General features: G+C 69.8%; 98 protein-coding genes, 1 tRNA gene and 1 pseudogene (2 of these 100 only partly in view). 52 read left to right on the forward strand and 48 right to left on the reverse strand.

The genetic code is table 11. The features are described 5' to 3' along the window. The 3 genes in view from ACIBK4_RS31645 to ACIBK4_RS31655 are tightly spaced (each overlapping or abutting the next) and all read right to left on the reverse strand, a layout consistent with a single transcriptional unit that may run on beyond the window. Positions 1-145, reverse strand: partial view of a hypothetical protein gene (locus ACIBK4_RS31645; protein ID WP_399000191.1) — the beginning only. It extends 1454 nt beyond the left edge of the window; the window shows 145 of its 1599 coding nt (coding positions 1-145); it begins with the start codon at positions 143-145; its stop codon lies off the left edge, out of view. Further along, entirely contained in the window at positions 136-1311 is a 1176-nt protein-coding gene (locus tag ACIBK4_RS31650) for a hypothetical protein (protein ID WP_399000766.1), read from the reverse strand. Before ACIBK4_RS31650 ends, ACIBK4_RS31645 begins: the two co-directional genes overlap by 10 nt. After that, on the reverse strand, positions 1262-2275 hold the full coding sequence (locus tag ACIBK4_RS31655; RefSeq protein WP_399000193.1) for a phosphatase PAP2 family protein: 1014 nt from the start codon (positions 2273-2275) through the stop codon (positions 1262-1264). The genes ACIBK4_RS31650 and ACIBK4_RS31655 overlap by 50 nt, the downstream gene beginning before the upstream one ends. A gap of 207 nt (positions 2276-2482) precedes the next feature. Between ACIBK4_RS31655 and ACIBK4_RS31660 the strand changes: the two genes are divergently transcribed. Beyond that, complete coding sequence (locus tag ACIBK4_RS31660; RefSeq protein WP_399000195.1) at positions 2483-3079, forward strand: histidine phosphatase family protein; 597 nt, start codon at positions 2483-2485, stop codon at positions 3077-3079. A gap of 94 nt (positions 3080-3173) precedes the next feature. On the opposite strand, the gene ACIBK4_RS31665 is transcribed toward ACIBK4_RS31660, so the two are convergent. Further along, positions 3174-4637 carry a hypothetical protein gene (locus ACIBK4_RS31665; protein WP_399000198.1) on the reverse strand — a complete coding sequence of 488 codons (1464 nt, stop codon included), beginning with the start codon at positions 4635-4637 and terminating at the stop codon, positions 3174-3176. 271 nt (positions 4638-4908) lie between these two features. Here ACIBK4_RS31665 and ACIBK4_RS31670 point away from each other — a divergent pair, with 271 nt between their 5' ends. Both ACIBK4_RS31670 and ACIBK4_RS31675 read left to right on the forward strand, forming a co-directional pair. Beyond that, on the forward strand, positions 4909-5343 hold the full coding sequence (locus tag ACIBK4_RS31670) for a hypothetical protein (protein WP_327403784.1): 435 nt from the start codon (positions 4909-4911) through the stop codon (positions 5341-5343). Between the two features lie 139 nt (positions 5344-5482). Then, positions 5483-6358, forward strand: coding sequence for a spermidine synthase (locus ACIBK4_RS31675; RefSeq protein ID WP_399000200.1), 876 nt, complete (start codon positions 5483-5485; stop codon positions 6356-6358). A 30-nt stretch (positions 6359-6388) separates the two neighbouring features. Here ACIBK4_RS31675 and ACIBK4_RS31680 read toward each other — a convergent pair whose 3' ends face one another. Next, positions 6389-6931, reverse strand: a complete 543-nt coding sequence (locus ACIBK4_RS31680; protein ID WP_399000202.1) for a hypothetical protein — start codon at positions 6929-6931, stop codon at positions 6389-6391. Between the two features lie 121 nt (positions 6932-7052). Between ACIBK4_RS31680 and ACIBK4_RS31685 the strand changes: the two genes are divergently transcribed. The 10 genes from ACIBK4_RS31685 to ACIBK4_RS31730 all read left to right on the forward strand — a co-directional run bounded on the left by ACIBK4_RS31685 (position 7053) and on the right by ACIBK4_RS31730 (position 18141). Next, positions 7053-7757 carry a response regulator transcription factor gene (locus ACIBK4_RS31685; protein WP_318016509.1) on the forward strand — a complete coding sequence of 235 codons (705 nt, stop codon included), beginning with the start codon at positions 7053-7055 and terminating at the stop codon, positions 7755-7757. Beyond that, entirely contained in the window at positions 7754-9157 is a 1404-nt protein-coding gene (locus ACIBK4_RS31690) for an ATP-binding protein (RefSeq protein ID WP_399000204.1), read from the forward strand. The genes ACIBK4_RS31685 and ACIBK4_RS31690 overlap by 4 nt, the downstream gene beginning before the upstream one ends. Before the next feature lie 107 nt (positions 9158-9264). After that, the gene (locus tag ACIBK4_RS31695; protein ID WP_399000206.1) at positions 9265-10737 is read left to right on the forward strand and encodes a cellulose binding domain-containing protein; all 1473 of its coding nucleotides are present in this window, start codon (positions 9265-9267) and stop codon (positions 10735-10737) included. A gap of 265 nt (positions 10738-11002) precedes the next feature. Further along, the gene (locus ACIBK4_RS31700) at positions 11003-12301 is read left to right on the forward strand and encodes an ABC transporter substrate-binding protein (RefSeq protein ID WP_399000208.1); all 1299 of its coding nucleotides are present in this window, start codon (positions 11003-11005) and stop codon (positions 12299-12301) included. Further along, entirely contained in the window at positions 12298-13278 is a 981-nt protein-coding gene (locus ACIBK4_RS31705) for a carbohydrate ABC transporter permease (RefSeq protein ID WP_399000210.1), read from the forward strand. Before ACIBK4_RS31700 ends, ACIBK4_RS31705 begins: the two co-directional genes overlap by 4 nt. Then, the gene (locus ACIBK4_RS31710) at positions 13275-14168 is read left to right on the forward strand and encodes a carbohydrate ABC transporter permease (protein ID WP_399000212.1); all 894 of its coding nucleotides are present in this window, start codon (positions 13275-13277) and stop codon (positions 14166-14168) included. Before ACIBK4_RS31705 ends, ACIBK4_RS31710 begins: the two co-directional genes overlap by 4 nt. A 194-nt stretch (positions 14169-14362) precedes the next feature. Continuing rightward, the gene (locus ACIBK4_RS31715; RefSeq protein ID WP_399000214.1) at positions 14363-15283 is read left to right on the forward strand and encodes an ABC transporter ATP-binding protein; all 921 of its coding nucleotides are present in this window, start codon (positions 14363-14365) and stop codon (positions 15281-15283) included. Beyond that, positions 15283-16098 (forward strand): ABC transporter permease, encoded by an 816-nt coding sequence (locus ACIBK4_RS31720; RefSeq protein WP_399000216.1) that lies wholly within the window; start codon positions 15283-15285, stop codon positions 16096-16098. Before ACIBK4_RS31715 ends, ACIBK4_RS31720 begins: the two co-directional genes overlap by 1 nt. Positions 16099-16114: 16 nt before the next feature. Next, positions 16115-17479: a sensor histidine kinase gene (locus tag ACIBK4_RS31725; protein WP_399000218.1), complete on the forward strand. Its 1365-nt coding sequence runs from the start codon at positions 16115-16117 to the stop codon at positions 17477-17479. Continuing rightward, complete coding sequence (locus ACIBK4_RS31730; RefSeq protein WP_399000220.1) at positions 17476-18141, forward strand: response regulator; 666 nt, start codon at positions 17476-17478, stop codon at positions 18139-18141. The genes ACIBK4_RS31725 and ACIBK4_RS31730 overlap by 4 nt, the downstream gene beginning before the upstream one ends. A gap of 13 nt (positions 18142-18154) precedes the next feature. Here the strand turns inward: ACIBK4_RS31730 and ACIBK4_RS31735 are convergent, their stop codons facing one another. The 7 genes from ACIBK4_RS31735 to ACIBK4_RS31765 all read right to left on the reverse strand — a co-directional run bounded on the left by ACIBK4_RS31735 (position 18155) and on the right by ACIBK4_RS31765 (position 27041). Beyond that, positions 18155-19501 (reverse strand): sialidase family protein, encoded by a 1347-nt coding sequence (locus tag ACIBK4_RS31735; RefSeq protein ID WP_399000222.1) that lies wholly within the window; start codon positions 19499-19501, stop codon positions 18155-18157. 225 nt (positions 19502-19726) lie between these two features. Beyond that, positions 19727-20431 carry a hypothetical protein gene (locus ACIBK4_RS31740; protein WP_399000224.1) on the reverse strand — a complete coding sequence of 235 codons (705 nt, stop codon included), beginning with the start codon at positions 20429-20431 and terminating at the stop codon, positions 19727-19729. A 125-nt stretch (positions 20432-20556) separates the two neighbouring features. Continuing rightward, positions 20557-22086 carry a histidine ammonia-lyase gene (gene hutH, locus ACIBK4_RS31745; RefSeq protein WP_399000226.1) on the reverse strand — a complete coding sequence of 510 codons (1530 nt, stop codon included), beginning with the start codon at positions 22084-22086 and terminating at the stop codon, positions 20557-20559. 152 nt (positions 22087-22238) lie between these two features. Next, positions 22239-23684: a GH1 family beta-glucosidase gene (locus ACIBK4_RS31750; RefSeq protein WP_399000228.1), complete on the reverse strand. Its 1446-nt coding sequence runs from the start codon at positions 23682-23684 to the stop codon at positions 22239-22241. A 107-nt stretch (positions 23685-23791) separates the two neighbouring features. Beyond that, complete coding sequence (locus tag ACIBK4_RS31755) at positions 23792-24697, reverse strand: carbohydrate ABC transporter permease (protein WP_366432548.1); 906 nt, start codon at positions 24695-24697, stop codon at positions 23792-23794. Next, complete coding sequence (locus ACIBK4_RS31760) at positions 24694-25722, reverse strand: carbohydrate ABC transporter permease (protein WP_399000231.1); 1029 nt, start codon at positions 25720-25722, stop codon at positions 24694-24696. Before ACIBK4_RS31760 ends, ACIBK4_RS31755 begins: the two co-directional genes overlap by 4 nt. Continuing rightward, entirely contained in the window at positions 25719-27041 is a 1323-nt protein-coding gene (locus ACIBK4_RS31765; RefSeq protein ID WP_366432550.1) for an ABC transporter substrate-binding protein, read from the reverse strand. The genes ACIBK4_RS31760 and ACIBK4_RS31765 overlap by 4 nt, the downstream gene beginning before the upstream one ends. Before the next feature lie 330 nt (positions 27042-27371). Between ACIBK4_RS31765 and ACIBK4_RS31770 the strand changes: the two genes are divergently transcribed. Next, on the forward strand, positions 27372-28427 hold the full coding sequence (locus tag ACIBK4_RS31770) for a LacI family DNA-binding transcriptional regulator (RefSeq protein WP_399000234.1): 1056 nt from the start codon (positions 27372-27374) through the stop codon (positions 28425-28427). Positions 28428-28436: 9 nt separating this feature from the next. On the opposite strand, the gene ACIBK4_RS31775 is transcribed toward ACIBK4_RS31770, so the two are convergent. Both ACIBK4_RS31775 and ACIBK4_RS31780 read right to left on the reverse strand, forming a co-directional pair. Continuing rightward, positions 28437-28814 (reverse strand): hypothetical protein, encoded by a 378-nt coding sequence (locus tag ACIBK4_RS31775; protein WP_399000236.1) that lies wholly within the window; start codon positions 28812-28814, stop codon positions 28437-28439. Positions 28815-28922: 108 nt separating this feature from the next. Continuing rightward, positions 28923-29666, reverse strand: coding sequence for a trimeric intracellular cation channel family protein (locus ACIBK4_RS31780; RefSeq protein ID WP_399000239.1), 744 nt, complete (start codon positions 29664-29666; stop codon positions 28923-28925). A 295-nt stretch (positions 29667-29961) separates the two neighbouring features. Between ACIBK4_RS31780 and ACIBK4_RS31785 the strand changes: the two genes are divergently transcribed. Continuing rightward, positions 29962-30741: a serine/threonine protein kinase gene (locus ACIBK4_RS31785; RefSeq protein ID WP_399000241.1), complete on the forward strand. Its 780-nt coding sequence runs from the start codon at positions 29962-29964 to the stop codon at positions 30739-30741. Here the strand turns inward: ACIBK4_RS31785 and ACIBK4_RS31790 are convergent. Further along, positions 30713-31225, reverse strand: a complete 513-nt coding sequence (locus tag ACIBK4_RS31790; protein ID WP_399000243.1) for a GNAT family N-acetyltransferase — start codon at positions 31223-31225, stop codon at positions 30713-30715. The two genes, ACIBK4_RS31785 and ACIBK4_RS31790, sit on opposite strands and share 29 nt — an antisense overlap. A 317-nt stretch (positions 31226-31542) precedes the next feature. Between ACIBK4_RS31790 and ACIBK4_RS31795 the strand changes: the two are divergent. Continuing rightward, positions 31543-31785: pseudogene (locus ACIBK4_RS31795) on the forward strand (4a-hydroxytetrahydrobiopterin dehydratase); the annotation flags it as partial. A gap of 311 nt (positions 31786-32096) precedes the next feature. Here the strand turns inward: ACIBK4_RS31795 and ACIBK4_RS31800 are convergent. The 5 genes from ACIBK4_RS31800 to ACIBK4_RS31820 form a co-directional block, all read right to left on the reverse strand. Further along, the gene (locus ACIBK4_RS31800) at positions 32097-32858 is read right to left on the reverse strand and encodes a class I SAM-dependent methyltransferase (protein ID WP_399000769.1); all 762 of its coding nucleotides are present in this window, start codon (positions 32856-32858) and stop codon (positions 32097-32099) included. Between the two features lie 279 nt (positions 32859-33137). After that, a tRNA-His gene (locus tag ACIBK4_RS31805) sits at positions 33138-33210 on the reverse strand. Positions 33211-33292: 82 nt separating this feature from the next. Then, the gene (gene orn, locus ACIBK4_RS31810) at positions 33293-33895 is read right to left on the reverse strand and encodes an oligoribonuclease (RefSeq protein WP_327403881.1); all 603 of its coding nucleotides are present in this window, start codon (positions 33893-33895) and stop codon (positions 33293-33295) included. Between the two features lie 120 nt (positions 33896-34015). Beyond that, positions 34016-35278 carry a helix-turn-helix domain-containing protein gene (locus ACIBK4_RS31815; protein ID WP_399000245.1) on the reverse strand — a complete coding sequence of 421 codons (1263 nt, stop codon included), beginning with the start codon at positions 35276-35278 and terminating at the stop codon, positions 34016-34018. 377 nt (positions 35279-35655) lie between these two features. Continuing rightward, positions 35656-36000 carry a hypothetical protein gene (locus ACIBK4_RS31820; protein ID WP_399000247.1) on the reverse strand — a complete coding sequence of 115 codons (345 nt, stop codon included), beginning with the start codon at positions 35998-36000 and terminating at the stop codon, positions 35656-35658. Between the two features lie 358 nt (positions 36001-36358). Here ACIBK4_RS31820 and ACIBK4_RS31825 point away from each other — a divergent pair, with 358 nt between their 5' ends. Together ACIBK4_RS31825 and ACIBK4_RS31830 are read left to right on the forward strand one after the other, a co-directional pair. Continuing rightward, a complete protein-coding gene (locus ACIBK4_RS31825; protein WP_019056585.1) occupies positions 36359-36886 on the forward strand; it encodes a universal stress protein in 528 nt (175 codons plus the stop codon). 143 nt (positions 36887-37029) lie between these two features. Then, on the forward strand, positions 37030-37593 hold the full coding sequence (locus ACIBK4_RS31830) for a GPR1/FUN34/YaaH family transporter (RefSeq protein ID WP_399000250.1): 564 nt from the start codon (positions 37030-37032) through the stop codon (positions 37591-37593). A 117-nt stretch (positions 37594-37710) separates the two neighbouring features. On the opposite strand, the gene glmS is transcribed toward ACIBK4_RS31830, so the two are convergent. Both glmS and ACIBK4_RS31840 read right to left on the reverse strand, forming a co-directional pair. After that, positions 37711-39528, reverse strand: a complete 1818-nt coding sequence (gene glmS / locus ACIBK4_RS31835) for a glutamine--fructose-6-phosphate transaminase (isomerizing) (RefSeq protein ID WP_399000252.1) — start codon at positions 39526-39528, stop codon at positions 37711-37713. 12 nt (positions 39529-39540) lie between these two features. Beyond that, complete coding sequence (locus tag ACIBK4_RS31840) at positions 39541-39798, reverse strand: hypothetical protein (protein ID WP_019065776.1); 258 nt, start codon at positions 39796-39798, stop codon at positions 39541-39543. Between the two features lie 165 nt (positions 39799-39963). Here ACIBK4_RS31840 and ACIBK4_RS31845 point away from each other — a divergent pair, with 165 nt between their 5' ends. After that, positions 39964-41541: a purple acid phosphatase family protein gene (locus ACIBK4_RS31845; RefSeq protein WP_399000254.1), complete on the forward strand. Its 1578-nt coding sequence runs from the start codon at positions 39964-39966 to the stop codon at positions 41539-41541. Between the two features lie 66 nt (positions 41542-41607). On the opposite strand, the gene ACIBK4_RS31850 is transcribed toward ACIBK4_RS31845, so the two are convergent. Beyond that, the gene (locus ACIBK4_RS31850; protein WP_399000256.1) at positions 41608-42486 is read right to left on the reverse strand and encodes a DUF4429 domain-containing protein; all 879 of its coding nucleotides are present in this window, start codon (positions 42484-42486) and stop codon (positions 41608-41610) included. Between the two features lie 95 nt (positions 42487-42581). Here ACIBK4_RS31850 and ACIBK4_RS31855 point away from each other — a divergent pair, with 95 nt between their 5' ends. Then, entirely contained in the window at positions 42582-44171 is a 1590-nt protein-coding gene (locus ACIBK4_RS31855) for a beta-N-acetylhexosaminidase (protein ID WP_399000771.1), read from the forward strand. 71 nt (positions 44172-44242) lie between these two features. Here ACIBK4_RS31855 and ACIBK4_RS31860 read toward each other — a convergent pair whose 3' ends face one another. The 9 genes from ACIBK4_RS31860 to ACIBK4_RS31900 form a co-directional block, all read right to left on the reverse strand. Then, on the reverse strand, positions 44243-46021 hold the full coding sequence (locus ACIBK4_RS31860; RefSeq protein ID WP_399000258.1) for an IucA/IucC family protein: 1779 nt from the start codon (positions 46019-46021) through the stop codon (positions 44243-44245). Continuing rightward, the gene (locus ACIBK4_RS31865; protein ID WP_399000260.1) at positions 46018-46578 is read right to left on the reverse strand and encodes a GNAT family N-acetyltransferase; all 561 of its coding nucleotides are present in this window, start codon (positions 46576-46578) and stop codon (positions 46018-46020) included. The genes ACIBK4_RS31860 and ACIBK4_RS31865 overlap by 4 nt, the downstream gene beginning before the upstream one ends. Then, on the reverse strand, positions 46575-47858 hold the full coding sequence (locus ACIBK4_RS31870; protein WP_399000263.1) for a lysine N(6)-hydroxylase/L-ornithine N(5)-oxygenase family protein: 1284 nt from the start codon (positions 47856-47858) through the stop codon (positions 46575-46577). The genes ACIBK4_RS31865 and ACIBK4_RS31870 overlap by 4 nt, the downstream gene beginning before the upstream one ends. Then, positions 47842-49284 carry a lysine decarboxylase DesA gene (gene desA / locus ACIBK4_RS31875; RefSeq protein WP_399000265.1) on the reverse strand — a complete coding sequence of 481 codons (1443 nt, stop codon included), beginning with the start codon at positions 49282-49284 and terminating at the stop codon, positions 47842-47844. Before desA ends, ACIBK4_RS31870 begins: the two co-directional genes overlap by 17 nt. Positions 49285-49436: 152 nt before the next feature. Continuing rightward, a complete protein-coding gene (locus ACIBK4_RS31880) occupies positions 49437-50282 on the reverse strand; it encodes a siderophore-interacting protein (RefSeq protein WP_399000267.1) in 846 nt (281 codons plus the stop codon). Positions 50283-50394: 112 nt separating this feature from the next. Beyond that, positions 50395-51444: an ABC transporter substrate-binding protein gene (locus ACIBK4_RS31885; RefSeq protein WP_399000269.1), complete on the reverse strand. Its 1050-nt coding sequence runs from the start codon at positions 51442-51444 to the stop codon at positions 50395-50397. 145 nt (positions 51445-51589) lie between these two features. Then, entirely contained in the window at positions 51590-52348 is a 759-nt protein-coding gene (locus ACIBK4_RS31890; protein WP_399000272.1) for a hypothetical protein, read from the reverse strand. Between the two features lie 17 nt (positions 52349-52365). After that, positions 52366-52794, reverse strand: a complete 429-nt coding sequence (locus ACIBK4_RS31895; RefSeq protein ID WP_399000274.1) for a hypothetical protein — start codon at positions 52792-52794, stop codon at positions 52366-52368. An 18-nt stretch (positions 52795-52812) separates the two neighbouring features. Next, positions 52813-55056, reverse strand: coding sequence for a glycoside hydrolase domain-containing protein (locus ACIBK4_RS31900; RefSeq protein ID WP_399000276.1), 2244 nt, complete (start codon positions 55054-55056; stop codon positions 52813-52815). A gap of 169 nt (positions 55057-55225) precedes the next feature. Here ACIBK4_RS31900 and ACIBK4_RS31905 point away from each other — a divergent pair, with 169 nt between their 5' ends. The 8 genes from ACIBK4_RS31905 to ACIBK4_RS31940 all read left to right on the forward strand — a co-directional run bounded on the left by ACIBK4_RS31905 (position 55226) and on the right by ACIBK4_RS31940 (position 62596). Continuing rightward, complete coding sequence (locus ACIBK4_RS31905; RefSeq protein WP_399000278.1) at positions 55226-55681, forward strand: hypothetical protein; 456 nt, start codon at positions 55226-55228, stop codon at positions 55679-55681. Next, positions 55675-56595, forward strand: coding sequence for a hypothetical protein (locus ACIBK4_RS31910; protein ID WP_399000280.1), 921 nt, complete (start codon positions 55675-55677; stop codon positions 56593-56595). Before ACIBK4_RS31905 ends, ACIBK4_RS31910 begins: the two co-directional genes overlap by 7 nt. A 13-nt stretch (positions 56596-56608) precedes the next feature. After that, a complete protein-coding gene (locus ACIBK4_RS31915) occupies positions 56609-58321 on the forward strand; it encodes a peptidoglycan-binding protein (RefSeq protein WP_399000282.1) in 1713 nt (570 codons plus the stop codon). Beyond that, a complete protein-coding gene (locus tag ACIBK4_RS31920; RefSeq protein WP_399000284.1) occupies positions 58318-59058 on the forward strand; it encodes an ABC transporter ATP-binding protein in 741 nt (246 codons plus the stop codon). The genes ACIBK4_RS31915 and ACIBK4_RS31920 overlap by 4 nt, the downstream gene beginning before the upstream one ends. A gap of 9 nt (positions 59059-59067) precedes the next feature. Next, positions 59068-60315, forward strand: a complete 1248-nt coding sequence (locus ACIBK4_RS31925; protein ID WP_399000286.1) for an ABC transporter permease — start codon at positions 59068-59070, stop codon at positions 60313-60315. A 163-nt stretch (positions 60316-60478) separates the two neighbouring features. Further along, positions 60479-60727 (forward strand): helix-turn-helix domain-containing protein, encoded by a 249-nt coding sequence (locus ACIBK4_RS31930; protein WP_399000288.1) that lies wholly within the window; start codon positions 60479-60481, stop codon positions 60725-60727. A 121-nt stretch (positions 60728-60848) separates the two neighbouring features. Next, complete coding sequence (locus ACIBK4_RS31935; RefSeq protein ID WP_399000290.1) at positions 60849-61970, forward strand: polyprenyl synthetase family protein; 1122 nt, start codon at positions 60849-60851, stop codon at positions 61968-61970. Continuing rightward, positions 61967-62596: a biliverdin-producing heme oxygenase gene (locus ACIBK4_RS31940; protein ID WP_399000292.1), complete on the forward strand. Its 630-nt coding sequence runs from the start codon at positions 61967-61969 to the stop codon at positions 62594-62596. Before ACIBK4_RS31935 ends, ACIBK4_RS31940 begins: the two co-directional genes overlap by 4 nt. Positions 62597-62603: 7 nt before the next feature. Here the strand turns inward: ACIBK4_RS31940 and ACIBK4_RS31945 are convergent, their stop codons facing one another. From ACIBK4_RS31945 to ACIBK4_RS31960, 4 genes are all read right to left on the reverse strand, one after another. After that, a complete protein-coding gene (locus tag ACIBK4_RS31945; protein WP_366432576.1) occupies positions 62604-63764 on the reverse strand; it encodes an acyl-CoA dehydrogenase family protein in 1161 nt (386 codons plus the stop codon). 5 nt (positions 63765-63769) lie between these two features. Continuing rightward, a complete protein-coding gene (locus tag ACIBK4_RS31950) occupies positions 63770-64708 on the reverse strand; it encodes a hydroxymethylglutaryl-CoA lyase (protein ID WP_399000773.1) in 939 nt (312 codons plus the stop codon). Positions 64709-64761: 53 nt separating this feature from the next. Beyond that, positions 64762-66675, reverse strand: a complete 1914-nt coding sequence (locus ACIBK4_RS31955) for an acetyl/propionyl/methylcrotonyl-CoA carboxylase subunit alpha (RefSeq protein ID WP_399000775.1) — start codon at positions 66673-66675, stop codon at positions 64762-64764. Between the two features lie 62 nt (positions 66676-66737). Further along, complete coding sequence (locus tag ACIBK4_RS31960) at positions 66738-68354, reverse strand: carboxyl transferase domain-containing protein (protein ID WP_399000295.1); 1617 nt, start codon at positions 68352-68354, stop codon at positions 66738-66740. Positions 68355-68460: 106 nt separating this feature from the next. Between ACIBK4_RS31960 and ACIBK4_RS31965 the strand changes: the two genes are divergently transcribed. The 4 genes from ACIBK4_RS31965 to ACIBK4_RS31980 all read left to right on the forward strand — a co-directional run bounded on the left by ACIBK4_RS31965 (position 68461) and on the right by ACIBK4_RS31980 (position 72674). After that, entirely contained in the window at positions 68461-69063 is a 603-nt protein-coding gene (locus ACIBK4_RS31965; RefSeq protein WP_399000297.1) for a TetR/AcrR family transcriptional regulator, read from the forward strand. Between the two features lie 497 nt (positions 69064-69560). Then, positions 69561-70718 (forward strand): acyl-CoA dehydrogenase family protein, encoded by a 1158-nt coding sequence (locus ACIBK4_RS31970; RefSeq protein WP_399000299.1) that lies wholly within the window; start codon positions 69561-69563, stop codon positions 70716-70718. Positions 70719-70825: 107 nt separating this feature from the next. Next, entirely contained in the window at positions 70826-71698 is an 873-nt protein-coding gene (locus ACIBK4_RS31975) for an acyl-CoA thioesterase (RefSeq protein ID WP_399000301.1), read from the forward strand. Positions 71699-71702: 4 nt separating this feature from the next. Continuing rightward, positions 71703-72674, forward strand: coding sequence for a cation diffusion facilitator family transporter (locus ACIBK4_RS31980; RefSeq protein WP_399000303.1), 972 nt, complete (start codon positions 71703-71705; stop codon positions 72672-72674). A 57-nt stretch (positions 72675-72731) separates the two neighbouring features. Here ACIBK4_RS31980 and ACIBK4_RS31985 read toward each other — a convergent pair whose 3' ends face one another. Together ACIBK4_RS31985 and ACIBK4_RS31990 are read right to left on the reverse strand one after the other, a co-directional pair. After that, positions 72732-73523 carry a phosphatase gene (locus ACIBK4_RS31985; RefSeq protein WP_399000305.1) on the reverse strand — a complete coding sequence of 264 codons (792 nt, stop codon included), beginning with the start codon at positions 73521-73523 and terminating at the stop codon, positions 72732-72734. Between the two features lie 90 nt (positions 73524-73613). Next, on the reverse strand, positions 73614-75260 hold the full coding sequence (locus tag ACIBK4_RS31990; protein WP_399000307.1) for a PucR family transcriptional regulator ligand-binding domain-containing protein: 1647 nt from the start codon (positions 75258-75260) through the stop codon (positions 73614-73616). A 160-nt stretch (positions 75261-75420) separates the two neighbouring features. Here ACIBK4_RS31990 and ACIBK4_RS31995 point away from each other — a divergent pair, with 160 nt between their 5' ends. From ACIBK4_RS31995 to ACIBK4_RS32025, 7 genes are all read left to right on the forward strand, one after another. Further along, positions 75421-76896, forward strand: coding sequence for a sodium:solute symporter (locus ACIBK4_RS31995; protein WP_399000309.1), 1476 nt, complete (start codon positions 75421-75423; stop codon positions 76894-76896). A gap of 73 nt (positions 76897-76969) precedes the next feature. Then, complete coding sequence (gene speB, locus ACIBK4_RS32000; protein ID WP_399000311.1) at positions 76970-77938, forward strand: agmatinase; 969 nt, start codon at positions 76970-76972, stop codon at positions 77936-77938. A gap of 43 nt (positions 77939-77981) precedes the next feature. Continuing rightward, positions 77982-79667, forward strand: a complete 1686-nt coding sequence (locus tag ACIBK4_RS32005; protein WP_399000313.1) for a thiamine pyrophosphate-binding protein — start codon at positions 77982-77984, stop codon at positions 79665-79667. A gap of 91 nt (positions 79668-79758) precedes the next feature. Further along, the gene (locus ACIBK4_RS32010) at positions 79759-80091 is read left to right on the forward strand and encodes a hypothetical protein (protein WP_399000315.1); all 333 of its coding nucleotides are present in this window, start codon (positions 79759-79761) and stop codon (positions 80089-80091) included. Then, positions 80078-82846, forward strand: a complete 2769-nt coding sequence (locus tag ACIBK4_RS32015) for a protein kinase (protein ID WP_399000317.1) — start codon at positions 80078-80080, stop codon at positions 82844-82846. The genes ACIBK4_RS32010 and ACIBK4_RS32015 overlap by 14 nt, the downstream gene beginning before the upstream one ends. Before the next feature lie 387 nt (positions 82847-83233). Further along, positions 83234-83785: an HXXEE domain-containing protein gene (locus tag ACIBK4_RS32020; RefSeq protein ID WP_399000319.1), complete on the forward strand. Its 552-nt coding sequence runs from the start codon at positions 83234-83236 to the stop codon at positions 83783-83785. 1398 nt (positions 83786-85183) lie between these two features. After that, the gene (locus ACIBK4_RS32025) at positions 85184-86101 is read left to right on the forward strand and encodes a helix-turn-helix transcriptional regulator (protein WP_399000321.1); all 918 of its coding nucleotides are present in this window, start codon (positions 85184-85186) and stop codon (positions 86099-86101) included. 233 nt (positions 86102-86334) lie between these two features. Here ACIBK4_RS32025 and ACIBK4_RS32030 read toward each other — a convergent pair whose 3' ends face one another. Together ACIBK4_RS32030 and ACIBK4_RS32035 are read right to left on the reverse strand one after the other, a co-directional pair. Beyond that, the gene (locus tag ACIBK4_RS32030; protein ID WP_399000323.1) at positions 86335-87141 is read right to left on the reverse strand and encodes an endonuclease I family protein; all 807 of its coding nucleotides are present in this window, start codon (positions 87139-87141) and stop codon (positions 86335-86337) included. Positions 87142-87389: 248 nt separating this feature from the next. Then, complete coding sequence (locus tag ACIBK4_RS32035; RefSeq protein ID WP_399000325.1) at positions 87390-89714, reverse strand: ArnT family glycosyltransferase; 2325 nt, start codon at positions 89712-89714, stop codon at positions 87390-87392. A 145-nt stretch (positions 89715-89859) separates the two neighbouring features. On the opposite strand from ACIBK4_RS32035, the gene ACIBK4_RS32040 reads away from it, so the two are divergent. The 5 genes from ACIBK4_RS32040 (at position 89860) to ACIBK4_RS32060 (ending at position 97737) form a co-directional block, all read left to right on the forward strand. Then, the gene (locus tag ACIBK4_RS32040) at positions 89860-90711 is read left to right on the forward strand and encodes a serine hydrolase (RefSeq protein WP_399000327.1); all 852 of its coding nucleotides are present in this window, start codon (positions 89860-89862) and stop codon (positions 90709-90711) included. A 97-nt stretch (positions 90712-90808) separates the two neighbouring features. Continuing rightward, positions 90809-91840, forward strand: a complete 1032-nt coding sequence (locus tag ACIBK4_RS32045; RefSeq protein ID WP_399000329.1) for an esterase-like activity of phytase family protein — start codon at positions 90809-90811, stop codon at positions 91838-91840. A gap of 105 nt (positions 91841-91945) precedes the next feature. Continuing rightward, positions 91946-95707: an ABC transporter ATP-binding protein gene (locus ACIBK4_RS32050; protein WP_399000331.1), complete on the forward strand. Its 3762-nt coding sequence runs from the start codon at positions 91946-91948 to the stop codon at positions 95705-95707. An 83-nt stretch (positions 95708-95790) separates the two neighbouring features. Beyond that, a complete protein-coding gene (locus ACIBK4_RS32055) occupies positions 95791-96177 on the forward strand; it encodes a hypothetical protein (protein ID WP_399000777.1) in 387 nt (128 codons plus the stop codon). A gap of 120 nt (positions 96178-96297) precedes the next feature. Beyond that, positions 96298-97737 carry a S28 family serine protease gene (locus ACIBK4_RS32060; RefSeq protein ID WP_399000333.1) on the forward strand — a complete coding sequence of 480 codons (1440 nt, stop codon included), beginning with the start codon at positions 96298-96300 and terminating at the stop codon, positions 97735-97737. A 40-nt stretch (positions 97738-97777) separates the two neighbouring features. Here the strand turns inward: ACIBK4_RS32060 and ACIBK4_RS32065 are convergent, their stop codons facing one another. Further along, entirely contained in the window at positions 97778-98419 is a 642-nt protein-coding gene (locus tag ACIBK4_RS32065; protein ID WP_399000336.1) for a hypothetical protein, read from the reverse strand. 111 nt (positions 98420-98530) lie between these two features. Further along, positions 98531-100315, reverse strand: coding sequence for a glycoside hydrolase family 3 protein (locus ACIBK4_RS32070; RefSeq protein WP_399000338.1), 1785 nt, complete (start codon positions 100313-100315; stop codon positions 98531-98533). Between the two features lie 438 nt (positions 100316-100753). Here ACIBK4_RS32070 and aroA point away from each other — a divergent pair, with 438 nt between their 5' ends. Genes aroA through ACIBK4_RS32085 form a run of 3 tightly spaced genes read left to right on the forward strand, consistent with a single transcriptional unit; the run spans position 100754 to position 103338 of the window. After that, a complete protein-coding gene (gene aroA / locus ACIBK4_RS32075) occupies positions 100754-102013 on the forward strand; it encodes a 3-phosphoshikimate 1-carboxyvinyltransferase (RefSeq protein ID WP_399000340.1) in 1260 nt (419 codons plus the stop codon). A 28-nt stretch (positions 102014-102041) separates the two neighbouring features. Next, positions 102042-102695: a GNAT family N-acetyltransferase gene (locus ACIBK4_RS32080; RefSeq protein ID WP_399000779.1), complete on the forward strand. Its 654-nt coding sequence runs from the start codon at positions 102042-102044 to the stop codon at positions 102693-102695. A gap of 55 nt (positions 102696-102750) precedes the next feature. Then, positions 102751-103338, forward strand: coding sequence for an RBBP9/YdeN family alpha/beta hydrolase (locus tag ACIBK4_RS32085; RefSeq protein WP_399000341.1), 588 nt, complete (start codon positions 102751-102753; stop codon positions 103336-103338). On the opposite strand, the gene ACIBK4_RS32090 is transcribed toward ACIBK4_RS32085, so the two are convergent. The 3 genes from ACIBK4_RS32090 to ACIBK4_RS32100 all read right to left on the reverse strand — a co-directional run bounded on the left by ACIBK4_RS32090 (position 103319) and on the right by ACIBK4_RS32100 (position 106452). Then, the gene (locus tag ACIBK4_RS32090) at positions 103319-104566 is read right to left on the reverse strand and encodes an MFS transporter (protein WP_399000343.1); all 1248 of its coding nucleotides are present in this window, start codon (positions 104564-104566) and stop codon (positions 103319-103321) included. The genes ACIBK4_RS32085 and ACIBK4_RS32090 overlap by 20 nt on opposite strands. 85 nt (positions 104567-104651) lie before the next feature. Continuing rightward, positions 104652-105452, reverse strand: coding sequence for a sugar phosphate isomerase/epimerase family protein (locus ACIBK4_RS32095; RefSeq protein WP_399000345.1), 801 nt, complete (start codon positions 105450-105452; stop codon positions 104652-104654). Between the two features lie 37 nt (positions 105453-105489). Continuing rightward, positions 105490-106452: a GNAT family N-acetyltransferase gene (locus tag ACIBK4_RS32100; RefSeq protein WP_399000347.1), complete on the reverse strand. Its 963-nt coding sequence runs from the start codon at positions 106450-106452 to the stop codon at positions 105490-105492. 168 nt (positions 106453-106620) lie between these two features. Here ACIBK4_RS32100 and ACIBK4_RS32105 point away from each other — a divergent pair, with 168 nt between their 5' ends. Next, a complete protein-coding gene (locus ACIBK4_RS32105; RefSeq protein ID WP_399000350.1) occupies positions 106621-107148 on the forward strand; it encodes a GNAT family N-acetyltransferase in 528 nt (175 codons plus the stop codon). Here the strand turns inward: ACIBK4_RS32105 and ACIBK4_RS32110 are convergent. Beyond that, a complete protein-coding gene (locus ACIBK4_RS32110; RefSeq protein WP_399000352.1) occupies positions 107145-107951 on the reverse strand; it encodes a DUF4253 domain-containing protein in 807 nt (268 codons plus the stop codon). The genes ACIBK4_RS32105 and ACIBK4_RS32110 overlap by 4 nt on opposite strands. A gap of 89 nt (positions 107952-108040) precedes the next feature. Beyond that, complete coding sequence (locus ACIBK4_RS32115) at positions 108041-108643, reverse strand: DinB family protein (RefSeq protein WP_399000354.1); 603 nt, start codon at positions 108641-108643, stop codon at positions 108041-108043. 249 nt (positions 108644-108892) lie between these two features. Here ACIBK4_RS32115 and ACIBK4_RS32120 point away from each other — a divergent pair, with 249 nt between their 5' ends. The 3 genes from ACIBK4_RS32120 (at position 108893) to ACIBK4_RS32130 (ending at position 111148) form a co-directional block, all read left to right on the forward strand. Further along, positions 108893-109561 (forward strand): Type 1 glutamine amidotransferase-like domain-containing protein, encoded by a 669-nt coding sequence (locus tag ACIBK4_RS32120; protein ID WP_399000356.1) that lies wholly within the window; start codon positions 108893-108895, stop codon positions 109559-109561. 146 nt (positions 109562-109707) lie between these two features. Beyond that, a complete protein-coding gene (locus tag ACIBK4_RS32125) occupies positions 109708-110292 on the forward strand; it encodes a GNAT family N-acetyltransferase (RefSeq protein ID WP_399000358.1) in 585 nt (194 codons plus the stop codon). A gap of 226 nt (positions 110293-110518) precedes the next feature. Further along, positions 110519-111148, forward strand: a complete 630-nt coding sequence (locus tag ACIBK4_RS32130; RefSeq protein WP_399000359.1) for a hypothetical protein — start codon at positions 110519-110521, stop codon at positions 111146-111148. Between the two features lie 116 nt (positions 111149-111264). Here the strand turns inward: ACIBK4_RS32130 and ACIBK4_RS32135 are convergent, their stop codons facing one another. After that, positions 111265-112311 carry a LacI family DNA-binding transcriptional regulator gene (locus tag ACIBK4_RS32135; protein WP_033283883.1) on the reverse strand — a complete coding sequence of 349 codons (1047 nt, stop codon included), beginning with the start codon at positions 112309-112311 and terminating at the stop codon, positions 111265-111267. 272 nt (positions 112312-112583) lie between these two features. Here ACIBK4_RS32135 and ACIBK4_RS32140 point away from each other — a divergent pair, with 272 nt between their 5' ends. Further along, positions 112584-113673: the 5' portion of a Gfo/Idh/MocA family protein gene (locus tag ACIBK4_RS32140; RefSeq protein ID WP_399000362.1), read on the forward strand. The gene runs 68 nt beyond the window's last position; 1090 of the gene's 1158 nt are visible here — the first part of the coding sequence; the start codon lies at positions 112584-112586; its stop codon lies beyond the right edge, outside the window.

Below are 113673 nucleotides of genomic sequence, written 5' to 3' on the forward strand. Positions count from 1 at the left end.
GGGGCGCGCCCGCCTCACCGGCGGTGGTGAGCGGCACGAGGACGAGGGGGCGCTCGGACAGATGCCGGTGCAGGACGGTGGCCGAGGGTTGGGCGCGGCCGGTACTGACGGCTTCGAGGCGGGCGAGGGTGGTGATCAGTGACATACGGCGCCCTCCGGCTCGGCGTCCAGGATTCCCTGTCGGCCTTGCGGCTCCTCCGGGTGGTGCGCCAGTGCCTCGGCCCGCAGCTCCGCCGCCCTGCGCAGGGCGGCCACCGCCGGGTCGTCCGGGTCGCCGGACTCGCCGTGGGCCGCCGCCAGGACCTCGTCGACCGTGGTCAGGTCGCCGAGTTCGGCGCGGAGGGAGCGGCCGAGGGTGGTGACGGCGCCGGAGGTGCGGGAGTGGTCGCGGCAGTGGAAGGCCAGCTCGCAGGCGGCCAGGCACTCGGGGGCGTAGGCCGCCGGGACCGACTCGACCGCGGCGGTCAGCTCGGCGGATGGGCGGTCGGGGGCGAAGCAGGTGCCCTCGGGGAGGGTGTCGGCGATGTCCTCGATGCGGGTGAGGCGGGCCAACTGGCGGCCGGTGACCGCGCGTTGCTTGCGGACGTCGACGGCGGACACGGTGGGCAGGTTCGAGAAGTCCTTCGGGCAGACCAGGAGGATGCGGTGGCGGACCCGGGGAGCGGGGTCCAGCTTGGCCGCGACCTCTTCCAGCGCCAGCACGTACACCGCCGACTGGCGGGCCGCCGCACCGACCTTCGCCGGGTCCGCCGAACCGTCCAGCATCGGGAAGGACTTGATCTCGACGACCGTCCAACTCCCGTCCGGGTGCACGACCACCGCGTCCGGCTCCAGGAACGCGGGCGAACCCGCCACGTCCAGGGCCAGCATCGGATGGTCGAGCAGAGTCCAGGCGGCGGCCTCGGTGGCCTCGCGCAGCGCCAGCGCCGTACGCGCCGCGCGCCCCTCGGGGCCGATCGCGTCCAGCCTGGGCACCTGCGCGCGGGTCGGCGGCTCGGCGCCCGGGTCCAGCTTCTCGTGCACCAGGCGCAGCAGCTCCGCGCCGCCGTCCGCCTTGACCCGGGCCTCGAACGCGTTGCCCCGCATGAAGGCGAACTGGGACTGCCCGAAGGCCGACGGCGAGCCGAGCGCGTCGGCCAGCACCGCCTTGTTCACCCCCGCGCCGTCCAGGATCGCCCGCCGCTTGCACCCCGGGTTCGCGGCCAGGGCCGCGAGGGCGCGCGCGTCCAGCGCCTTGGCCGGGACGTCCGGGCCGCGCAGCTCAGCGAGCCGTTGCCGGAGCGCCGTCCCCCGCGTCCGTGGGGGAGGCACCCGGCTCGGCTCCGGTACCGAGCTGTGACTCGCGCTGCCGTGGAATTCGCTCACCCGCCGAAGTCTGGCATCCGCCACTGACAATTGAGGTTTCTGAGCCACGAGAGGCATCACGAGAGCCGTCACGAGAAGCATCACGGGAGATGCCGGCGGCGGCGTCGCGCGACCGCGCCGCGACGAGCGAGCCGCGCCCCTCGAACCGCACCCTGATCCGGTCCGCGGCCTGCATCACCTTCGGCGCCAGCAGATACCCGAGCCCCATCACGAACACACCCGCGACCGCGTCGAGGAGATAGTGGTTCGCTGTGCCCATGACCACGATCGCCGTCAGCAGCGGATAGGCGACCCCGACGACCTTGGTCAGCCGGGTCCCGCCGTGACGCCACAGCATCACACCGCACCACAGCGCCCACCCGCAGTGCAGGCTCGGCATCGCCGCGTACTGGTTCGTCATGCCGCCCAGGCCGCGCGGCGCGCTCGCGTCGCCGCCCCACCAGCCGTACGAGCTGTACTTGGCCATGGTGTCCACGAAGCCGTAGTCCGGGGAGAGCAGCCGGGGCGGGCAGGTCGGGAGCAGGGTGAAGCCGATCAGGCCGATGAACGTGGACGTCATCAGCCAGGTGCGGGCCGCGCGGTAGACCTGCGCGCGTGACCTGAACAGCCAGATCAGGATCGCGGGGGTGATCAGGTAGTGCAGCGACGCATACCAGAAGTCCGCCGGGATGCCGAGCCACGCCTCGCGCGTGAACAGGCGGTTGAGCGGGTGCTCGGCGTTGATGTGCAGGACCTTCTCGATCCGCAGGATCGCCAGTCCGTGGTCCACGGCGCTCGCCGTGTCACCCCTGGCCAGCAGTCGGCCCGCCGAGTACGAGGCGTACACCATGAGGATCAGCGGCAGCTCGGTCCACCAGCGCAGCCGGCTTCGCCGGTCCGCCTCGATGCCTGGTGTCTCGGTCTGCGGCATCCGATCGCCCTCCCCCTTCTGTACTGGTGCGCTGCCCGTGGTCCGGCTTCCCGGTAGCCCGGTCGGAACACTTTACGGCGTATGTGCGCGCCCTGTTTCGAGCGCCCCCGGACCTCAAAGACGCAGAGATCGCCCCTCGGGTTGCCCCTGTCCAGGGTGCGCGATGATGGAACGACCCGCCTCTCGTTTCTTCCGGAAAGGTCCCTCATGGCACCGCGCATCCTGTTGGCCCGGCACGGACAGACCGAATGGTCGCTGTCCGGGAAGCACACCGGCAGGACGGACATCCCGCTCCTCGAAGAGGGCCGACGCGGCGCCAAGGTCCTCGGTGAACGACTCCACCGGCCCCCCTTCGACGGCCTCCCCGGGGTGGAGGTCCGCACCAGCCCCCTGGCACGCGCGCGTGAGACCTGCGAACTGGCCGGCTTCGGCGACCGCGCGACCACCTGGGACACGCTCATGGAATGGGACTACGGCGCCTACGAGGGCATGACCCCGGACGAGATCCGCTCCATACGCCCCGACTGGCTGATCTGGCGCGACGGCGTCCCCGAAGGGGAGACCCTCACCGAGATCACCGCCCGCGCGGACGAGGTCGTCACCTGGGCCCGCGCCGAAGACCGCGACGTCCTGGTCTTCGCCCACGGCCACATCCTGCGCTCGATCGGCGCGCGCTGGCTGGGCCTGCCGATCGACTTCGCGGCGCGGATACGGCTCAATCCGACGTCCCTGTCAGTCCTGGGCTGGGCGTACGGGGACCCGGCGATCGAGAGCTGGAACGACGTGGGACATCTGGCCGTGTAGTTCGGCTGCGGGCCCGGTGGGGGCTGGTCGCGCCCACGCGGCGGAGCCGCATATCGACACAGCCCCGCGCCCCTAAAAGCCAAAGCCCTTGCAGCTAGGCTGCTGTTCTGGGCTGGCCTGAGTGCCTCTCCAGGAAGGTCGATACGCCCGACGCCCTCTTGTGAGGGAGCAGCACCCGAGCCGTCCCCGCCAACATCGTCTGAATCCGCGACGACTGCACCAGATCCAAAAGATCAAGCACCCGCATCCCCGCAGTAGCCGCCTCATCAGGACGCCCGCCCCGCGCGAGATCATCCGCCAGCTCAGCCATGTACAGCGCGATGTTCCGAGTGAAATGCGGATCCTGAAGATGCGCCGCACGCCGCGCATGCCGCGCGGCCCGAGGCCAGTCCCCCAGAGTGGACCAGCACTGCGCCTCAAGCCCCTCCAGTTCGGCCTCTCCGTAGAAGCTCATCCACTCGGGGTCGGCGTCCGAGTGCCCCCGCTCGAAGAGCGCCTGCGCCCGGGCCAGCGCCTGCTCGCACCCGGTGCGATCCGCGAGCCCCGCCCAACCGCCCGCCTCGCGCAGCGCGAGCAGCGACATCAGACGGGCCGAACCCAGCGGGCGTCCGACACGCTGCGCGGCCTGCGCGGCACGCACCGCCTCGCGCGGGCGTCCGGCGTCCCGCGCGAGGAACGCCGTATTGCAGAAGGCGTGTGCCTCCAGGCCGGCGTCCCCGGTCATCCGGGCGGTCGCGAGCGCCTCCGCGTAGTGCGAGCGGGCGTCGTCGAAGCGGCCGGAGTCGTGGGCCAACCAGCCCACGGAGATGGCGAGTTCACCCGCTCCGGAGTGCAGTCTCTCGGCGACGGCCTGCCGGGTGGTGCCCGCGTCGAGCAGGGCGTAGGCGGCGCGCAGCGGGGCCGCCGCGCGCCGGTAGAGGCCGTCGGCGCCGTGCCGGTCGTCGAGCAGCCGGATTCTGCGGACGGCCTCTTCCAGGGCGCCCGCCTCGCTCGTACCGGGGCGGCGGACGGAACGTTCCGTTGCCACGGCGTCCAGGGTGAGCCCCAGGGGGCCCAGTGTGCCGGCGGCCACCGTGACGGTGCCGCCCCTCATGAATGCGCGACGCAGCACGTCGCTCTCCTCGTGGTTCTCGTGCGTGTCGTACGGGTCCTGTGTGTCATACGGCTCGTACACGTCCCCCGTCTCACTCGTTCCGGCCGCCTCATCCGTGATGAAGGCCGGGCTCGTGAGGTGTGCGGGGGGCGTGTCCTCGGCGGTGCGCGCCCCGCGTCCGCGTACGGACGAGCGGGGCGCGAAGCCGAGGTCGGCGAGCGTGCGGCCGGGGAACATGTGCAGGAACACCCGTTCGTACGCGTAGTTGGGGCAACGGATCTCACCGGCCTCGACCCGGCCGACGTAGCGCGCGTCGCAGCTCACCCGCTCGCCGATCTCCCGCGCGGACCGGCGTACGGCCGCGGCGAACTCCGCCGGTGAGCGCTGTCCGCGCAGCCGCCGGAAGGCGAGATTGGGTCTCGGTGGTTGGGGGAACGGGGACGGGGTCACCATTGACGACGCCATGGCCGGGTCCTCTCGTGCGAACCGTCGAACCATGCCGGATTCAGGGTGACTTGTTGAGTGACGCCCTGTTTCCAGCGGGCAAGAACGTACCTGCTGTGCACGACCCGCCACGCAGGGTTTGGCTACAAACCGGATATCTCATCCGCGATCTGCCATGAACTGCCATCCTTTGCGGCTGACTTGTGCCGTAGCCGTTGACGCTTCAACGCGTTGAACCCCATGGACCCGGGAGCCACCCGACTCCCGACCCGCTCGTCCAAGGAGGGGTTCCGTGGTGGAGACCGGGATGGAGACCAGGCAGAGCGTCGATCCTCGAATGCCGAGCGCGGAGTGCAGTGCGCCACCGTTTGTGGACTCGGCCTGCGACCTGGTGACGGTGCCGACGCGGCAAGGCCTGGAGGCGGTCGACATCCTGCGGCGCGGTGCGTGTGACGGGGTCGGTCCCGTCCTGCACGACGACGGTGACGACACCCTCGGCTTCCTGGTTCCGCCGGGTACGGCGGCGGCGTGGGATCTGCCGGGCAGCACGTGTACGGAGACCAACGGCAGGGGGCTACGGCTCGCCCCCGACCCCGAGCCGCCGGTGGAGGGCTCCGACTGGCTGCTGCCCCCTGGGGATGCCGACCTTGCGACCGACCCGGAGGTCCTGCGGGCCGCGCTGGGTGAGGCGGCTCGGTTGATCGAGGCGGCGGACGGGTGTCGGTGAGTTCCTTGGGAAGGGTTGTCGCGAATCTGGCGGCCGGTGGGGGCTGGTCGCGCAGTTCCCCGCGCCCCTAAAAGCTGATGCCACCCGGGGCTTAAAGGCCGAACGCGCCGGACCAACCCCGCCCGCCGATAATGGGCCAATGGGAAAGTCCAGGAGTAGTACCCGGCGAGGCGGTGCCGGCGCCCCCGAAGCCGTCGTCGAAGCCGTCGACGGTGGGCTCGCCGAGCTGATACCCGACCGGGAACGCGCGCGTGCCTGGACCCTGCTGATCGACGGGGCGCCGCAGTCGTACGTCGATCTCGACGACCCCGCGTATCTGTCCTTCGAGTACCAGCGGCGGCTCGGGCACGTCATCGACCTCGTCGCGCCCACCGGGAAGCCCATCCACGCCGTGCACCTCGGCGGCGGGGCCCTCACGCTCGCCCGGTATGTCGCCGCCACCCGCCCCCGATCCACCCAGCAGGTCGTCGAGTTCGATCCCGCGCTCGTCCAACTGGTCCGGCGGGAGCTGCCGTTGGACCCGAACGCGCGGATCCGGGTGCGGTCTACCGACGCCCGTGCGGGGCTCGCGAAGGTGCCGGACGGGTGGGCCGATCTCGTCGTGGCGGATGTCTTCAGCGGAGCCCGTACGCCCGCCCACCTCACCTCCACCGAGTTCCTCGACGAGGTGCGCCGCGCGCTCAAGCCCGGTGGCTGCTACGCCGCGAACCTCGCCGACGGGCCCCCGCTCGCGCATCTCCGGGGCCAGATCGCCACCGTGGCCGCCCGGTTCGCGGAACGCGCGCTGATCGCCGACCCGACCGTGCTGCGCGGCAAGCGGTTCGGCAACGCGGTGCTCGTCGCCTCCGACCACCCGCTGCCGCTCGCCGAGTTGACCCGGCGCGCCGCCTCCGACCCGCACCCGGGCCGGGTCCAACACGGCCGCGAACTCACCGACTTCACCGGCGGAGCCGTACCCGTGACGGACGCCGCGGCGGTCGCCTCACCGGCACCGCCCCCGTCCGTGTTCCGCTAAGCAGCCACCCGGGTAAGCAGCCACCCGGGTCTAGTAGTTACCGACATCCACCCGCGGCGCCCCGTCGTGCCACGTGCAGATCACCGACACCTTGTCCGTGCCCTTGGTGAACTCCACCCGGAGCCACGAGTCCGTCTTCCACACCTGCATCGACCAGCCCGTACCCGGCGTCGCCGACACGAGCGACACATAGGCCGGCGCGGTGTCGAGTTGGAGCACCACCCGCCCGCCGTCCGTGGCGTAACTCTTGACCTGGCCGGAGGGGGAGGTGCTGGGGGACGGGCTCGTGGTCGCCGTCTTCGTGGGGCTCGGGCTGGGGCTGCGGGTCGGGGTCGGGGTGCTCGACGGGCTCGGTGAGGACTCGGCGCGAACCGGTGCCGAGGACGGCGGCTGGGCCGCCTGCGCGCTCGCGCCGGCCGCCGTGATGGGCAGGGCGCGCGGCGGGTCGTAGGCCGTGCCGGTCATGACCGTGTGGACGCCCCACCAGGACAGCGTGACGGCCGCGCCGGTGGCGAGCGACCAGGCCAGCACGTGTACGAATCCGTTGACGAGTCCTCTGGGCAGCGTGGGCATCGCGGCCATACTGCCTCACGCGCCCCACAGGTGTCCCGTCGATGTCCCACCGGTTGTCCACAGGCGGGGAGTTGTCCACAGGCCCGGATACGGGTCGCCCGCATGGCGTACGGTGCGGCGCATGGCAAGTGTGCTCGTGGTCGAGGACGACCAGTTCGTGCGCTCGGCCCTCATCCGGCATCTGACCGATGCCGCGCACACGGTGCGCAGTGTCGGGACGGCCCTTGAGGCCCTGCGCGAGGTCGCCCATTTCCGTTTCGACGTGGTCATCCTGGACCTCGGACTGCCCGACCTGGACGGGTCCGAGGCGCTGAAGATGCTGCGCGGGATCACGGACGTCCCCGTGATCATCGCCACCGCCCGGGACGACGAGAGCGAGATCGTCCGGTTGCTCAACGCGGGCGCGGACGACTACCTCACCAAGCCCTTCTCGGTCGACCATCTGTCCGCGCGCATGTCCGCTGTTCTACGGCGCTCCCGTGCCACCACCGGCGAGGCGCCCCCGTCGACCGTCATCCGCGTCGGCGGCCTCACCGTCGATCCGCTGCGCCGCCAGGCCGAGCTGGACGGGGTCCGACTCGACCTCACCCGGCGGGAGTTCGACCTTCTCGCCTTCCTCGCGGGGCGTCCCGGTGTCGTTGTACCGCGCAAAGAACTCCTCGCCGAGGTGTGGCAGCAGTCGTACGGCGACGACCAGACCATCGACGTCCATCTGTCGTGGCTGCGAAGGAAGTTGGGGGAGACGGCGGCCCGGCCGCGCTATCTGCACACCCTGCGCGGTGTCGGCGTGAAGCTGGAGCCACCGGGAGCGGAGTCGCTGCGATGAGGTGGGCGCTGGTCAGGGTCTGTCTGGCGATCGCGGCGATGGTCGTCGTCGCCTTCGCGGTGCCGCTGGGCCTGGTCATCAAGGAGATGGCCCGCGACCGCGCCTTCTCGAACGCCGAGCGGGAGGCCGCCGCCGTCGCCCCCGCGCTGTCCATCACCACGGACCGGGACCAACTGGAGAAGGTCGTCGCCTCGGCGGGCGCGGACTCCGGGATGGCCGTCCACATACCGGCGGGGGAGGGGAAGGCCGCCCTCGACATCGGGCTGCAGCGCGCCGCCGGCAAGGACATCGCCACCGTACGGAAGCTGGGCCGCGCCTCCACCACCGAGGTGCCCGGCGGCTCCGTCCTGCTCCAGCCGGTCGCGCTCAGCTCCGGCGAGATATCCGTCGTCGAGGTCTACGTCCCGGAGTCCGAGGTCAGCAACGGTGTCGGGACTGCCTGGGCGGTGCTCGCCGGGGTCGGCATCGCGCTGATCGTCGGGTCCGTCGCGGTCGCCGACCGGCTGGGCGTACGGATGGTGCAGCCCGCGCAGCGCCTCGTCGAGGGCGCGCACGAACTGGGGGAGGGGAAGCTGGGGTCGCGGGTGCCCGAGGAAGGGCCGACCGAACTGCGGCTGGCGGCGGTCGCGTTCAACTCCATGGCCGACCAGGTCGTCCAACTGCTGGCGAACGAGCGGGAGTTGGCGGCCGATCTGTCGCACCGGCTGCGGACGCCGCTCACCGTGCTGCGGCTCAACGCGGCCTCGCTCGGGGACGGGCCCGCCGCCGAGCAGACGCGGACCGCCGTCGCGCAGTTGGAGAAGGAGGTCGACACGATCATCCGGACCGCGCGCGAGGCCAAGCCGCAGACCGTGGCGGCCGGGCCCGGCGCCGGGTGCGACGCGGCCGAGGTGGTGCGCGAGCGGATGCGGTTCTGGTCCGCGCTCGCCGAGGACGAGGGGCGGAAAGTGCGGGTGGCCGGGGTGGAGCGGCCGGTGCGGATACCCGTCGCCCGCGCGGATCTGGTCGCCGCGCTGGACGCCCTGCTCGGCAACGTGTTCCGGCACACCCCCGAGGGCACAGCCTTCGCGGTCGACGTGCACAACAGCGAGGACGCGGTGATCGTGCTCGTCTCGGACGCGGGCTCCGGCATCCGCGACCCCGAGGCGGCGATGGCCCGCGGGCGCGGCTCCGGCAGCGCGGGGTCGACCGGGCTCGGGCTGGACATCGTGCGCCGGCTCGCCGAGGCGACCGGCGGGGACGTCCGCATCGGCTCCTCGATGCTCGGCGGCACCGAGGTGCGGATCTGGATCCAGCTGGACGGGCGCGAGCCGGAGCGCAAGGGCCATCGAGGAGCCGTACGACGGCGTCGGCGCGGGAAATTGGTCTCTACCTTTAACCGTTCCCGATCCCTCCCTTAAGCGCACCCTAAGATCGCCAACCCCCGCCCGGATCAGGGTATTTGCCCGGTTCCGGATCGCTAGCGTGCTGCCGCACCCCACCCCCGTACGGCGAAAGCAGGCACGCGATGAGCACGCACCGGCGCAGGATCAGCAAGAGGAACAAGGTGATCGGCGGAGCGGTCGCCGCCGCGGTCGTCGGTGGCGGCGCGATCATGCTGACCGGCATCGCCCAGGCGGCGAGCGTCGGCGCGGCCTACACGAGAACCAGCGAGTGGTCGACGGGGTACACCGCGCAGTACGTCGTCACGAACACGACCGGTGCCAGGGAGAAGGACTGGACGCTGCAGTTCGACCTGCCGTCGGGATCGAAGCTCAGCTCGCTGTGGAACGCCGAGTCGAGCGTGAGCGGGCAGCGCGTCACCGTGACGCCGCCGAAGTGGGACACGGACGGTCTCGCGGCCGGCGAGTCGGTCACCGTCGGCTTCGTGGTCAACGGCACGGGCCAGCCGACCAGTTGTCTCATCGACAACGCCAAGTGCTCGACGGACGGCACCGCGACCCCCGAGCCGACCGGCCGCCCGACGACCTCGTCGCCGACGCCCACGCCGACCGCGACGCCCACGGCCACCTCCAAGCCCACGGCCACTGCCACCCCCACCCCCACCCCCACCGCCTCCCCGACCCAGAGCACCGGCACGACGGCGGGCGCGGGCGGCTTCGCCCCGTACGTCGACACCTCCCTTTACCCGGCCTTCGACCTCCTCGCCAACGTCACCGCGACCGGCGTGAAGAACTACAACCTCGCCTTCATCACCGACGGCGGCGGCTGCACCCCGAAGTGGGGCGGGGTCTCGGACCTCGGCAGCGACGGCGTGGCCTCCCAGATCGGCGCGCTGCGCGCCAAGGGCGGTGACGTGCGGGTGTCCTTCGGCGGCGCGTCCGGCTCGGAGCTGGCGACGACGTGCGGTTCGGCGAGCGCGCTGGCGACGGCGTACGGGAAGGTCGTGGACGCGTACAGCCTCACCAAGGTCGACTTCGACGTCGAGGGCGGCGCGCTGCCCAACACGGCGGCGAACACGATCCGCGCCCAGGCGATAGCCAAGCTCCAGCAGCAGCACCCGAACCTCGACGTCTCCTACACGCTCCCCGTGATGCCCGAGGGGCTGACCCAGGACGGCGTGAACCTGTTGTCCAATGCCAAGTCCAACGGCGTCAAGATCAACACGGTCAACATCATGGCGATGGATTACGGACCGGCGTACTCCGGAAATATGGGAACGTACTCACAGCAAGCGGCTACTGCGACACAAGCCCAAGTCAAGAGCGTTCTCGGGCTCTCGGATGCCGCCGCATGGAAAGCGGTTGCAGTGACGCCGATGATCGGCGTGAACGACGTGTCATCGGAGGTCTTCACGGTCGAGGACGCGAACGGGTTGGCGGCGTTCGCGAAGGCGAAGGGTCTGGGCGGGCTTTCGATGTGGTCCGCGACCCGCGACAAGCAGTGCCCCGGCGGCGCCAAGCCCAGCGCGGACGCGACCTGCAGTTCGGTCGTCCAGGCCCCGTCCGCCTTCATGAAGGCCTTCTCCGCCTTCCAGTAGGCGTCTCATGGACCTCACAGACCCCACGCGCACCCTGTGAGCTCATCCCCCTCGGAGCGGACGTGTGGCCACTCGGCCGCACGTTCGCTCCTTTTGCTCGTGAGTGTCGATTACGTTTCGACAAATGAAGGCGGCGGGTGTTGACGCATGACCAGACATAGGACTGTTATTACGCCACCGTGTTTGGTCGCGTTGGTTTCTGGTCGGTTACGACGACCTGGGGCGTGGCGCATTCCGGCCGAACCCTGTCCGTCAGGAGCCGTTCATGCCCGACTTCTCCCTCCCCGCCGCCAGTCGCCGCTCCGTCCTGCGCGGCATAGGCGGCGCTGCCGTGCTCGGCGCCGGGATACCCCTGCTGAGCGCGTGCGGCAGCAGCGGTAGCTCGTCCGACCCGAAGACCGTCACCGTCGGCTCCAACGCGTCCGACGCGGTGCCGAAGAAGGCGTTCGCGAGCGTCTACGCGGACTTCAAGAAGACGTCCGGCATCACCGTCAAGGTCAACACGAAGGACCACAACACCTTCCAGGAGCAGATCAACTCCTACCTCCAGGGCACGCCGGACGACGTGTTCAACTGGTTCGCCGGGTACCGCATGCAGTTCTTCGCCGCCAAGAAGCTCGCCACGGCCATCGACGACGTCTGGGCGAAGATCGGGGACAACTTCCCCGACGCGATGAAGCAGCTCAGCAAGGGCGAGGACGGCAAGTACTACTTCGTGCCGATGACCACGTACCCGTGGGCGATCTTCTACCGCAAGAGCGTCTTCACGGCGAAGGGCTACACCGTCCCCACCACCTGGGACGAACTGGTCGCCCTCTGCAAGAAGATGAAGAGCGACGGCCTGGTCCCGATCGCCTTCGGCGACAAGGACGCCTGGCCGGCGATGGGCACCTTCGACCAGATCAACTTCCGCCTCAACGGCTACGACTTCCACAAGTCCCTGATGGCGGGCAAGGAGGCGTGGACCGACCCGAAGGTCAAGGCCGTCTTCGACCACTGGGCCGAGCTCCTCCCGTACCACCAGGACGGATTCATGGGCCGCACCTGGCAGGACGCGGCGCAGGGCGTGGTGTCGAAGAAGTCCGGCATGTACCTCCTGGGCTCCTTCGTGGCCCAGCAGTTCACCGTCAAGGCCGACCTCGACGACCTCGACTTCTTCGCCTTCCCGGAGATCAACTCCGCGTACGGCCAGGACACCGTCGAGGCGCCCACCGACGGCTACATGGTCAGCAAGGCCCCGAAGAACCACGCCGGTGTCGTCAAGCTCCTGGAGTACCTGGGCACCCCGGCGGCCGAGCAGCTCTACCTCAAGACCGACCCGAGCGTGGTGGCCGCCTCCAGCAAGGCCGACACCTCCGCGTACTCGCCGCTGCAGAAGAAGGCGTTCGACATGATCGGCGCCGCCAAGAACCTCACCCAGTTCATGGACCGCGACTCGCGCCCCGACTTCACCTCGACGGTGATGCAGCCCGGACTGCAGAAGTTCCTCCAGAACCCCAAGGGCATCGACAGTCTGCTGACGTCGATCGAGCGCCAGAAGAAGACGATCTTCGCCTCCTCATGATCTCCGAGACGACTACGACGAGCCCGGAGGCGGACGCCGTTCCGCCTCCGGGCCCCGCGCCCGAGAACAAGCGGGTCCCGCAGGGCGCCAAGCGCCTGCTGACCCGCCGTGACCGCATCACGCTCGCCTTCATGGCGGGCGTGCCGACGATCCTGCACGTGGCCCTGGTCTGGGTCACCGCCCTCGCCTCGATCCTCCTGGCCTTCACGTCCTGGGACGGCATCGGCTTCAGCGCCATCAAGTGGGTGGGGCTGGCCAACTTCAAGGAGCTGTTCAACGACAACCCGCAGTTCTGGCCCGCACTCGAGCACAACATCATCTGGTTCGTCGTGCTCATCCTGCTGCCGACCCCCTTCGGCCTGTTCCTGGCCGTCCAGCTGGACAAGAACATCCGGTTCAGCCGCATCTACCAGACCGCGTTCTTCCTGCCGGTCGTGATGTCGCTGGCGGTCACCGGATTCGTCTGGCAGCTCATCTACAACCCCGACACCGGCCTGATCAACAGCCTCATCGGGGCCAACAAGCCCGGCCACTACATCGACTGGATCGGCGACCCCAAGCTCAACCTGTGGGCCGTCCTGATCGCCGCGTCCTGGCGGCACGCGGGCTACATGATGATCCTGTACCTGGCCGGCCTGAAGGGCGTGGACCCGTCCCTGCGGGAGGCCTCCGCGCTGGACGGCGCGAACGAGTGGCAGACGTTCAAGAACGTCATCTTCCCGACCCTGCGCCCCACCAACACGGTCGTCCTGGTCGTCACGATCATCGAGTCGCTGCGCGCCTTCGACCTGGTGTGGGTCTTCAACAAGGGCGCCCAGGGCACCGAGTTGCTGTCGATCCTGATCACCAACAACATCATCGGCGAGTCCAGCCGGATCGGTTACGGGTCGGCGATCGCCGTCGTCCTGCTGGTCATCTCCCTCGTGGTCATCATCCCGTACCTGATCTCGACCTTCCGGAAGGAGCGGCGCGCATGACGACCCCCACCGCCGCACTCGGCGTGAAGCAGCGCACCCCGCTCCGCCCGGCCCGGGTCCTGCTGCACACGTTCCTCATCGTGACCTCGCTGGCCTGGCTCGCCCCACTCCTGTGGGCGGTCTACGCGGCCCTGCGCCCGTACTCGGAGACCAGCAACAAGGGGTACGTCTCCTGGCCGGACACGCTGAACCTCGACAACTTCAAGAACGCGTTCCAGCAGTCCGACATGATCCACTACTTCGTCAACACACTGATCATCGCGGTCCCGGCCGTGCTGCTCACGCTGCTGCTGGCGTCGATGGTCGCGTTCTACGTCAGCCGGTTCGACTTCCGGCTCAACATCTTCCTGCTGCTGGTCTTCACGGCCGGCAACCTGCTGCCCCAGCAGGTCATCATCACCCCGCTGTACCGCATGTACCTGCTCATCGACCTGCCCGGCATCACGATGAGCGGCAAGCTCTACGACTCCGCGCTGGGCCTGGTCCTCATCCACGTGGCGTTCCAATCGGGCTTCTGCGCCTTCGTGTTGAGCAACTACATGCGGATGCTGCCGCACGAACTGACCGAGGCGGCGCTGGTCGACGGCGCGTCGGTGTGGCGGATGTACTGGCAGATCGTGCTGCCCCTGTGCAAGCCGGCGATGGCGGCCCTGGCCACGTTGCTCTCCATCTGGATCTACAACGACTTCTTCTGGGCGATCGTGCTGATCTCGACCGGCGAGAACATGCCGATCACCTCCGCCCTGAACAACCTCTCCGGCCAGTACTTCACCGACCCCAATCTGGTCGCCGCGGGCGCCCTGCTCACCGCGATCCCCACGCTGATCGTGTACTTCGCACTCCAGCGCCAGTTCGTCAGCGGCCTCACGCTGGGCGCCAACAAGGGCTGACGCACCGGCCGTAGAGCCCTCCGGAAGCGAGGCACCGCGTACGGCCACCCCTTCACCCCGCTCACTGGTACCCCGGTACCAGTGACCAGCGGGGTTTGTCACCCGCGGGCCCACGGTGCCCTGTGCGGCCGCTCCTAGCCTCGAAGCAGTGACCCGGCCGGACGCCGGGCCGGGCGGAAGCGGGGAGCGGCACAGTGATCGAAGTTCGCGGGCTGACCAAGCGGTACGGGGACAGGACGGCGGTGGACGACCTGAGTTTCACCGCCCCGCCCGGACAGGTCACCGGGTTCCTCGGGCCCAACGGCGCGGGCAAGTCCACCACCATGCGCATGATCGTGGGCCTGGACGCGCCGACCAGCGGCACGGCCTTGGTCAACGGCAGGCCCTATGCCCAACACCGCGCGCCCTTGCAGGAGTTGGGGGTGCTGCTGGAGGCGAAGGCGGTGCATCCGGGCCGTAGCGCGTTCCACCACCTCATGGCGTTGGCGTACACCCATGGTGTGCCGCGTCGACGGGTGGAGGAGGTCATCGACCTGGCGGGTCTGCACGACGTGGCGCACAAACGGGTCGGGGCGTTCTCGCTGGGGATGGGGCAGCGGCTGGGCATCGCCGCCGCGCTCCTCGGTGACCCGGCAGTCGTCATGCTCGACGAGCCGGTCAACGGGCTCGACCCCGAAGGCGTGCGCTGGGTACGGGAGTTGCTGCGCGGGCTGGCCGCCGAAGGCCGCACGGTGATGCTGTCCTCGCATCTGATGAGCGAGATGGCGCAGACCGCCGACCGTCTCGTGGTCGTCGGCCGGGGCCGGCTGCTGGCCGAGACGACCGTCGGCGCGCTGGTGGAGCGGTCGGCGGACAAGGGAGTACGGGTGGCCACCGGCGAGCCCGCGCGGCTGCGCTCGCTGCTGGCCGCACCCGGCGTCACCGTCACCTCCACGGGCGCCGAGCGGCTGGTCGTCTCCGGCCTGGACACCCGGCGGATCGGACAGCTCGCCGCCGAGCACCGGGTACCGCTGTACGAACTGGTCACCGAGTCGGTGTCGTTGGAGGAGGCGTTCATGAACCTCACCCGGGATGCGGTGGAGTACCACAGCAGCGACGCGCGGAGGGCCGCCTGATGACCGCGAGCACCCTCACCGCCACCCCACCGGTGTACCGCGTGACCGGCCGCCGGGTGGTCCGCTCCGAGTGGTCCAAGTTCTGGTCGCTGCGCTCCAGTTGGATCACGCTGGGGGTGGCCGTGCTGTTCCTGGTGATGATCGGGGTGATCGCCGCCGCTCTCTACACTCCGGACGGTCCGTTGGGCGGCAAGGACGCGGCGTCCGGTGCCGCGCTGACCCTGGCCCTGGCCGGCACCAACCTCGCGGCCCTGGCCGTCGGCGCGCTCGGCGTCCTGCTCTCGGCCGGCGAGTACAGCACGGGCATGGTCCGCTCGACGTTCGCCGCCGTACCGGGCCGGCTGCCCGTCCTGTGGGCGAAGTGCGCGGTCTACGGCCCGATCGCGTTCGTCACGACCACCCTCGGCGCCCTGGTCTCCTTCCTGCTCGGGAGCGCCGCCCTGCACGGCGAGCGGATCGCGCTGTCCCTCGGGGACGCCGGGGTCCTCCGGTGCCTGCTGGGCGCGGGCGTGTACCTGGGCCTGGTCGGTGTGTACGGCGTGACGGTCGGCCTGATCGTGCGCAACAACGCCGGGGGCATCGCGATCCTCGCCGGTGCGGTGCTCGTCCTGCCCGGCCTGACCGGGCTGCTGCCCAGCTCCCTGGGGGACACCGTCAGCCGCTATCTGCCCAGCAACGCCGGCCAGTCGGTGATGACCCTGCACGAGTCGAGCGACTCCCTGGTCAGTCCCGGCGCGGGTTTGACGGCGTTGTTGGTGTGGGCCGTACTGCTGCTGGCAGGTGCCGCCTACCGGTTGCGTCGCAGTGACGTCTGAGGTCGCGTCCGCGAGGATGGAGCCGATGGACGACAGGACGACGGCACGGTCGGCCCGGGCAGGGGCGACCGCGCCCTCGCCCGGGCCGCAAGGCGTCCGCCCCGGGTCGGACGCCGTCTGGGCGCACCCCGTGATGCGGCTGCTGCTGCGGGTGCTGGGCCGGCTGCGGACGGCGGACCGGCGACGTCCGTGGCTCCTCGACACCGCCGTGGTGGTCCTGCTCGCCGCCGCCGCGCCGCCGGACCTGCTCGTGCACGGCCCCGGTCACCCCGTGTCCCGCCCGGTGGGGGCCGGCCTGCCCGTCGGTGTGGTGCTGGCCATCGCGGCCGTGCTCGTCGTCCCCCTGTGGTGGCGCCGCCGCAATCCCGCCGCGGTCTACGGCGTCTGCCTCCTCGTCTGCCCGGTCATGTGGTCGCTGGGCCTGGGGCCCGCGGCCGCCGCCGTGCTGCTGATCGCCCTGTTCGACCTGGCTCTGCACGCTTCGCCCCGGGCGATCTGCTGGGCGCTGCCGGTGACCGTGGCGGGCTGGGTGCTGATCGTGCTCACCGTGATCCCGGTGGCCGGACCGGCGGCCTTCCTGATCCTGTCCACCGGGACGGGCATCGGAGCCGTCGCCCTGGGCCTGACCCTGCGGATCAGCCGGCTGTACCTGTCCGCGCTGCGGGAACGGGCGGCGCGGCTGGAGGTCGAGCGGGACCAGCGCGTCCGGCTGACGGCGGCGGCCGAGCGTGCCCGGATCGCCCGCGAGATGCACGACATCGTCGGCCACAACCTGTCGGTCATGGTCAACCTCGCCGACGGCGCCGCCGTACTCACCGCCCGCGACCCCGGCCGGACCGAGCAGGCGCTCCATCTCATCGGCGACACCGGCCGGCAGGCGATGGACGAACTCCGGCGCGTACTGGGGGTGTTGCGCGAGTCCCCGGAGCGGGAGGACACCTCACGGTCCCCGCAACCCGGTGTCTCGGACCTGGACACCCTGCTCGACCGGGTGCGCGCGGCCGGGCTGCCCGTGGCCTACCGCACCGTCGGCCCGGTCGACGCGCTGGGCCGGGGCGTGCAGCTCACGGTGTTCCGCGTGGTGCAGGAAGCGTTGACCAACACCCTCAAACACGTCGGCCCCGGCGCCACCGCCGACGTCACGCTCACGGTCGAGGACAGCAGGCTCCGCGTGCGGGTCACCGACACCGGTTCACCGGCGTACGAACGGTCCGCGGCTCCCCGCAAGGACACCGGGCACGGCCTGGTCGGCATCCGCCAACGGGCCGCGCTCTACGGTGGCACCGTCACCCTCGGCCCGCGCGCCGACGGCCGGGGCTGGATCGTAGAAGTCCTGTTGGACCTGTCCGCCCCGGCCACATCAGGAGAGCCCACGCCATGACCACCGTCCTGATCGCCGACGACCAGCCGCTGCCCCGCATGGGCTTCCGGATGCTGCTCGACGGCTCGCCCGGCGTGAGCGTCGTCGGCGAGGCCGACAACGGCGCGCAGGCCGTCCGGATGGCGGCCGAGCTGCGCCCCGATGTGGTCCTGATGGACGTACGGATGCCGGGTCTCGACGGCATCGAGGCGACCCGGCGGATCGTGGCGGCGGGCGGGCGTACCCGGGTGCTCATCCTGACCACCTTCGACCTCGACGAGTACGCCTACGCAGGCCTGCGCGCCGGGGCCGGCGGCTTCCTGCTCAAGGACGTCAGGCCGGCGGAACTCCTCGCCGGGATCCAGGCGGTCGCGACCGGTGACGCGGTCGTCTCCCCGCAGTTGACCCGCAGACTGCTCGACGCCCACGCGCACGACGTCCTGGCGCCCGAGGCCGAACCGCGCACGGACCCACGGATCAGCACGCTCACCGACCGCGAGCACGAGGTGCTCGTCGCCGTCGGCAAGGGCTGGACCAACGCCGAGATCGCCGAACGCCTCGTACTCACGGAGTCCACCGTCAAGAAACACGTGGGCCGGGTCATGGCCAAGATCGGCGCCCGCGACCGTATCCAGGCAGTGATCATCGCCTACGACGCGGGACTGGTCACGCCCCGGCCCTGAGGGTGTGGGTGGGTTACCGGTGGCTGCTCTTCCTGTACAGCTTCAGCGGCACCCGGCTGATGATCGAGTCGAGGGACGAGCCGTTCCGCCCGTCGGCCCAGGTGACGTAGGCGTAGCCGCCGGCGAGGGTGATGCCCGACCAGCGGTCACCGGGAGGGCCCATCTCCCCGACGGGCTCGGTGACTTGGTTGACCTGCACCGGGTCGCTGAACGAGCGTCCGTGGTCGAAGGAGACGACCGAGAACGCGTCGCCCGTGGTGGTCCGCCACATGACCCCCAGGTCGCCGTCGGCGCCGAAGTCGATCGCCGGCCGCTGGGCGTTCGGGGTGGCGATCGTCGCCGGGCCGGTCCAGGTCCGGCCGGCGTCCGGGGTGACGTAGACGTCCAGGGTGTCGGAGTCCCGGGGCACCATGACGGCGAACCGGCCGCGGTGCGAGGGGTCGGCCGCCACCCACGGGACGGGATCGGCGGCCGCGCCCAGACCCGGCGTCGGCACGAGAGAACCGGTGCCCGCCGCGACGGGGGCGCCCTGGCCGTCCTTGACCGTGGTGTTCGTCCACGTTCTGCCGTCGTCGTGGCTGACATGGAAGTTCACCGGCGCGCCCGCTTCCTGGGAGGCGGACACGAGGATCCCGCCGTACACGGCGATCTCGCGTCCCGGGTAGCCGCACACGAGCGGGATGCCCGGCGCCACCTCGATGCAGGGCATCGGGCCTGGGATCACCCGCGAGTCGGCGCTGAAGGTCTTGCCGCCGTCGGCGCTGACGGAGACCGCGCTCGGGTACTCCCAGGCCGCACCGGCGACCGCGTAGACCTTGCCGGTCGCGGCGTCCACCCGCATTTTCGGGGCGCCCCCGAGGAGCAACGGCGTGGACACCGGGTCGGTCCAAGTCCGGCCGCCGTCCGTCGACTTGGCGACCTGGTTGTGGTTCACCAGGTTCGCGGCCAGGCCGGAGCTGACCTGGTTGTTGTCCACGTACACGGTGCCCTTCGCGTCGAACTGCACGCTCGGCTCACCGCACTTGGGCGCCGCGGTGCCCAGCGGCCAGGCGACCTGGGTCCAGGTGTCGCCCCTGTCGTTGGAGTAGGCGAGGAAGCAGCCGCCGTCGACCGGCTCCAGGCCCGGTGACGGCGGGAAGATCGTCGAGACGAACACCAGGTTCTTCGGGTTCCTCGGATTGACGGCGACCGTCGGCTGGCCCTCTTTGGTGGCCGGCATGTTCGTGACGTCGACTTCGTGAACCGAGCTGTGGCCGACGGCACTTGGCGCGGCCACGGCGGCGGACGCCTCGCAGAGCAGGAACAGTGCGGAGAGTGCCGCCGTGCTCAATCTCGCGGACGGACTTCTGAACAGCACCATGGGGAACGATCCTCCATGCTCATGGGTCGGGTCCGGCCGGTGACGGTCACCGGTGGTGCCGGATTCCCGCACCAGGCTAGGAACGCCCATGGCCGTGTCCGTGGGACCGCCGGACACCATCGGTTCCACCGGGTGGGACCGCGGTACCACTGCCCAACTGCACTGAGAATCAAGGGTGGTTGAGGTATCCGCCGGTGGCCTGTGGCGATCCCCTGGCGATCCCGTTCAGAAGCCCCCCGGGCCGCCGAAGCCCCCGAACCCACCGGGTCCGCCCGGCCCGCCGCCGAACAGCCCGCCGTGCGGCCCGTGATGGTGGAAGCCGTCGAACAGCGCGTCCGCGAGCAGCATGCCCCCGACCCCGGCGGCACCCGCGACGAGCGCGGTCTTCCACCAAGGGGTGCTGTACCAACCCCCGGCCATGGAACGGCCGTTGACGACCCCGCCCGGGTAGTAGTACGGCGTGCTCGCGCCGGGCTGTGCGGAGGCGGTGTACGTCTGCCCGCCCACCGTGACCTGACCGCCGGCACCCTGCGCGCGCAACTCCGGCCCCGGGTCAAGTCCCAGCGCACTACGGGCCGTTCGGATGTGATGCAGCCCCTCGATGGCGGTCTGCGTCACGAGCCCGTACTGCATCGGCGAGTAGGCGACGGCGAGTTGACCCTCGGCGGCCCGATGCCGCTCGGCCGCGTCGGCGAGGGCCTGCCGGGCGGCGGTGCTGTTCCCGGCGTCCAGCGTCGACAGACTCCCGCCCAGCCGCTCCACCCAGCGGGTCGCCTCGGCACCGGCGTCGGCGTCGTAGGCCTGCGCAGCGGAACCGGAGGTGTAGCCGCTCCCGCCGAACCGCGAACTCCCGCCCCCCGCCTGCCTCTTGCCGAAGGCGACCGCCCCGCCGACGATCAGGGCCAGCAGCACCAACACGACCAAAAACATGACGTCCTCCCGTCTGTGCCGGGATCGGATCACCCCGTACAAGGAGATGAGACCCCGTGGCCCTGAGAGGCCGCTGGACGGTGTCTGAGGGGTGGCTGTGAGTGCGGGCGGGAGTGTCGGTTCCCTCAGCGGCGCAGCGCCCCCACGACGCCTTCCACGGACCCCAATACCTCACCGCTCCGCACGAGTTCGGCGATGTGCTCGATGTCCGTGTGGAAGACCCGGTCCTCGTCGACGGTCGGTACGGTCTCCCGGATGCGGGCCCGCAGCGCGTTTGCCGCCGGTGACGGCGAGAGCGGTGCGAGCAGGTCCAGGGCCTGGGCGGCGCACATCAGCTCGATGGCTATGACGTAGGCGAGCTTGCGGGCCGCGCGGTAGGCCTTCAGGGCCGCCGAGTAGGCGTTGCCGACGGTGTCTTCCTGGTTGGCGGAGGTGGTGACGTTGTCGGCGGAGGCGGGGACGGCCAGGCCGCGCAGTTCCATGGTGAGCGCGGCGGCCGTGTACTGGGCGATCATGTAGCCGCTGTTCAGGCCCGGTTCGCGGACCAGGAAGGCCGGCAGCTCACTGAACCTGCTGTTGACCATACGGTCGGTACGGCGTTCGGAGACCTTGGCGAGGACCGTCATCGCGTTGACCATGGTGTCGGCCTGGATCCCGACGTACGTGCTGTCGCAGTTCGCCCCGCTCAGCGCGACCCCGTCCTCGCCCTCGGGGTGGATGACCGGGTTGTCGCCCACCGAGTGCAACTCCTCGACGATGACCTCCCGCGCCTGCGCCAGCGCCCGCTTCGCACCGCCGTGCATCTGCGGAACGGCCCGCAGGGAGAGGCTGTCCTGGAGCCGGTGGTCGAGGAACTCCGTGCTGATCGCGCTGGATTCCGTCAGCCGCCGCAGGTTCTCGGCGACCGCGGCCTGCTCGGGGTGCCGCTTCCGCTCCTGGATCCGGGCGTCGTAGGCGCGGACCGTGCCCTTGAGCGCCTGCACCGACAGACTCGCGGCCACGTCGGCCGTGGTCGCCGCGACCTCGGCGTCATGGGCGGCGAGGACGGCTATCGCGGTGACCGAGTGGGTCCCGTTGGTGAGCGACAGGCCTTCCTTGCAGGCGAGTCGGGTCGGCCGCTCGCCGATCCGGGCCAACGCCTCGGCGCCGGGCAGGAGTTGGTCGCCGTACCAGGCCCGGCCCTCGCCCAGCAGTACGAGCGCCATGTGCGCCTCGGGGGCGAGGTAGCCGACGGAACCCTCGCCGGGGACGTGTGGGGTGACCCCGGCGTTGAGCATCCGCCGGATCAGCTCCAGGGTCTCGAACCGGATGCCGGAGAACCCTTCGCCGAGCCCGACCAGCTCCATCAGCGCGATGGCCCGGACGACCTCGACGGGCAACGGCTCCCCGACCGACACGGCGTGCGACCGCACGATGTTGCGCTGCAACCGCTCGGCGTCCGCCGGGGCGATGACCTCGGTGACGTTGTCGCCGAAGCCGGTGGTGACGCCGTAGACCAGGCGGTTCTCGGCGAGGAAGCGTTCGACCAGCGCGCGTGACTTCCGCACCCGGTCGGCATAGACCGCGTCGAACTCGACCCGGGCGCCATGACGGGCGACCGCGACGAACTGCTCGACGGTGATCGGCTCCCGGCCCAGGGTGACGGCCACGGACATCTCCTCGCGCTTGACGTGTATCCATTCACTTGCGGATCGAATGAATCACTCTATTTAGCGCGTGGCAAGGGCCGTCTCATGGAAGCGCCGAGGCGCGGCACGCCCCCCATGGCATGCCGCGCCTCGCCCCCGTCCCCCGGTTCCCCCGTTGGTCAGGCGCCCTCCGCCGAGGGCAGCGTGCCCGTGCGGGCCGCCTCGCCGTACCACCGGGCGCTCGACTTCGGTGTGCGGGCCAGGGTCGCGTAGTCGACGTACACCGCGCCGAACCGCTTCTCGTAGCCGTACGCCCACTCGAAGTTGTCCATCAGGGACCACAGGTAGTAGCCGCGCACGTCCGCGCCGTCCGCGATCGCGCGCCGCACCGCCGAGAGGTGGCCGTGGAGGTAGGCGATCCGCTCCGGGTCGTGGACCTTGCCGTCCGGGTCGGGCTTGTCGTCGTAGGCGGCGCCGTTCTCCGTGACGTACAGCGGCAGTCCCGGCGCTTCCCGCGTGTAGCGCAGGATCAGGTCGTAGAGGCCCGTCGGGTCGATCGTCCAGCCCATCTCCGTGCGCTCACCGGGGGTCTGGAGGAACGCGACGTCGTCCGCGCCCGGCCAGGGGGAGTGCGCGCTCGCGCCGTGTCCGTCGGCGCGCGGGGCCGGGCCGGTCGGTTCCGCCGCCGCCACCAGTGCCGGGGTGTAGTAGTTCAACCCCAGGGCGTCCAACGGCTGGTGAATGAGCGTCAGATCGCCGTCGTGGACGTACGACCAGTCCGTGATCGACCGTGTCGCGTCGAGCAGCGACTGCGGATACGACCCGTGCAGCATCGGCCCGTGGAACACCCCGTTGGCCAGGTCGTCGATCTTCCGGGCCGCCGCCAGGTCCGCCGGGGACTGTGAAGCGGGCCTGACCACCGAGGAGTTGAGGCTCACCGCGATCGAATTGCGGGCCGGCATGGACGCCCGCAGGGCCGAAGTCGCCAGCCCGTGCGCCAAGTTGAGGTGGTGCGCGGCCTTGAGCGAGGCCGCCGGGTCCGTACGGCCCGGCGCGTGCACCCCCGAGCCGTAGCCCAGAAAGGCGCTGCACCAGGGCTCGTTGAGCGTGATCCACTGCTCCACGCGGTCGCCGAGCGCCTCGCCCATGATCTGCGCGTACTCGGCGAAGCGGTACGCCGTGTCGCGCTCCGGCCAGCCGCCCGCGTCCTCCAACTCCTGCGGCAGATCCCAGTGGTAGAGGGTGACCGCCGGCTTGATGCCGACCGCCAGCAGCTCGTCGACCAGCCGGCGGTAGAAGTCCAGGCCCACCTGGACCGCCGGGCCCCGGCCGGTCGGCTGCACCCGCGGCCAGGAGACCGAGAAGCGGTACGCCGTCAGGCCCAGGTCCGCCATCAGCGCCACGTCGTCGCGGTAGCGGTGGTAGTGGTCGACAGCGATGTCACCGTGCTCACCACCGGCCGTACGGCCCGGCGTATGACTGAACGTGTCCCAGATCGAGGGCGTACGGCCGCCCTCCCGCACCGCCCCCTCGATCTGGTACGCGGAGGTCGCCGCACCCCAGAGGAAGGCCGGCGGAAAGGTCACGGAGGTCACGGGGGTCACGGAGGTAAGGGGCTCAGGCATGGAAGCGCTCCCATAGTGGAGGAGAGGGGGCCGGGAGGCCGGGGCCGCGCCGCCCCGGCTCCCCGACGGACGTAGGGGACAAGCGAGATGAAGGAGGTGACGAACCGTCAGCCCTTGACCGCGCCCTGCATGATCCCGCCCACGATCTGCTTGCCGAAGAGAAGGAAGGCGATCAGCAGCGGCAGCGTGCCGAGCAGCGCACCCGCCATGATCACCGACTGGTCGGGGATGTAGCCGGTGCCGAGGGAGTTCAGGGCGACCTGGACGGTGGGGTTCTGCTGGTTGAGGGCGATGATCGGCCACAGGAAGTCGTTCCACGCCATCACGAAGGTGAGCAGGCCGAGGACCGCCATCGCGGGGCGCGCCGCCGGGAAGACCACGTGCCACACCACCCGCAGACTGCTCGCGCCGTCCACTCTCGCCGCCTCGATCAGTTCGGTCGGCAGCGCCTGCACGAGGTACTGGCGCATGAAGAACGTACCGAAGGCGCTGACCAGGGTCGGCAGGATGACCGTCTGCAGATGGTTCGACCAGTGCAGGTCAGCCATCCACAAGTACAGTGGTACGACGGCCAGTTGGGGCGGGATCATCATCGTGCCGATGGTCAGCAGGAGCAGCGTGCTGGAGAACCTGAACTTCAGTTTGGCGAAGGCGAAGCCCGCCAGGGTGGAGAACAGGACCGTGCCGATGGTGATCGAGCCCGCGACGATCGTGGAGTTGAACATCGCGGTGCCCATGCCGGCCTGGTCCCAGGCCGCCTGGAGGTTCTTGAACAGGTTCGCCCCGAACCACAGCGGCGGCGGGGTTTCCGCCAGCCGCGTGTTGGTCCGCGAGGCGGCGATCGCCGTCCACACCAGCGGGGCCAGCGAGACCAGAGCGAAGACCACCAGGACGACGTAGGTCAGCGGGCCCGCGTGCATCTGCTTGCCCGCGCCCATCACCCGGCGGCGCGGGGCGCGTCCCGTCCGCACCGGCACCTGATCCTGAGGGAGCGTCAATTCACTTGTCGTCATTGGGACTTCCTCAGCCGTCGGGTGAACAGCAGGTTGATCGCGGCGACGATCAGCAGGATCAGGAACATCGACCAGGCGATCGCTGACGCCTTGCCGAGGTTGCCGATGATCCAGCCCTGGTCGTACATGTACAGACCGAGCGTCTGGTACTGGTGCTCGGAGCCGCCCTTCGAACCGCTCACCCCGCCGAACAGCAGCGGCTCGCCGAAGAGTTGGGTCGCGCCGATGGTGGAGACGACCACCGTGAAGAGGATGGTCGGGCGCAGCTGAGGGATCGTCACATGGCGGAACTGCTGCCAGCGGTTGGCGCCGTCGATCGCCGCCGACTCGTACAGGTCGCCCGGGATCGCCTGCATCGCCGCCAGATAGATCAGCGCGTTGTAACCCGTCCACCGCCAGATCACGATCGACGACACCGCGAACTGCGAACCCCACGTGGATTCACGCCAGTTGACGGGATCCACGCCGACGAAGCCCAGCAGCCAGTTGACCATCCCGCCGTCCCACGAGTACAGCAGCGTGAAGACGAGCGTCGCCGCGGCCACCGAGGTGGCGTACGGAGTAAGCATCACGACCCGCCACACGGTCGAGCCGCGCAGCCGGTAGTTGAGCAGATGCGCGATCCCGATCGCCATCAACAGCTGCGGCACGGTGGAGATCAGCCCGATGGTGAACGTGTTCTTCAGGGCGTTCCAGAAGAAGTCCGACGACAGCAGGTTCCGGTAATTGTCCAGCCCCGCCCATGTTTTGTGGTCCAGCGACGACAACTGCACGTTGTGCAGCGAGTACCAGGCCGTGTAGAGGAGCGGGATGAGGCCGAAGGCCCCGAAGATGATGAAGAACGGGGAGATGAACGCGTACGGCGCCGCCTTCATGTCCCAGCGGTACAACCGGCTCCGCCACGAACTCGGGCCGGGCGCCGGCGTACCGCGACCGCCGGCGCCGCGGGCCGCGCCCGGCTGGTCGCCGGGCGCGGCGCCGGAGCCCGGCGCGGGGTGTGCGAGGGCCTGCTTGGAGCTGCTCACTGCCCGAGCACGTCCTTGATCTCCTTGGTGGCGGCGCTCCATCCCTGGTCCGGGGTCTTGCCCTTCTGCTCCACCTGGAGGATGCCGACGTCAGTGATCGCGGTGCCGATCGGCTGGTCCTTGATGCCGAAGGTCTGCACCGGGATGGTCTTCGCCGAGTCGGAGAAGATCTGGGTGATCGGCGCGTTCGAGAAGTAGGCCGTGGTGTCGGCGGCCGGCTTCAGGTTCGGGTACGCCGACGGGGTCGACGGGAAGCTCGCCTGCTTGGCGAACACCTTCTCCTGCTGCGCGGGCGCGGTCAGCCACTTCGCCAGCGCCACGGCGTCGGCCTGGTGCTTGGTCGCCGTGGGAACGCCCAGGAACGAACCGCCCCAGTTGGCCGCGGTCGGCGCGGCCGCCACGTCCCAGTTGCCCTTGCCGGAGGCGCCCGACTTCTGCTCGATGTAGCCGATCATCCAGGCGGGGCAGGCCACCGTCGCGAAGCTCGCGTTGGCGAAGCCCTGGTCCCAGGTCGGGTCGAACTGCTTCAGCTTCGCCGACATGTTGCTGGTCGCGACCTCCATCGCCGCGTTCCAAGCCGCCTTCACACCGGTCGACTTGTCCCAGATGACGTTGCCGTCCTTGTCGTAGTACCGCTGGCTCTCGCCGCCGATGGCCGCGTTGTAGACGGACGACGCGGAGTCCACGAACTTGGTGCCCTTGGGCGCCTTCTTCATGTAGTCCTTGCCGACGTCCGCGTACTTCGCCCAGTCGCCCTTCCACAGATTGGCGAGCTGGGTGCGGTCGGTGGGCAGACCGGCCTTCTTGAAGAGGTCCTTGCGGTAGCAGATCGCCATCGGGCCGGTGTCGGTGCCGAGCCCGATCTGCTTGCCGTCCTTGGTGGTGGCCTGGGCGTTCTTCCAGGGCAGCCACTGGGACTTGTCGACGTCCTTGCCGAGGTCGACGAACTTGTCGGCCTGCGTCTGCACGGCCTCGGTGATGTTGCCGACCTCGATGGCCTGGATGTCGTCGGTGCCCGAACCGGCCTGGAGCCGGGTGAGGACCTTCGGCCAGTACACGTCGGTACGGGTGGTGACGTCCTCCTTGATGGTGATGTTCGGGTGGAGCTTCATGTACTCGTCGTACAGACCGGCCTGCTTGTAGCCGAAGACGCCGAAGGTACCGACGGTCAGCGTGGTCTTGCCCTTGGAAGTGCCGCCGCTCGAATTCGACGAGGTGTCGTTCGAGTCACTGGAGCAGCCGGCCAGCACCCCTGTGGTCAGGGCGGCGACGGCCGCGAGGGCCATCAGCCGATGGGACCGTCGGGTACTCGTACGCATTGCGTCCTCCTGTTGCCTGACGTGCCGACCCCCCGGCCAACTGCATTGTTGGGCCCGTTAGTTCACGCTGCGGCTCGGGCGGGGAACGTGCGGGATGTGTATGTGTCAGGTACCGTGGGAGCGCTCCCACCGGTGATGTGTTGAAGAGTCGTCGGTTCGCGCGGGGGTGTCAAGGGAGCGGACGCGGAGAGATGCGTTCAGTTATTCGTCTGTTAGCTAACGGTGGGGGAGGCGGCGATTCGGCCGGAGGCGGGGCTCCGCACGCCCCTCTTCCCTGATCAGGACTGTTACATTCCAGGCCAACGGGTGGGTCGACAGGAGGCGGAGCCAATGGCAGGCCACGGAGCGCGGAGCCGGAGTGGCGGCCGTCCGACCCTGGAGGAGGTCGCGGCGCGCGCCGGTGTGGGCCGCGGCACGGTCTCCCGGGTGATCAACGGCTCGCCAAGAGTCAGCGACGCGACCCGCGCGGCGGTGGAGGCGGCGGTGGCGGAGTTGGGCTACGTCCCCAACACGGCCGCCCGCGCGCTCGCCGCGAACCGCACCGACGCCATCGCCCTGGTCGTCCCCGAGCCGGAGACCCGCTTCTTCGCGGAGCCGTACTTCTCGGACATGCTCAAGGGCGTAGGAGCCGAACTCTCGGAAACCGAGATGCAGTTGCTGCTGATCTTCGCGGGCAGCGACCGCGAACGGCAGCGCCTGGCCCAGTACTTGGCCGCACACCGGGTGGACGGCGTCCTGCTGGTCTCGGTCCACGCGGACGACCCACTCCCGGACCTGCTGGCCCAGTTGGAGATCCCCGCGGTGATCAGCGGCCCGCGCTCGGCGGCGGAAACGCTGACGTCGGTCGACTCGGACAACTACGGCGGCGCGCGTTCCGCCGTGGAACACCTGCTGTCCCGAGGCCGCACCCGCATCGCGCACATCACCGGCCGCTTGGACGTCTACGGCGCCCAGCGCCGCGTCGACGGATACCGCGAGGCGCTCCTCGACGCCGGCCACGAGGTGGACGAACACCTCATCCAGCCGGGCGACTTCACGGAGGAGGGCGGCCGCCGGGCGATGAAGGAACTGCTGGCCCGCCGCCCGGACGTGGACGCGGTCTTCGCCGGCTCGGACGTGATGGCGGCGGGCGCCCGCCAGGTCCTCCGCGAGGAGGGCCGCGTGATCCCCGACGACGTGGCCCTCGTCGGCTACGACGACTCGGCCATCGCCCGCCACATGGACCCGCCCCTCACGAGTGTCCGCCAGCCGATCGAGGAAATGGGCCGCTCGATGATCGACCTGTTGCTGACGGAAATCGCGGACCGCCGCCCGGCCACGTCCCGGGGTCTGGAACGCCGACAGGCGGTACTGGCAACGGAGTTGGTGACGCGGGCGTCGTCGTGAGGGGGCGGCTCACCAGGTGTCCGGCGGCGGCCGCCGACGAGCCTCTCGTGCGGCCGACCGGCTGTTGGTGACCAGCCAGATCACACCGAGGATCACGGCTCCGGCCGCCCAGAGGAAGATGACGAGCCCGGCGCCGATGGCCGTACCGACGTCGTTCGCGTCCTGGCACGCCTGCTGAGCTCCACAGTCGTCGCCGGCGCCGGAGGCCGCGTTGACCCCGGCGATGAGCCAGACCAGCATCACCACGTTGAACGCCAGGATCAGCCAGGTCAGCGGGCGCCATCGGGGGAATCGGCGATGCCGCCGGGGGGCCGACCGGGCGGAAGGCTGCGGGCTCGACCACCCTTGATGCGGATTCGACCACCCTTGATGCTGATGGTTCGCCATGGTGAGCCTCCCAGGTCGGTAAACGGCTCATAGCGTGACGATACGCCCATATCGACGGGTGTGTACGGTGTCCCGGCTTGCGTTGCGCACCCCATGATCATCACCCGATCAGGCGCGGGGCCGCCGTAGGAGAACCGTGTGGTGGTCCGAGTCCTCCAGGTGCCCCAAGTCCGCCTCGGTGGGCGGTGGTTCGGGGGCGGCGCGCAGGCCGGCGAACGGGTTGCGCCAGAAGCGGGAGCGGGAGGTGCGCCAGTTGTGGTGCAGGGCGAGGACGCGCAGGGCGAAGGCGAGTGTGGCGGCGGCCGGGGCCGTCCACTCGTTCAGGAGCTGGAGGTGGTGCAGGACGGCGACGCTGCCGGCGCCGACCAGGGCGGGGAGCGCGTACAGGTCCCGGTTGGCACGCAGCAGCGGCGGGATCTCCATCGCGAGGACGCTGCTGATGAGCCCGCCCCCGACGGCGGTGGCGAAGCCCAGGGTGGTGGCGGCCTCCGGGTTCATCCCGTACGCGAACGCCTTCGTCGCGCCGGTGACGCTGAACAGGCCCAGGGCCGCCGCGTCGAAGAGGTCGAACGCCCGCTCGTGATGCTGCAGGCGCGCGCCGTAGAAGACCACCAGGCCGCCGATGACCGGCGCGCAGAAATACCCGGGATCACTGAACGCCACGGGCCGTACGCCTATCACCAGATCCCGGAAAACCCCGCCGCCGAGACCGACGGCTTCCGAGAGCATCACCACGCCGAAAATGTCGAAGTCCTTTCGGACCCCCAGAAAGGCACCCGATAACGCGAAGGCCAGGATGCCGATCAGATTCATCACATACTGCACGACGCTTATCACGCCTTCGAACGACATCCGCGCACTCCTGTCCTTGCGGCACCGTCCGCGTGCGTGATGCGTCAACTCGCTGACACACAGCGAAAGTTACCCATGAGTTTCACCCGGGTGAACCAGCCGTGGCTGCCGGTGGCCCCATCACTCCAGAACCCGGAAACATTCGTGGATATCTTGGCCGATGAGCCGCTCCGCGGTTACCAATCGACCCCGTGACGGCCTGTGAGTAACGTAACCGGAGTTGTAGACAACCGACTTGGGCCCTGGAACCGTTGTTGCCTTTCCGACCTTCGGGAGGTCCGAGAAGCTGATGCCCATGACTCCCCATCCCCTCCTGGCCGTTGACGGGATCCCGGCGACCGAGCCGTACCTCCGCACGGTGGGCATGGTCTTCCGCGCCTTCCGCGAACAGGACTCCGGATGCGTCTCGTACGGCGTCCAACTCCGGGACGGCGAACGCTGGTTCGTGAAGGAGGCGACAACTCCCGCCGCCCAGAGCTCACTTGACAGCGCCTGGGCCTTCCACCGGGCCGTACGGCACCCGGCGATCGTCCCGCAGCTCCACCGCATCGCCGTGACGGACAGCGGCCGCACGGCGGCCGTCATGCCCTGGCACGACGGCGAGTCCCTCTACGGCCCCGCCCGCACCCGCTTCCGCGCCCTGCCCCTCGCCTCGGTCCTCCGCGCGGTCGACCGCGTCCTGGACGCCCACCTCGCGGTGGAGGCCGCGGGACTGGTGGCGGTCGATCTCTACGACGGCGCGTTCCTCTACGACTTCGGCGCCGACGTCCTCCACCTCATCGACCTCGACGAGTACCGCCCCGGCCCCTTCGTCCTCCAGGACGACCGCCTCCCGGGCTCGGCCCGTTTCATGGCCCCCGAGGAGTGGCACCGCGGCGCCCGCATCGACATCCGCACGACGGTCTACGCCCTCGCCCGCACCGCCCGCCTCCTCCTCGACGCCGGCGAGGACGAGCGCGCGTGGCGGGGTACGGCGGGCCAACTCGCCGTACTGGCAAGAGCGACCCGCACCGATCCCGCCGAACGGCACGCCGGCGTACGGGAGTTCACGGACGCGTGGCGCGCCGCCACCTGATCTCACCGTCCTGCCACTGGCCGGTCGGCGTGAGGCCCGCCGCCGTAGCGACCGCTGCGGATGCCCGATGATCCGGGTGGATGTGCGCCACGACCGTAGCGACCGCCTGCTTGTCGAGCCACACCACCAGCCCCTGAGCCGCCTCGCTCGCCAGGCCTCGGCCCTGCCAGGCTTCTCCGACCACCCAGGCGATCTCGGCCTCGGACCCGGTCACGGTGGCCTGGACGGTGCCCGTGAGTCGGGAGTCGGTGCGCAGGCGGAGGACCCAGTTGAGCCAGGCGACCGCCGGATCCGGGGAGCCGGCGACCAGGCGCTCGTAGCGAGCGCGAAGGGCGGCGGGAGTGAGGGGAGCCCCGCCGGTGAAGGTGTGGAGGGCGGGGGAGGAGAGGACCGCCGCCATTTCCTCCGCGTGCGCCGCGCTCAGGGGGATCAGATCCAGGCGGGCGGTGCTGATGAGTTGGGCGTGCATCGCAGACAGGTCCATTGCGGGCGGGCTCCCGTTGCCGGAAAACGAATCAGCGTGAGTGACGGGACTTCAACCCAATCCTTCTGTTGTTCAACTCCTGTAGTGCAGGCTGCCATTGATGCGGAGATGGCACGGTACCGGGTCGAGGCATGGACGCGAAGGGACCGCGGCCGCCGCGAGACGACTGGGCACGTTGTGGATGTAAAGCGTCGTGCCCGCGCCCGAGGGCGACATCTTGGGCACGTCTCTCGTCTCTTCGTCCCGCATCGGCCTGTCGCAGCTCGCGCAGATCTTCACCCGCGAACCTCCTTGCGCCAGAGGGCGAACCAGGCCCGGTACAGCGCGAGATCAGCCGGGCGTATTCGATCCGGTATCACGGGGGCGTGGCGATGATCGTGCACGTTGCCGACGTCGAGCGGCTCATCAGCCACCACGCGGACATCGATCTGCGCTGGGGACGGCTCCGCTTCGGGATCACGACGCACGATGCCGGGCACAAGCTGACCGCTGCCGACTTCGACCTGGCGCAACGCATCGACGGCATCGCTGCGGCGCACGGAGCCGAGCCGCTCGACGACCGACCCCGGACACGACGAAGCGGCCCCGCCGTCCCCCGGATGAATTCCAGGGCCTCTCTCCTCACGGGTAGGGAGATCCAGTGCCCGGCCGGAGGCGGACTGTCCTCGTCGAGTTCCATCGGGATCTGACCACTCTTGCGCCGGACGCCGGAGTCGCACAAAGCGGGGAGACCGCGGGCTTCGCGTACGGAGCCCCAGGGACCCCGGGTCGCGAGAGCGTCAGCCGTTCGCGGACTCCCCGGCGCCGAACTGCCCCTGGGCTGAACGCCGGTGGGGCCTTGGCGGTGCGCTTGCGCGGGCGCGTCCCGCGTTCAGGCCGCGGCATGGAAGACGTACGCCGTCATCGGGGCGGTGACCGGCCCCGGGCCCAGCCGTGCCGTCATCTCCTCGATGACGGTGGCCCGGACAGCCTGTCCGTCACCGCGCTCCTCAACGGCCGCGCGCACCGGTGTCCCGGTGAGGTACCCGGTGGCAAGGTCGGCGGTCGACGCGGCCTGGCCCTGAAGCGTCAGCTCCTGCTCGTCCTCGACGGCGAACCCGGCGGCCGCCAGATCAGCCGCCACGACAGCGGGGTCGGCGTAGCCGTGCGGAACCGTCTGGAAGAACCGTGGCGGGTCGACCGGAAAGGCCCGCTCCAGCCCAGCCTGCAGCGCGACTTCGAAGGCGTGCGTCCTGAGCGGGCCCCAGGTGTTGAACAGGAATCGGCCGCCCGGGGCCAGCACCCGGTGGATCTCGGTGAAGGCCTCGACGCGGTCGGGGAAGAACATCACACCGAACTGGCAGACCACCAGGTCGAAGCCTCCGTCCGGGAACGGCAGTTGCTGCGCGTCGGCCTGCCGCCATACCGCGCCCGGAGCCCGGGTCGACCCGAAAGCGACCATGGTCTCGTTCAGGTCGGTGGCCGTCACCTCGGCCGAGGGTGTCGCTGCGAGCAGGTCCGCTGTCAACACGCCAGTCCCTGCGGCGAGTTCGAGGATTCGCCGCGGGTGGAGTGCCGCCGCCCGGGCGGCCAGGTCCTCGGCGAACGGCCGGAAGACCACCGGCACGAGGTACTGCTCATAGGCCGCCGGCATGGATTCGGACCATCGCTGGTCGGCATTGATTCCTGTCACCCTCGTGACGGTAGCGCCGCGTCAGGAAACCTCTTCCTTGCCGCGCCGCCGTGCACCCTGGAGCTGGACCCACCCGACAAAGCGGCAGGGCAAACGCTCCCTGACACGGCACTGGACGCATGAAAGAGCCCTCGATCTCCACGCAGGAGATCGAGGGCTCAGCGAAAAGGCTCCTGAAAAGCCGCGAGAAAACGAATCAGCCGGTGACCTCGTTTCCGAAGTCACCGGCTGATTACTCAGGGTGAGTGACGGGACTTGAACCCGCGACTTCCTGGACCACAACCAGGTGCTCTACCAGCTGAGCTACACCCACCATGCCCGGTCGTTCACTCTGTAAGTTTCCGACCGGCCGAGAAAAAGTGTACAGGGTCCGAAGGGGTGCTCGCGCACGCCTTTTACGAGGTGGGCAGGACGTGCTTCGCGGCGATCGTGCGGGCCGTCTCCGAGTCGGGGCCGGGCTGCGGGACGAAGATCGCCTCGCGGTAGTAGCGCAGTTCGGCGATGGACTCGCGGATGTCGGCGAGGGCGCGGTGGTTGCCCTTCTTCTCGGGGCTGTTGAAGTACGCGCGGGGGTACCAGCGGCGCGCCAGCTCCTTCACCGAGGACACGTCCACGATGCGGTAGTGGAGGTACTCCTCCAGCGTCGGCATGTCACGGAGCAGGAAACCGCGGTCGGTGCCGACCGAGTTGCCGCACAGGGGGGCCTTGCCCGGCTCCTTGACGTGCTCCCGGATGTACGCCAGGACCAGCTCCTCGGCGTCGGCCAGCGTCGTACCGCCGGCCAGCTCGTCGAGCAGCCCGGATGCGGTGTGCATCTGGCGTACTACGTCCGGCATCGTCTCCAGCGCCTGGTCCGGCGGGCGGATGACGATGTCCACCCCTTCGCCGAGCACGTTCAGCTCGGAGTCGGTGACGAGGGCGGCCACCTCGATGAGAGCGTCGTCTGACAGCGAGAGGCCGGTCATCTCGCAGTCGATCCACACCATGCGATCGTTCATGTGTCTAACCTTAAGGTGCGTGCCGCCCGGCTGAGCCGACCGTGCGCTGACCTTGTGCCCCCGGTACATGCGAAAACCCCCGGAGATCTCCTGCGAGAGACCTCCGGGGGCGTGCTGTCGCTACGTCGCGCTCCGCTGGCCGGGCAGACTCGCGGCCCGGCTTGTGGCGTACGCCTCACGGCCGTTCTCCGCGGCGGAGCCCGACGCGGACGCTGTCGCCGACAGCGCGCTCGCCGCCGCACGACGCGACTGCATCGGCACCGGGCCGTCCGGGTGCAGCGCGGGCGGCAGCCCGGCCGGACCCAGGGACGCCGGACCGCCGGGCTGACCCGGAGCGCCGTCGCCGTCCACCTGCTTGTCGCCCTGCGGCCTGCGGGCCCGGTACGCGGCCCGGTAGGCGGCGGGCGACGAGCCCAACTGGCGCCGGAAATGGCCGCGCAGAGCCACCGGCGAGCGGAAGCCGCAGCGACCCGCGACCTCGTCCACCGAGTAGTCCGACGTCTCCAGCAGACGCTGTGCCTGGAGCACCCGCTGCGTGATCAGCCACTGCAGGGGAGCGCTCCCGGTGAGCGAGCGGAAGCGGCGGTCGAACGTACGCCTGCTCATGTACGCGCGTGCCGCCAGCGTCTCCACGTCGAACTGTTCGTGGAGGTGCTCCAGCGCCCAGGCGACGACCTCCGCGAGCGGGTCGGCGCCGATCTCCTCTGGTAAAGACCGATCGAGGTAGCGCTCCTGACCGCCGCTTCGGCGCGGGGGGACCACCAGGCGCCGGGCGAGCGCGCCGGCCGCCTCGTTGCCGTGGTCCGTCCGCACGATGTGGAGACAGAGATCGATTCCGGCCGCCGTACCGGCGGACGTCAGCACGTCACCGTCGTCGACGAAGAGTTCCCTCGGATCCACGTGCACCGACGGATAGCGCTTGGCCAGCGTCGGCGCGTACATCCAATGGGTGGTCGCGGGACGGCCGTCCAGCAGGCCCGCCGCGGCCAGCACGAAGGCGCCGGTGCACAGGCCGACGATGCGGGCCCCTTCTTCGTGCGCCCGGCGGATCGCGTCGAGTGCTTCCTCCGGCGGCGGCGAGGTGATCGACCGCCAGGCCGGCACGACAACGGTGCCCGCCCGTGAGATCGCCTCCAGGCCGTGCGGTGTGGTGAGTTCCAGCCCGCCGGTCGTGCGCAGCGGTCCTTCTTCGCCACCGCACACAAGAAGGCGGTAGCGCGGAACTCCGGCGTCCTGCCGGTCGATTCCGAACACCGACAGCGGTATGGAACTCTCGAAGATGGGGCCGCCGCTGAACAGCAGCACCGCGACGATCTCCTTGCGGCGTCGCCCGGAAAGCTTCCGGGCCGCGGCTTCCGGCGCGGCAGTGGAGTCGTGGCTCATACTGCTAAGCCCCCCTCGGTGGTCGCGGCTCCTCGGTTGTGTCGCTCCTGCACGTTTCCCCTCGGTCCTGCACGAGTCCCCCGCCGTAAGACGTCAAGATCGAATCTACTGTGTCGCGTGGTGCCGGGGTGACCAGTTCGGCAACCGGCACATTGTCGACATGGCAACTTGGCGTGAAGCATTCGATCACGAAGCGTTGCACTCGTGGGCCGTGCAGGGAAGTGCGCCTCGTCGTAGTGGCCAATCCCCGTAGGGTGCGCAAGGCCCCCCAGACCCTTTCGGTGCAGGTGGAACGGGGGTTGGGGGGTGGTTCGGACAACAGATGCACGGTAGCCGGAAGTTGGCTGAAAAGCGTCGGGCGCGTGCGCGGAAACCGGTCAGTCGACCGGTGTACTTCCCCCGGCGTGCCGCCCGCCCCTGTGCGCCCCCGCCGGGGCCCGGTGGCGGTGGCCGCGGTGCGAGGAGTGTTCTTCGGCCAGTGGCGGTGTCTGCTCCTCGGGCAGCAGTCGGGCCGCGCCCTGTTCGGACCGGCGCAGCAGCACCCGGCAGGCGGCGGTGACGGCCGCGAGGCCCAGGGCCGTACCGGTGGCGCCGGCGAACGAGGTGCCGTACCAGAGGAGGACCACGGGGACGAGGACACAGCTGAAGACCGCCCAGCGGACCACGTCGGTCGTGCTGTCGTGACGGGGGTTCGGCTCGGAGGTCGTGCGGTGTCCGGACATGGCGTGCTCCCTGGGGCGGCTGCTCGTCGCCGGTTCGACGCGGCGGGGGCTCGCCCGGTTCAACGCGTGTTCGATGCGTCGGTCACTGTAGGGCAGTCCATCGCAGTCCATGGAGGGACATGGGCTGCGATGGATAAGTGAATCCTGTGCAAACCGCCTGTACGGGGCAGCAACCATTGCGTTACGGGCGCCCCCTCGTGCATGCTCCGGGGAACTCCGCCGGAGCATGTGCGGGATATGGGCTAAGGAGGAGTGCCGCCGTACCCTTGGGGGTATGGGGTTGGGAAGATGATTCCCGGACACAGCTCCGCCGCATCCTGTTGTCCCCTCCCAAGAGGATCAAAAAGCCGAGACACCCATGGCCGGTCACGAATCTTTCGAACCAGCGGACCGCAAGCGCCCCGTCGCCGATCCCACGGCGGCCGAGCCCCTGGCGGCGGAACAGCCACGTCATTCCTGCGATCCAGCCTTCAAGCACGGCGTGGTCGTCGGCTTCGACGGCTCCACGTCCAGTGAGCGTGCCCTCGCCTACGCGATCGGCATGGCCCATCGCTCGGGCTCGGGTCTCGTCATCGTCCACGTCGCCAACCGGCTGCCCACCACGGTGTGGGCCGGCTGCGAGCCACCGGTCTTCGTCGATGTGCCGGACCACCGCACCGAGGTGCTGGGTCTGGAGCTGGCGTGCGCCGAGTACTTGGCGGAAGTGCCCTGGATTCTCGTCGAGCGTGGTGGCGACATCTGCCACGAACTCGAAGAGGTGGGACGGGAGTACGAGGCGGACGCGATCGTCGTGGGCTCGACCCACGGCATCGTCGGGCGCATCTTCGGCTCCGTCGCGGGGCGGCTCGCCAAGCGGGCGCAGCGGCCGGTCATCGTCATTCCCTGACGGGTAGTCCGAGTTCTTCCCTGACGCGCGGTCAGAACTTGTCGGTCTGCCCTGATTTCCTGCTGTGCAGAGGTGTTTGTGTCCTTGTGAAGGGCATATATCGGTCACACCGCACAACCGCACATGCATGAAGGGAGCCCGCCGTGGACAATGACGTCTCTGCGGGAAGCACCACCTCGATCGTCGGCCGACTCGCCCTGGGAATCACCCTGTTGGCCTTCGGGCTCGGGTACACGAATGTCATCAACGGGGTCTCTACAGCTGACGCCGTGTCAATCGCCCACTACGTGGGCGGAGTTGCCCTCTTCGTCGTCGGACTGCTCGCGTTCCGCGACGGCGACACGGTCTCCGGTACGGCGTTCTCGGCGTTCGGGGCGCTCTGGTTCACCTGGGCCGTGAGTGCGGGTGGCTCCGCCTCGGACAACGCGGCGGGGTTGTTCCTGGTCCTCTTCGCCCTGGTCGCCCTCTCCGTGACTCTTGCCGGAGGGGATCAACTCACCCAGGGGACCTACGGGTTGTTCTTCGTGTCCCTCGTGCTGCTTGCGATTGCTCAGTTCGCCGGGAATGACGGGCTGGGCAAGGTCGGGGGGTGGTTCGGTGTCGCTGCGGGGGCCGTTGCCTGGTACTCGGCGACTGCGGCGTTGGCTCACTGGCCAACTGTGCTTCCACGGCGGGCTGCTGGTCGGGGCGTGACGGCGACAGGCTGATCGGCAGCTGAGAGGACCCCCACGTGTTTGAGGCAACACGTGGGGGTCCTATTTGTTTCGTTGGCCGCTGCGGGTGCGCGGGGGCTGGTCGCGCAGTTCCCCGCGCCCCTAAAACCCCTACTCGACCGTGACTGATTTGGCGAGGTTCCTGGGCTTGTCGATGTCCCGCCCCAGCGCCAACGCCGTGTGGTACGCCAGGAGTTGGAGCGGGATCCCCATCAGGATGGGATCGAGCTCGTCCTCGTTCTTCGGGACGACGATCGTCTGGTCAGCCTTCTCCTGGTGCTGGTGGGCCACCGCGAGGATGCGGCCGCTGCGGGCCTTGATCTCCTCCAGGGCCGCGCGGTTCTTCTCCAGGAGGTCGTCGTCGGGGACGATCGCGACCGTGGGGAGGGCTGGCTCGATCAGGGCCAGGGGGCCGTGCTTCAGCTCCGAGGCGGGGTAGGCCTCGGCGTGGATGTACGAGACCTCCTTGAGCTTCAAAGAAGCTTCGCGGGCCACCGGGTAGCCGCGGACCCGGCCGATGAAGAGCATCGAGTGGGCCTCGGCGTATTCGGCGGCCAGCTTCTTGATCTCCTCCTCCTGGTCCAGGATCTCGGTGATCTGGGCCGGGAGCTTGCGCAGGCCCTCGATGATGCGCTTGCCGTCGCGGACCGAGAGGTCGCGGGTGCGGCCGAGGTGGAGCGCCAACAGGGCGAACGCCACTGTGGTGTTGGTGAAGCACTTGGTCGAGACGACGCAGACCTCGGGGCCGGCGTGCACGTACATGCCGCCGTCCGCCTCGCGGGCGATCGCCGAGCCGACGACGTTGACCACGCCGAGGACACGGGCGCCCTTGCGCTTCAGCTCCTGGACCGCCGCCAGGACGTCGTACGTCTCGCCCGACTGGGAGACCGCGATGTAGAGGGTGTCGGGGTCCACGACCGCGTTGCGGTAGCGGAACTCCGAAGCCGGCTCGGCGTCCGCGGGGATGCGGGCCAGCTCCTCGATCATCTGGGCGCCGATCATGCCCGCGTGGTACGAGGTGCCGCAGCCGAGGATCTTGACGCGGCGGATCTGGCGGGCCTCGCGGGCGTCCAGGTTCAGGCCGCCGAGGTGCACGGTGGAGAAGCGGTCGTCGATGCGGCCGCGCAGGACGCGGTCCACGGCGTCGGCCTGCTCGAAGATCTCCTTGTGCATGTAGGTGTCGTGGCCGCCCATGTCGTAGGAGGCGGCCTCCCACTCGACGGTGGTCGGCTCGGACGTGGTGCGGGTGCCCTCGGTCGTGTATGTCCGGAAGTCGTCGGCCTTGAGGGTGGCCATCTCGCCGTCGTCCAGGGTCACTATCTGACGCGTGTGGGTCACGAGTGCGGCGATGTCCGAGGCGACGAACATCTCCTTCTCGCCGATGCCGAGGACCACCGGGGAGCCGTTTCGAGCCACCACGATGCGGTCGGGGAAGTCGGCGTGCAGAACGGCGATGCCGTACGTCCCCTCGATCACCCGGAGGGCGTCGCGGACCTTGTCCTCGAGCTTCTCGTGCTGCGAGCGGGCGATGAGGTGGGTGAGGACCTCGGTGTCGGTCTCGGAGAGGAACTCGACGCCGTCCGCTTCCAGCTTCTTCCGGAGGTCCGACGCGTTGTCGATGATGCCGTTGTGGACGACGGCGACCTTGCTGTCGGCCGACATGTGCGGGTGGGCGTTCACGTCGGACGGGGCGCCGTGCGTGGCCCAGCGGGTGTGGGCGATTCCGGTGGTGCCCTTGAAGCGTGCCGGGACCTTCGCCTCCAGGTCACGGACCCGGCCCTTGGCCTTGACCATCTTCAGGCCGGCCGTCTTGGGGGTCGTCACGACGATGCCCGCCGAGTCGTAGCCGCGGTACTCCAGCCGCTGCAGGCCCTCCAGCAGAAGGGGAGCAACGTCACGCCTGCCGATGTATCCGACAATTCCGCACATGTATGGGTATTCCTAGCCGTAGACGATCCGGCGCAGCTGTCGGAGCGTCAGCTCCGGCGGGGCCACGGCCCGGTATTTCAGGTCCGCCTCGATCCGGTCGAAGATCGTCGCGTTGACCAGGCCCTGGGCCTGGAGCTCGCGGTGGCGGCGACGGACGTAGTCCTCGGTCGTCTCGTCGAAGTAGGCGAGCACGTCCTGGATCACCCGCAGTGCCTCGCCCCGGTTGAGGGTCGTGGAGCGCGTCAGATGATCAACGAGTTCGTCGTGCACCCGGTTGATCCTGGGGTACCGAAGGGCGGTTTGCAAGAATCCTGCCCGATATCGGGCAACGGCCTGTTGAAAGTCTTATGGGGCTCTGTTCGTAAGCTGTCCATCCTGTGTCTTGCGCACCGTTGCTCATGTCGACGAGTTTCAGACGCCATGGACATTCCTCGTATGGGAGTACCCGCGGAGCTCGCTGAGCGCATGAGCATGGCGGAACAGCACGAATACCTGCGCGCGAGATTCTCGCGGCGCACGATGGTCAGAGGCGGTGCCGTGACCCTCGGCGCCATCGCGGGCGGCGTGTTCGTACCGGGCGCGGTCGCCCAGGCGGCCGTCCCCAGCCAGGCTTCCGCCACCTACGCCTCCACCTCCGGTGAGTCTGTCGACGGGGCCCTCGTCTCCCCGTTCGGCCGCCACCTCGCGTTCGGCAACGACCCGAGCACGGAGGTGACGGTCTCCTGGCAGGTTCCGACCAACGTCAAGAAACCGTTCGTCCGGATCGGCGCGCACCCCTGGGACCTCTCCCGCAAGATCGAGGCCGAGGTGCGCACGCTGTACACCCCGGCGGGCGTCGGCGCGAGCGGCGACCACACCCAGTACTACCTGCACGCCAAGCTGACCCACCTGCGCCCGGGCAAGACGTACTACTACGGCGTCGGCCACGCGGGCTTCGACCCGGCCGAGGCCCACCTGCTCGGCACGCTGGGCACCTTCACCACCGCCCCCGACCACAAGAAGGCGTTCACCTTCACGGCCTTCGGCGACGAGGGCGTCGGCTACCACGGCCTGGCCAACAACAGCCTGCTGCTCGGCCAGAACCCGGCCTTCCACCTGCACGCCGGCGACATCTGCTACGCCGACCCGGCGGGCGCCGGCCAGACCACCGACACCGGCTTCGACTCGCGTACGTGGGACCAGTTCCTCGCGCAGACGGAGTCGGTCGCCAAGTCCGTGCCGTGGATGCCCGCCTACGGCAACCACGACATGGAGGCCTGGTACTCGCCCAACGGCTACGGCGGCGAGGACGCCCGCTGGAACCTGCCGGACAACGGCCCCGACAAGGCGAACCTGCCGGGCGTCTACTCCTTCGTCTACGGCAACACGGCGGTCATCTCGCTGGACGCCAACGACGTGTCCTTCGAGATCCCGGCCAACCTCGGCATCTCCGGCGGCACCCAGACCAAGTGGCTGGAGGCGCAGCTCAAGAAGTACCGCGCCGCCCACGACATCGACTTCGTCGTGATCTTCTTCCACCACTGCGCGTACTGCACCTCCACCGCGCACTCCTCGGAGGGGGGAGTGCGCAACGAGTGGGTGCCGCTGTTCGAGAAGTACACGGTGGACCTGGTCATCAACGGCCACAACCACCAGTACGAGCGCACCGACGTCATCAAGAAGAACGCGGTCGTCAAGAAGCTGCCGATCGGCGGCACGGCGTACCCGGAGACCGAGGGTGTCGTCTACGTGACGGCGGGCGCGGCCGGCCGCAGCCTGTACGCGTTCTCCGCCCCGGACTCCTACGAGGGGCACGTCGCCGACCTCGACTCGGTCGCCGCCTTCGTCAACACGAAGGACGGCAAGGTCAACGAGACGGTCGCGTGGTCGCGCGTCCGCTACCTCAACTACTCGTTCCTGCGCGTCGACGTGCAGCCCGCCTCGAAGGGCCGTACGACGACCCTGACGGTCCGCGGCATAGCCGAGACCGGCGCCGAGATCGACCGCTTCACCGTGGCCCGCAAGGCCAAGTAGCAAGCGTCGTACGCCCTGAAGGCAGGGCGTAGGCGGCACCGCAGGCGGTCCTCAGCTGACGGATGGTCACATCCGTTTGAGGACCGCCTGTTTGGCCATCGCGAACTCCTCGTCCGTGAGCACCCCGTCCCGGTGCAGCTCCCCGAGTTCCCGCAACCGCCGCAGCAGCGCGTCGTGGCCGTCCTCCGCCGCGGCACCCAACTGCCGTACGGGCTCGGGCTGTTCGGGTCGTACGTCCGTCTCGGCGGCCGGGTGCGGGAGGCGCGCCTGTACGGCCGCGGCGACCAGGGCCATCAGCGGGTCCTTCTTGAAGCCCCACAGCTCGACGGAGTTGGGGTCGTACTTGGGCGGAGCCTTGGTCGGCGCGTTGCGCACCGAGAAGCGGATGTAGCCGTTCTCGAGACCGGCCGAGGGGCGCCACTCCACGCCGACGAGGTCCGTGACGGCGAGGGTGCGGGCGCCGGCGGCGGACTTGGCGTCCTCGGTCTTCCAGTTCCACTCCAGCCGGACGCGCTCGCCGTCGAAGCTCGCCGTGCCGTCCCCGGCGGACACCGAGAGCGGTACGGCGGGGCCCGGCAGCAGGTACTCGTCCACCGGGTCGGCCGGGACCTGGTCGAGCAGCAGGGCGCTGCGGACCTCGTCCACGAAGTACTCGGCGACGCCGTACCGGTCCGATTCGACGGGGAGTTGATAGGGGTCGTCGCCCTCGGTGAGCCGGCCGCCGGTGGCGTGCAGCAGGGGGTCGGCGCCGTCGCGCAGCCGCAGTCTCAGCCGCCCCGATCTGCGGCCCTGCTCGAAGGAGACGCCCGCCAACGCGCCCAGCGGGACGACGAGTTCGCCCAGTGTCTTGCGGAACAGGCCGACGTTCTTGTCCCGCCCGGGAGTCAGCCGCAGGGCGTCGCCGTCGAAGATCCAGGTGCCGTCCTTCTGGATGATTTCCGCCATGGGAGGGATTCTTCCACCGGTCAGGCGACAGAATGGTCTGTACCTGTCCGGGCTCAAGGGAAGTTCAAAGGAAGGGACCGCTCGTGAGACGCCTTGTGAGACAGCGCCACAGAACGACCCGCCTCCTCGGTTCGCTGCTGCTCGTCGCCGCCGCGAGCGTGTCCGTCGTCGGCGCCGCACCCGCTGCCGCGCCCGCCACCGCAACCCCGCTGGGCCGGGTGGTCCCGGCACCCGCCAAGGTCACCCCCGCGGGCCACCCGTACCGGATCACGAGCGCCACCCGGATCCGCGTCGACGACACCCGTGAGTCACGCCGGATCGGCGCGTACCTCGCGGGCATCCTGCGCCCCTCCACCGGCTACCGGCTGCCCATCACCTCGCACGGCAAGGGCGGCATCCAACTCCGCCTGACCAAGGGCACGTTCGGCGCCGAGGGCTACCGGCTCGACAGCACGCCCTCCGGTGTCACCATCACCGCGAGCAGGCCCGCCGGACTCTTCCACGGCGTCCAGACCCTGCGCCAACTCCTGCCCGCCGCAGTCGAGAAGACCTCCCGGCAGCCCGGCCCCTGGCAGATCGCGGGCGGCACCATCGAGGACTCCCCGCGCTACGCCTACCGCGGTGCGATGCTCGACGTCTCCCGGCACTTCTTCACCGTCGCCCAAGTCAAGCACTACATCGACGAGTTGGCGCTCTACAAGATCAACACCCTGCACCTGCACCTCAGCGACGACCAGGGCTGGCGCATCGCCATCAACTCCTGGCCCCGCCTGGCGACTTACGGCGGCTCGACCGAGGTCGGCGGCGGCACCGGCGGCTACTACACGAAGGACGACTACAAGGAGATCGTCCGCTACGCCTCCTCGCGCTACCTGGAAGTGGTCCCCGAGATCGACATGCCGGGCCACACGAACGCGGCCCTCGCCTCCTACGCCGACCTGAACTGCGACGGCGTCGCGCCCCCGCTCTACACGGGCACGGACGTCGGCTTCAGCTCGCTGTGCGTCGGCAAGGATCTCACCTACCGCTTCGTGGACGACGTGATCCGCGAACTGGCCGCGCTCACCCCGGGCCGCTACCTCCACATCGGCGGCGACGAGGCGCACTCCACCAGCCATGAGGACTACGTCAAGTTCATGGACCGGGTGCAGCCGATCGTCACCAAGTACGGCAAGACGGTGATCGCCTGGCACCAGATCACCGGCGCCCACCCGGTGAAGGGCGCGCTCGCCCAGTACTGGGGTCTCGACGACACCGACGCCGCCGAGAAGGCGCAGGTCGCCGAGGCCGCGAAGAACGGCACCGGGCTGATCCTCTCGCCCGCCGACCGGGTCTACCTCGACATGAAGTACACCGAGGACACCCCGCTCGGCCAGGACTGGGCCGGGCTCGTCGAGGTCAAGCGGTCCTACGACTGGGACCCGGGCAACTACCTTCCTGGGGCGCCGAGTTCGGCGATCAAGGGCGTCGAGGCGCCGCTGTGGTCGGAGACGATCGTGACCGGCGCGAACATCGACTACATGGCCTTCCCGAGGCTCCCGGGCGTGGCCGAGCTGGGCTGGTCGCCGGCCTCGACGCACGACTGGGACACGTACAAGGTGCGGCTCGCGGCGCAGGCTCCGAGGTGGGACGCGCTGGGGATCGACTACTACCGGTCGCCCCAAGTTCCTTGGCCCGCACAGTAGTTGAGCAGTATCTGTACATGGGGCGGGCACCCCGGGGGACCGTACCCCGGGGTGCCCGCCTGCTTGTGGGGTCAGAACCCGGCGATCGGGTTCTTCAGGGTGCCGATGAGCTGGAGCGCGCCGGCCGGGTCCGCCAGGTCCACCATCTGCTTGTTGTCGCGCAGTTGGAGACGGTTGAGGCAGGACAGCGAGAACTCGGGCGCGAACATGTCGTACTGCCGGAACTTGTCGGCGAGTTCGGGCGCCGCGTCCTGGTACTCGCGGGTGACGTCCGCGACCGTACGCCAGAAGTCGTCCTCCTCCAGGACGCCCTCGGCGGCCAGGTTGGCGGCGAGGAAGCGGAAGAAGCAGTCGAAGACGTCGGTGAAGATCGAGAGCAGTTTCTTGTCCTCGGGGACCTCGACGCGCAGCCGCTCGACCGTCGGCGGCAGCACCGCGTCCGGGTCCATGACGGCGATCTCCTCGGCGATGTCCTTGTAGATCGCGCGCTCGACGACACCGTCCTTCAGGACGAGGATGACGTTCTCGCCGTGCGGCATGAACACCAGGTCGTAGGCGTAGAAGCTGTGCAGCAACGGGGTGAAGTACGCCCGCAGATAGCGCCGCAGCCACTCCACCGGGGCCAGCCCCGACCGCTCGATCAGCGCGCCGGCGAAGGACGCGCCCTCGTGGTCGAGGTGCACCAGCGAGGCCATCGTTGCGAGGGACTCGCCGTCCTGGAGCGAGGAGACCGGGCTCTCGCGCCACAGCGCGGCGAGCATTTTGCGGTACGGCGAGTAGCGGTCGGTCGCGGCCTCGTACTCCAGGTGGCGGTAGCCGACGGCGGCCTGCTCGCGGATGATCGACAGGCCGGTGGACTTCAACACCGGGTCGTTGTCGATGAGTTGGGCGAGCCAGTCGTTGATCGCCGGGGTGGCCTCCATGTAGGCGGCCGAAAGTCCGCGCATGAAGCCCATGTTGATGACGGACAGGGCCGTCTTCACGTAGTGCTTCTCGGGGTGGGACTTGTTGAAGAAGGTCCGGATGGACTGCTGGGCGAGGTACTCGTCGTCGCCCTCGCCGAGGCACACGAGGTGACCGCGGGCGATCTCGGCGGCGAAGGTGACGCTGAGCTTGTTCCACCACTGCCAGGGGTGGACGGGGATGAGGAGGTAGTTGTCGGGGTCGAGACCCCGGTCGACGAGAGTGAGCCCGAACCGCTCGACCGTCTCGGCGCCCAACTCCCGCCGTATGAACGACTCGTACTCGATGCCGACGCCCGCGGTGAAGGCGGCCCGTGAGCGGTGCGCGGCCAACCACACCAGCCGGACCGGGCTCGCGGTCTCGGGGGCGTACGAGAGGTACTCGTGGATGCCGAAGCCGAGCCGGCCGTTGTTGGCGACGAAGCAGGGGTGGCCCTCGGTCATCCCCGTCTCGATGGCCTGGAAGTCGCTCTTCACCAGCTCGGCGACCGGGATCTGCGGCTTGGTGAGCTTGTAGCAGGTGCCGGAGAGGGTGGAGGAGATCTCCTCCAGGTAGACCGGCAGGATCTCCTCGCTCAGTCCGAGCGCCTGCTTCAGCTCGATGAAGAAGTCCAGGGCGGCGAGGGGGAGTTCGGCGCCGTCGCGGTGTCGGGTGATCGAGTCGGCGTCGACCTGCCAGTGGTCGAGGGCGTGCCGGGTGGCGGTGAACCGGTAGCGGGTCAGACCGTCGTCGCTGCGGACGACGTACAAGTCGCCGTCCTGCTGGGAGAGTTCGGGCGTGATCAGTCGCTCGTGCGCGAACTCGGCGAGGGCCTTGCGGATGAGGAGGCGGTTGGCCTTCTCCCAGCGCTCGGGGGAGAGGTGGGCGACGGCGTCGGCGAGGCTCATGCGGACACCGCCGTAGCCGCAGTCGCCGTCACGAACTGTTCCCGTGTGCAGAAGCTCAACAAGGCTTTCTTCTCCGGCTTTTGGATCTCGCGCTCGGGCACGAACCCGACCGCCTCGTTCAGGGCGTGGACGGCGGTGTTGGACACGTCCGGTTCCACGACGACGCGTTCGACGGCCGGGTCCTCGAAGAGGCGGGCCATCACGGCGGTGATCACCGCGCGGGTGAAGCCGTGGACGGGGGTCTCGGTGGCCGGCGTCAGGAAGTGCATGCCGACGTCACCTGGCAACGGCTCGTACAGGCCCACCAGTTCGCGATGACGGGGGTCGTAGTACTCCATCAGGAAGACGGGGACACCGTCCCGCAGCCCGAGCAGCGCGTGCTGGTGCTCGTCGGCCGCGATCTCCATGTAGGCGCGCTCGACGTCCTCCAGTTTCGCGTCCTGCATCATCCAGAACGCGGCCTTGGGGTGCGTGAGCCACCGGTGCAGCAACTCGGCGTCCTGGAGCGGGTCGAGGGGGCGGAAGGTGAAGGTGTCTGTGGTGGCGAGGGTGCTCATACTGCGAACTCCTGGAACGCGATGGTCTGTTCGACCGGGTAGTACTCGGTGCCGAGCAGCTCACGGATGATGTACGAGTTGCGGTACGCGCCCATGCCCAGGTCGGGGGACGTGATGCTGTGCGCGTGGACGCCGGCGTTCTGGAGGAAGACGCCCCGGCCTGTGCTGTCGATCGAGTAGTTGCGCGCGATGTCGAAGTTGCCTCGCGAGTCGTAGCGCAGCCGCTCGTGGACCGGCTTGAGGAACTCCGGCTCGGCGTACTTGTAGCCGGTGGCGAGGATCAGGCCCTGGGAGCGCAGGGTGTAGTCCTTCTCCTGCTCCTCCTGGCGCAGCCCCAGCTCGTACACGCCCTCGCGGTAAGTGGCGCTGTCCAGCGAGGAGTTGGTGAGCAGTCGGGTGGGGACGGGGCCGCCGACCTTCTTCTGGTAGAGCAGGTCGAAGATCTCGTTGACGAGGTCGCCGTCGATGCCCTTGAAGAGGCCCTTCTGCTCGGCCGTGAGGCGGTAGCGGGTCTGCTCCGGCAGGGCATGGAAGTAGTCGATGTACTCCGGGGAGGTCATCTCCAGTGTGAGTTTCGTGTACTCCAGCGGGAAGAAGCGCGGCGAGCGCGTGACCCAGTTCAACTCGTAGCCGTGGACGTCGATTTCACTCAGCAGGTCGTAGTAGATCTCGGCGGCGGACTGCCCGCTGCCGACCAGCGTGATCGACTCCTTGGCCTGCAACTCCGCTTTGTGCTGCACATAGCGGGAGTTGTGGATGAAGTCGCCGCCCAACCCCGCGACGGCTTCCGGGAGATACGGCGGGGTGCCGGTGCCCAGGACGAGATGCCGGGCGCGGAACACGTCACCGGATTCGGTCCGGACGACGTAGACCTCGACGTCGTCCTCGTACGTCACCTCGGTGACCGTCGTGCCGAAGCGCACGTTGGTGAGTTTGTCGGCGGCCCAGCGGCAGTAGTCGTCGTACTCGACGCGCAGCGGGTAGAAGTTCTCGCGGATGTAGAAGGGGTACAGACGCCCCTTCTCCTTCAGGTAGTTGAGGAAGGAGTACGGCGAGGTCGGGTCGGCCAGCGTGACCAGGTCCGACATGAACGGGGTCTGGAGGTGGGCGCCGTCGAGGAACATGCCGGCGTGCCACTCGAAGGCGGGCTTCGAGTCCAGGAAGATTCCGTCGAGTTCGACGATCGGCTCGGTGAGGCAGGCGAGGCCGAGGTTGAAGGGCCCGAGCCCGATGCCCACGAAGTCGTAGGTCTTGGTGGCGGGTTCAGGAAGCGCGGTCAAGGGAGTCTCCCAGGTACTGCTCGGCGTGGCCGGCGATCAGGTCGAGGACGGCGGCGATGTCGTCGACCGTCGTCTCGGGGTTGAGCAGGGTGAACTTCAGGTAGTGGCGGCCCGCGACCTTGGTGCCCGCGACCACCGCGTCACCGGAGGCGAACAGGGCCTTGCGGGCATACAGGTTGGCGCGGTCGATCTCGGCCGGGTCGGTGACGGCGGCGGGGATGTAGCGGTAGACGAGGGTGGAGAGCGAGGGCTCGACGACGACGTCGAACCGGGGGTCGGAGGCGAGCAGCTTCCACCCCTCCACGGCCAAGTCGCAGACTTCGTCGAAGAGTTGGCCGATGCCGTCGGCGCCCATCACGCGCAGCGTCATCCACAGCTTGAGCGCGTCGAAGCGGCGGGTGGTCTGCAGGGACTTGTCGACCTGGTTGGGGATGCGCTCCTGGACCATGCGGCGCGGGTTGAGGTACTCCGCGTGGTAGGTCGCGTGGCGCAGGGTGTCGGCGTCGCGGACCAGCAGGGCGGACGAACTCACCGGCTGGAAGAAGGACTTGTGGTAGTCGACGGTGACCGAGTCGGCGCGCTCGATGCCGTCGATCCGGCTCCGGTGCTTCAGCGAGGCGAGCAGTCCGCAGCCGTAGGCCGCGTCGACGTGCATCCACACCCCGAACTGCTCGCACAGGGCGGCGACTTCGGGCAGCGGGTCGATGGAGCCGAAGTCGGTGGTGCCGGCGGTGGCGACGACGGCCATGGGGACGAGCCCTGCGCTCTTGCAGCGCTCCAACTCACGGGCGAGGGCGACGGTCTGCATCCGCTTGTCGGCACCGACGGGTATCGACACGACGGAGTCCTGCCCGAGGCCCAGCAGTTTCGCGGACTTCTTCACGCTGAAGTGGCTGATCTCGGAGGCGAAGATACGCAGCTTGGCGAGACTGTCGGTCTTCGCCTCCTCACGGGCCAGCAGCAGCGCCTGGAGGTTGGACTGGCTGCCGCCGGAGGTGAACACCCCGTCCGCGTGCGGCCCGAGGCCGATCCGCTCGTTCGTCCAGTCGATCAGTTTCCGCTCGATGAGGGTGCCGCCGGCCGACTGGTCCCAGGTGTCCAGGGAGGAGTTGACGGCAGAGAGCACCGCCTCGCCGAGCACGGCCGGGATGACGACCGGGCAGTTGAGGTGGGCGAGGTAGCGCGGGTGGTGGAAGTAGATCGCGTCACGCAGATAGACCTCGTCCAGCTCGTCCAGCACCGCGGCGGTGTCGTGGAGCGGGCGGTCGAGGTCGATCCGGTCGATGAGGGGGGAGAGGGCGTCGACCGTGACGCCGGTGAACGGCCGTTCCGTGGTGGCGAGTTTGGCCGCCACCCGCTCCACGCCTTCCGTCACGGAGCGGCGGTAGTGCTCCGCAGTCGTGTCATTGAGCAGGTGCGAGCGCATGTGGGGGTCCTCCGGTGGGGAAGTCCGTGCGGGACAGGTGAGCGGCGGGGTTCCGCAACATCAACTTAGGTAAGCCTAACCTAACTTAATGTCCGCGAAACCCGCCGCTCCCGTGACAGCCGTCACTCACGCCCCAGCTGCCCCTCGCACCGTCACCCGGCGTCGCGCAACTGCTCCTCGCTGAGCCCCTGCCGCCAGTACCCGACAAAGGTCACCCGCCGCCGGTCGAACCCACGCTCACCCACGAAGTGCCGCCGCAACGCCTTCACTTGACCGGACTCGCCCGCGATCCACACGTACGGCCGCTCGGCAGACGGCAGTTGGGCATCCCGAAGGGCGCCGAGGGCCATGGGGGACCCCTCGACGCCCTGGCTCTCCCGCACCAGCCAGGTCACCTCGGCATCGGCGTCGGTGACCAAGTCCTGGATGTCCCCGGGGTGTTGGACTTCGAGCCACGCCCGCGCGCGAATGCCGGCCGGCAGGTTTTCGAGGATGGCGGACGCGGCCGGTACGGCGGTCTCGTCCCCCCACAGGACGACGAGATCGGCATCCTCCGGCGGACGGAACCGGATCGCGCGATTGTCCGCGATCGCGGGTCCGAGCAGCACGACCCGATCACCGGCGGAGGCGAGGGAGGCCCAACGGGAAGCGGGCCCGGCGGGTTCGTGCAACACGAAGTCGATGTCGATCTCGCTCGTGCTGCCTTGGGTGTCGCGGCGCAGGGCGCGCAGAGTGTACGAGCGCATCACGGCCCGTACGTCGTCCGGCAGTTCACGCCACCCCTGCCACCACCCGTCCCCTAGCTCATACGGCACGGCGGGCTCCAGCTGCCCCGGCTGAGGGAGGAACAACGACAGGGACTGATCACACCCGTCGGAGAAGAAATACGCCAGATCATCCCCACCGAAGGAGACCCGAACAAGAGACGGCCCAAGCCGCTCCGTCCGCACAACCTGGAGCGAGAAGAAACGGAACGGGGCGGCAACGGCCGTAGTCATGAGGGGGGTTCCTTAGAAGAAGCGTGAGGCTGCCTACCTAAAGGGGCGCGGGGAACTGCGCGACCAGCCACACACGGCCCGCAGTTCCCCACAAAGCGAAACCACCCCAGATTCAGCTGACCTTCTTCGCACTCTCGATCGCCTTCGCCAGACTCTCCACCATCGGCACACACTTGTCGTACGACAGAATCGGCTCAGGCGACCGCGAGATGACCTGCCCCGCCTTCACCGCCGGCAGAGCCTTCCACGTGGCCTCGGTGATGTCCGCGGGCTGAATCGTCGCGGACCGGTCGTCCATCATGATGATGTCCGCCGGGTACTTGTCCGCGTTCTCCCAGCTGAGGTTCTCGTACCAGCCACCGCTCGCCTTGAGCGCGGCAGCGGACGGCTCGACGAAGTTCACGCCGAGCGCCTTGTAGTACTCCAGGTCGACGGAGAGATTGGACCCGGAGACGTAGAACACCGTGTCCGCCGCCGAACCGGCCAGCACCTTGATCTCGGGGCGCGCCTTGGCCGCCTTGCGCAGCCGCTCCGAGGCCGCCTCGAAACGCTTCTTGGCGTCGGTGACCGTCGCGGCCGTCATGTCCGCGCCCAGCGACTCGGCCAGCTCCCACATCCGCTGGAGCGGCGTGGTGAGCTGGCGGTCGTACATGGAGACGGCGGCGCTCGGCGCCAGCTTGGCGATCTTGTCCTTGGACTCCTCGGGGACGTACCAGAGGGTCCCGGCGGCGTCGAACGTGGTGGTGAGGAGGACGTCGGGGGCGAGGGCCGCGTACTTCTCGATGTTGAACTGGCCCCAGGTGTTGCCGAGGATCGTGACCTTGCTGATGTCCATGTCGCCGGCCTGGACGTCGGGCTTGCCGTTCTTCAGCTTGGTCGGGCCGAAGACGCCCTTCACGGAGATGCCGTAGTCGTGGAGCGCGGCGCCGACACCGACGAACGCGACGATGTTCGCGGGGATCTTGTCGAGCTTCACCGTGGAGCCGCGGTCGTCCTTGAAGGTCCAGGGGCCGGACTTCTGCGCGGCCGCCGTCTCCTTGTCCGAGCCACCGCTTTTCGCGTCGTCGTCGCCGCAGGCCGCGAGCACGGCACCGAGGCCGAGGGCGCCGCCCGCGGCGAGGATGCCGCGGCGGGAGAGGTGGGTGGCACGGGCGTTGGACATGTGTGGCTGCTTTCGAACAGGGCGGAGCGCCCGCCGGACAATTCGAAGGTAGGTTAGCCTAACCTCACTCGATGTCCAGTGGCCGGGTGGCCGCCATCCAACGGCCCGGCCCCCCGGCCGTGTTCGACTCCGGGTCCAACTCCCGTCAGGCGGCGGCCCGTTGACGGCGGGCCAGCGCCTCGGCCGCGTCGCGGCGCCGGGTGCCCAGGACGTCCACGGGAGCCCCCGCGCCCTTGCCGGGCTCGTCGCTCCACCCGCGCAGGGTGCGGGCCACCTCGGCCAGCCGCGGATCGCCCGGGCGTACGTCGACGTAGAACAGCGCCTCGTCGGGTCTGCGGTCGTCGCCGCCCCAGCGGACGACGCCCGCCAGCTCGGCCAGGATGTCCCGGATCACCAGGAGTTGGTCCGGGAAGAAGCCGCCGCGTGCGCCGAACGGATAGGAGCCGGGGCGGATCCGCACCGCGGTGCCCGAGGCGAGGTTCGACTCTGCGAGGCCCTTGCGCACCTTCGACGGCGCGCTCCATCCGGCCACGTCACCGGCTCTGAGCGCGTCGACCTCGTAGTGGAAGCGGCGGACCACGTGCACGAGCACCGTCTCGACGTCTCCGAGGCGCACCCGGACCCCGGCGAGGGGGGTGCCGACGACGGGCCGGGTCCACACGGTGCCGCCGGCGTCCGCGACCCGCTCCATCTCCCAGCCGTTCTTCGAGGGCCGGCCGGTGAACACCCGGCGCTGTTCGGCGCGATGGCGGTCCAGGGCGTCCTGGACCAAGGCGGGGTCGAGCGCGGGCGGCGACGGCACGGGGCCGGCGGCGAGGGCCTGCGGGGCCGAGGTGACGGTCAGTGCGGTGGCGCCGGCGAGCAGCGCGGCCCGCTTCAGGGCGGTACGACGCGAGAGAGACACGATCGGAAGGCTTTCTGTCAGGGCCGAGGGATCTCGGCGTACATCAGCGGGTCGATCTCGAACGCGACCGTCGGGGCGAGGAGTGCCACCGCGGCGATGAACGCGTACCAGCGGCGGTGGACGTTGACGGCCTGCGTGACCAGGTAGTTCACGAACGCGCACAGCAACAGGAAGGGCAGCGTGATCAGGACCGTCGCCGCGATGTCGGGACCCATCCCGTCGTCGGTCTCCGTCGGGGCCGGCGCCGGCGCCCACCCGTGCTCGGGGAGCACCCACACCTCCAGCAGCCGCCACGGCTGCTGGAGCGCCCCGTTCCCGAGGTAGCCGAGGAACAGGTTGAGTCCCGCGGCCAGGGCCACGGTGGCCGCGTGCCGCGCCCGGGGTGAGCGCACCACGGCCAGATATGTCGTGTCCCCGCCCGTGTCGCCCATGCCGCTCTTGCCCATGTCCGTCGCTCCCGGCTGTCAGATCCCCGGGACGCTGTCACCCCGGGTGATGGCGTTGTACGTCTCGAAGACCCCGTACACCCGCAACCGCTTCGCCGCCTCGGTCTCGGCGTTCGCGTTGTCGCCCTGGTAGTACTTCAGGATCGCGAAGATGTCCTCGGGGCTGGAATCCAGCGCCGGGCGTCGCACACCGTACTTCGCGGCATGGTACCGGTGCACGTACGGGACCTGGCGGATGTTGAACTCGGGGTTCTCATTGAGGAGTTGCCAGATCAGCCAGAGGTCGGCGTCGCTGTCGGGGTTGCGGATGTTCGCGTCGAGCACCTCCTCCTGGATCGCCCGGTTGCGGGCGTTGATGGCGGTGGCGGCGAAGATCTGGCCCGGGCCGGTGCTGGAGTCCGGCTTGATGAAGGGATCCAGTCCGGGCGGCGGACTGTCCAGGCCCTGGTGGTAGGCGCGGACCCCCAGGTCGCCCATGTAGTCCGCGAAGGTGGTGTAGTGCCGGGTCTCCCAGAACACCGGGACCTGGATGAGGGCCTTGCGCATCTTCAGGGTGCGGGCCATGCCGGTGATCAGGTCGTCGTTGGCCATGACCAGGTCGAAGGCGTCCTTGACCGACCACTTGTTGCCGGTCGACGTCTCCGGGATCGGCGGCTCCAGGGTGAGGAGCGTCTGGCGCAGCTCGGTCAGCAGCGCCTCGTGCACCTCCGTCGGCAGCTCCAGGTCCAGCCGCAGTTCGGCGGGGAGCGGGTCGTCGAAGGTGCCCGCGCCGATGTCGAGGCCGGAGGCGATGTTGTGGTCGATCTCGATCGCCCCGTCGCCGGACCCGATGGTCCGCGTGACGATCTGGTCGTAGGCCCAGTTGGCGGGCATCGGATAGCCGAGGTTGCCGGAGAAGCCGGAGGACATGTCGGACACGAAGGAAGCGGTCGCGTAACCGGCGTCCGAGACGCGCGAGCACACGTTGCGCGGGCCGTACACGCCGACCCGGAACGGGTTGTCCAGCCGGGCCAGTTCGGCGTCGACGGCCTGGAAGTACGGCAGGACGAACGAGGTGACCTCGGCGTCGACGGCGTCGTAGTCCACGGCGAAGAAGATCCGCACCCCGTGCCGGAAGCCGTGCTTGACCGCCTGTGCCACCGCCGTCCGCGCGTCGGCGGTCCCCTGTGAGGGGCTGAAGTGGTCGGCGGAGCGGGCGTAGGTCTGGAAGATCGGGAAGCAGCGCAGGCCGTTGTCGGCGATCGTCTTCAGCTCGCCCGGCTGGATCTCCTTCTGGGGGAGTGAGGTCGTCGACGGGTTGTAGAGGTAACGGCCCACGTACGAGATGCCGTTGGCCTTCAGCGTCGCCGCCCTGGCCGGCGTGATCGCGGTGACACCGTCGCAGGCCTCGCCCCGGCGGGTCTGGTCGCCGTAGGAGATCAGCAGGGAGGCCCAGGTCTGGTAGTCGCCGAGGCCGGTCACCGGGAGTTTGACGAAGCCCTGGAACTCCCGTACCCGGGCCGCGAGTTCGCTGGTGTAGGAGCTCTGGAACGGTACGCCCGACCGCTTGTTGAAGATCATGGCGGCCGTGAACAGCTGTACCCAGGTGCCGCTGGAGCCCACCGACAGCGTGTGGTCCTTCAGGCCCGCCTGGGTGCCGGGGCCGAACACGCCGTTGGCGGTGCCGTCGGCCAGGCCCAGTTCGTACTGGATGGCGTAGATCATCGACTTGGCTACGTCACGCGAGTAGTGGCCGTCGCAGGGGACGACGAAGTAGTCCGCCCGGTTCACATAGCGGCCGTTGAGCCACTGCTGGATCTCCCGGACGGCGTCCGAGCCGCCGTTGACGGTGACGTAGGCATCCATGTTGAGCAGGCCCTTGAAGACCTTCGGCACCAGGTCGGAACCCGGATAGGCCCCGGAGACACCCATGTTGGCCTTCAGCTGGGCCACCGAGGAGGCGACCCGGTCGCTGTAGAGACCGTCGATGGCGCCACCGTCGTAGCCCTTGCAGTACAGCGCGGACTGGATGATCCGGACGAAGTCGGCGGACGGGGCCGTGCCGGAGTTGATCCTCGGGTGCTTCGACTGGAGGGTGGAGAGCGTGGTCGGGCCGAAGCTGTTCGACACCGGGGAGATGCCGAGTTCCCACTGGAGAGCGCGCGTCAGGGCGTACATGACGGGCCATGCGGTCTGCCCGTTCTCCTCCACCGTCATTCCGATGCGGGCCCCGTACACGGAGTTGACGAACTTCTGGGCTCTCAGGACCATCTCGTCGGCCATCTGGGGCGGCTCCTCATTCGCTGGGGCGGGGTTCGCCGGACGAACGCTAGATAGCCAACAGGCCTGAGAACAGGGGGATTTGACGTTCTGGCGCAATGCCGCCAGAAGCATTGGCAGCGCTTTCTTCCGATGTCAGGATCCAATCCCGCCATAACCGGAGGAGAGAGATATGCGCGCCTTCACCGCGGCCCTGACCGCATCGGTCGCCGCCGGATTCCTGCTGTTCACGGGCGCCCCGGCACAGGCCGACGGGTTCGACGACGAGAACATCCAGGGGGCCTGTCAGGGAAACAGCAGTTTCCGGTTCAGGCTGTATTACAACTCCGGTACCGCGGGGGCGTACCGGGACATCAGATACGCGGTCGGCAACTTCGGATCCGTGCCCCTCACCGCCGGCGGAAACTACTCCCTCAAATACTGTGCGGGAACCGGCGCCGGAGCCGGCCAGGACATCAAGAACAATGCCGCCTCCGCGCGCAACAGCCATACGTCCTACGGCGCTTGCGTGTATTTCAGCAGTTGGTACAACGGGGCGATGGACTCCCTGCAGCCGGCCGTTCCGACGCCGGTGAGCAAGAACCTGGTGAACACGTACAACGAGAACGCCTCGTTCCAGTGGTGCTGAGAACGATCCTGGCCCGGGGCGCGGCCGCGTGGCCGCGCCCCGTCCTGGCCCTCGCGGTGGCCCTGCCGCTGCTGGCAGGCTGCGGACAGGACGAACGGGAGAGCGCGCCCGCGGGGAGAACCGGGGCCGCCGCCCCCGCGAACCCGGCCACCTGGGTGCTCCCGCTCCAGGCGTATCTGCCGGACCCGGAGCAGGAGGACCTCCTCTTCGACGCCCTGGAGCAGGCGAAGTCCGTGTGCATGAAGCGATTCGGCTTCGACTACCGGCCGGCCGAACCCCTGCCGGACATGGGCCCGGACACCCTCACCGACCTCCGCTACGGCATCCACGACCGGAACGTCGCCGCGACCTACGGATACAAGCCCGCCGGCGACATGACCGCCTACCAGGAGGAGACCCGGCGGCTGCTGGAGGCGTCCGAGCTCGGCCCCGAGGAGGAGGCCGCCATGACCGGACAGCGGGACGGCTCGGCCACCGGCGGGAGCTTTCCCGAGGGCGGCTGCGGCGGGGAGGCGTACCGCCGCGTCCACGGCTCCCTGGACCCCGCCTCCACCCTCGCCATGGACCTGAGCAACGAGGCGTACGCGAAGGCGCAGCGGAGCGAGCGCGTGCGCAGCGTCTTCCGGTCCTGGTCGGCGTGCATGGCCGACAGCGGCTACACCTACGACGAGCCGATGGACGCCCCGAACGACCCGAGGTTCGCCGCCTCCACCGCCGACCCCGAAGAAGTGGCCACCGCCCTCGCGGACTTGGCGTGCCGGGAGAAGTCGAAGGTGGCCGAGGTCTGGTTCGACGAGGAGGCCGGGCTGCAACGGCGGCTGGCGGAGCGGCACATACAGGAACTCAAGAAGGCGGGTCAGGCGCTCGAAGCGGCACTGAAGGCCGCGGCCCGCACAACAGGGTCCGGATCCTGAGGAGTTGGCGGGGATGAACGACGGTACGACGGCCGGACCCGCCCGGCACCGGCGGTGGCTGGTGGCGACGGTGGCACTCTCGGTGCTGCTCATCGGCGCGGGGGTCGCCGCCGCCCAGCTGATCCGCTCGCCGGCCCAGGCCGCGGCGGAGACCGCGCCACCCGAACCGGACGTCCTCACCGCTCCGGTGGAACACCGGGTGCTCAAGGACACGATCGTCCTACGGGGCACGGTGCGGGCCGGCCAGACGGTCGAGGTGGCCCCGCAGAGCGCGGGCGGCGACGGAGCGGGCGCCCCGGTGGTCACCAGGGTCCCGGTGAAGGCGGGCCAGCGCGTCCTCGACGGCCAGGTGGTGCTGGAGGTCTCGGGCCGCCCGGTGTTCGTACTGCCGGGCGCCATCCCCGTGTACCGCGACCTCAGGCCCGGTGCCGAGGGCCGGGACGTGGCGCAGTTGCAGTCCGCCCTGCGCGGCCTCGGCCACGACACGGGCGGTGACGCGAAGGACGCCTTCGGCGAGGGCACGAAGGCGGCACTGGCCCGCCACTACGCCTCGATCGGCTACGACCCCCGACAGTCCGAGACCGACGCCACGGACCGGCTCGCCACCGCGCGCGCGGCGGTACGGGCGGCGGAGCGCGCCTTGCAGGACGTGGAGGGGCTTGTCGGTGGCGGAGGCGAATCGGGGGACGGTGGCGGGCAGTTGACGGGCGGGGGAGGTCAGTCGGCGGGTGGCAGCGGTCAGTTGGCCGGTGGTGGGAGCGAATCGGCGGGCGGCAGCGGTCAGTTGGCCAGCGGTGGAAGTCAGTCGGCCAACAGTGGAGGTCAATCGGCGTACGGCGGCGGGCAGTTGGCTGACGCCGGAGGTTCGTCGGTCGGTGGAGGCCAGTCGGCGGACAGCGACGGTCGGTTGGCTGACGCCGGGGACCAGTCGACCGGTGCCGGGGACCGGGCGGCAGCCGCCGGGGACCAGCCGACCGGTGCCGGGGACCAGTCGACCGGCGCCGAGGAGCAGCCGACCGACGCCGGTGTCGCCCGGCAGCGGGCCGTGCAGGATCTTGCCGCCGCGCGCACCGAACTCGCCGCGGCGCAGGCCGAGTCGGGGCCGATGCTGCCCATGGACGAGGTGGTCTTCGTGCGGGGATTCCCGGCCTTCGTCGACTCGGTCACCGCGACGGTGGGTGCGCGGGTGTCGGGCTCCGTGCTCCGGCTCTCGGCCGGTGAACCGGTCGTCCAGGGTTATCTGCAGGAGCACCAGCGGCAGTTGGTCGACACCGGGCAGCCGGTACGGATCCTGGCGGAGCTCAGCGGTGCGGAGACCGGGGCGGTGGTGGCCTCGGTGGCCGACGTACCGGAGTCGGGGAAGACCGCGGACGGGGCGGACACCGAGGGCGCGGACCCGCCGCCGGCCGGCTCCTACCGGCTGACGGTCAAGCCGGACAAGGCACTTGGTGCCGGCACGACGGGGCAGGGCGTGAGGTTGACCATCGAGTCGGCCTCGACCGAGGGCCGCGCCCTGGTGGTGCCGGTCACCGCCGTGTCCGCCGGGGCCGACAGCCGGACCTCCGTCACCGTGCTCGAAGCCGACGGCGGCCGCAGACGGGTCGAGGTCCGGGTCGACACCCAGGGCGACGGCCAGGTCGCCGTTGTCCCGGTCGGCGCCCGGGCCGCGCTGCGCCCCGGGGAACAGGTGATCGTCGGGCTGCGCGGCACCGGCGGCCTGCGATGAGATGGCTCCCGCACCGCGCGAGGCCGCTGCCGGAACCGCCGGTCACCGACGAGCCGGTGCTGAACTTCCGTGCCGTGGCCCGCACTTACCCCGGTCCGCCGCCGGTGACGGCCCTGCGGCCCGCGAGCCTGACGGTGCGCCGGGGAGACTTCGTCACCGTGTCCGGCCCCTCCGGCTCCGGGAAGTCGACCTTCCTCAACATCGCCGGCCTGCTCGACGTACCCACGCAGGGCCGGTATCTCCTCGACGGCATCGACGTCGGCCGCCTCACCGACGCCGAACGCGCCGCCGTACGGGGACGGCGCATCGGTTTCGTCTTCCAGTCCTTCCACCTCATGCCCCACCGAAGCGCCCTGGAGAACGTCGAGTTGGGCATGGTGTACGCCGGTGTCCCGCGCCGGGAGCGGACCGACCGGGCGCGGGACGCGCTGGACGCCGTGGGCCTCGGCCATCGGCCTACGGCCCTGCCCGGCCGGCTCTCCGGCGGCGAGCGGCAACGGGTGGCGATCGCGCGGGCCCTGGCGGTGCGCCCGGCGCTGCTGCTGTGCGACGAGCCCACCGGCAATCTCGACAGCGCCACGGCCGACGCCGTACTGGCGCTGCTGGACGAGCTCAACGACCGGGGCATGACGCTCGTGGTGATCACCCACGATCCGGCCGTCGCCGCCCGTGGAACGCGCCGTATCACCATCCGGGACGGCGCCCTGAGCGAACCCGCGCCGGCCGCGGCCGGGTGAGGAGGCTGCATGAGCAGACCCGAAGGACCGCGCGGCACCGGCGTCCCGCCCTCCGTGCTGCGGCTGCGCGACCTCTGCGCGGAGGCAGCGGCGGGCATCCTGCAGCGCCCGGCGCGGTCCCTGCTGACCGCCGTCGGCACTGTTCTCGGTGTCGGAAGTTTCGTCGCGGTGCTCGGGCTGACGGCCACGGCGTCCTCGCAGATCGACAACCGCTTCAGCGAACTGAGCGCCACCGAGGTGACGGTGGAGGACAACGCAGGGCAGCGGGACGAGTTCGTGGACATCGCCTTCCCCGCGGACGCCGACCGGCGGATCGAGCGGCTGAACGGCGTCGAGCACGCGGGCGTGTACTTCACCGTCAGGCTGCCGGCCGACGTCATGGTCAGCGCCTCGCCGAGGTCGGACGCCACCGGCCCCACCTCGCGCACCACGGTCGTGGCGGCCTCGCCGGGCGCTCTGGCGGCGGCGGTTCCGAGCCTCGTCGAGGGGCGCGTGTACGACGACTTCGCCGAACGGACGGCCGCACCGGTGGCCGTGCTCGGTGCCGGGGTGGCCGGCCGGCTCGGCATCACCACGCTGGAGAACGCGCCCGCCGTCTTCATCGGCGGGGAGGCCTTCACCGTGGTGGGCATCGTGGGCGATGTGCGGAGAAAGGCCGATCTCCTGCTCTCCGTCGTCGTGCCGAGGTGGACGGCGGAGCGGGTCTGGGGGACGGCGACCGCCTCGGAGCCCCGGATGCTGATCTCCACCCGGCTCGGTGCGGCCCACCAGATCGCCGACGAGGCCGCGCTCGCCCTGCGCCCCGACCACCCGGAGTACTTCCGGACCATCGCCCCGCCGGACCCCGGGCAGCTGCGCTCGACGGTGGGATCCGACCTCGACCAGCTGTTCCTGCTCCTCGCGGCGCTCTGTCTGGTCATCGGGACCGTCGGGATCGCCAACACCACCCTGGTGGCGGTGCTGGAGCGCAGGCAGGAGATCGGACTGCGCAGGGCGCTCGGGGCGCGTGGCCGGCATGTCGCCGCGCAGTTCCTCGCCGAGTCCGGGGTCCTCGGCGCGCTCGGCGGGCTGCTGGGCACTGCCCTCGGCACGGTCACGGTGGTCGGTGTGGCGGTCGTACGGGAGTGGACGCCCATCGTCCATCCCGCGACCGCGGCGGCGGCTCCGGCGGTCGGTCTCGTCACCGGCCTGCTGGCCGGCCTCTACCCGGCGATCAGGGCATCACGCGTCGAACCCGCGGAGTCCCTACGGCAGTGACGCGTTCCTTCCGCCGCGAGGTCTGGCGTAATGCCGCCACTTTGCACGTGTGTGCTTTGGGGAGTTTTTACTCAGTATTGATGAGGCTATGGGTAAACCCGCAAGGTTAGGGTGGCCTAAGAGCTGTAAGGGATTCCGTAACCGGGGGGTTGCTTTGAGCGTCGTGTCACTGGAACGTGCGGCGGATCTCGACCACATGGACATCGTGATCATCCGCCTGCTCTACCGGGGTCTGGGCGATGCCGCCATCGGCCGTCGACTGGGCATCGGGCACCGGACGGTGCAGCGGCGGGTGCAACGGGTGATGGACCGCTGGAACGTCGTGGGACGGGTCGCCCTGGGCGCCAGAGCGCAGCAGTTGGGTCTGCTGGGCGGCCCCGTACCCCGCTCCGCGCGGACGCCGGGCTCCTGAGCCCGAGCGGACGGCGTCGTCGCACTTTGGCTTTCAACCACCTTGTCCCGCCCCTCCGTTGTGATCATGCTCGTGCCTAGCAAGCTCGGCGCACTGGTGTTCGGCGACCTGCGGAGGTGGAGTGGCTACCACGATGGATGCGACGGACGTGGAAGAGGTCGTACGGAGCGACGCGGCCCTGCTGGAGGACGACCTGGCCGAGTTCCTCGACACGCTCACCGCCCCCGCGCGGGAGGCGGCCGGCTCCGTCTACGACACGGCCCTGCGCCGCGCCCTGTACGAACCGGTCGCCGACGCGCTCGGCTCGAAGGTGGGCCAGCAGGCACTGTCGCCCACACCCGGGGCACCCGGCGGCCGGGCCCCGCTGCGGCCCTCGATGGTGTACTGGGCGTACCGCAACTACCGGGGATTCCCCGAGGAGTTGGAGAACACCGCCGACCTCGCGGTGATCCGCCGTACGGCAGTTGCCGTAAGGATTCTGCTGAAGGCCGCGGTCGCCCTCGACGACATCCAGGACGGCAGCGAGGTCCGCTACGGCGAAGCCGCCCTGCACGCCACCCACGGCACCCCGCTCGCCCTCAACACCGGCGCCTGGCTGATCATGTCCGCGCTCCGGCACGCGGCCGACCCCGCCGTCGTGGACAGCCTGGTGCGCGCGGTCGGCAACGGCTTCACCGGACAGGCCGTCGACCTGTCCTCGCGTACGGCGCTCACGCGGGCCGAGTTGCTGGCCGCGCCGCGCGCCGCGCGGATCGACTTCTGGGAGTCCACGGCCGCCCTGAAGACCGGGACCCTGTTCTGGATGCCGCTCGACGCGGCGGTCGCGGGGCTGCGCGTGGTCGAGGACGACCGGCTCGCCCTGGACGGCGCGATGCGTCAACTGGGCCTCGCCAGCCAGCTGTTCAACGACCTGACCGACTTCGTGCCCGAACTCGGCGGCGCCAACACGCACGAGGACTTCGACGGCCTGGGCAACCGGGTCTTCCTGGAACTCCTCGACGAGGACGGCGACGTACCGCCCGCCGAGGACTTCAAACCGTACGTTCTCGGTCACCCGAAACTGGAGGGCACGCTCCTCGCGCTCGCCGAGGAGGCCGTGGCCCTGAAGCGCGCCGCGAAGGACGCCGTGCACGGCGTGTGCCGCTCCGAGCGCAGCGCCGCCTACTTCGACGTGACGATCGAACGCAAGGGCCACCTCATCGACCGTCTGCTCGCGACGGTCCGGCAGCGGAGCGGCGTATGACGGACGGGCTGAGCGGACGCCTGAGGAACAGCACCCGCGCCCGTCACCAGGCCCTGGAGACCACCGGGTTCGCCACCGCGATGCTCGCCGGCACCCTCCCGCTGGACCGTTACGTCGGCCAACTCGCCGCCTACCGCGTGGTGTTGGAGGCGCTGGAGGGCGAACTCACTCGTGTCACCTGCCCGTCCGTCGCCTCGGTGTGGTCACCCGACCTCGTGAAGCTGCCCCTCGTCGAACGCGACCTGCACCACTTCGCCAACCGGGGCACGGCCCCCGAACCCGGCCCGGCCGCCGCGGAGTTCGCCCAGGAGATACACCGCACCGCCGCCACGGAACCCCGCGAACTCCTAGGCATCCTCTACGTGTTGGAGGGCTCCACCCTCGGCGCGATGTTCCTGTACCGGTACGTCACCGAGGCGTACCGGCTCACGGACGGGAACGGAGCCGCGTACTACGGCAGCGGCGACCGCACCCGCTGGGCGGCCTTCACCGAGCGCCTCGACCGCACGCTCGGCGAACCAGCCGTACAGGAACGGGTGGTGGCCGCCGCCGAACGGGCCTACCGCCATGTCGCCCTGATCTCGGGGGAGTTGTCGGTGGGGCTGGACAGTCCGGCGGCGGTCTAGCGTGCTCTCAGCCCGCGAGGCCCAACTCGCGGGCGATCAGCATCCGTTGGACCTCGCTGGTGCCCTCGCCGATCTCCAGGATCTTGGAGTCCCGCCACATGCGGGCCACCGGGTACTCGTTCATGAAGCCGTAGCCGCCGTGCACCTGGGTGGCGTCACGCGCGTTGTCCACGGCGATCGTGGAGGAGTACAGCTTGGCGAGGGCCGCCTCCTTCTTGAAGGGCTCGCCGGCGACCAGGCGGGAGGCCGCGTCGCGCCAGGACAGCCGTGAGGTGTGGGCCTTCATCTCCATGTCGGCGATCTTGAACTGGATGGCCTGGTTGGCGCCGATCGGCCGCCCGAACGCGTGCCGTTCCTTGGCGTACTTCACCGACTCGTCGACACAGCCCTGCGCGAGACCGGTCGCGAGCGCCGCGATGGCGATCCGGCCCTCGTCCAGGATGCGCAGGAACTGGGCGTAGCCGCGGCCGAGTTCACCGAGCAGGTTCGCCGCCGGGACCCGCACGTCCGCGAAGGACAGCTCACGGGTGTCCGAGGCGTTCCAGCCGACCTTCGAGTACGGCGCCGCGACCGTGAAGCCGGGCGTCCCGGACGGCACGATGATCGCGGAGATCAGCGGCTTGCCGTCGGGCTTGCGGCCGGTGACCGCGGTGACCGTCACCAGACCGGTGATGTCCGTACCGGAGTTGGTGATGAAGCACTTCGACCCGTTGATCACCCACTCGTCGGTGTCCGGGTCCAGCCGGGCCGTCGTCCGGGTCGCCCCCGCGTCGGAGCCGCCGTCCGGCTCGGTCAGCCCGAAGGCGCCGAGGATCTCGCCGGAGCACAGCCGGGGCAGCCACTCGGCCTTCTGGGCGTCGGTGCCGAAGAGGTGGATGGGCATCGCGCCCAGCGAGACACCCGCCTCCAGGGTGATGGCGACCGAGGAGTCGACCCGGGCCAGCTCCTCAAGGACCAGGCCGAGGGCCAGATAGTCGCCGCCCATCCCGCCGTACTCCTCGGGGAACGGCAGCCCGAACAGACCCATGCGGCCCATCTCGCGGACGATCTCGTACGGGAACTCGTGCCGCTCGTAGAAGTCGCCGATCTTCGGCGCGACGACATCGTGCGCGAACTCCTCGACCGTACGGCGGAGTTCTTCCAGCTCGGGGGAGAGACGGTGGTCCATGGCGGTCACTGCTCCTTGTGGGGCTGCGCTGTTGTACCGAGGGCGCGGACGGTGCGGGACGGGCTGGGTCGGCCCAGTTGTTCGGCCATCCACACGCTGGTGGCGGTGAGACGGGCGAGGTCGACTCCGGTGTCGATGCCGAGACCCTGGAGCATCCACACGAGGTCTTCGGTGGCGAGGTTGCCGGTCGCGGACTTGGCGAACGGGCAGCCGCCGAGGCCGCCGGCGGAGGCGTCCACGGTGGTGACGCCGTGCTGGAGGGCGGCCAGGGTGTTGGAGAGGGCCTGGCCGTAGGTGTCGTGGAAGTGCACGCCCAACACGTCGGTGGGGACGCGCTGTTCGTTGAGCGCGGCGAGAAGTTCCAGCACATGCCCGGGGGTTGCCACACCGATCGTGTCGCCGAGGCTCAGCTCGTCGCAGCCCATGTCGACCAACTCCCGGCAGACACGCACCACTTGGGCGATGGGAACCGCGCCCTCCCAGGGGTCGCCGAAGCACATGGAGACATAGCCGCGCACATGGGCGCCCTCGTCCTTGGCGCGGGCCACGACCGGGGCGAACACGGCCAGCGACTCGTCGACCGTGCGGTTGAGGTTGGCCTTGGCGAAGGACTCGGTGGCGCTGGCGAAGACGGCGACACGGGTCGCCTTCAGGTCCAGGGCCCGGTCGAGCCCGCGGCCGTTCGGCACCAAGACCGGCAGGTGCACGCCCGGCAGATCACGCACGAGCGGGAACAACTGCTCGGCGTCGGCCAGTTGGGGCACCCACTTGGGGTGCACGAAGCTGGTCGCCTCGATCGTGGTCAGCCCCGCGTCGGCCAACCGCCGCACGAACTCGGCCTTCACCTCCGTGGGCACGGTCGCCTTCTCGTTCTGCAGCCCGTCCCGCGCCCCCACCTCGTGGATACGCACCCGGGCGGGCAGATCGGGGGCCGGTACGACCATCGGGAGTGCCGCTGGTCCGGTTGCGGCTGGTCCGGTTGTCCCTGCTCCGGTTGTCACTGGTCCTCCTCCACGGGGGTGACGACCGCCAGCACCTGGTCCATGGCGACCGTCGCGCCCGGCGTCACATCGAGTTCGGCGACGGTGCCGGCGTGCGGCGCGGAGACGACGTGCTCCATCTTCATGGCCTCCACCACCAACAGGCTCTGCCCTGCGGTCACTTGATCCCCTACGGCGACCTTCACCACGGTCACCGTCCCCGGCATCGGCGCGGTCAGCGAACCGGCTCCGGACCGGTCGGCCCCACTCAGCGAGGCGGCCACCGGATCGTGGTCCCGTACCTGCCACGCGTCCCCGTCCCGGCCCAGCCAGTCACCGGCCCGGCGGAAGGTGTGCCGCACCCCGTCGAGCGTGACGGCGACCTGATCGGCGGTGACGGTGTGGCTGCCGCGCGGGACGTACTCCACGGGCTCGTCCACCTTCAGATGGAACCCGACCGGCTTCGGCGTACCGCCCAGCCGCCACCCGTCCGGCACGGAGAAGGGATCGGTCCACCCGTCGTTCTTCGGACGGAGAGCCTCCAACCGTACGGCGGCCGCCGCCTCGTACACCTCCGGGGGGACCCCGTCCGGGATGAGGGAGTCCGCCTCCCGCTCGACGAGCCCGGTGTCCAACTCGCCCGCCACGACCGCCGGATGGGCCAGCAGACGCCGTAGGAAACCGGCGTTGGTCGGCACGCCCAGGGTGACCGTGTCCGCGAGGGCGGCCCGGAGTTTCCTGAGCGCGGTCGCGCGGTCGGGGCCGTAGGCGATGACCTTGGAGAGCATCGGGTCGTAGAGGCTGCCGACCTCGGTGCCTTCGGAGAGGCCGGAGTCGGTGCGGATGCCGTCGCCCTGGGGTTCGTGGAGTTGGACCACCGTGCCGCCGGAGGGGAGGAACCCGCGCGCGGGGTCTTCCGCACAGATGCGCGCCTCTACGGCGTGCCCGGTGAGCGTGATGTCGTCCTGCGCGAAAGGCAGTCGCTCGCCCGCCGCCACCCGCAGCTGCCACTCCACCAGGTCGAGCCCGGTCACCAACTCCGTTACCGGGTGCTCCACTTGGAGGCGGGTGTTCATCTCCATGAAGTAGTACGACGACGGGTCGTTGCCTGGCACGATGAACTCGACCGTGCCCGCGCCCGCGTACCCGCACGAGCGGGCGGCCTGGACCGCAGCCTCGCCCATCGCCGTGCGGGTGCCGGAGTCGAGGAGGACGCTAGGGGCCTCCTCGACGACCTTCTGGTGGCGGCGCTGCAAGGAGCACTCGCGTTCGCCGAGGTGGACGACGTTGCCGTGGGCGTCGGCCAGGACCTGGATCTCGATGTGGCGGGGGCGGTCGACCCAGCGCTCGACCAGGAGGGTGTCGTCGCCGAAGGAGGCGCGGGCCTCGCGGCGGGCGGCGGCGATCTCCTCCTCAAGGAGGGTGAGGTCGCGGACGAGGCGCATGCCCTTGCCGCCACCGCCGGCCGAGGGTTTGAGGAGTACGGGTGCACCCAACTCATGGGCTGCCTTGGCGAGTTCGGGGTCGCGCCCGCCGGGGACGACCGGGACACCGGCCGCCTCCACGGTCTCCTTGGCGCGGATCTTGTCGCCCATGAGGGCGATCGCGTCGGCCGGGGGACCGATGAAGACGAGCCCGGCGTCGGCGCACGCGCGCGCGAAGGCCGCGTTCTCGGCGAGGAAGCCGTAGCCCGGGTGCACGGCCTGCGCGCCGGAGCGGGCCGCCGCCTCCAGCAGCCGCTCCACCGACAGATAGCTCTCGGCGGCCGGCGCCGGACCGAGCCGTACCGCCGTGTCGGCCTCGCGCACGTGCCGGGCGTCCGCGTCGGCGTCGGAGAAGACGGCCACCGAGCGCACGCCGAGCGAGCGCAGGGTGCGGATGACGCGGACCGCGATCTCGCCCCGGTTGGCGACGAGGACCGTGTCGAACATCGCGGGTGTCTCGGGGACCTCGGGCGTCTCGAATGTGTTGTCGACCATCTCGGGCATCCTCATCACATCCGGAAGACGCCGAACTGGGGGTCTCCCAGGGGCGCGTTGGCACAGGCGGTCAGGGCGAGACCCAGCACCTGGCGGGTCTCCATCGGGTCGATGACCCCGTCGTCCCAGAGGCGGGCGGTGGCGTAGTAGGCGTTGCCCTGGCGCTCGTACTGCTGCCGGATGGGGTCTTTGAAGGCGTCCTCGTCCTCGGCGGCCCACTCCTCCCCGCGCGCCTCCAACTGGTCCCGCTTCACGGTCGCGAGGACCGACGCGGCCTGCTCGCCGCCCATGACGGAGATCTTGGCGCCGGGCCACATCCACAGGAAGCGGGGGGAGTACGCCCGGCCGCACATCGAGTAGTTGCCCGCGCCGTACGAGCCGCCGACCACCACCGTCAGCTTCGGCACGCGCGCGCAGGCGACGGCGGTGACCATCTTGGCGCCGTGCTTGGCGATGCCGCCCGCTTCGTAGTCCTTGCCGACCATGAACCCCGAGATGTTCTGGAGGAACACCAAGGGGATGCCGCGCTGGTCGCACAGTTCGATGAAGTGGGCGCCCTTCTGGGCGGATTCGGAGAACAGGATGCCGTTGTTGGCGACGATGCCGACCGGGTGACCATGGATGCGGGCGAAGCCGGTGACGAGGGTCTGCCCGAACTCCGCCTTGAACTCGGCGAAGCGCGAGCCGTCGACCACGCGCGCGATGATCTCCCGTACGTCGTAGGGGGTACGGGAGTCGACGGGGACGGCGCCGTAGATCCCGTACGGGTCGACCTTGGGCTCGACGGCCTCGGTGACCTCCCAGGGGAGCGGCCCGCGCGCGGGAAGTGTGGCAGCGATGGTGCGGACGATCCGCAACGCGTGCCCGTCGTCCTCCGCGAGGTGGTCGGTGACACCTGACACGCGTGCGTGGACGTCGCCGCCGCCCAGTTCCTCGGCGGTGACGACTTCACCGGTGGCGGCCTTCACGAGGGGAGGCCCGCCGAGGAAGATGGTCCCTTGATTCCGGACGATGACGGCTTCGTCGCTCATGGCAGGGACGTAGGCGCCCCCGGCGGTACACGACCCCAGCACGGCCGCGATCTGCGGAATCCCGGCCCCCGACATCCGGGCCTGGTTGTAGAAGATCCGCCCGAAGTGCTCGCGGTCCGGGAACACCTCGTCCTGCATGGGCAGAAACGCGCCCCCGGAGTCGACGAGATAGATACAGGGAAGACGATTCTCGAGGGCGATCTCCTGGGCGCGCAGATGCTTCTTCACGGTCATCGGGTAGTAGGTCCCGCCCTTGACCGTGGCGTCGTTGGCGACGATCACGCACTCGCGCCCGCTCACCCGCCCGATGCCGGCGATGACACCGGCGGCCGGGGCGGCGCCGTCGTACATCCCGTCGGCGGCCAGCGGGGCCAGCTCCAGGAAGGGCGAGCCGGGGTCGAGCAGCGTGTCCACGCGGTCACGGGGGAGCAGCTTGCCGCGCGCGGTGTGCCGTTCCCGGGCCCGCTCACCCCCGCCGAGCCGGGCCGCGGCCAGCTTGGTGCGCAGCTCCTCGCCCAGCGCGCGGTGCGCCGCCTCGTTGGCCCGCCACGCCTCCGACGCGGGGTCCGCCGCGCTGGTCAGCTCCGGTGCCTCTTGCATTCTGTGGGTCCCCTCGCACAGCGATCGGCTGCTCTCGACCGTTAATGAGCGTTAACCATTTCCTTCAGGTTAACGACCGCTAACCTCCCTGTCTAGAATTGCTCCCATGACCACGAGAACCGACGCCCCCACCCGCCGCGAGCAGATCCTCAAGGAGGCCGCGCGGCTCTTCGCCGAGCGGGGTTTCCACGGCGTCGGGGTCGACGAGATAGGCGCGGCGGTCGGCATCAGCGGCCCCGGCCTGTACCGCCACTTCCCGGGCAAGGACGCGATGCTCGCCGAGCTCCTGGTCGGCATCAGCGGCCAGCTCCTCACGGGCGCGAAGCGCCGCCTGGCGGAGGCGGAGGGTGTGACCTCCTCGGAACTCCTCCTCGACTCCCTCATCGAGGGCCACATCGACTTCGCCCTGGACGACCGCCCCCTGATCACCCTCCACGACCGCGAACTGGACCGCCTCCGCGACACCGACCGCAAGTTGGTGCGCCAACTCCAGCGCCAGTACGTGGAGTTGTGGGTGGAGGTAGTCCGGGAGGTATACCCGGACCTGACCGAACCCAGCGCACGGTCGGCGGTGCACTCGGTGTTCGGCCTGCTGAACTCGACCCCGCACCTGGGGCGGGCGGGGTCGTTGCCCGGGCGGGGGGCGACGGCAGAGTTGCTGCACCGGATGGCGAGGGGGGCGTTCGGGGCGGCGGCGTCGGCGGGGTGACGGCAGCGGATCCGGGCCGGGGCCGGGACCCGCGAACCGAAGGCCGACGAACGAGAGAGGGGAGCCGCAAGCCGCAAGCCGAAGGCTGGAGGCTGGAGGCGCGAAGCCGAAAACCGGAGGTCAAGGGCTGAGGGCCGGAGACCGGAAGCCGAAGGCGCGAAGCCGAAAACCGGTGGCCAAGGGCCGAGGGCCGGAGACCGGAAACCCTTCGGGCAAAGACCGGGCAAGCCGCGGATCGGCTGCGGTCGGCGGACGCAGGCGCGGCTGGCGACGCGGGCACGGGCAAGCCACCTCCGGGGTCCGGGGCGGAGCCCCGTGTCGGGACAGCTTGGCCTACCGAGTCGGGCGGGTGGGTGGGCAAGCAGGTCGGTGAGCGAGACACGGCGTGACGAGCGTTACGTGCTGGTTCCGCTGGACGCTCCCCCTACTCGCCGGTACCGTGATGTTCTGAGCAAGCGCTTAGACATGCGTCAGGTATCCATGCGGAGGTGGCGGCGGTGCGCCGTACTGTGTTCAACGAGGACCACGAGGCGTTCCGGGAGACCCTGCGGGCCTTCATCGAGGCCGAGGTCGTCCCCGTCTACGACGAGTGGTTCGCCGCCGGCCAGGCGCCGCGCGAGTTCTACTACAAGCTCGCCGAGCTCGGCGTCTTCGGCATCCGCGTGGACGAGGAGTACGGCGGCGCGGGCATCGACTCGTACAAGTTCGAGGCCGTCCTCTACGAGGAGACCGCCCGCGCGGGCGTGTCCTTCGGCGGCTCCGGCGTTCACGTGCTGCTCGGCCTGCCGTACATCAAGCTGCTCGCCAACGACGAGCAGAAGAAGAAGTACCTGCCGAAGTTCGTCTCCGGCGAGGAGATGTGGGCCATCGCGATGACCGAGCCGGGCACCGGCTCCGACCTCGCGGGCATGAAGACCACCGCCAAGCTCTCCGAGGACGGCACGCACTACGTCCTCAACGGCGCCAAGACCTTCATCACCGGCGGTGTGCACGCCGACCGTATGATCGTCTGCGCCCGCACCGCCCCGTCCACCAAGGAGGACCGCCGCCACGGCATCTCCCTCTTCGTGGTGGACACCAAGGCCGAGGGCTACTCGGTCGGCCGCAAGCTCGACAAGCTCGGCCTGAAGACCTCCGACACCGCCGAGCTGGCGTTCGTCGACGTGAAGGTCCCGGTCGAGGACCTCCTCGGCGAGGAGAACAAGGGCTTCTACTACCTCGGCCACAACCTCGCCTCCGAGCGCTGGGGCATCGCGTTCGGCGCGTACGCGCAGGCCAAGGCCGCCGTCCGCTTCGCGAAGCAGTACGTGCAGGACCGGATCGTCTTCGGCCAGCCCGTCGCCGCGTTCCAGAACACCAAGTTCGAACTGGCCGCCTGCCAGGCCGAGGTGGACGCGGCCGAGGCCGTCGTGGACCGCGCGACGGAGGCCCTGGACGCCGGTGAGCTGACCCCCGCCGAGGCGGCCAGCGCGAAGCTGTTCACCACCGAGGTCGCGCACCGCGTGATCGACCGCTGCCTCCAGCTGCACGGCGGCTACGGCTTCATGAACGAGTACCCGATCGCCCGCCTGTACGCGGACAACCGCGTCAACCGCATCTACGGCGGCACCAGCGAGATCATGAAGACGATCATCGCGAAGGACATGGGCCTGTAAGCAGGCTCCAGGTCACGGACGAGCGGGATCCAGGTCAAGGGCCTCGGCAGGCCCCAGGACACGGACCCGTAAGGTCCCGGAAATTACTGGCCAGTAGAAAAGACTCCATGAGTCAGGCACTTCAGTCCCTCCTCGATCTGCTCGACCTTGAGCAGATCGAGGAGAACATCTTCCGCGGCCGGTCCCAGGCCGCCGTCGTCCCCCGCGTCTTCGGCGGACAGGTGGCGGCCCAGGCCCTCGTCGCCGCCGGGCGCACGGTCCCCGAGGACCGCCTCGCCCACTCCCTGCACGCGTACTTCCTGCGCCCCGGCGACCCCGGCGCCCCCATCGTCTACACCGTCGAGCGCATGAACGACGGCCGCTCCTTCAGCGCCCGCCGCACCGTCGCCGTCCAGCACGGACAGCCGATCTTCGCCCTGTCCGCGTCCTTCCAGAAACACGAGGACGGCTTCGAGCACCAGACCCCCATGCCGGCCGCCCCCGACCCGGTCACCCTCCCCACCTCAGCGGAACGGCTCAGCGGCTACGACCACCTCGCCCCCGAGGTCGTCGAGAAGTTCCTCGAAGCCCGCGAGGCGATCGACCTGCGCTACGTGGACGAGCCGCCGTACGGCCGGTTCGGCACCCCGCGCGAACCGCACTCCCAGGTCTGGTTCCGCACCAACGGCAAACTCGCCGACGACCCGCTCCTCCACGTAGTACTCGCGACGTACGTCTCCGACATGACCCTCCTCGACTCGATCCTCCTCGCGCACGGCCGAGGCGGCTGGGCCGTAGGAGACGTCGTAGGCGCGTCCCTCGACCACGCGATGTGGTTCCACCGGCCGTTCCGTGCGGACGAATGGCTGCTCTACGACCAGGAGTCGCCCTCGGCGTCCGGCGGGCGCGGGCTCGGGCAGGCCCGGATCTACACGCAGGACGGCGACTTGGCGATCTCCGTCATTCAGGAGGGCGTGGTCCGGGTTCCTCGGGAACACTGAGGACATGACAGAAACAGAGGAGGGTGACGGTGGCGGCGAGTCCACCGTCACCGTGATCGTCGCGGCCGTCGCCAACCTGGGCATCGCGCTCGCCAAGGCGGTCGCCGGCGTCATCAGCGGCTCCAGCGCGATGCTGTCGGAGGCCGCGCACTCCGTCGCCGACACCGTCACCGAACTCCTCCTTCTCACCGCCCTCAAACGCAGCGAGAAACCCGCCGACGAGGAACACCCCCTCGGCTACGGCCCCGAGCGCTACATCTGGGCGATGCTCGCCGCCGTCGCCACCTTCGTCGGCGGCGCGGTCTTCTCGATCTACGACGGCATCCACACCCTCGTCGCCGGCGAGGACCTCGGCAACCCGCTCGTCTCGTACATCGTGCTCGGCGTCGCCTTCCTCCTGGAGGGCTACTCCCTGCGGACGGGCGTACGCCAGGCGCGCGGCGAGGCGGCCCGCTTCGACGCCGGCTTCAAGCGCTACCTCCGCTACACCCCCGACACCGCCGTGAAGGCCGTAGTACTTGAGGACTCCGCCGCCCTCGTCGGCCTGGTCCTCGCGGCCGGCGGCCTCCTCGGCGGCCAGCTCACGGGCTCCGGCGTCTGGGACGGCCTCGCCTCGCTCTGCATCGGCGCCCTGCTGCTCTACGTCGCCTGGGTGCTGGGCCGCTCCAACGCCGAACTCCTCATCGGCCGCCCCCTCCCCAAGGCGATGCGCGACCGTATCCGCGAGGAGCTGCTCGGGGTCGAACACATCGAAGCCGTACTGGAGTTGACGACTCTCGTGCAGGGCCCGCGCGAGGCACTCGTCGCCGCGAAGGTCGACTTCCGGGACGTGTCGACGGCCGCGCAGATCGAATGGGCCTGCGAACAGGCCGAGCAGCGGCTGCGGGAGGCGTTCCCGTCGGTGAACCGGGTCTATCTGGACCCGACACCGGGGTACGCGCAGCGCCGGGCCGAAGGGCTCAATCCCTGGCCCTGACAAGGGAGTTGGGCCGATTCGAGGTCGTCGAGCCAGGAGCCCGGCCGAGTCGGACGCTCAGGACGACAGCCCGGCCTCCGCGAGCAGATACGCGGTCATCGGGTCGTAGTGCCGGGGACTGACGACGTGGTCGTCGAGCGGGACCGCGACCTGGACGGTCCCCTCCGACTCGGCGAGGAAGAGCGCCGGGTCGTTGCAGTCGGCGTACCCGACGGAGTCGACGCCGTGCCGGCCCGCGTAACCCGCCCAGCCGTGGTCGGCGACGACCAGGTCGGGCAGCGGGCGGCCCTCGCGCTCCAGGGCGGTGAGGATCGCCTTCATCGGCTCACCGGAGTGCGTGTGCCACAGCGTCGCGCCGTGCTCCAGGACGGCCACGTCCGCGAACTGCATGACGTACCCCTCCTCCGTCTGCAGCCCCTCCGGGATCACCACGATCTCGCAGCCGGCCGTGCGCAGGGCGGCGGCCGTGGCCCTGTGCACATCCAGCAGACCGCCCGGGTGACCGGTCGCGAAGAGCACCCGCTGCTCCCCGGCGGCGGCCTTGCGCAACCGCGCCGCCAGCCGGTCGAGACCCTCGACCGTCAGCTCCGGGTCGATGGTGTCCTGGCCGTAGCGGTACTCGGGATCGTCGTTCACACCGACCCGCTCCGCCATCACCGCGAGCACGTCCTGCTCGTCCGTCCAACGGTTGCCGAGCTCCAGGCCGAGCCAGTAGTGGCGGTCGCCGTTCGCGAGCTTGCGGTAGTGGGAGAGGTTGTTCTCGCGGGGCGTGGCCACATCGCCCGCGATACGGGTCTTCACAAGGTGGTCGACAAGCTCGGCGCGGCTGGGGGTCCCGGGTATCGGCATGGTCCCCATTGTGGAGCAGAGAGATGTGCGCGTGCCCGACGTCCCGAACGCTGGGATGTGGATCACTCGCCGACGACCCGGGTGGCTCGCTCACAGATGACGCAGCCCGAACCACAACTCCATCCGTACGTCCGGATCGTCCAGGTCCGTCTCCAGCAGCGCCGCGCACCGCGCGATCCGCTGCCGCACGGTGTTCCGGTGCACGGCCAGCGCGACCGCCGTACGGTCCCAACTCCCGTGCAGCGAAAGCCAGGTGCGCAGGGTCTCGGTGAGCGCGGGGTGCGCGCCGAGCGGGGCCAGCAGAGTACGGGCGTGCGCCTCGGCCTCGTCGTGCGGTACGAGTGCGTCGAGCCCGGCACGGCCGGCGGAGCCGTGTCGTACCAGAGGGGTACGGGTAGCACGGGCACGGGCCAGGGCACGGGTCGCCTGGGTGTCGGCGGCGGACCAGTCCTCCGGAGCGACGGGGGCGCTGACCCCCAGGGTCCAGCCGGGTTGCGGGGCGGGTTCGCGATCACCGGGGACCAGTACCCGTACGACGTCCGGCGCCAGGTCGATCAGCGCGGAACCGAGGGCGGCGCCGAGCGCGGAGGCGGCGACGGGGTCGGGGGCACGGTTGGCTCCGGCGTCGGGCGCTGCGTGTACGACGACCCACCGGTCCCCGCCGAGCAGCGACGCGACGTCCTCCGGCGGGGCGCCCAGCAGCAGCCGTACGAGCGCCGACGAACGGTCCGCTCCCGTGCGGCTCTGGTGTTCGCCGGTGAGGAGAGAGAGGAGCACGGCGGCGACGGAGGCGATCGTGTGGTCGCCGGGGGCGCGCTGCGGGGCGGCGACCCCTAGGACGAAACCCTGACCGGTACCGAGGGCGTAGGCCGCGAGGTGGATGCCGAGGACGGTGTCGGTGGCGGAGGTGGGGGCGGGGCGGTTCGGGGGTGTGGGGTCGGCGGGGGTGGAGGTGGAAGTGGAGACAGGGGCGGAGGTAGGGGACGTAGGGGATGAGGCGGGAGCGGCAGGGGGCCGGACCACCCGCGCCAGCTTCGCCAACGCCTCCCGCACCTCCCCGGCGCTCGCCTCCGCGTCTCCCGCCCCCGTCGAGCCCGCCCTGCGTCCCGACTCCGCCCCCGTCGCTTCAGCTGCCCCAACTCCCCGCCCCGCTCCGGCGATCTCCGTCCCGTCCGGCCCGTACAGCACCGCGCGGCCGCTGACCCGCTGGGCGAGCTGTCGTAGGACCGAAGGGAGCGGATCGGGGCGGGAGGCCGCTGCCGCCAGGCTCTGCTGGGCCTCGGTGACGCGGCGGAGTTCGGCGAGGCGGGCCTGGGCCATCAGTTGCCAGACCGCTCGGGCGACGCGGGAGAAGGGGGTGGGCGGGGGGACTTCCAGTAGGGGGAGGTCGTAGTGGTCGCAGGCCGCGACCAGGGCGCGCGGCACGGTGTCGTGGACCGGTGCGACGCCGAAGCCGAGGGCCACGCCGCCCGCCTCGACGATCCGGGCGACGTAGTCGTCGAAGTACGTGCCCGAGCCGGCCGCGTCGCTGATGTGGACGCCCGCCGTCAGCAGCAGCTCGCCGCCCAGCAGGTACGGATAGGGGTCCGGCATCTCCGACGTGTGCGCCCAGTGGATCGCGACGTCGGGGTCGGACGGCCCGGCGATCTGCCGCAGCCCCAGGTCCTCGCGGGCCAGGAGGGCGGAGAGGAGCACGGGTGGGGTGGGCGGTGCGGACGGAACCGTGAGGTCCGGCATGGTGGACGTTTCCTCCATCGCCTCGGGCTCGGATGGATGAAACGTACACTTCGCAGCCGCTTTCCGGCCACCTAGGGTCAGTCGCGAAGCAAGCCCCCCGAGACACCGGGAACCCCTAGACCCCGGGGACGACCCCTAGAGCGCGCGAAGGAGGCCCCGTATGGCCGTCGACTACACCGTGATCGTCGTCTACCTGGCCGGCATGCTGGCCATGGGCTGGTGGGGCATGCGCCGCGCCAAGTCGAAGAGCGACTTCCTGGTCGCGGGCCGCCGCCTGGGCCCGGTCATGTACTCCGGCACCATGGCCGCGATCGTTCTGGGCGGCGCGTCCACCATCGGCGGCGTCGGTCTCGGCTACCAGTACGGCCTGTCCGGCGCCTGGATGGTCTTCACCATCGGCCTCGGCCTGCTCGCCCTCTCCGTCTTCTTCTCCGCCCGCATCGCCCGCCTCAAGGTGTACACGGTGTCGGAGATGCTCGATCTCAGGTACGGCGGCCGCGCGGGGATCATCTCCGGCGTGGTCATGTGGGCCTACACCCTGATGCTGGCCGTCACCTCGACGATCGCCTACGCCACGATCTTCGACGTCCTCTTCGACATGAACCGCACCCTCGCGATCGTCCTCGGCGGCTCGATCGTCGTCGCGTACTCGACGCTGGGCGGCATGTGGTCGATCACGCTGACGGACATGGTGCAGTTCGTGGTGAAGACGATCGGAGTGTTGCTCCTTCTCCTGCCGATCGCGGTCGTCAAGGCGGGCGGCTTCGGCGAGATGAAGGCGAAGCTGCCCACGGAGTACTTCGACCCGCTGGGCATCGGCGGCGAGACGATCTTCACCTACGTCCTGATCTATACGTTCGGCATGCTCATCGGCCAGGACATCTGGCAGCGCGTGTTCACGGCGGGCAGCGACAGGACGGCCAAGTGGGGCGGCACGGTCGCGGGCACCTACTGCCTCGTCTACGCCGTCGCGGGCGCCGTCATCGGCACGGCGGCCAAGGTCCTCTACCCCAACCTCGGCAGCCCGGACGACGCCTTCGCGACCATCGTCAAGGACGAACTCCCGGTCGGCGTACGGGGGTTGGTGCTGGCCGCCGCCCTGGCCGCCGTGATGTCGACGTCGTCGGGCGCGCTGATCGCCTGCGCCACGGTGGCCAACAACGACATCTGGTCGCGGCTGCGGGGCGCCGTACGACGGGAGGAGGGTGCGGAGGACGAGGCGCACGACGAGGTCCGGGGCAACCGCGCCTTCATCCTCGTCATGGGCGTAGCGGTGATCGTCACGGCGATCGCGCTGAACAACGTCGTAGAGGCGCTGACCGTCGCCTACAACCTCCTCGTCGGCGGCCTCCTCGTCCCGATCCTCGGCGGCCTGTTGTGGAAGCGCGGCACCGCACAGGGCGCGCTCGCCTCCGTGATCGTCGGCGGCCTGGCGGTCGTCGGCCTGATGGCGACCTACGGCATCCTCGCCAACGAGCCTGTGTACTACGGCCTGTTGCTGTCCCTGGCCGCCTATGTGGCCGTCTCCCTCGCCACGCCGGCGACCGACGCGGCCGTACTCGCCGCGTGGCGGGACCGGCTCGCGGGGCGGGGTGCCCCCGAACGCGCGTCCGAGCCGGTCGCCGCCCACCAGTAAAGTCGTAGTCAGGCGTACAAACCCGCAGGAAAAATCCCATACGCGACGTAGCGTAGGAAAGAAGGCAGTGCCCATGACCAGCAACGAGACGCCCCGCGGCCCCGTCGACTCCTCGCGCGTCCCGCGGTTCGCCGGTCCCGCGACCTACGCCCGGCTGCCGCGGCTGGACGAGGTCGGTACCGCGGACGTGGCGGTGGTCGGGGTGCCGTTCGACGCCGGTGTCTCGTACCGGCCGGGTGCGCGCTTCGGCGGCAACGCGATCCGTGAGGCGTCCCGTCTCCTGCGGCCGTACAACCCGGCGCAGGACGCTTCCCCCTTCGCGCTGGCGCAGGTCGCGGACGCCGGGGACATCGCGGCGAACCCGTTCAACATCAACGAGGCCGTCGAGACCATCGAGGAGGCGGCGGACCAACTCCTCGACACCGGCGCGCGGTTGATGACCCTGGGTGGCGACCACACGATCGCGCTCCCGCTGCTGCGCTCGGTCGCGAAGAGGCACGGCCCGGTGGCGCTGCTGCACTTCGACGCCCATCTCGACACCTGGGACACGTACTTCGGGGCCGAGTACACCCATGGGACGCCGTTCCGCAGGGCAGTTGAGGAGGGCATCCTCGACACGGAGGCGCTCTCGCACGTCGGTATCCGCGGTCCGCTGTACGGCAAGCAGGACCTCAAGGACGACGAGAAGATGGGCTTCGGCATCGTCACGTCGGCGGACGTGTACCGCCGGGGCGCCGACGAGGTCGCCGACCAGCTGCGCCAGCGCATCGGCGACCGCCCCCTGTACATCTCCATCGACATCGACTGCCTCGACCCGGCCCACGCACCCGGCACCGGCACGCCCGAGGCCGGTGGCCTGACCTCCCGCGAACTTCTGGAGATCCTGCGCGGCCTGGCATCCTGCAACCTGGTGTCGGCGGACGTCGTCGAGGTGGCACCGGCGTACGACCACGCCGAGATCACGTCGGTGGCCGCGTCGCACACCGCGTACGACCTGATCACGATCATGTCCCGGCAGATCGCGGAGGGGCGCAACTCGTAACACCGGGCAGGTAATTGGTGACTCGTAGGGAGACAGAGAGCAAGTGACGCACGACCACGACCTGGAACTCCGCCCGACGGCCGCGCAGATCTCCGCCGCCCTGAACCCGCCCCCCGGGCGCAACGGCGGCGACCTGGTCGTGGAGACCCTGGCGGGCCTCGGCGCGACGACGGTCTTCGGCCTGCCGGGCCAGCACGCGCTGGGCATGTTCGACGCGCTGCGCCGTTCCGACCTGCGGTACATCGGCCTACGGGTGGAGAACAACGCCGGTTTCGCGGCGGACGCGTACGGCCGCATCACGGGCGAGGCGGCCCCGCTGCTCCTGTCGACGGGTCCGGGCGCGCTGACGTCACTGGCCGCGCTCCAGGAGGCGAGGGCGGCCTCGGCTCCCGTCCTGGCGATCAGCAGCCAGATCCCGACGGCGGGTCTGGGCGGTGGCAGGCACGGGTATTTGCATGAACTGCCCGACCAGTCCGCCTCGTTCAGGGGCGTGGTGAAGTCCGTCCACACGGTCCGCACCCAGTCGCAGATCCCGTCGGCGATCGCGGAGGCGTGGAAGTCGGCGCTGACGGCTCCGCACGGCCCGGTGTGGGTGGAGATCCCGCAGGATGTGTTGCTGGCCGAGACGTTGCTGCCGGTGGTGACGGCGGTGGACGCGACCCCGGAGGACCTGGTCCCGCGCCCCGAACTGACCGCCGTAGCAGCGGACTTGCTGTCGCGAGCAGCCCGCCCGGTGATCATCGCGGGCGGGGGAGTCGTACGGGCGGACGCGTCGAAGAAGCTGCGGCAACTGGCCGAGAAGCTCCAGGCCCCGGTGGTCACGACTCCTGGAGGCAAGGGCGCGTTCCCGTGGACGCACCCCCTGTCGCTCCAGTCCTGGCTGGAGGACCGCCATACGACGGACTTCCTGGAGGACGCGGACGTAGTACTGGTGGTCGGCTCGGGTCTGGGCGAACTCTCCTCGAACTACCACACGTTCGCCCCGCGCGGCCGCGTCATCCAGATCGAGGCGGACCTCGGCAAACTGGAGTCGAACCACCCGGCGTTGGGGATCCACGCGGACGCGTGGCACGGGTTGCAGGCGCTGCTGGAGACGGTGACGGAGCGCGCGGATCCGACGTCGGAGGAGCGGGTGGCCGAGCTGCTCGGCCGCGTGCGGGAGCGTATCGCCGCTCAGGAACTAACCCTGGAACAGGGTGTGTTGGAGTCGGTACGGAAGGCCCTACCGCCCAACTCCCCCTCCTTCTGGGACATGACGATCCTCGCCTACTGGGCCTGGTCCGCCTTCGACGCGAAGGGCCCCAACCACCTCCACTCCGCCCAGGGCGCGGGCGGCCTCGGCTACGGCTTCCCGGCGGCACTGGGCGCGGCTGCGGCGGACCCGACGCGTCCGGTGCTGGCGGTTTCGGGGGACGGTGGCGCCCTGTACTCGATCGCGGAACTGGCGACGGCCAAGCAGTACGACCTGAACGTCACGTGGCTCATCGTCGATGACGGGGGGTACGGCATCCTCCGCGAGTACATGACGGACGCGTTCGGCGAGGCCACGGCGACGGAGCTGACGCGACCGGACTACGTGGCGCTGGCGGAGTCGTTCGGGGTACGGGGGGTTCGTACGACTCCGGAGGCGCTGGAGGCGGACTTGGCGAAGGCGTTGGGGGAGCCGGGGCCTTCCGTGGTCGTACTGCCGGCCGTGTTGCGGATGTTCGCGGCTACGCATCTGGACTGACACCGGCGCGGAGATCTAGTCTCCGTGTGCATCTGTTGTTCGGGGGAAGTTACGGTGCTACAGCACGATGACAGTTGAATTACGCGTATACGTGAGTGACGGCAGGCAGTTGAACAGCCTGCGTGACTGGATGGCCGGGCACCCGGGGGTCCGGGTGGACGCCGTGGAACGCCCGTCGGAGCCCAACAGCCAGGGCACCGTATGGGACTTCCTGTCGGTGGTGTGCGCGGCCGGCGGCCCCATCGTGGCGGCGGTGAGCGCGCTGCAGATCTGGATCGGGGCCCAGACGACGGAGATCGAGGTCGAGGTCGGCGACCGGCGCTTCAAAGTGCGGGGCCGGAACGCCGAGGTCGTCCTGCGGCAGGTCATGGAAGCGGCCAAGTCGCTGGAGCCGTCGGCGGAGGCCCCGGATGACCCTGCGTGACGACATCGACTTCGATCGTTCACGCGCCATCCTGCTGGGAACGTCGAAGTACACAGCCGGATTCCAGGACCGCAGTCCCATGCCGGCTGCGCTCAGGAGTCTGGAAGAGATGCGCCGGGTACTGACCGGGCCCGGGGAATGGCCCGCCAAGCGCATCAAGACGTTCAAGGACGTGCGGGACAGCAGCAAACTGCAGCGTGACGTCGCCCAGTTGATCAGGGACGTCGACGACGTGCTGCTGTTCTACTACGTCGGCCACGGCCAGTTGCTGGCGGCCGCGAACGGCGGTCGGCACGAACTCGGACTCGCCCTGACCGACACGAGCGAAGAGCCCTCGCAGCGGGCTCTCACCTCGCTCCGGTTCCGTGACATGCGGGATCTGCTGGAAGGCAGCAAGGCGCGCACGAAGATCTTCATCCTCGACTGCTGCTGTGCGGGCATCGCCTCGCAGTTCGCCGAACCCGCCACCAGAGTCACCGACCACGATGACGGCGCCACCCCCTCGCGTGGCGCCGGCACCTACATCTGGGCGGCCTGCGGGCACACGCAGAAGACGTACTTCGAGCCGCAGCCCGAAGGCCTGACCTACTTCACCAAGTTCCTCGCCGAAGCGGTCCGCGAGGCGCATGGCGAGGAGTCGCTCGGAGCGAGTGTCGCCCAGCTCCACGACGATGTCAGGAGCCGGCTGCGCGGGGCGAGCATCCAGAACGTGAGCAACCCGCCGGTCCCCGACCTGTACTACAGCGGTCGGCCCGACCAGTTTCTGTTCGTGCGGGGCCAGGCCGCGGTCCGGGCCGGCAATGAGTTCCGCTTCGAGCCGCTGAAGGAGGGCGATCCCCGCAAGATCGGTCCCTACGTTCTCAGGGCACGCCTCGGAGAAGGGGGCGCCGGACGGGTCTTCCTGGCCTTCACTCCCGGGGGACAGCCGCTCGCTGTCAAGCTTCTGCACGCGGACCTGGCCCAGGACCGGGAGTTCGCCGACCGGTTCGCCCGGGAGGTCGATGTCGCCCAACGGGTGCTCAGCAGCCACGTCGCGCAACTGCTCCACGCCGATCCGAACGCGAGCGAACCCTGGCTGGCCAGCACCTACGTCTGCGGCCCGTCCCTGCTGGAACTGGTCAAGGAGGCCGGCCGACTGCCCAGCCCGGACATCATGCTGATCGCCTCGGGGATCGCCCGGGCCCTGGAGGCCATCCACGCGGTCGGCGCCATCCACCGCGACCTGAAGCCCGCCAACGTCATGCTGGACGAGACCGGCCCCAAGGTCATCGACTTCGGGATCGCCAAGTCCGTGCTGGACACGCGGATGACGCGTACGAACATGCAATTGGGCACCCCGGTCTACCGGTCCCCGGAACAGGCGACCGGCCGTCATCCGGTCACTGCCAAGTCGGACATCTTCACGCTGGGCGCCACGATCTACTACCTGGCCACGGGGAAGGAGGCCTTCGCGGCCGAGGACCCGCTCGGCATCATCAACCTCATCGCGAACGAGGAACCCGACCTGAGCACCCTGGACGAGGAGGTCCGGGATCTGGTGCGGCAGTGCCTGGCCAAGGACCCCGACCAACGGCCCACCGCGGCACGGGTGATCGAGATCTGCGCGGCCGCGACCGGGCCGGTCACGCCGGGCGCCTATCTGCCCGTGGAGAAGGCGGCGCCCGGCATCCACGCGCGGAACCAGTCGCTGCGCCGCCTCATGCAGACGGCCGAGGTCGGCAAGAGGCCCGCCGTGGTCCTGTCGCAGGAGCCCCCGCCCGTGCTGCCATCGCGCCAGCGTGCCGGCACGAAACCCGGCACCCCACCGCCGCCTGCGCCGCACACCCCACCGGAGTCGCGCCGCGGGCTCTGGGCCTTGGCCGCCCTGATCTGCGCGGTGCTGCTGATCTGGCTGCCCGGCCACTTCGCCACGGGCAGTTCCGGGGACGACAGCAAGGGCTCCACACAGCCGACGTCCGACATCGTCCCGTCCGGCACATCGGACTCGGACTCGGGCTCGACGACGGAAACCGACCCGCCGGACGATCCCACGACCGACCCCGCCGACACCCCGACACCCACCCCGAGCCCCACCCCGTCGAACGGGCTGGAGAACCCCCAGGTCGGTGACTGCTTCGCCAACGACGGGACGTACGCCGATCCGGACCTGCGGTCGACCGGCTGCATCAACGGAGTCTTCAAGGTGGAGCAGGTGCTGCACGGCACCTCGGACGCGACGAAGTGCTCCGACGTGGCGGACAGCGACTACAGCCTGGGCAGCACCTCCGCCGACCGTGTGCTCTGCCTCTCCTACCAGACTGCCGGTACCGGGTACCACGCACAGGTCGGGGACTGCGTCTACGGCCCCAACTCCGTGCAGAGCACCTGGTACAAGAGGAGCTGCGCCACCGGCAACTTCACCGTGAAGGCCCGGCTGACCGGCACGGACGACCCGACACGTTGCCGGTCGTACGCCAACGTCGAGGAGACCATCAAGACCACGACGCGGTGGAGCGAGATGAACGTCGTGCAGTGCCTCTCGATCAACTACCCCAACGCGGCCGGACGCGCCCCCGTGGGCTCCTGCTTGCTGATGACCGGTTCCGGCCAGAACACCGACTTCCAGAACGCCTCGTGCGCCACCGCCAACGTTGTGGTCACCGCCCGCATCGGCAAGCCCAACGACACCGCCTACTGCGGTTCCAATGGTTGGACGACGTGGGGGTCCGGCGATTTCCCGGCGATCGGCTACACCGTTTGTTTCAGGCGCAATTGAGCACTCGCAGGGGAACGTCGGTCGCCGCCCCGGGCTTGATGACGTGTCGGCACTTTCCGCAGGACGGGGCGTTGCCGAAGGTCTGTCTGAGCGGATGAACAGAAGGGTGTGTTCGTCAGCCAGGGCTGGAAGGCGGACGAGCGGCTCAAGAGGAAGTCCGGGTGGCCGGCCCGCTGCCGGACTACGAAGCCGTCGTACGGATTTCGCTTCGCGATCACCGTGGAGGAAGCCGTCCTCCGATACCGCCTCGGCGACGCGGGAGTCATCGGGCCAACTCGGACATCGAGCGGACGATGTGGCCCATCGAGTCCTTCACGTCCTCGGAGCGATCGAGGCCCTGCAGGGAACTTGTCACGGCCCGTCACGCCTGCTGGCAGACTTCCCGCCATGGGCGGACCTGAGGTTGGCGACGGTGGTCGATCCGTCGAAGTAGGCGTGACTTTCGGGTTGTTGGCCGCGTGGGCTGTGCATGATCTGGAGGAAGTGGTCACCGTGCCGGGGTGGGTCCCTGGGCGGGTTCCCGGGCTGCGGGAGCGGTTTCCGCGCGTCCCGGAGCGGGTGTGGCAGCGCCTGGAGGCTACCGACGGGCGGGAGTTCGCTACGGCCGTTGCCCTGATGGGCGGGGTCGTTGCGGCTGCCGCCGGCGATGGGCACCGTACCGGTGGGCGTTCCGGTTTTTATCAAGGGGCCCTGAACGGGTTCGGGCTGCATGCCCTGGTGCATCTGGGGCAGGCCGTTGTCGTTCGGGGATATACGCCCGGGGTGGTTACCTCGCCCCTCGTGGTCATTCCGTTCACGCTGTGGGCCCGCGGGCGGTTGCGGCGGGCCGGTGTTCTGCGCCCGACGCGACCGCGTGACGTGGTGCAGGGGCTCGCCCTCGCCGCGGTGGCCACGGGCGGGACGCATGTCGTGGCGCGGCGGTTCCTGCGCCGGGGGTGAACAGGGTCTCGGATCTGAAGGGAAGGAATGTTTGAACCACCCCTGAACCAGAGGGAGTTCCATGTGCTCGAAGGCGAGGACGACCGGTCGCGGCAACGGCCATGCCAGACGGCGTTGACCACGTAGGTCATCCCGATTGCCTTGTGATCCGCGTACGTACGCATCAGATGTTCGGCCTCGCGACGCCGAACAGATGACGTATCAACGGCCACCTTCCCCGAACAGGTTCTCGCCGGATCGAGCGACCAGGTCGGAAAGCCCGTCGAACATAGCCCTTGCCAGAACGGCCATCGCTTCCGAGTCCTCTCCCAAGGAGGATGAGAGACACAACGGGACGCCACGCGCGAATGTGGACCAGCGCTACTTCCTAGGGCGTACGTCCCTCCACCATAGGGAGCGTGTCGACCTCTGCGGGCTGGAACCAGCGGACCCAGTGCCCAGTGCCCAGTGCCCGAGAGGTTGACCGGCTCGCCCTCTCGTCCGGTGTGCCGGTAGTACTCGTCGTTTGCACCGCGTTCGACGCGGAGGGCGGGTGGCCGAGGTGCACGACATCGTGTTGGGCGCGGCGCCGTACATCTTGGAGTACGACTTCGCGGGCTGAGCGTGGCATACGGGGGAGTGGTGTTGAAAACTCGCGGCTTGAGAGTGGAGAGGAGCATCCTCTGGGTTTGCACCGCCAGTGTTGTCACTCAGGCAGACGCGCGTTCATGACGAAGGCAGCTGCACGGTTGGGGACCAGACGTGAGGCGCGGTGATGTCGGATGTGGAAGAAGTGACGCGTCGACACGAGTACTTCTGACGGGATGTCCGCCATTTGGAGTATCGTTCTGATGTCGGAGCGTTACTGCTCCAACACGGAAGTGATCTTGCCTGCGGGGACTTTCTCATGCTCGCGCGGCCGGCACTAGAGGAGCACAATCTCCCGTGGTACATGTTCACCCCCGCGTCACTCCTGTGCGGGCCATTGGCCTTTGCTTCCACTTGGTCAACAGTCACGGCGAGGCTGCCGCGCGGAAGCGGGGGTGGTGATCGGGATGGTGGGTCGCGATCTCAAGCCCTCGGATCACCCGAAGAAGGATGTGCGCCGAGTCCTGGAGAAGTGGGTTGCTCAGGGTTGGGCGCTACGCAAGGACGGCCACTGGGGCAAGCTGTACTGCCCGTGCGAGGGTGCGTGTACCACCATTCCGATCTCGGGGACTCCCCAGAACGAGAGTGCCCACGCGCGGAGGGTTGACCGCATGGCGTCTCGCTGCCCCCTCCCCCCGGACGCGTCGAACCGCAGCCTTACGGGGCGACCACGGGATTAGTCACAGGAAATTTTGTCCAAATTTGCCCCTGTTCATCTGTTGACGAATGTCAACAGGTCTGCGACCGTGGTGAGGGACTAGGGGGCCAACGATGGACTATGACTTCACCTTTGTCGTCTCAGGTGTAGATGTAGATGACCAGGCTGCTGTCGATGTGCTGCGTGATAGGTGCGATGCGCTACTGGCAAGGGCTGGCGGCGTTGATCTTTTGAGCATCACCAGTTCTGCAGACACGGCTGTAGAGGCAGCGCTGATAGCTGCATCAGCCGCACGGGCTGCGGTGCCGCAACTGCGTGTATGCCGACTGGATCGCGATCTCGTCGGGGTGCATGAGATCGCGGATCGGACAGGGCGTTCGCGGCAGAATGTCAGCCAGTGGATTGCGGGCGAGCGAAAAACTCAGGCAGGGGCTTTTCCCGCTGCTGAGGGAACTGTGGGGAGGTCCCAAGCCTGGCTCTGGAGTGAGGTCAACAGCTGGCTGGCCCTCCATGGGCTTGATGACGGAGCCGCCTATCCGACGCGCGCCGAGATGGCGGAGATCGACGTAGCCCTTACCAACTCGGTTTCGGTCACTCTGACCTTCACGTCTGCCGATACTCCTGGGTTTCAGGAGGGCCGGGACAGGGTGGTTGCCGAGCTGCGGAATAAGTACATCCCGGGGTTCATGACCTTCCTGTCGGGTTTCGACCGGACGACAGATGCCAGTGGGGCGCATGTCCTGGTTGTCGCGGATCCGGACGAGCCGGCCCGAGGCGTGATGGAGCGAGTCTCAAGCTTTGGTCACGACGTCATCCTGATAACTGCGACTGACCAATTCCTGGCCACGGTGCTGTCAACTCGTGCTCTTCTCGGTCCAAGAAAGATCGTCACTGTCCCGCAAAAGGCGACGGTCGCCGATTGGCTGCGCCTGGTGCAGGAGAACCCTCAGGCTGCGTTCGCTTTGGACAGCGCTGAGAGCGTCGACGAGGGCATGGCGCCTATTCAGCGACGTTTGGCAATTGCGGCGTAGTCCGTCAAACCGACGGATTTCGGCACATCAGGCCCAGGTCAGAGAGGTGCCTCTCTGACCTGGGCCTGAGTCGTACGGAGTGTTGGAGCTGTGCAGGCTGGCGGGTACGGCGACGGTATGGGTGACGCCGTCCTCGAAAGTCTGCGAGGTTGGAGCCTTCTGCTGGGACGAGGCTCAGGCCGACGAGCTGGGCTCCCCGCGGATCAAGGGGAGCCCAGCCCACCCGCACAGACCTACCAGATCGCCTCGACCCACTCCGGGTGGTCGATGAACGGGTTCCGGTTGTGCTGGTACGTGCTGTAGATGACCTCGTTGCGCTTCTCCTCGAAGGCGCTGGGCGGGTCCGCCTCGTTCCAGGCCTTGAGGACGGAGAGCTTGCCCATGTAGGGGTTGCTGCCGTTGCCGACCTTCTCGTTGGGCTCCAGGTCGGCGAAGCCGTCGTCGCCCTCGTAGCGCACGGCCATGTAGAGGATCATGCGGGCCACGTCGCCCCGGTCCGCCGCGCGCGGCGCGAAGGAGTCGGAGTCGACCGTGCTGCCGCCGCCGTTGGTGACCGCGCTGCCGCCGTTGTCGAAGTCCAGGTTGCCGCGGATGCTGTTGACCTGGACGTCCGCGGGACGCAGGTGGTGCAGGTCGGTGCCGGGACCGACCACCTCGCCGAAGTCGCCGTGGGACTTGGCCCAGGTGTGCTCGCGGTTCCAGTCGCCGACGTCGCCGCCGTTGAGGGACTTGGCGCGCGAGACACCGCTGTACAGCAGGATCACGTTGTTGCTGTTGTTCGGGTCCTGGTCGGTGACCTTCAGCGCGTCCCAGACCGCCGCGTACGAGATCTTCGTGACGTTGGCGCTGATGATCGTGTGCAGCGAGGACTTGAGGCTGGTGCCCGTCTTGCCGACCGCGTTCTTGTAGTACGTCGCGTCGTACGCCGTGGTCGTGGCCGAAGCGGGGGTCGCGGTCAGCGTCGGTGCGGTGAGGCCGATCAGAACGGCGGCGGTCGTCAACGCCACCGATTTCCAGCGGTGCATGCGCGTCGCAAGCATAAAGAGTGTCCCATCTACGCGGGTTGAATGGGGCGGCAAACGGGAGCGTGACATGTTCATGCGGTCGAGTAAATAAACGGGACGTGTCGATCCGGTGACCTGAAGCGACAATTTGCCCTGTGTCTACGCGAGTTGACAGTGCGGCGGGACAGGTTGGCATGCCAAAACTGCCCCCGACCTTGTGGTCGGGGGCAGTTGGCCGTTCGGCTGCGCCGGTGTCGGCTACGCCGGTGTCACCCGCGTCGGCGTCACTTCACGTCCGACGGGTCCAGCCGGTACAGCGTCGACGTGTTGGTCGTCGAGGTACCGGTCGTGGAGGTCGAAGAACTCGAACTCTTCTCCGTCGACGCGCTCTTGTCGTACGCGCTCTCCTTCACCGCCGTCGCGTTCTTCTGCACCCACGCGGTGATCTCGGTGTTCAGGGTGCTGTTGCCGCCCATCCCGCCGCCGCCGAGCTGGATGTAGTGCAACTCGCCCTTCTTCACCAGCTCCTTGAGCTTGGCGAGGGTCATCGCCTTGTCGGAGCCGGTGAAGCCCCACATGGAGATGACGGGCTTGTGGGTGCTGAGGATCAGCTGGCCCGCGCTCTGCGAATTCGACACCGCGAGCAGCCACTTGGCGCCGTCCTGGTGCTTCTCCAGGTACGAGATGAGCGCGCTGGACGTGGTGCCGCCCATGCCGCCACCGCCGCCGAAACCGCCGCGCGTGCCGGTGCCGCCGGGAGCCGTACCGGTGCCGGTGCCGCCCGGAGCCGTACCGCCGCCGGGGAACTCCCCAGTGGCACCGCCCTGTTGACCACCCGCCGTGCCACCGGTGCCGCCGGTCGGTGCCCCGCTCGGAGCCCCGCCGCCCTGCGGCACCTCACCCGTGCCGCCGCCACCCGGGGTCATCCCACCGGGAGCCGTGCCGCCGCCCGGCAGCTCGCCGCTCGCCGTGCCGCCGCCCTGCTGGGTGCCGCCCGGCATCTCGCCGCCGCCGGGGCCGCCGTTGCCGCCGCCGAAGCCGCCACGGCCGCCGCCGCCACCGGGGCCGCCCATGCCGCCGCCGGTCGACGGACCGGCCGTCGGGTTGGTGCCGCCCATGCCGCCGCCCGAACCGCTGGACGCCGCCGGGGTCACGGCGTACGCCGTCGGACCGGCGAGCGCCGCGATGATCGCCGCGACGATGGACGCGGTCAACAGCCGGGCTCGGTTGCCGGAACCCGTGCGGAAGACGAACAGGCCCACGATCGCGAGGACCATCAGCACGCCGACCGTCGGCCACAGCCAGGTGTTCCAGCCGGAGGCCCGGCGCAGGACGACGATCGCCCAGATCCCGGTGACCCCGAGACCGGCCGGCAGGACCCACGACCAGCGGGAGTCACCGCTGCGGAACGCGCGCCACAGCATCACGCCGCCGCCACCGCACAGGGCCGCGATGCCCGGCGCGAGCGCGGTCGTGTAGTACGGGTGCATCGTGCCCTGGGCCATGCTGAAGGTGACGTAGTGCAGCAGGGTCCAGCCGCCCCACATGACCAGCGCGGCGCGTGTCGCGTCGGTGCGCGGGGCGCGGCCGACCAGGACCAGGCCGGCGATCAGGGCGATGGCCGAGAAGGGGAGCAGCCAGGAGATCTGGCCGCCGAGGATGTCGTTGAACATACGGCCGAGACCCGCGGTGCCGGCGAACGTACCGCCGCCGCCACCCCCGCCCCCGCCGCCGTTGCCCTCGCCGCCGAACACGCGGCCGAAGCCGTCGTAGCCCATGATCAGGTCCCAGGCCGTGCCGTCGGTCGAGCCGCCGATGTACGGGCGGTCCGAGGCCGGGACGAGGGAGACGGCCGTGGCCCACCAGAAGCTGGAGACGGCCAACGCGACCGTGGCCAGGGCGAGTTGGACGACCTTCTTCTTCCAGCCGAGCTTCGACGCGAACAGGTACACGGCGAAGACGGCGGGCAGGGCGATGTAGCCCTGGAGGAGCTTGGTGTTGAACGCGAAGCCGAAGCAGACCGCGGAGCCGATCAGCGGCAGCAGTCGCTCGGTGCGCACGGCGCGCAGGCCGAGGGCCGCGCCCGCCACCATCAGCAGGACGAGGAGGGTGTCGGGGTTGTTGTCACGGTTGATGGCGACCGTGATGGGGGTGAGGGCGAGGACCAGCGCCGCGATCGTCGCGGCCACATGGCCGAAGTACCGCTTCACGGAGGTGTGCAGGATCCAGATCGTGCCGAGCGCGGCGGCGACCTCCGGCAGCATCATCTGCCAGGTGCCGAAGCCGAAGATCCGGCACGACAGGCCCATCACCATCAGGGAGAAGGGGGGCTTGTCGACCGTGATGAAGTTGCCGGCGTCCAGCGAGCCGAAGAACCAGGCCTTCCAGCTCTGCGTGCCGCTGTAGATGGCGCTGCTGTAGAAGCTGTTCAGGCTGGAGCCGGTCAGGTTCCAGGAGTACAGCACGGCCGCGAGGACCATGATCGCGACGAGCGCGGGCAGCGACCAGCGGGGCGCCTTCTCGGGCGGCGCGTCGGCGGACGGCGCCGGCGGCGGCCAGTCGGCGGACGCGGGGTCGGTGTGGGGGTACGGATCGGTGGCAGATGTCACCCACGCATCGTGCGAAAGCAGGGTGGGTGACTGCTGTGCCGTACCTGGCGGCCGGCTGTGAATTCGCAAAGGGAGGGGTAATGCGTCGCACAACCGTTCTCCAACCCGTACAACCTTTCACGCCTTCCTGTGAGTCAACTCATGCATGACTCAGTCTCATTGGACATCCCGCCGAGCCAGAACGGTGGCCGTCGGCGTGGGCGCCGGCCTCCTCATACCCGTGCTGGCCGCCGCGACGCCCGCTGCCGCGGCCACCCCGACGGTCAGCTGTACGTCGGCCAAGGCGGGCCTCGCCGCCAAGCTGAAGAAGGACATCACCGCGGCCCTGGCGACCCGTAAGGGAACCGTCGCCGTAGGCCTCTACGACCGCACCACCAAGACCACCTGCACCCTGCGGGCGACGAGTGCCTACGACTCCGCCAGCACCGTCAAGGTCACCGTCCTCGCCACGCTGCTGTGGGACGCGAAGAAGCACAACCGCCTGCTGACGTCGCGCGAGACGACGCTCACCAAGGCCATGATCACCAAGTCGGACAACGACGCGACCTCCACCCTGTGGAAGCAGCTCGGCCTGACGAAGATCAAGGGCTTCCTGTCCGCCGCCGGCATGACCCAGACCAAGCCCGGCGCGAACAACTACTGGGGCCTGACCCAGGAGACGGTCACCGACGAGCAGAAGCTGCTCAAGCTGGTCACCGCCAAGAACACGGTGCTGAGCGACAACTCCCGTGCGTACATCCTGAAGTTGATGAACCAGGTCATCTCCAGCCAGCGCTGGGGCACCCCGTCCGGCGCCCCCTCCGGCGTCACCGTCCACGTCAAGAACGGCTGGCTGCAGCGCTCCACACACGGCTGGCGCGTCCACAGCCTGGGCACCTTCAACGGCGGCGGCCACGACTACATGATGTCCGTGCTCACCCAGGACAACAGCACGATGAGCTACGGCATCACCACGATCCAGGGTGTCGCCAAGGCGATCCACAAGGACCTCGCCTAAAGCCGGCCCCTGCTCACCTGTCCAAAGCCCCTGCTCAAGGGCATCGTTTTACTGCGCGGTCTCCCGCACGTCACCCACTCGTCCTACGGTGACGCCCATGCGCCTGAGAACCGTACTCGCGACCGCGACCGCCGGCCTGGCGGCGGCCACCTGCATCACCGCCGCCGGGCCCGCGAACGCCACCAACTCCTATACCGCCAATGCCTGTTCGTCCTCCGTCTCGATCGACCGCTTCTCCGACGCGCTCGACAAGACGACGTACGACGGCACCTTCGTCGGCAACTTCTCCGCGCTCGCCGTGGACAAGGACGGCTCGATCGCCGCGCTGGAGGACCGTTCCTCGCTGTTCAACCTGAACGCGAAGACGCTCCAGCCGGAGCGCGTCGTGCCGCTCGCCGACGAGAACGGCGCCGCGCTCGACTCCGAGGGCCTGGTCGTCGACCGTGACGGCACGCGCCTGATCACCTCCGAGACCGAGCCGTCGATCCGCCGCTACTCCCGCGACGGCAAGATCCTCGACCGCCTCCCGGTCCCGTCCTCGCTCCTCGTCGCCCCGGCCGGGCGTGCCTCCTCGAACCTGACCTTCGAGGGCCTGACCCTGCTGCCCGGCGGCCACACGCTCCTCGCGTCGATGGAGGCCCCGATCGCCGGGGACACCTCGGGCGCCGTCCGCTTCCAGACCTGGACCCGGACCAAGGGCGACCACTTCAAGCTGGCCGCGCAGTACGCGTACAAGCCGGACGCCTCCTTCCTCGGCGTCCCCGAGGTACAGGCCCTCCCCGACGGCCGCCTCCTCGTCCTGGAACGCGGCTTCACCAGCGGCGTGGGCAACACGGTCCGCCTCTACCTGGCCGACCCCCGCCACGCGACGAACACCAGCGACATCGACTACCTCACCGGCCAGCCCGGAGTCCACCTGATCAAAAAGACCCTCCTCGCGGACATCGCCGACTGCCCGTCCCTGGGCGCGACCGCGAAGCAGCCCCAGCCGAACCCCCTCCTCGACAACATCGAGGGCATGGTGATCACGGGGAGGGAGAAGGGCGCCTACAAGGTCCTCCTGGTGAGCGACGACAACCAGAACACGGTCCAGACGACCCGTTTCTACTACCTCCGGGTCCGTGCCTGACGGGTTCGCTTGCCGACGGTTTGTTGCGGAGGGATGAAATCCGCTCCGTTCCGCGTTGGTGCCTTCCGGAAGACCAGCAGATCAGGGGCGAACGGAAGGCACCGCGTGGCAGCGAAACAGGGGGAGACACCGGGGCAGACACAGGGCTGGGCAAGAAGGCTCGCCGGATACGCCTGGCGCTACCCCAAGGACGTCGTCCTCGCCCTCGGCGCCTCCCTGGCCGGCATGGCGGTCATGGCCGTGGTCCCCCTCGTGACGAAGGTGATCATCGACGACGTGATCACCGGCCACACCCGCTCCATGGCCCCGTGGGCCGCCGCCCTGATCGTCGCCGCCCTCCTCGTCTACGTCTCGACGTACATCCGGCGCTACTACGGCGGCCGCCTCGCCCTGGACGTCCAGCACGACCTCCGCACCGAGATGTACGGGACGATCACCCGCCTCGACGGCCGCCGCCAGGACGAGCTGTCCACCGGCCAGGTCGTAGGCCGCGCGACCAGCGACCTCCAGCTCATCCAGGGCCTGCTCTTCATGCTCCCGATGACCATCGGGAACGTCCTGCTCTTCGTGATCTCCCTCGCGATCATGGCCTGGCTGTCCCTGCCCCTGACCCTGATCGCCCTGGCCGTCGCCCCCGCCCTCGGCATCATCGCGAAGCGCAGCCGCAGCAAACTGCACCCCTCCACCTGGTACGCGCAGGCCCAGGCCGCCGCCGTGGCCGGTGTCGTCGACGGCGCCGTCAGCGGCGTACGCGTGGTGAAGGGCTTCGGCCAGGAGGACCAGGAGACGGGCAAGCTGCGCGAGGTAGGCCGCCGGCTCTACGCGGGCCGCCTCCGCACGATCCGCCAGAACGCCAAGTACACCCCCGCCCTCCAGGCCGTCCCCGCCCTCGGCCAGGTCGCGATGCTCGCGCTCGGCGGCTGGCTCGCGGTGCGCGGGCACATCACGCTCGGCACGTTCGTCGCGTTCTCCACCTACCTCGCCCAACTCGTCGGTCCGGTCCGCATGTTGGCCATGGTCCTCACGGTCGGCCAGCAGGCCCGCGCCGGCACCGAACGCGTCCTGGAGCTCATCGACACCGAGCCCTCGATGACGGACGGCACCAAGGAACTCCCCGCCGACGCCCCGGCCACGGTCGAGTTCGACGACGTCTCCTTCGGCTACGACCACGAGCGCCCCGTCCTGAACGGCCTCACCTTCGAGATCCGCCCCGGCGAGACGCTGGCGGTCGTAGGCTCGTCCGGCTCCGGAAAATCCACGGTCTCGCTGTTGCTGCCCCGCTTCTACGACGTCACCCACGGCGCCGTCCTCATCGGCGGCCACGACGTCCGCGAACTCACCCTCGACTCCCTGCGCGCCGCGATCGGCCTGGTCCCCGAGGACTCCTTCCTCTTCTCGGACACGGTCCGCAACAACATCGCCTACGGCCGCCCCGACGCGACCGACGAGCAGATCCTCACCGCCGCGCGCGCCGCCCAGGCCGACCGGTTCATCCAGGAACTCCCCGAGGGCTACGACACGACGGTCGGCGAGCACGGCCTCACCCTCTCCGGCGGCCAGCGCCAGCGCGTCGCCCTCGCCCGCGCGATCCTCACCGACCCGCGCCTGCTGGTCCTGGACGACGCGACCTCGGCGGTGGACTCACGCGTCGAGCACGAGATCCACGAGGCCCTCAAGCACGTCATGCAGGGCCGCACCACCCTCCTCATCGCACACCGCCGCTCCACCCTCAACCTCGCCGACCGCATCGCCGTCCTCGACGGGGGCCGCCTCGCCGACATCGGTACGCACGACGAACTCCAGGCGCGCTCACCCCTCTACCGCCGTCTCCTCACCGACCCCGACGAACTCGGCGGTGTCTCGCCCGGCCACGCCCTGCCCGCCGCCGAACCGGCCGAAGACACCTCCGTACGCGCGGAGTTGGAGGCGGAGTTCGACGCCGAGCGCGGGCTCACGCCCCGGCTGTGGACCGGTGACCGCGAGCCCAAGGACACCGCGCTGTCCGGGATGCCCGCGACCCCCGAACTCCTCGCCCAGGTCGACGCGTTGCCCCCGGCGACCGACGTCCCCGACATCGACGAGGCACGCGCGGTCCGGGCCGAGGACTCCTACGGCCTGCGCCGACTGCTGCGCGGTTTCGGCACCCCGCTGCTGATCAGCCTCGGCCTGGTCGCCGTGGACGCGAGCATGAGCCTGCTGCTGCCGATCATGATCCGGCACGGCATCGACCAGGGCGTCACCAAGATGGCGGTCGGCGCGATCTGGTCGGCGTCGATCCTGGCCCTGCTGGCGGTAGTTGTGCAGTGGGCGGCCCAGCGCGGCGAGACCCGCATGACGGGCCGTACCGGCGAACGGGTCCTCTACACCCTCCGCCTCAAGATCTTCGCCCAGCTCCAGCGCCTCGGACTCGACTACTACGAGCGGGAGTTGACGGGCCGGATCATGACGAGGATGACGACGGACGTGGACGCGCTGTCCACGTTCTTGCAGACGGGGCTGGTCACGGCCTTCGTCTCGGTCGTCACCTTCTTCGGCATCATGGTCGCCCTGCTGGTGATCGACGTACAGCTGGCGCTGGTCGTCTTCGCGACCCTGCCCCCGCTGGTCATCGCGACCTTCTTCTTCCGCCGGGCCAGCGTGAAGGCGTACGAACTCGCCCGTGAGCGCGTGTCGTTGGTCAACGCGGACCTCCAGGAGTCGGTGTCGGGGCTGCGGATCGTGCAGGCGTTCCGACGCGAGAAGGACGGCGGCCGGCGCTTCGCCGAGCGCAGCAGCAGCTACCGCGAGGCGCGTACCCGGGGCCAGTGGCTGATCTCGATCTACTTCCCCTTCGTACAGCTGCTGTCGTCGGTGGCGGCGGCGTCCGTACTGATCGCGGGCGCGGGCCGGGTGGACAACGCGACGCTCACGACAGGTGCGTTGGTCGCCTACCTGCTCTACATCGACCTGTTCTTCGCCCCGGTCCAGCAGCTCTCCCAGGTCTTCGACGGCTACCAGCAGGCGACCGTGTCCCTGGGCCGCATCCAGGAGTTGCTCCAGGAACCGACGTCGACACGAGAGGCCGAAGAACCCCTCGAAGTCCTCTCCCTCCGCGGCGACATCGCCTTCGAGGACGTGCACTTCGCCTACGGCTCCGCCGAAGAGGCAGATGCTGAAGAGGCCATCGGGGGAGTGCAGTTGAGCATCCCCGCCGGCCAGACGGTCGCCTTCGTCGGCGAGACGGGCGCGGGCAAGTCGACGCTCGTGAAACTGGTCGCCCGCTTCTACGACCCGACCGGCGGCCGGGTCACGGTCGACGGCACCGACCTCCGCGCCCTCGACATCACGTCGTACCGCCACCACCTGGGCGTCGTCCCCCAGGAGGCGTACCTCTTCCAGGGCACCATCCGCGACGCCATCGCCTACGGCCGCCCCGACGCCACCGACGCCGAGGTGGAGGCGGCGGCCCGCGCGGTCGGCGCCCACGAGATGATCGCGACGCTCGACGGCGGCTACCTCCACGAGGTGGCCGAGCGCGGCCGCAACCTCTCGGCGGGCCAACGCCAGCTGATCGCCCTGGCCCGCGCCGAACTGGTCGACCCCGACATCCTCCTCCTGGACGAGGCCACAGCGGCTCTGGACCTCGCCACAGAAGCCCAGGTCAACCAGGCCACCGACCGCCTAGCAGGCCGCCGCACCACCCTCGTCGTGGCCCACCGCCTGACAACGGCGGCCCGCGCGGACCGGGTCGTGGTGATGGACCACGGGACGGTCGTCGAGGACGGCACCCACGACGAGCTGCTCGCGCTCGGCGGGTACTACGCCGAGCTGTGGCGGAACTTCGTCGGGGCGCCCGAGACGGAGGAGCCGGTCGCCGCACCTCGCTGACCCTCGCGCAACCATGCGACGTACGTCTTGCGTCCGTACATCAGTACGCTGTTCGGCTGCTGTGGTGTGCGGGAGGGATGACTGTGGACATGGGTGCGCTACGACGGCGGGTGGCGCTCGGCATGGCCGTGCTCACGACGTCCGGACTGCTCGCGCTCGCGGCCCCCGGCACCGCGCAGGCGGCCGCGGTGTGTCCGGGGCGGGAGGTGGAGACGCTGCCCTTCTCGACCGGTACCGTCCACATCTTCCGCCGGGGTGACTACGTCTGCGCGTACACCGTCCCCAAGCACCCCGGCGCCAAGCGCACGATGTCGGTCAGCGTGCAGGCGCGCGGCAACCGGCCGGTCGTGGACAGGGGCCGGTACGCGCGCCGGGCCGGACCGGTCACCGTCCACGCCGGTCGCCGGTGTGTCCTGGTGAAGGGCTCGGTGGGCGGCGGGTCGGTCAGCTCGGGCTGGATCCTCTGCTGAGCCGGTCGCCGAACCGGTCGCCGAACCGCTGGTCAGCGACGTAAGCGCACAACCACCCCTGGTGTGACGGGAGTTGCTCCGATAGCTTCCCGTTCACAACTGCCTCACAGGGGAGACTGCATGCGCAAGGCGCTCAGATGGCTGCTGGCGCTCACCGTGCTCATAGGCACGCTGAGTACGGCCGGGGTGGCCACCGCCACCGCCGCCCAGGCCGGCCAGGCCGGTCGAACCAGTCAAACAGCAGACATCAAGGACCAGTTGCTGGCGATACCCGGCATGAGCCTGGTCGAGGAGAAGCCGTACACCGGCTACCGCTACTTCGTTCTGAACTACACCCAGCCGATCGACCACCGGCACCCGTCCAAGGGCACGTTCCAGCAGCGGATCACCGTGCTGCACAAGGACGTATCGCGCCCGACGGTCTTCTACACCAGCGGCTACAACGTCTCGACGAACCCCAGCCGCAGCGAACCGACCCGCATCGCGGACGCGAACCAAGTCTCCCTGGAATACCGTTACTTCACCCCGTCCCGCCCCGCCCCGGCCGACTGGTCCAAGCTCGACATCTGGCAGGCGGCCAGCGACCAGCACCGCGTCTTCAAGGCCCTCAAGCCGATCTACACCAAGAACTGGATCGCCACCGGCGGCTCCAAGGGCGGTATGACGGCCACGTACTTCGAGCGGTTCTACCCGCGTGACATGGACGGCGTCGTCGCCTACGTCGCCCCCAACGACGTGGTGAACAACGAGGATTCGGCCTACGACCGCTTCTTCACGAAGGTCGGCACCAAGGAGTGCCGCGACCGCCTGGACGCCGTACAGCGCGAGGCGCTGGTGCGCAGGGAGTCGCTGGAGAAGAAGTACGCGGCGTACGCGGCCGAGAACGGCTTCACCTTCACCACCGTCGGCAGCCTGGACAAGGCCTACGAAGCCGTCGTCCTCGACTACGTCTGGGGCTTCTGGCAGTACAGCCTGCTCTCCGACTGCGACACCATCCCCGCGAACGCACAGGCCGCCACCGACGACGAGATCTGGACCTCGGTCGACACGATCTCCGGCTTCTCCTTCTACACGGACCAGGGCCTGGACCCGTACACCCCGTACTACTACCAGGCGGGCACCCAACTCGGCGCCCCCACCATCAAGTTCCCGTACATCGAGAAGAAGTACATCCGCTACGGCTACCAGTCGCCCCGCACCTTCGTCCCCCGCTCCATCCCGATGAAGTTCCAGCCGGGCGCGATGCGGGACGTGGACAGCTGGGTCCGCCACCACGCCGACCACATGCTCTTCGTCTACGGCCAGAACGACCCGTGGGGCGCCGAGCGCTTCGCCGTCGGCAAGGGCTCGAAGGACTCGTACGTCTTCACCGCGCCCGGCCTCAACCACGGCGCGAACGTCGCCGGCCTGACCGCCGACCAGAAGGCGCTCGCCACCGCCCGCATCCTCGCGTGGGCCGGCGTCCCGGCCACGACCACGGCACAGGCGAAGCCCCTCGCGCCGTACGACGCGAAGCTGGACCGGCAGGACGTCCAGCGCGAGCCGACGCTCCGACCGTAGGCAACGCCCTTACCGCGCCCGGCCGTTGACGGTCACCCGACTACACCGGCCGGGCGCAGCCCACGGGTTGCTCGCCGCCGAGCTGCACGTACAGGGCCGTCGACGCGGGGCAACTCGCGCGCCGGAGCACGGCCTTGACCACCTTGTACTGCGGCTTCTTCTGCCCCGAGCCGTCGCACGCCGTCTCCCGGACCTGCCCGCTGCCCGAGCCGTAGACACAGTCACCGACGATCGTGCGCGGCCCGCCCCCGCCACCCGGGTCGCCGGGGTGCGGCGGCTCCAGGTTCCGCATACAGGCGTAGCCCTTGGGTACGACACCGTCGCCGCCCGCGCCCGACGACCCCTGGGCGCTGATGTGCAGCACGAAGTCGGTGGTCGCCGGACAGACGGGACCGGCGCTCACATCACCGTCGTAGCGGGCGATGACCCGCGCGGCCGCCCGTTCACTCGTACACGGCACCTCGGTGAAACTCGTCGTGCCGAAGGAACTGCACTCGTCGACGGCGAGGAACACCGCGCCGTAGCCGGAGGGTTGGGTCGTCGCGGACGACGACGCGGCCGCCTTCTCGCCGAGCCGTCCGTCGCCCTCGCCCGATCCGGAACCGTGCGCGGCCTGGCAGCCCGTCGTCAGGGCGGCGAGCAGCACCGCACACACCACGCCCACGCACCATCGCTCACGCATCGATCCCCCCGACTGCCCCCGCCCAGCGTGACCCGCGACAGCGGGCGCACGCCAGACGTGCGGGGGGCTTTGGGCCAGTTGGCGGGGGTGGGGCGGGTGGGGAACGTACCCCTAGTACGACAGCCCGTGCCCTACGGGATACAGCACCTGCGTCGGGTCGTCCGCGCGCTGCACCGCGACCGGGAGCCTCCCGCGCGGCCTGACCCGGCCCGCGATCACCCGTGCCGCCGCCCGGAGTTCGACGTCGGTCCAGGAGTAGGACGCCAAGTAGGCGGACACGGCGGGCAGTTGGGCAACATCGTAGGGGTTGCGGACGGCGACGGCCACGACCGGCTTCCCGGTGGCGAGGAGTCGCTCGACGAGAGTCTTCTGCGCGTCGGCCGCCGTGACGTTGTAGGTCGCCACCACCACCGCGTCCGCCGCACCCGCCGCCGTCACGGCCTTGGCGACGGTCGCGGCGGAAGGCGCCGTACCGGTGGACAGGGCAGTCGCCGTGAACCCCGACTCGCCGAGGGCGGAGGCCAGTACACCGGTGGGTGGACCCGTAGTACCCGTGGGGGAGGCCGGATCGGCGCCGACCACCAGCACCTTCCCGTGCGTACGACGGGACAACGGCAGCAGTCCCGCCGAGTTGACCAGCAGGGTGGTGGTCCGCTCGGCGATGCGGTCGGCGGCGGCGAGATGAGCGGGGGTCCCGACCGTGCGGTCGACGCCCGCCCGGCTGACGTAGGCGTCCTCGAACAACCCCAGCCGTGCCTTCAGCCGCAGCACCCGCAGGATCGACTCGTCGAGCCGTGCCTCCGTCAACTCCCCGCCCCGCACGGCCTTGAGGACGGCGTTCCAGGCGACGTCCAGGGAGGGCGGGTTGAGGAGTTGGTCCACCCCGGCCTTCAGCGCGAGCACGGGCACCCTGTCGTCCCCGTACTTCTGGCGTACCCCCTCCATGCCCAGCGCGTCCGTGATCACGACGCCGTCGTAGCCGAGTTCGCCGCGCAGGACGCCGGTGACGATGGGGTGGGAGAGGGTGGCCGGGTCGCCGGAGTCGTCGAGGGCCGGGACCATGATGTGGGCGGTCATGATCGAGTCGATGCCCGCCTTGACGGCCGCGCGGAAGGGGACGGCGTCGAGCGCCTCCCACACCTCCCGGCTGTGCGTGATGACGGGAAACCCGAAGTGGCTGTCGACGGCGGTGTCGCCGTGCCCGGGGAAGTGCTTTGCGGTGGCGGCGACTTGGCTGCTCTGATACCCCTGCACCTCGGCGGCGACGAGGCCGGCCACCGCGTTCGGGTCGGCGCCGAAGGACCGTACGCCGATGACCGGGTTGGCCGGGTTGACGTTCACGTCGGCGTCGGGGGAGTAGTCCTGGTTGACGCCCATCGCGCGCAGCTCGGCGCCGGAGATCCGGCCGAGGGTACGGGCGTCGCCGCGGGAGCCGCCGGCGCCGATCGCCATCGCGCCCGGGAAGAGCGTCGCGGGCGCGCCGATACGGCAGACGATGCCGTGTTCCTGGTCGGTGGCGACCAGTACGGGCAGCCCTCGGGGTTGGCTCAGGGACGCCTTCTGGATGCCGTTGGAGAGATCGGCGATCTGGTGCGGGTCGCGGGTGTTGTGGGCCCAGGTGAAGTAGATGATGCCGCCGACGCGGTACTTGGCGATCAGCTCGGCGGCCGTGCGGACGCCGATCTCGCTCAGGTTGGCGTCGATGTCGGCCTGGTCGGGGGCGGTGGCGGAGTGGCCGTAGACCCGCATCACGAACAGCTGGCCGACCTTCTCCGGCAGCGTCATACGGGAGATCAGCGAGCGGAGTCGGGTGTCGTCGGCGTGGGCGGTACCGCCGACCGCCAGGGACGCGGTGACGCCCATGGTCGCGGCGAGAACGGTACGTCTGGAGGGCACGTGCGCTCCTTCCGGAGGTGTTCCACTTCGGATCATCGGATCCACTGAAGGAAACTTCCAAGACTTCACGAATATCCGGGAAGTTTCTGCCAGTCAAGGGAACGCACAGTACCCAGCGAGGGGGCCGCCATCGGCGCAGTTGGAGGGGGGCGCGCCGATGACGGCTTGCTGCCGGCCGCGGCACGGAGGAGAGGGTTTGTCAGCTTTCGCAGCCAGCAGCTAGGCCGACGCCGCACCGCGGAGACTCGTCCGACAGCATGCGGTTTGGACGAAGCGGAAGCGGTCCGGGTTCCCCGCTTCGGCCCGATCGCCGGAAGTTGGTGAACGTGTGCACAACGGGACGGATGCGGTCACGCACAGGAACGCGGGGGCGAACGGCGGTGGTCCATCCCGTGGACGTCCCGGCGGGGCGGCCGACCGCCGCCCGATCATGAGGGCATGCCCGTAGTCGACATCCCCGGTTCCAAGTCCATCACCGCCCGTGCGCTCTTCCTGGCGGCGGCCGCCGACGGCGTCACCACCCTCCGGCGCCCCCTCCGCTCGGACGACACCGAGGGCTTCGCCGAGGGCCTGACCCGGCTCGGCTACCGGGTCGGCCGGACCCCGGACGCCTGGCAGATCGACGGCCGCCCGCAGGGCCCGGCGGTCGCGGAGGCGGACGTGTACTGCCGCGACGGCGCGACGACGGCCCGCTTCCTCCCCACGCTGGCGGCGGCCGGGCACGGCAGCTTCCGCTTCGACGCGTCCCCGCAAATGCGCCGCCGCCCCCTCCTCCCCCTCACCCAGGCCCTGCGCGACCTCGGCGTCGACCTGCGCCACGAGGAGGCGGAGGGCCACCACCCGTTGCGCGTCGAGGCGTCGGGGGTGGAGGGCGGCGAGGTGGTCCTGGACGCGGGCCAGTCCTCGCAATACCTGACCGCGCTGCTCCTGCTGGGCCCCCTGACGAGGAAGGGACTCCGTGTCAGGGTCACGGACCTGGTCTCCGCGCCGTACGTCGAGATCACGATCGCGATGATGCGGGAGTTCGGCGTGGAGGTACGACGGGAGGGGGACGGCCGTGTGTACGTCGTCCCGCCGGGGGGCTACAGGGCCACCACCTACGGCATCGAACCGGACGCGTCCACCGCGAGCTACTTCTTCGCGGCGGCGGCCGTGACGGGTGGAGAGGTGACGGTCCCGGGGCTGGGCACGGGCGCGCTCCAGGGCGACCTGGGCTTCGTCGACGTTCTGCGCCGGATGGGCGCGGAGGTGGAGACGAGCGCGCAGGGCACCCGGGTGCGCGGCACGGGCGAGTTGCGCGGCCTCACCGTCAACATGCGCGACATCTCGGACACCATGCCGACCCTGGCCGCGATCGCCCCCTTCGCCTCCGGCCCGGTCCGCATCGAGGACGTCGGCAACACGAGGGTGAAGGAGTGCGACCGGTTGGAGGCCTGTGCGGAGGGTCTCCGACGGTTGGGCGTCGAGGTGGCGACCGGCCCGGACTGGATCGAGATCCGCCCGAGCGACGTGCCGGGGTCAACTCCCGTCACCGGCACGGAGATCAAGTCCTACGGCGACCACCGCATCGTCATGTCCTTCGCGGTGACCGGGCTCAGGGTGCCGGGTATTTCGTTCGACGACCCGGGGTGTGTACGGAAGACTTTCCCGGATTTCCATGAGGAATTCGCGGTGCTGCGGGAGCAGTTGCCGGCATGAGGGGGAGGGGACGAGCGTGGGTTTCGGCGTGGGGCTGGATCTGAAGGCGCCGGTTCTGGCAGGGGAGTTGGTGCGCCTGGAGCCGCTCGACCACCGGCACGCGGCCGAGCTGGCGGTGGCGGCGGAGGAGAACCGGGGTTCGTACGAGTTCACCTGGGTGCCGAGGGCGCACGAGGTGCGGGCCTACATCGATACCCAGTTGGGCACGGCCGCGACGGGCCGACTCGCGCCGTACGCCCAGGTGTTGACGGCCACGGGGAAGGCCGTCGGCGTCACGGCCTACTGGGAACCCCGCTCGTGGCTGACGGACGACCGACTCGACGCCGTGGAGGTCGGGTTCACCTGGCTGGCGGGTTCGGCGCAGGGCACGGGGGTGAACGCCGAGGCCAAACTCCTGCTGTTCCGGCACGCGTTCGAGGAATGGGGCGTGTCCCGGGTCGACCTGAAGACGGACGCCCGCAACGACCGCTCCCGCGCCGCGATCCAGAGCGTGGGCGCCCGCTTCGAGGGCGTACTGCGGAACTGGTCCCGGTCCTGGGCGCCGGGGGAGGAGGGCCGGTTGCGTGATTCCGCGATCTACTCGATCACGGCGGCGGAGTGGGGGGAGTGCAGGGCGGGGTTGGAGGCGCGGGTGCGGGCACGGCTGGCGCGGTACAACTCAGGCACGCATGACCCGAGTTGATCACAGACCTCGGCCGGCTGGACCGATCGGCCGGTGATCGGAAACCATCGCCCTCATGAACTCCTACCTCATCCTCCACGGCTGGCAGAATCACCGCCCGAAGGAGCACTGGCAGCACTGGCTGGCCGACCGGCTCGGTGAACTCGGCCACCATGTCGTCTACCCCCAGCTGCCCGACCCCGACGTCCCCGACCTGGACGTGTGGCTGGGTGAACTCGCGCGCTGCCTCGACGAGTTGAACGACAGCGGCGGCGCCGAGCGGGTCGTCCTCGCGCACAGTGCCTCGGTGCTGCTCTGGCTGCACGCCGTCGCCCGCGGGCAGGTGCGGGGCGGTGAGGCGGACCGGGTGCTGCTGGTCGGACCGCCTTCCGCTGCCGTGGTCGCGCAGTATCCGGAGGTCGCCGGATTCGCCCCGCCCGCACCCGGGTTCACCCTCCCGGGAGACGTCCGGCTGGTCGCCGGCGACGACGACCCGTACTGCCCGGAGAACGCCCGCATCGCCTACGGCGACCCGTTCGGCCTCCGCACCGAACTCATCCCGGGCGGGGGCCACTTGGACCTGGTCGCCGGGTACGGCTCGTGGCCCGCCGTGCTGGAGTGGTGCCTGGACGGGACGGCGCCGCTCACGGCCCGTCCGGCGTGACCCCTGCCCCGGCACGCAGTTCAGGCGTACTCGCCCCCACCCCCGCCACCGCCAGCACGCACAACAACCCGCCGGTGAACAGGGCCGTAGCCCCCGAACTCCAGCCCGCGACCAGGCCGCCGCGGAGGTTGCCGAGGTTGGGGCCCGCCTGGCCGACGATCTGTTCGGCGGCGGAGACGCGGCCGAGGAGGGCGTCCGGGGTGTGGGTCTGGATGATCGTGCTGCGGGAGACCACCGAGCAGGCGTCGGCGGCGCCGGCCAGCGCGAGGCAGCCGAGGCCCGCCCACGGGTTCGTCATCAGGCCGAAGGCCGCCAGCGCGACGCCCCACGTGCTCGCGCCGAGCAGCATCACCGGACCGGGACGGCCCAGCCGGGTGACGGTGCCGGAGAAGACGGACGCCGTGATGCCGCCGACCGAGATCGCCGACAGGAACAGGCCCAGGGTGCGCGGATCACCCCCGAAACGCTCGGAGTTGATCAGCGGGAACAGGCTGACCGGCATCGCCAGGACCGTCGCCGCCAGGTCGGTGAGCAGCGCGCCGCGCACCACCCGGTGGCCGGCCAGGAAGCGCAGGCCGTCCAGGACGCCGTGCAGTCCGCCGCGCGACGGCTCGCCCTCGGGCGGCAGCGCGGGCAGGCCGAAGGCGCCGTAGAAAGCGACGAGGAAGGTGAGCGCGTCGACCAGGTAACCGGCGCCGATGCCGGCCCAGCCGATCAGCAGGCCGCCGAGCGCGGGGCCGACGAGCATCATGGTCGTGAAGGACATGGTGTTGAGCGCGAGACCCGCCGCCACCTGGTCCTTCGGCAGCAGCCGGGGGATGAACACACCCGACGCCGGGCCGCCCACCGTGCCGAAGCCCGATTGGGCGGCGACCAGGAGGAGGATGCCGAGCACCGGGACGTGACCGGTGAAGCCCTGCACGGCGAGGAGCAGCGAACAGGCCGCCTGCGCAACGGTGTTGACGAGGTAGATGCGCCGCCGGTCACCCCGGTCCACCCACGAACCGGCGAACAGCCCGACGACCACCGTCGGCACCGCGCTCGCCAGCCCGACCGCGCCGGTCCAGACCGTGCTGCGGGTCATGTCCCAGACCTGGTACATGACGGTCACCGTGGTCATGAACGAGCCCAGCAGGGACACCGTCCGCCCGATCAACAGCCGCCGGAACACCGGGGACGTCCGCAACGGCCGTACGTCGATCAAGGTGTGGGTGAGAGCGGGGCTCATGAGGACACGGGCACGGCAGGGCGCGGGGCGGGGTGAGGAGGCACCGGGGGACCCTAAGCTGCGGCCCGTCGGCGCCGCCAGTCGTTTACGCGGAGTCGTTGAGCAGCCGCGCCAGATGATCGTGACCGGCGCCCAGCAGCTCCGGCAGCGGCGCGGCGGCCTCGTACCAGCGCTTCTCGTACTCCCAGCACAGCCAGCCGTCCCACTCGTGCCGGGCGAGCAGCTCGACGCACTCGGCGAGCGGGAGCACCCCGGCCCCGAGCGGCAGCGGGGTGGTGTCGTCGGCCGAGGCGATGTCCTTGACCTGCACGTATCCGAGATACGGCCCCAGCGCGGCGATCGTCTCCGACGGCTGCTCCCCGCCCAGCCAGGTGTGCATCACGTCCCACAGCGCACCGGCCTGCCGGTGCCCGACCGGGCCCAGCACGCGCAGCGCGTCCGCACCGGTCCGGTGCGAGTCGTGGGTCTCCAGCAGCACCCGTACGCCGAGATCGGCACCCCACTCCGCCGCCGTACCGAGCCGCCGCGCGGCCGTGGCGTCGGCCTCCCCGACGGGCTGCTCGGTACCGCCGCCGGGAAAGACGCGGATGAAGGGCGCGCCCAAGTCCCTTGCCAGTTCCAGGAGTTCACGGATCTCGGCGAGTACGGCGGCGTCGTCACCGGGAGCCGCCACCCGCGCATACCCTGCCAGGCCCAGGACTTCGACCCCGGCCGCCTTGAACTCGGCGACCACGTCGGCCCGTTGGGCGGCGTCGATGCCGGGGTGCACGGGCTCCTCCGGGTGCGCGCGCAGCTCGACGCCGTGGTAGCCGTGCGTGACGGCGAGGTCCAGTACGTCGGTCACGGGGAGGCCGGGGACACCGAGGGTGGAGAAGGCGAGCTTCATGCCACGGACCCTACTCGTCGCCGCTCATCGCTGCCCCTCATCGCTGCCGCTGGAGCAGGTCGAGCCGCCAGTCCTGGCCGACGAGATCCTGCCCGAAGGAGCGGTGCGGCTTCTCGGCGGTGAGCACGAAACCGTGCCGTTGATAGATACGGCGGGCGGCACCGAGGATGTCGTTGGTCCACAGCACGAGGTCGCGATAACCCACCCCGCGCGCGAACTCGACGACCGCCGCGACGAGTTGATCCCCGATCCGCAGCCCGCGCGCGTCCGGCTCGACGAGCAGCAACCGCAGCCGAGCGGTCCCCGGGGCGTCGTCCCGCACGCACATCACACACCCCACCGCCCGCCCGTCCAGCTCGGCGATCCACACCCGCTCCAGATGCGGATCGTGATCCTCGGCGAAATCGGCGACGATCCGTGCGACGAGCCCTTCGTAGTCGGCGTTGAAGCCGTACTCGGCGGCATACAGCGCCGCGTTCCGCTGCACGATCCAGCCCAGGTCACCGGGCCCGGGCTCCCGCAGCACGACATCCTCGGGCCGGAACCGCCGTACACCCTCCGTATCCTCCCCATCCTCCGCGTCCTCCGACAGGATGGCCCGTACGGTACGCAGCGCCTCGGCGAGCCGCGGCCGGTCGGCCTCAGGCACGGTCGCGAGCAGCGCCCCGACGGATTCGTCCGCCCGCTCGGCCAGCAGGTCGGCGGTCTCCCGCCCCCGCACGGTGAGCGTGACCTGCCGCCGCCGCGGATCCCGCTCCGAGGGCGCCCGCTCGACCAGCCCGTCCTGCTCGAACCGGTTCAGAATCCGGCTCAAGTACCCGGCGTCCAGCGAGAGTTCGGCACGGATATCGGCGGCGTCCGTACGCGGCGAGTGCGCGAGTTCGTACAGCACGCGGGACTCGGTGAGGGTGTACGGGGCGTAGAGGTGACGGCTGTAGTCGAGGGCGCCGATGACGTTCGTATAGAAGCGGTTGAAGGCGCGAATGTCCTGGACGGTCATGATCGATCCCCGGTGCTCGCTCAGGGTAGTTGACTCAGTCAGAGGTATTACGGGGTTGACCGTAGTACGGGGGAGGGGGGTGCGTCCATGGTTCGGCTGCGGGATGCCTACCGGGCCCGGGGTTTCCCGTTCGGCTCGCTCTCACGGGCCCGCGCTAGGTTGCCCGCCATGACCGAACTCGCCCTCGCCGCCTGGCCGCCCGCCCCGATCAAGACCGAACGGCTCGTACTCCGCGAGTCGGAACCCCGGGACCGCACGACGTTCATCGACCTGCTCGCCGCACCGGAGGTCCACACCTACCTCGGCGGCCCTCGACCGCGCGCCGAACTGGAACGCACGGCACCCGAGACACCCGGGCGGCGCCCCGGCTCCTTCGTGATCGATCGCGACGGGGCGATGATCGGCACGGTCATGCTCGACCCGCACGCGGACCGCCCGGGGCACGTCCGCCCGGACATCGGACGGACCGAACTCGGCTACCTGTTCCTGCCCCAGGCGTGGGGCTACGGGTACGCCGCCGAAGCGTGCGCGGCGGCACTCGCCTGGTTCGCCGAGGTCGCTCTCGGTGAGCCGGTGGTGCTCCGCACCCAGACCGCCAACGCCCGCTCGATGCGGCTGGCGGCGAAGCTGGGGTTCACGGAGGTGGAGCGGTACGAGGACTACGGCGCCGAGCAGTGGTTCGGCGTGTGGTCCTAGTCCCACCAGAACCGCCACTGATGCCGCCCCACCATCCCGTTCGCGTACTCGGGGAACGGCGTCGGCGGATCGTCCACGATGTTGTCGGCGGTCGACAGCACATGTTCCAGGGCGAGTTGCTCCGCGTGCGGGACATCAAGGGGCGGCCGGGCGACCGACACGGTCAGCGCACCTCCGAACCCCGACACGACCCGCGCCCCGAACCGCTCCTCCCAACTCCGCAACAACGCACACAGCAAGGGAAGCGGAGCCTCGGCCGCCCACCCGACGATCGCCGGCACATCGGCACTGCGCTGCGCGGGCACAAGGGCCAACTGGCAAGTGTGCACAAAGGGTTCGTCCCCCAGCAGATCCTCTACGGCCCGCTGCCCGGCCTCCGCCGCACTCACCCCGGCATTCGTGTCGGCCCCGCCCGCCGCGAGCCCCGGCCAGCTCTCGAACGGCGGCCCCGGATCGTGCGGCCAGGGCTCGAAGTCCTCCGGATCGTCGTCGTCCGGCAACACATCGGCCGACGGCGGATTCGACCAGTACGGCAACCGCCGACGCCGATACTCGACGAAGTCAGCCGCGAGCACGGCATCGAGCCGAACCGCGTCGACCTCACTCAAGTCCGTTGGCTGGTAGGGATCATCCCGCCAGCAGATGAACGGATACAGCCCCGTGACTTCGGCCGACTCCAGCAGCCGGGGCCACAACTCCACGAGATCCTCCGGCAGTTCGTCGGAGAACCACACCTCCACCTCCCCTCGCGACTCGAAGCGACCGGAGGGCAGGGGCAGTTCGTCAGGCAGGGCGAAAACCATGGCGTGACGATAAGGGGCGGCACTGACAATGGCGCCGGGGGAGTGGAACGGGGACGGACAGGATCCCGGTGTTTGCCGTCGGCCGTCTGTCAGGAGGTCGGTGGGCGCCTGGTCGTCGCGTCGGCTTCATCGGGGTTCGTCGCTTGCCCCGAGGAGTCTCCGTGGAGGTAGAGGTCGCGCAGGACACCGAGTTCGGCACCGTGGTGAGCGACTTCGTCCAGGGCGTGGAGGGCCAGGAGCAGGTAGCTCTCATGGCCGTAGGCGCCGGCGCGAGGGCCCATGGGCCGAAGGAGGCCGTCATCGCCGAGGGATGCGACGCGGGCCCGGAACTGGAGCGCGTCGTCGGCCAGCATCCGAATGCCCGCGGTGGCCGTGCCCGGCCAGAGATGCCGGTCCTCGCCCTCGGAGTCGTCCTCGAAGAAACGGCCGTAACCACGCAGGCAGTCCGCTCCGATGTGCCAGATCCGCCAGGCGATCGTCGTGAACGGCGCCGGAACGACATCACGCGCGGGCCGCGGGTCGGCGCGGAACATCCCCGTCCCGTCCGCCGACGCGCGGAGCGTCATGCACGAGGGAACGGGCTCCCAGAGGTATTCGGCGTCGGTGAGCCCGTCCAGGCGGGCCAGGATCCTGGAACACACCTCGTCGTACGTGGTGAGCAGGTCGCGGGTCACTGGGCCGGGCGAGATCATCGGCTCCTCCAGAGGCACCAACGGATACGGCGACCGTCGATCACCGCTGTGCGAGGACGGAGGACCCTACGGCGGCCGCAGGGCACAGCGTAGACCCGCCCGGCCCGCCGACAGGAGCCGTTCGGAGGCCCGAGGGGCCGGGGATCGCGGGCCGACTCACGCGGGTCGAACCCCGGCGCCGGTGCGGAAGGACCGGGTGGATCCCCGGGTCCGTTGCACGCGCCCGCTCGGCCGTGCTTGGCTCGCCCGATGAACCTTCTGCTGACGGCGAGCGGCCTGCGCAACGAGACCCTGCGGGACGCGCTGCGGGACATGCTGGGAAAGCCGTTCGGATCGGCGAACGTCGTGTACATCCCGACCGCGTCCGTCGCCGAGCCCGGCGACCACGGCTGGTTCGTCGCCGACATGAACCGCCTGCACGGCCTCGGCTGGCGGGAGTTCGACATCCTCGAACTGAACGGCCTGCCCCGCCAGTTGGTGCTCGACCGACTCCTCCACGCCGACGTCATCTACGTCGAGGGCGGCAACCACTACCACCTCGCCCGCAGCATCACCGGCAACGGCCTGGCGGACGGCTTCCTGGAGGCGCTGGAGAGCCGGGTCTATGTCGGAGTCAGCGCCGGCTCAATGATCTTCAGCCGCAACCTCACCGCACACTCGGCCGACGTCATCGGCGACACCGCGGACCTCCACCTCCTCGGCGCGACGACAGTGGAGCCACCGTTCGCCCTCTTCGACTGGTACCTCAAGCCCCACCTCTACTCACCCAACTTCCCCGAGCGGACCGACACCTGGGCCGACCACATCGTCGAACGGGCGGACTTCCCCCTGTACTTCATCGACGACGACACGGCGGTCCGCGTCAGGGACGGCAAGGTGGATGTCGTATCCGAGGGGCGGTGGCGGGTTCATCCGTGACGTGATGTGACGTGACGGGGGCGGGGGATTCCAGGCAGGGCAGGGCAGGGCGGGGCGGAGCAGGGCAGGGCCCGGAGTTTTCGGCCGCACAAAGGCCTGCGCCCGCGAGGTTGACGCGAGTGGTCGGCCTCGGGCGACCATGACGCATGACTCGCGCCCTGTCGACGCCGCCCGTCATCGCCCCCGGCCTGCTCGGTGGCTCTTCCCAACCCGTACTCCCCGTCCCCGGGGGCCTGTTGCTGCGCCCCTGGGAGGAAGCCGACGCACCGGCGTTCATGTCCGCTTACCGGGACGACGAGATCCGCCGCTGGCACACGCGTCGGCCGGCCACCGAGGCCCAGGTCCGGGAGTGGTTCGAGGCCTACCGCCGGGACTGGACCGACGAGAAGGGCGGCCACTGGGCGATCACCCGCGACGGCGTCGAGGTACTCGGCCGGATCGCACTGCGCGGTCTGGACTTCGACGACGGCACAGCCGGCGTGGCCTACTGGGTACTGCCCGCCGCCCGCGGCGCCGGTGTCGCCTCGCGCGGCCTTGGTGCGCTCACCGCCTGGGCCCTGGACGAAATCGGCTTCCACCGGCTGGAGTTGGACCACTCGACCCGCAACCTCGCCTCCTGCGGGGTCGCCACCAAGTCCGGCTACTTCCTGGAAGGCACCAAGCGCAGCGCCGCCGTACATGACGACGGCCGACACGACATGCATCTGCACGCCCGGGTCAGGGGCCGTTGAGGTCGGGCCGCGGACCGCGACGAGCGCGAGATCGCAGCGTGAGTGGTGCGGAACGCTGGTCTCCCGTCCCCCGCGCGCTTAACCTGCGGCCATGTGGGGGCAGGGATCTTCGTGGAACAAGAACAAGTGGAACAAGAACAAGGTGTCTCTCGCAGTGCAACGCCGTCGGCTCGACCGGCACACGCGCCGTTCGCGGCGAAGGCTGCCGCCCTCACCGGTGGAGCCCTTGTCCGCCCGTCGCCGTGTGCGGTTCGCGCTGGGGATCGTGGGCGCGGCATGGGCGGCAGTCGTCCTCGCGGACGCGGGGCTGATCCGGACCCATGTGGTGAAGGCGACGGACACCGGTATCGCCACCGGGGCCGGATTCGTCGCCGGAGTACTGGCGTTCCTGATCTGGTTCGGGGACGCGGGAACGCCGCACCTCTCCACCGTCGACGGGAGACACCTCGTGTCCGCCCGCACACTCACCGGTGTCCGCACGATCGAGCTGGACGCTCTGGCCAGTGTCCGCAGGTTCGCCATGCTCGGCCGATACGGCGGCACAGTCGACGAGTTGCACCTGCGGGACCGGCACGGGCTGCGCTTGGCGATCGACCGTGACACACGGGCGGAGGAATCCATACGCCGTGCCGTCGTGAGAGCGGATGCCCAACCGTCCGGCGCACCGGTCAGGGTGACCAGACACGCCCGTGGCCTCCTGGGCCTGGACCCACGATCGTCCGTTCCCCGCTTCGTGCACGTGCTCTTCGGCGTGTGGGCCACCCTTGCGACGCTCCTGCTGCCCGCGCTGGTCAGCTACACCGTCGCCTGCTCCTTGGCGGGAACCAGCGCATGGGCCTCGACACCGGGTCATTGACCGAACCCGCACCGGCACCCGACACCGACACCGAAACAAGGCCCCTGCGACAGGCCCCGGCAAAGACCCGCCCCGCCCGCTCAACTTCGAGACCCCGCCCTGCTTCCGAACCCCGCCTACTTCCGCGGCACCCCCGAAGACCCCCGAACCATCAACTCCCCCCGAACCGTGGCAATCCCTCCCGGCGGCGGCTCCTCCCGCCCCATGGCGATCCGCCCCGCCCGAGCCCCCGCCTCCGACAACGGCAACCGCACCGTCGTCAGCGAAGGCACCGCGTCCACACTGAACGGCAGATCGTCGAACCCGGCGACGGAGACGTCGTCCGGAATCCGGCGCCCCGACTCCCGCAGTGCCGCGCACGCCCCCACCGCGACGGAGTCGTTCGCCGCGACCACGGCCGTCAGCGACGGATCCCGCCGCAGCAGCTCCAGCGTGGCCTCGTACCCCGACCGCCGGTCGTAGCGCCCGTGCACAGTCCACCGCGGATCCTCTACGATCCCGTGCGCCGCCAGCGCCTCCCGGTGGCCCTCCAGCCGGTGCCGCGTCGTCGTCCGTTCCTCCGGCCCCGCGATGTACCCGAGCCGCCGATGCCCCAGCCCGATCAGGTGTTCCGTCAGCTCGCGCCCGCCCCCGCGGTTGTCGAAGGTCAGCGCGAATGCCCCCGTGTCCGGCGCCGGCGGCCGCCCGCACAGCACCACCCGCGTCCCGGCCTCCCCCAGCTTCCGCAGCTTCGCCGCGACGGCCGCCGCGTGCGGCGCGTTCTCCATCGCGCCCCCGGTCAGCACGACCGCCGCCGCCCGCTGTCGTTGCAGCAGTGTCAGGTATGTCAGCTCGCGCTCCGGGGAGCCGCCCGTGTTGCAGACCACCGCCAGCCGTTCGCCGCCCGCACGGCCCCCCGGCCCACCGATCTCCCCCTGGATCGCGCTCGCCATGATCCCGAAGAAGGGGTCGGCGATGTCGTTGACCAGGATGCCGACCAGGTCGGAGGTGGCCGCCGCCAGCGCGCTTGCGGGGCCGTTCAGGACGTAGTCGAGCTCGTCGACCGCCCGCAGCACCCGCTCCCGCGTGGTGGCCGCGACCGGATAGTTGCCGTTCAGTACGCGCGACACCGTCGCGGGGGAGACCTGGGCGCGGGCCGCCACGTCCGCCAGGGTCACCGTCATGTTGTTCGTCCTCCGGTCGCGCATCTTCGGTCGCGCATCTTGTCGTACGCCGTTGTACACAGGCTGCTCAGTCGTACACAGGCCGCCCAAAGGAAGCCCCCGTCCGAGCAGACGATAAGGCCATCCACCCCGGTTGTTCGCCCCCTCGAACAACTCGACCCCATCACGGTCTTGTACAGACCAGTGGGCAAAGGCTAGCTTCTGCATATATAGAAAGCGCTTGCTGCATTCTTGAGACGTACGTGGAAACGTGCGTGGACGAAGGGAAACACGTGACACGCAAGACGGTGCGTATCGCCATGAACGGCGTGACCGGGCGCATGGGCTACCGACAGCACCTCGTCCGCTCGATCCTCGCACTGCGCGAGCAGGGTGGTCTAGACCTCGGTGACGGTACGGTCCTGTGGCCGGAACCGATCCTCGTCGGCCGCCGCGAGCACGCGCTGAAGGCGCTTGCCGAGCAGCACGGGCTGGACCCGGCGAACGTCTCCACGGACGTCGACGCGGTCCTCGCCGACCCGACCGTCGAGATCTACTTCGACGCCCAGGTCACCTCGGCCCGCGAGGAGGCGCTCAAGAAGGCGATCGCGGCCGGGAAGCACATCTACACCGAGAAGCCGACGGCCACCGACTTCGAGGGCGCCCTCGAACTGGCCCGCCTCGCCGACACCGCCGGCATCAAGCACGGCGTCGTCCAGGACAAGCTGTTCCTCCCCGGCCTGCTGAAGCTCAAGCGCCTCATCGACGGCGGCTTCTTCGGCCGGATCCTGTCCATCCGGGGTGAGTTCGGCTACTGGGTCTTCGAGGGCGACTGGCAGAGTGCCCAGCGCCCGTCGTGGAACTACCGCTCGGAGGACGGCGGCGGCATCGTCGTCGACATGTTCCCGCACTGGGAGTACGTCCTCCACGAGCTGTTCGGCCGCGTCAAGTCCGTCCAGGCCATCGCCACCACCCACATCCCGCAGCGCTGGGACGAGAACGGCAAGCCCTACGACGCCACCGCCGACGACGCCGCCTACGGCATCTTCGAGCTCGACAGCGGCGCCATCGCCCAGATCAACTCCTCCTGGGCCGTCCGCGTCAACCGCGACGAACTCGTCGAGTTCCAGGTCGACGGGACGGAGGGCTCGGCCGTCGCCGGTCTGCGCAACTGCCGCGCCCAGCACCGCAGTTCCACCCCCAAGCCGGTCTGGAACCCGGACCTCCCCGCCACCGAGGTCTTCCGCGACCAGTGGCAGGAAGTCCCCGACAACACCGACTTCGACAACGGCTTCAAGGCCCAGTGGGAGCTGTTCCTCCGCCACGTCTACGCCGACGCCCCCTACCACTGGGACCTCCTGGCCGGCGCCCGCGGTGTCCAAC

This window comes from Streptomyces sp. NPDC050528 (genome assembly GCF_044457795.1).
Taxonomy (GTDB): domain Bacteria; phylum Actinomycetota; class Actinomycetes; order Streptomycetales; family Streptomycetaceae; genus Streptomyces.

Excerpts from the sequence above, each read along its gene's own strand:
- ACIBK4_RS31655 (WP_399000193.1), bottom strand. The coding sequence starts at position 2,275 with ATGCCGCAGACCGAGACACCAGGCATCGAGGCGGACCGGCGAAGCCGG.
- ACIBK4_RS31660 (WP_399000195.1), top strand. The coding sequence starts at position 2,483 with ATGGCACCGCGCATCCTGTTGGCCCGGCACGGACAGACCGAATGGTCG.
- ACIBK4_RS31665 (WP_399000198.1), bottom strand. The coding sequence starts at position 4,637 with ATGGCGTCGTCAATGGTGACCCCGTCCCCGTTCCCCCAACCACCGAGA.
- ACIBK4_RS31675 (WP_399000200.1), top strand. The coding sequence starts at position 5,483 with ATGGGAAAGTCCAGGAGTAGTACCCGGCGAGGCGGTGCCGGCGCCCCC.
- ACIBK4_RS31680 (WP_399000202.1), bottom strand. The coding sequence starts at position 6,931 with ATGCCCACGCTGCCCAGAGGACTCGTCAACGGATTCGTACACGTGCTG.
- ACIBK4_RS31685 (WP_318016509.1), top strand. The coding sequence starts at position 7,053 with ATGGCAAGTGTGCTCGTGGTCGAGGACGACCAGTTCGTGCGCTCGGCC.
- ACIBK4_RS31690 (WP_399000204.1), top strand. The coding sequence starts at position 7,754 with ATGAGGTGGGCGCTGGTCAGGGTCTGTCTGGCGATCGCGGCGATGGTC.
- ACIBK4_RS31695 (WP_399000206.1), top strand. The coding sequence starts at position 9,265 with ATGAGCACGCACCGGCGCAGGATCAGCAAGAGGAACAAGGTGATCGGC.
- ACIBK4_RS31700 (WP_399000208.1), top strand. The coding sequence starts at position 11,003 with ATGCCCGACTTCTCCCTCCCCGCCGCCAGTCGCCGCTCCGTCCTGCGC.
- ACIBK4_RS31705 (WP_399000210.1), top strand. The coding sequence starts at position 12,298 with ATGATCTCCGAGACGACTACGACGAGCCCGGAGGCGGACGCCGTTCCG.
- ACIBK4_RS31710 (WP_399000212.1), top strand. The coding sequence starts at position 13,275 with ATGACGACCCCCACCGCCGCACTCGGCGTGAAGCAGCGCACCCCGCTC.
- ACIBK4_RS31720 (WP_399000216.1), top strand. The coding sequence starts at position 15,283 with ATGACCGCGAGCACCCTCACCGCCACCCCACCGGTGTACCGCGTGACC.
- ACIBK4_RS31725 (WP_399000218.1), top strand. The coding sequence starts at position 16,115 with ATGGAGCCGATGGACGACAGGACGACGGCACGGTCGGCCCGGGCAGGG.
- ACIBK4_RS31730 (WP_399000220.1), top strand. The coding sequence starts at position 17,476 with ATGACCACCGTCCTGATCGCCGACGACCAGCCGCTGCCCCGCATGGGC.
- ACIBK4_RS31735 (WP_399000222.1), bottom strand. The coding sequence starts at position 19,501 with ATGGTGCTGTTCAGAAGTCCGTCCGCGAGATTGAGCACGGCGGCACTC.
- ACIBK4_RS31740 (WP_399000224.1), bottom strand. The coding sequence starts at position 20,431 with ATGTTTTTGGTCGTGTTGGTGCTGCTGGCCCTGATCGTCGGCGGGGCG.
- hutH (WP_399000226.1), bottom strand. The coding sequence starts at position 22,086 with ATGTCCGTGGCCGTCACCCTGGGCCGGGAGCCGATCACCGTCGAGCAG.
- ACIBK4_RS31750 (WP_399000228.1), bottom strand. The coding sequence starts at position 23,684 with ATGCCTGAGCCCCTTACCTCCGTGACCCCCGTGACCTCCGTGACCTTT.
- ACIBK4_RS31755 (WP_366432548.1), bottom strand. The coding sequence starts at position 24,697 with ATGACGACAAGTGAATTGACGCTCCCTCAGGATCAGGTGCCGGTGCGG.
- ACIBK4_RS31765 (WP_366432550.1), bottom strand. The coding sequence starts at position 27,041 with ATGCGTACGAGTACCCGACGGTCCCATCGGCTGATGGCCCTCGCGGCC.
- ACIBK4_RS31770 (WP_399000234.1), top strand. The coding sequence starts at position 27,372 with ATGGCAGGCCACGGAGCGCGGAGCCGGAGTGGCGGCCGTCCGACCCTG.
- ACIBK4_RS31775 (WP_399000236.1), bottom strand. The coding sequence starts at position 28,814 with ATGGCGAACCATCAGCATCAAGGGTGGTCGAATCCGCATCAAGGGTGG.
- ACIBK4_RS31780 (WP_399000239.1), bottom strand. The coding sequence starts at position 29,666 with ATGTCGTTCGAAGGCGTGATAAGCGTCGTGCAGTATGTGATGAATCTG.
- ACIBK4_RS31785 (WP_399000241.1), top strand. The coding sequence starts at position 29,962 with ATGACTCCCCATCCCCTCCTGGCCGTTGACGGGATCCCGGCGACCGAG.
- ACIBK4_RS31790 (WP_399000243.1), bottom strand. The coding sequence starts at position 31,225 with ATGGACCTGTCTGCGATGCACGCCCAACTCATCAGCACCGCCCGCCTG.
- ACIBK4_RS31800 (WP_399000769.1), bottom strand. The coding sequence starts at position 32,858 with ATGCCGGCGGCCTATGAGCAGTACCTCGTGCCGGTGGTCTTCCGGCCG.
- orn (WP_327403881.1), bottom strand. The coding sequence starts at position 33,895 with ATGAACGATCGCATGGTGTGGATCGACTGCGAGATGACCGGCCTCTCG.
- ACIBK4_RS31815 (WP_399000245.1), bottom strand. The coding sequence starts at position 35,278 with ATGAGCCACGACTCCACTGCCGCGCCGGAAGCCGCGGCCCGGAAGCTT.
- ACIBK4_RS31820 (WP_399000247.1), bottom strand. The coding sequence starts at position 36,000 with ATGTCCGGACACCGCACGACCTCCGAGCCGAACCCCCGTCACGACAGC.
- ACIBK4_RS31825 (WP_019056585.1), top strand. The coding sequence starts at position 36,359 with ATGGCCGGTCACGAATCTTTCGAACCAGCGGACCGCAAGCGCCCCGTC.
- glmS (WP_399000252.1), bottom strand. The coding sequence starts at position 39,528 with ATGTGCGGAATTGTCGGATACATCGGCAGGCGTGACGTTGCTCCCCTT.
- ACIBK4_RS31845 (WP_399000254.1), top strand. The coding sequence starts at position 39,964 with ATGGGAGTACCCGCGGAGCTCGCTGAGCGCATGAGCATGGCGGAACAG.
- ACIBK4_RS31850 (WP_399000256.1), bottom strand. The coding sequence starts at position 42,486 with ATGGCGGAAATCATCCAGAAGGACGGCACCTGGATCTTCGACGGCGAC.
- ACIBK4_RS31860 (WP_399000258.1), bottom strand. The coding sequence starts at position 46,021 with ATGAGCCTCGCCGACGCCGTCGCCCACCTCTCCCCCGAGCGCTGGGAG.
- ACIBK4_RS31865 (WP_399000260.1), bottom strand. The coding sequence starts at position 46,578 with ATGAGCACCCTCGCCACCACAGACACCTTCACCTTCCGCCCCCTCGAC.
- desA (WP_399000265.1), bottom strand. The coding sequence starts at position 49,284 with ATGCGCTCGCACCTGCTCAATGACACGACTGCGGAGCACTACCGCCGC.
- ACIBK4_RS31880 (WP_399000267.1), bottom strand. The coding sequence starts at position 50,282 with ATGACTACGGCCGTTGCCGCCCCGTTCCGTTTCTTCTCGCTCCAGGTT.
- ACIBK4_RS31885 (WP_399000269.1), bottom strand. The coding sequence starts at position 51,444 with ATGTCCAACGCCCGTGCCACCCACCTCTCCCGCCGCGGCATCCTCGCC.
- ACIBK4_RS31895 (WP_399000274.1), bottom strand. The coding sequence starts at position 52,794 with ATGGGCAAGAGCGGCATGGGCGACACGGGCGGGGACACGACATATCTG.
- ACIBK4_RS31900 (WP_399000276.1), bottom strand. The coding sequence starts at position 55,056 with ATGGCCGACGAGATGGTCCTGAGAGCCCAGAAGTTCGTCAACTCCGTG.
- ACIBK4_RS31905 (WP_399000278.1), top strand. The coding sequence starts at position 55,226 with ATGCGCGCCTTCACCGCGGCCCTGACCGCATCGGTCGCCGCCGGATTC.
- ACIBK4_RS31915 (WP_399000282.1), top strand. The coding sequence starts at position 56,609 with ATGAACGACGGTACGACGGCCGGACCCGCCCGGCACCGGCGGTGGCTG.
- ACIBK4_RS31920 (WP_399000284.1), top strand. The coding sequence starts at position 58,318 with ATGAGATGGCTCCCGCACCGCGCGAGGCCGCTGCCGGAACCGCCGGTC.
- ACIBK4_RS31925 (WP_399000286.1), top strand. The coding sequence starts at position 59,068 with ATGAGCAGACCCGAAGGACCGCGCGGCACCGGCGTCCCGCCCTCCGTG.
- ACIBK4_RS31940 (WP_399000292.1), top strand. The coding sequence starts at position 61,967 with ATGACGGACGGGCTGAGCGGACGCCTGAGGAACAGCACCCGCGCCCGT.
- ACIBK4_RS31945 (WP_366432576.1), bottom strand. The coding sequence starts at position 63,764 with ATGGACCACCGTCTCTCCCCCGAGCTGGAAGAACTCCGCCGTACGGTC.
- ACIBK4_RS31950 (WP_399000773.1), bottom strand. The coding sequence starts at position 64,708 with ATGGTCGTACCGGCCCCCGATCTGCCCGCCCGGGTGCGTATCCACGAG.
- ACIBK4_RS31955 (WP_399000775.1), bottom strand. The coding sequence starts at position 66,675 with ATGTTCGACACGGTCCTCGTCGCCAACCGGGGCGAGATCGCGGTCCGC.
- ACIBK4_RS31960 (WP_399000295.1), bottom strand. The coding sequence starts at position 68,354 with ATGCAAGAGGCACCGGAGCTGACCAGCGCGGCGGACCCCGCGTCGGAG.
- ACIBK4_RS31965 (WP_399000297.1), top strand. The coding sequence starts at position 68,461 with ATGACCACGAGAACCGACGCCCCCACCCGCCGCGAGCAGATCCTCAAG.
- ACIBK4_RS31975 (WP_399000301.1), top strand. The coding sequence starts at position 70,826 with ATGAGTCAGGCACTTCAGTCCCTCCTCGATCTGCTCGACCTTGAGCAG.
- ACIBK4_RS31980 (WP_399000303.1), top strand. The coding sequence starts at position 71,703 with ATGACAGAAACAGAGGAGGGTGACGGTGGCGGCGAGTCCACCGTCACC.
- ACIBK4_RS31985 (WP_399000305.1), bottom strand. The coding sequence starts at position 73,523 with ATGCCGATACCCGGGACCCCCAGCCGCGCCGAGCTTGTCGACCACCTT.
- ACIBK4_RS31990 (WP_399000307.1), bottom strand. The coding sequence starts at position 75,260 with ATGCCGGACCTCACGGTTCCGTCCGCACCGCCCACCCCACCCGTGCTC.
- ACIBK4_RS31995 (WP_399000309.1), top strand. The coding sequence starts at position 75,421 with ATGGCCGTCGACTACACCGTGATCGTCGTCTACCTGGCCGGCATGCTG.
- speB (WP_399000311.1), top strand. The coding sequence starts at position 76,970 with ATGACCAGCAACGAGACGCCCCGCGGCCCCGTCGACTCCTCGCGCGTC.
- ACIBK4_RS32015 (WP_399000317.1), top strand. The coding sequence starts at position 80,078 with ATGACCCTGCGTGACGACATCGACTTCGATCGTTCACGCGCCATCCTG.
- ACIBK4_RS32020 (WP_399000319.1), top strand. The coding sequence starts at position 83,234 with ATGGGCGGACCTGAGGTTGGCGACGGTGGTCGATCCGTCGAAGTAGGC.
- ACIBK4_RS32025 (WP_399000321.1), top strand. The coding sequence starts at position 85,184 with ATGGACTATGACTTCACCTTTGTCGTCTCAGGTGTAGATGTAGATGAC.
- ACIBK4_RS32030 (WP_399000323.1), bottom strand. The coding sequence starts at position 87,141 with ATGCTTGCGACGCGCATGCACCGCTGGAAATCGGTGGCGTTGACGACC.
- ACIBK4_RS32040 (WP_399000327.1), top strand. The coding sequence starts at position 89,860 with ATGACTCAGTCTCATTGGACATCCCGCCGAGCCAGAACGGTGGCCGTC.
- ACIBK4_RS32045 (WP_399000329.1), top strand. The coding sequence starts at position 90,809 with ATGCGCCTGAGAACCGTACTCGCGACCGCGACCGCCGGCCTGGCGGCG.
- ACIBK4_RS32060 (WP_399000333.1), top strand. The coding sequence starts at position 96,298 with ATGCGCAAGGCGCTCAGATGGCTGCTGGCGCTCACCGTGCTCATAGGC.
- ACIBK4_RS32065 (WP_399000336.1), bottom strand. The coding sequence starts at position 98,419 with ATGCGTGAGCGATGGTGCGTGGGCGTGGTGTGTGCGGTGCTGCTCGCC.
- aroA (WP_399000340.1), top strand. The coding sequence starts at position 100,754 with ATGCCCGTAGTCGACATCCCCGGTTCCAAGTCCATCACCGCCCGTGCG.
- ACIBK4_RS32085 (WP_399000341.1), top strand. The coding sequence starts at position 102,751 with ATGAACTCCTACCTCATCCTCCACGGCTGGCAGAATCACCGCCCGAAG.
- ACIBK4_RS32090 (WP_399000343.1), bottom strand. The coding sequence starts at position 104,566 with ATGAGCCCCGCTCTCACCCACACCTTGATCGACGTACGGCCGTTGCGG.
- ACIBK4_RS32095 (WP_399000345.1), bottom strand. The coding sequence starts at position 105,452 with ATGAAGCTCGCCTTCTCCACCCTCGGTGTCCCCGGCCTCCCCGTGACC.
- ACIBK4_RS32100 (WP_399000347.1), bottom strand. The coding sequence starts at position 106,452 with ATGACCGTCCAGGACATTCGCGCCTTCAACCGCTTCTATACGAACGTC.
- ACIBK4_RS32105 (WP_399000350.1), top strand. The coding sequence starts at position 106,621 with ATGACCGAACTCGCCCTCGCCGCCTGGCCGCCCGCCCCGATCAAGACC.
- ACIBK4_RS32110 (WP_399000352.1), bottom strand. The coding sequence starts at position 107,951 with ATGGTTTTCGCCCTGCCTGACGAACTGCCCCTGCCCTCCGGTCGCTTC.
- ACIBK4_RS32115 (WP_399000354.1), bottom strand. The coding sequence starts at position 108,643 with ATGATCTCGCCCGGCCCAGTGACCCGCGACCTGCTCACCACGTACGAC.
- ACIBK4_RS32120 (WP_399000356.1), top strand. The coding sequence starts at position 108,893 with ATGAACCTTCTGCTGACGGCGAGCGGCCTGCGCAACGAGACCCTGCGG.
- ACIBK4_RS32125 (WP_399000358.1), top strand. The coding sequence starts at position 109,708 with ATGACTCGCGCCCTGTCGACGCCGCCCGTCATCGCCCCCGGCCTGCTC.
- ACIBK4_RS32135 (WP_033283883.1), bottom strand. The coding sequence starts at position 112,311 with ATGACGGTGACCCTGGCGGACGTGGCGGCCCGCGCCCAGGTCTCCCCC.